The organism is Pseudoalteromonas rubra, from assembly GCF_001482385.1.
GTDB lineage: Bacteria > Pseudomonadota > Gammaproteobacteria > Enterobacterales > Alteromonadaceae > Pseudoalteromonas > Pseudoalteromonas ardens.
The window spans coordinates 1,153,427-1,268,769 of the sequence record NZ_CP013612.1; the positions used below are offsets into that span (position 1 = coordinate 1,153,427).

The 115,343-nt window shown below is 46.5% G+C and carries 83 protein-coding genes and 5 pseudogenes (1 of these 88 cut by a window edge); 48 read left to right on the plus strand and 40 right to left on the minus strand.

What is annotated here, in order from left to right:
* The first annotated feature begins 22 nt into the window (after positions 1-22).
* Together AT705_RS23810 and AT705_RS23815 are read left to right on the plus strand one after the other, a co-directional pair.
* Positions 23-935: pseudogene (locus tag AT705_RS23810) on the plus strand (IS5 family transposase).
* A gap of 90 nt (positions 936-1,025) precedes the next feature.
* A complete protein-coding gene (locus tag AT705_RS23815; RefSeq protein WP_157576971.1) occupies positions 1,026-4,406 on the plus strand; it encodes a hypothetical protein in 3,381 nt (1,126 codons plus the stop codon).
* A gap of 755 nt (positions 4,407-5,161) precedes the next feature.
* On the opposite strand, the gene AT705_RS23820 is transcribed toward AT705_RS23815, so the two are convergent.
* Positions 5,162-5,896, minus strand: a complete 735-nt coding sequence (locus AT705_RS23820; RefSeq protein WP_058798798.1) for a zinc-dependent metalloprotease family protein — start codon at positions 5,894-5,896, stop codon at positions 5,162-5,164.
* Between the two features lie 11 nt (positions 5,897-5,907).
* Entirely contained in the window at positions 5,908-6,630 is a 723-nt protein-coding gene (locus AT705_RS23825; protein ID WP_058798799.1) for a hypothetical protein, read from the minus strand.
* Between the two features lie 710 nt (positions 6,631-7,340).
* On the opposite strand from AT705_RS23825, the gene AT705_RS23830 reads away from it, so the two are divergent.
* Entirely contained in the window at positions 7,341-8,204 is an 864-nt protein-coding gene (locus tag AT705_RS23830; protein ID WP_058798800.1) for a hypothetical protein, read from the plus strand.
* Positions 8,205-8,339: 135 nt separating this feature from the next.
* Here AT705_RS23830 and AT705_RS23835 read toward each other — a convergent pair whose 3' ends face one another.
* The 14 genes from AT705_RS23835 to AT705_RS23900 form a co-directional block, all read right to left on the minus strand.
* Entirely contained in the window at positions 8,340-10,868 is a 2,529-nt protein-coding gene (locus tag AT705_RS23835) for a TonB-dependent receptor plug domain-containing protein (RefSeq protein WP_058798801.1), read from the minus strand.
* Positions 10,869-11,213: 345 nt separating this feature from the next.
* Complete coding sequence (locus AT705_RS23840) at positions 11,214-12,281, minus strand: hypothetical protein (protein ID WP_058798939.1); 1,068 nt, start codon at positions 12,279-12,281, stop codon at positions 11,214-11,216.
* A gap of 60 nt (positions 12,282-12,341) precedes the next feature.
* Complete coding sequence (locus AT705_RS23845) at positions 12,342-13,820, minus strand: hypothetical protein (RefSeq protein ID WP_058798802.1); 1,479 nt, start codon at positions 13,818-13,820, stop codon at positions 12,342-12,344.
* Between the two features lie 11 nt (positions 13,821-13,831).
* Positions 13,832-14,689 (minus strand): GEVED domain-containing protein, encoded by an 858-nt coding sequence (locus AT705_RS23850; RefSeq protein ID WP_237113852.1) that lies wholly within the window; start codon positions 14,687-14,689, stop codon positions 13,832-13,834.
* 9 nt (positions 14,690-14,698) lie between these two features.
* Positions 14,699-15,946, minus strand: coding sequence for a hypothetical protein (locus tag AT705_RS23855; RefSeq protein ID WP_058798803.1), 1,248 nt, complete (start codon positions 15,944-15,946; stop codon positions 14,699-14,701).
* 49 nt (positions 15,947-15,995) lie between these two features.
* On the minus strand, positions 15,996-18,083 hold the full coding sequence (locus AT705_RS23860) for a Hint domain-containing protein (RefSeq protein ID WP_058798804.1): 2,088 nt from the start codon (positions 18,081-18,083) through the stop codon (positions 15,996-15,998).
* An 82-nt stretch (positions 18,084-18,165) separates the two neighbouring features.
* Positions 18,166-21,465 (minus strand): M4 family metallopeptidase, encoded by a 3,300-nt coding sequence (locus AT705_RS23865; RefSeq protein ID WP_058798805.1) that lies wholly within the window; start codon positions 21,463-21,465, stop codon positions 18,166-18,168.
* A gap of 615 nt (positions 21,466-22,080) precedes the next feature.
* On the minus strand, positions 22,081-23,148 hold the full coding sequence (locus tag AT705_RS23870) for a hypothetical protein (protein WP_058798806.1): 1,068 nt from the start codon (positions 23,146-23,148) through the stop codon (positions 22,081-22,083).
* Positions 23,149-23,208: 60 nt separating this feature from the next.
* Entirely contained in the window at positions 23,209-24,687 is a 1,479-nt protein-coding gene (locus tag AT705_RS23875) for a hypothetical protein (RefSeq protein WP_058798807.1), read from the minus strand.
* A gap of 11 nt (positions 24,688-24,698) precedes the next feature.
* Positions 24,699-25,556, minus strand: a complete 858-nt coding sequence (locus tag AT705_RS23880) for a GEVED domain-containing protein (protein WP_237113853.1) — start codon at positions 25,554-25,556, stop codon at positions 24,699-24,701.
* 9 nt (positions 25,557-25,565) lie between these two features.
* On the minus strand, positions 25,566-26,813 hold the full coding sequence (locus AT705_RS23885) for a hypothetical protein (RefSeq protein ID WP_058798808.1): 1,248 nt from the start codon (positions 26,811-26,813) through the stop codon (positions 25,566-25,568).
* A gap of 48 nt (positions 26,814-26,861) precedes the next feature.
* On the minus strand, positions 26,862-28,910 hold the full coding sequence (locus AT705_RS23890; RefSeq protein ID WP_058798809.1) for a Hint domain-containing protein: 2,049 nt from the start codon (positions 28,908-28,910) through the stop codon (positions 26,862-26,864).
* Between the two features lie 83 nt (positions 28,911-28,993).
* Positions 28,994-32,305 (minus strand): M4 family metallopeptidase, encoded by a 3,312-nt coding sequence (locus AT705_RS23895; RefSeq protein WP_058798810.1) that lies wholly within the window; start codon positions 32,303-32,305, stop codon positions 28,994-28,996.
* 465 nt (positions 32,306-32,770) lie between these two features.
* Positions 32,771-33,394 carry an arylesterase gene (locus tag AT705_RS23900; protein WP_058798811.1) on the minus strand — a complete coding sequence of 208 codons (624 nt, stop codon included), beginning with the start codon at positions 33,392-33,394 and terminating at the stop codon, positions 32,771-32,773.
* Between AT705_RS23900 and AT705_RS23905 the strand changes: the two genes are divergently transcribed.
* Together AT705_RS23905 and AT705_RS23910 are read left to right on the plus strand one after the other, a co-directional pair.
* Positions 33,393-34,112 carry an ABC transporter ATP-binding protein gene (locus AT705_RS23905; RefSeq protein WP_058798812.1) on the plus strand — a complete coding sequence of 240 codons (720 nt, stop codon included), beginning with the start codon at positions 33,393-33,395 and terminating at the stop codon, positions 34,110-34,112. The two genes, AT705_RS23900 and AT705_RS23905, sit on opposite strands and share 2 nt — an antisense overlap.
* A complete protein-coding gene (locus AT705_RS23910; RefSeq protein WP_058798813.1) occupies positions 34,102-36,603 on the plus strand; it encodes an ABC transporter permease in 2,502 nt (833 codons plus the stop codon). The genes AT705_RS23905 and AT705_RS23910 overlap by 11 nt, the downstream gene beginning before the upstream one ends.
* Positions 36,604-36,745: 142 nt before the next feature.
* Here AT705_RS23910 and AT705_RS23915 read toward each other — a convergent pair whose 3' ends face one another.
* Both AT705_RS23915 and AT705_RS23920 read right to left on the minus strand, forming a co-directional pair.
* Positions 36,746-37,534, minus strand: a complete 789-nt coding sequence (locus AT705_RS23915) for a penicillin-binding transpeptidase domain-containing protein (RefSeq protein WP_058798814.1) — start codon at positions 37,532-37,534, stop codon at positions 36,746-36,748.
* 75 nt (positions 37,535-37,609) lie between these two features.
* Complete coding sequence (locus AT705_RS23920) at positions 37,610-38,476, minus strand: AraC family transcriptional regulator (protein WP_058798815.1); 867 nt, start codon at positions 38,474-38,476, stop codon at positions 37,610-37,612.
* 379 nt (positions 38,477-38,855) lie between these two features.
* On the opposite strand from AT705_RS23920, the gene AT705_RS23925 reads away from it, so the two are divergent.
* The 4 genes from AT705_RS23925 (at position 38,856) to AT705_RS23940 (ending at position 47,130) form a co-directional block, all read left to right on the plus strand.
* Positions 38,856-41,828, plus strand: a complete 2,973-nt coding sequence (locus AT705_RS23925) for a TonB-dependent receptor (RefSeq protein WP_058798816.1) — start codon at positions 38,856-38,858, stop codon at positions 41,826-41,828.
* Between the two features lie 591 nt (positions 41,829-42,419).
* Positions 42,420-43,682, plus strand: coding sequence for an MFS transporter (locus AT705_RS23930; protein ID WP_058798817.1), 1,263 nt, complete (start codon positions 42,420-42,422; stop codon positions 43,680-43,682).
* Positions 43,679-44,554, plus strand: a complete 876-nt coding sequence (locus tag AT705_RS23935; RefSeq protein WP_058798818.1) for an ROK family protein — start codon at positions 43,679-43,681, stop codon at positions 44,552-44,554. The genes AT705_RS23930 and AT705_RS23935 overlap by 4 nt, the downstream gene beginning before the upstream one ends.
* Complete coding sequence (locus AT705_RS23940; RefSeq protein WP_058798819.1) at positions 44,551-47,130, plus strand: family 20 glycosylhydrolase; 2,580 nt, start codon at positions 44,551-44,553, stop codon at positions 47,128-47,130. The genes AT705_RS23935 and AT705_RS23940 overlap by 4 nt, the downstream gene beginning before the upstream one ends.
* Before the next feature lie 42 nt (positions 47,131-47,172).
* On the opposite strand, the gene AT705_RS23945 is transcribed toward AT705_RS23940, so the two are convergent.
* On the minus strand, positions 47,173-48,915 hold the full coding sequence (locus AT705_RS23945; RefSeq protein ID WP_058798820.1) for an amidohydrolase: 1,743 nt from the start codon (positions 48,913-48,915) through the stop codon (positions 47,173-47,175).
* Between the two features lie 71 nt (positions 48,916-48,986).
* On the opposite strand from AT705_RS23945, the gene AT705_RS23950 reads away from it, so the two are divergent.
* A complete protein-coding gene (locus AT705_RS23950) occupies positions 48,987-49,667 on the plus strand; it encodes a response regulator transcription factor (protein ID WP_058798821.1) in 681 nt (226 codons plus the stop codon).
* On the plus strand, positions 49,664-50,845 hold the full coding sequence (locus AT705_RS23955; RefSeq protein WP_058798822.1) for a sensor histidine kinase: 1,182 nt from the start codon (positions 49,664-49,666) through the stop codon (positions 50,843-50,845). The genes AT705_RS23950 and AT705_RS23955 overlap by 4 nt, the downstream gene beginning before the upstream one ends.
* A 33-nt stretch (positions 50,846-50,878) precedes the next feature.
* Here the strand turns inward: AT705_RS23955 and AT705_RS23960 are convergent, their stop codons facing one another.
* Positions 50,879-51,694: a hypothetical protein gene (locus tag AT705_RS23960; RefSeq protein ID WP_058798823.1), complete on the minus strand. Its 816-nt coding sequence runs from the start codon at positions 51,692-51,694 to the stop codon at positions 50,879-50,881.
* 112 nt (positions 51,695-51,806) lie between these two features.
* On the opposite strand from AT705_RS23960, the gene AT705_RS23965 reads away from it, so the two are divergent.
* Entirely contained in the window at positions 51,807-52,733 is a 927-nt protein-coding gene (locus AT705_RS23965; RefSeq protein ID WP_058798824.1) for a hypothetical protein, read from the plus strand.
* Between the two features lie 482 nt (positions 52,734-53,215).
* Entirely contained in the window at positions 53,216-55,243 is a 2,028-nt protein-coding gene (locus tag AT705_RS23970; RefSeq protein ID WP_058798825.1) for a methyl-accepting chemotaxis protein, read from the plus strand.
* 10 nt (positions 55,244-55,253) lie between these two features.
* Here the strand turns inward: AT705_RS23970 and AT705_RS23975 are convergent, their stop codons facing one another.
* Both AT705_RS23975 and nhaR read right to left on the minus strand, forming a co-directional pair.
* Positions 55,254-55,535 carry a SelT/SelW/SelH family protein gene (locus tag AT705_RS23975; protein WP_058798826.1) on the minus strand — a complete coding sequence of 94 codons (282 nt, stop codon included), beginning with the start codon at positions 55,533-55,535 and terminating at the stop codon, positions 55,254-55,256.
* A complete protein-coding gene (nhaR, locus tag AT705_RS23980; protein WP_058798827.1) occupies positions 55,532-56,446 on the minus strand; it encodes a transcriptional activator NhaR in 915 nt (304 codons plus the stop codon). The genes AT705_RS23975 and nhaR overlap by 4 nt, the downstream gene beginning before the upstream one ends.
* Before the next feature lie 138 nt (positions 56,447-56,584).
* On the opposite strand from nhaR, the gene AT705_RS23985 reads away from it, so the two are divergent.
* From AT705_RS23985 to arfB, 5 genes are all read left to right on the plus strand, one after another.
* Positions 56,585-56,887, plus strand: coding sequence for a hypothetical protein (locus AT705_RS23985; RefSeq protein ID WP_058798828.1), 303 nt, complete (start codon positions 56,585-56,587; stop codon positions 56,885-56,887).
* A 382-nt stretch (positions 56,888-57,269) separates the two neighbouring features.
* Positions 57,270-58,538: an efflux RND transporter periplasmic adaptor subunit gene (locus AT705_RS23990; protein WP_058798829.1), complete on the plus strand. Its 1,269-nt coding sequence runs from the start codon at positions 57,270-57,272 to the stop codon at positions 58,536-58,538.
* 87 nt (positions 58,539-58,625) lie between these two features.
* Positions 58,626-59,954 (plus strand): ABC transporter permease, encoded by a 1,329-nt coding sequence (locus AT705_RS23995; RefSeq protein WP_237113854.1) that lies wholly within the window; start codon positions 58,626-58,628, stop codon positions 59,952-59,954.
* Between the two features lie 10 nt (positions 59,955-59,964).
* Positions 59,965-61,176 (plus strand): ABC transporter permease, encoded by a 1,212-nt coding sequence (locus tag AT705_RS24000; protein ID WP_058798831.1) that lies wholly within the window; start codon positions 59,965-59,967, stop codon positions 61,174-61,176.
* A 56-nt stretch (positions 61,177-61,232) separates the two neighbouring features.
* Positions 61,233-61,646 (plus strand): alternative ribosome rescue aminoacyl-tRNA hydrolase ArfB, encoded by a 414-nt coding sequence (gene arfB / locus AT705_RS24005; RefSeq protein WP_058798832.1) that lies wholly within the window; start codon positions 61,233-61,235, stop codon positions 61,644-61,646.
* A 12-nt stretch (positions 61,647-61,658) separates the two neighbouring features.
* Here the strand turns inward: arfB and AT705_RS24010 are convergent, their stop codons facing one another.
* The 4 genes from AT705_RS24010 to AT705_RS24025 are packed head-to-tail and all read right to left on the minus strand — an operon-like array spanning position 61,659 to position 64,985.
* Entirely contained in the window at positions 61,659-62,909 is a 1,251-nt protein-coding gene (locus tag AT705_RS24010; RefSeq protein ID WP_058798833.1) for an ATP-binding protein, read from the minus strand.
* Positions 62,910-62,915: 6 nt separating this feature from the next.
* A complete protein-coding gene (locus tag AT705_RS24015; protein WP_058798834.1) occupies positions 62,916-63,605 on the minus strand; it encodes a response regulator in 690 nt (229 codons plus the stop codon).
* Positions 63,605-64,003, minus strand: coding sequence for a DUF3019 domain-containing protein (locus tag AT705_RS24020; protein ID WP_058798835.1), 399 nt, complete (start codon positions 64,001-64,003; stop codon positions 63,605-63,607). Before AT705_RS24020 ends, AT705_RS24015 begins: the two co-directional genes overlap by 1 nt.
* The gene (locus tag AT705_RS24025; protein ID WP_058798836.1) at positions 63,993-64,985 is read right to left on the minus strand and encodes a MipA/OmpV family protein; all 993 of its coding nucleotides are present in this window, start codon (positions 64,983-64,985) and stop codon (positions 63,993-63,995) included. The genes AT705_RS24020 and AT705_RS24025 overlap by 11 nt, the downstream gene beginning before the upstream one ends.
* Positions 64,986-65,138: 153 nt before the next feature.
* Here AT705_RS24025 and AT705_RS24030 point away from each other — a divergent pair, with 153 nt between their 5' ends.
* Positions 65,139-67,217: a beta-propeller domain-containing protein gene (locus AT705_RS24030; RefSeq protein ID WP_058798837.1), complete on the plus strand. Its 2,079-nt coding sequence runs from the start codon at positions 65,139-65,141 to the stop codon at positions 67,215-67,217.
* 56 nt (positions 67,218-67,273) lie between these two features.
* Here the strand turns inward: AT705_RS24030 and AT705_RS24035 are convergent, their stop codons facing one another.
* The 4 genes from AT705_RS24035 to AT705_RS24050 all read right to left on the minus strand — a co-directional run bounded on the left by AT705_RS24035 (position 67,274) and on the right by AT705_RS24050 (position 71,319).
* Positions 67,274-67,795 carry a GNAT family N-acetyltransferase gene (locus AT705_RS24035; RefSeq protein WP_058798838.1) on the minus strand — a complete coding sequence of 174 codons (522 nt, stop codon included), beginning with the start codon at positions 67,793-67,795 and terminating at the stop codon, positions 67,274-67,276.
* Between the two features lie 25 nt (positions 67,796-67,820).
* Positions 67,821-68,552 carry a 5-oxoprolinase subunit PxpA gene (locus AT705_RS24040; RefSeq protein WP_058798839.1) on the minus strand — a complete coding sequence of 244 codons (732 nt, stop codon included), beginning with the start codon at positions 68,550-68,552 and terminating at the stop codon, positions 67,821-67,823.
* 119 nt (positions 68,553-68,671) lie between these two features.
* Positions 68,672-69,469: a D-glutamate cyclase family protein gene (locus AT705_RS24045; RefSeq protein ID WP_058798840.1), complete on the minus strand. Its 798-nt coding sequence runs from the start codon at positions 69,467-69,469 to the stop codon at positions 68,672-68,674.
* A gap of 65 nt (positions 69,470-69,534) precedes the next feature.
* The gene (locus AT705_RS24050) at positions 69,535-71,319 is read right to left on the minus strand and encodes a glycoside hydrolase family 3 protein (RefSeq protein ID WP_058798841.1); all 1,785 of its coding nucleotides are present in this window, start codon (positions 71,317-71,319) and stop codon (positions 69,535-69,537) included.
* 180 nt (positions 71,320-71,499) lie between these two features.
* Here AT705_RS24050 and AT705_RS24055 point away from each other — a divergent pair, with 180 nt between their 5' ends.
* On the plus strand, positions 71,500-71,850 hold the full coding sequence (locus AT705_RS24055; RefSeq protein WP_058798842.1) for a VOC family protein: 351 nt from the start codon (positions 71,500-71,502) through the stop codon (positions 71,848-71,850).
* Positions 71,851-71,853: 3 nt separating this feature from the next.
* On the opposite strand, the pseudogene AT705_RS24060 reads toward AT705_RS24055, so the two are convergent.
* A pseudogene (locus AT705_RS24060) lies at positions 71,854-72,584 on the minus strand (MBL fold metallo-hydrolase).
* Positions 72,581-73,186 (minus strand): hypothetical protein, encoded by a 606-nt coding sequence (locus tag AT705_RS24065; protein ID WP_058798843.1) that lies wholly within the window; start codon positions 73,184-73,186, stop codon positions 72,581-72,583. Before AT705_RS24065 ends, AT705_RS24060 begins: the two are co-directional and overlap by 4 nt.
* A gap of 218 nt (positions 73,187-73,404) precedes the next feature.
* On the opposite strand from AT705_RS24065, the gene AT705_RS24070 reads away from it, so the two are divergent.
* Positions 73,405-75,648 carry a putative bifunctional diguanylate cyclase/phosphodiesterase gene (locus tag AT705_RS24070; protein WP_058798844.1) on the plus strand — a complete coding sequence of 748 codons (2,244 nt, stop codon included), beginning with the start codon at positions 73,405-73,407 and terminating at the stop codon, positions 75,646-75,648.
* A 227-nt stretch (positions 75,649-75,875) separates the two neighbouring features.
* Positions 75,876-77,111 (plus strand): sensor histidine kinase, encoded by a 1,236-nt coding sequence (locus AT705_RS24075; RefSeq protein ID WP_058798845.1) that lies wholly within the window; start codon positions 75,876-75,878, stop codon positions 77,109-77,111.
* A gap of 2 nt (positions 77,112-77,113) precedes the next feature.
* Here the strand turns inward: AT705_RS24075 and AT705_RS24080 are convergent, their stop codons facing one another.
* A complete protein-coding gene (locus AT705_RS24080; RefSeq protein WP_058798846.1) occupies positions 77,114-77,788 on the minus strand; it encodes a hypothetical protein in 675 nt (224 codons plus the stop codon).
* Between the two features lie 469 nt (positions 77,789-78,257).
* Here AT705_RS24080 and AT705_RS24085 point away from each other — a divergent pair, with 469 nt between their 5' ends.
* From AT705_RS24085 to AT705_RS24125, 9 genes are all read left to right on the plus strand, one after another.
* The gene (locus tag AT705_RS24085; protein WP_010380108.1) at positions 78,258-78,467 is read left to right on the plus strand and encodes a cold-shock protein; all 210 of its coding nucleotides are present in this window, start codon (positions 78,258-78,260) and stop codon (positions 78,465-78,467) included.
* A gap of 126 nt (positions 78,468-78,593) precedes the next feature.
* Positions 78,594-79,097: a DUF4240 domain-containing protein gene (locus tag AT705_RS24090; protein ID WP_058798847.1), complete on the plus strand. Its 504-nt coding sequence runs from the start codon at positions 78,594-78,596 to the stop codon at positions 79,095-79,097.
* A gap of 909 nt (positions 79,098-80,006) precedes the next feature.
* A complete protein-coding gene (locus AT705_RS24095; RefSeq protein WP_167552022.1) occupies positions 80,007-82,496 on the plus strand; it encodes a M4 family metallopeptidase in 2,490 nt (829 codons plus the stop codon).
* A gap of 90 nt (positions 82,497-82,586) precedes the next feature.
* Positions 82,587-84,539 carry a Hint domain-containing protein gene (locus AT705_RS24100; protein WP_058798849.1) on the plus strand — a complete coding sequence of 651 codons (1,953 nt, stop codon included), beginning with the start codon at positions 82,587-82,589 and terminating at the stop codon, positions 84,537-84,539.
* A gap of 53 nt (positions 84,540-84,592) precedes the next feature.
* Positions 84,593-85,840 carry a hypothetical protein gene (locus tag AT705_RS24105; RefSeq protein ID WP_058798850.1) on the plus strand — a complete coding sequence of 416 codons (1,248 nt, stop codon included), beginning with the start codon at positions 84,593-84,595 and terminating at the stop codon, positions 85,838-85,840.
* A 9-nt stretch (positions 85,841-85,849) separates the two neighbouring features.
* A complete protein-coding gene (locus AT705_RS24110) occupies positions 85,850-86,719 on the plus strand; it encodes a GEVED domain-containing protein (RefSeq protein ID WP_058798851.1) in 870 nt (289 codons plus the stop codon).
* A gap of 10 nt (positions 86,720-86,729) precedes the next feature.
* The gene (locus AT705_RS24115; RefSeq protein ID WP_058798852.1) at positions 86,730-88,208 is read left to right on the plus strand and encodes a hypothetical protein; all 1,479 of its coding nucleotides are present in this window, start codon (positions 86,730-86,732) and stop codon (positions 88,206-88,208) included.
* A 244-nt stretch (positions 88,209-88,452) separates the two neighbouring features.
* The gene (locus AT705_RS24120) at positions 88,453-89,175 is read left to right on the plus strand and encodes a PKD domain-containing protein (RefSeq protein ID WP_058798853.1); all 723 of its coding nucleotides are present in this window, start codon (positions 88,453-88,455) and stop codon (positions 89,173-89,175) included.
* A gap of 1,537 nt (positions 89,176-90,712) precedes the next feature.
* Positions 90,713-90,928, plus strand: a complete 216-nt coding sequence (locus AT705_RS24125; RefSeq protein WP_058798854.1) for a hypothetical protein — start codon at positions 90,713-90,715, stop codon at positions 90,926-90,928.
* A gap of 174 nt (positions 90,929-91,102) precedes the next feature.
* Here the strand turns inward: AT705_RS24125 and AT705_RS24130 are convergent, their stop codons facing one another.
* Entirely contained in the window at positions 91,103-93,265 is a 2,163-nt protein-coding gene (locus AT705_RS24130) for a PKD domain-containing protein (protein WP_058798855.1), read from the minus strand.
* Between the two features lie 637 nt (positions 93,266-93,902).
* Between AT705_RS24130 and AT705_RS25460 the strand changes: the two genes are divergently transcribed.
* The 5 genes from AT705_RS25460 (at position 93,903) to AT705_RS24155 (ending at position 97,025) form a co-directional block, all read left to right on the plus strand.
* The gene (locus AT705_RS25460) at positions 93,903-94,052 is read left to right on the plus strand and encodes a hypothetical protein (RefSeq protein WP_157576973.1); all 150 of its coding nucleotides are present in this window, start codon (positions 93,903-93,905) and stop codon (positions 94,050-94,052) included.
* Positions 94,053-94,062: 10 nt separating this feature from the next.
* On the plus strand, positions 94,063-94,263 hold the full coding sequence (locus AT705_RS24135) for a hypothetical protein (RefSeq protein ID WP_157576974.1): 201 nt from the start codon (positions 94,063-94,065) through the stop codon (positions 94,261-94,263).
* Positions 94,264-94,379: 116 nt separating this feature from the next.
* A protein-coding gene (locus AT705_RS25110) for an IS3 family transposase (RefSeq protein ID WP_157576975.1) occupies positions 94,380-95,542 on the plus strand; the annotation gives its coding sequence in 2 pieces (ribosomal slippage) (positions 94,380-94,635 and positions 94,635-95,542; 1,164 coding nt in all).
* Positions 95,543-95,705: 163 nt separating this feature from the next.
* Entirely contained in the window at positions 95,706-96,215 is a 510-nt protein-coding gene (locus AT705_RS24150) for a hypothetical protein (protein WP_058798858.1), read from the plus strand.
* Positions 96,216-96,515: 300 nt separating this feature from the next.
* Positions 96,516-97,025: a hypothetical protein gene (locus tag AT705_RS24155; RefSeq protein ID WP_058798859.1), complete on the plus strand. Its 510-nt coding sequence runs from the start codon at positions 96,516-96,518 to the stop codon at positions 97,023-97,025.
* Between the two features lie 117 nt (positions 97,026-97,142).
* Here AT705_RS24155 and nfi read toward each other — a convergent pair whose 3' ends face one another.
* From nfi to AT705_RS24170, 3 genes are all read right to left on the minus strand, one after another.
* Positions 97,143-97,817 carry a deoxyribonuclease V gene (gene nfi, locus AT705_RS24160; protein WP_058798860.1) on the minus strand — a complete coding sequence of 225 codons (675 nt, stop codon included), beginning with the start codon at positions 97,815-97,817 and terminating at the stop codon, positions 97,143-97,145.
* A gap of 53 nt (positions 97,818-97,870) precedes the next feature.
* Positions 97,871-98,590 carry a substrate-binding periplasmic protein gene (locus AT705_RS24165; RefSeq protein WP_058798861.1) on the minus strand — a complete coding sequence of 240 codons (720 nt, stop codon included), beginning with the start codon at positions 98,588-98,590 and terminating at the stop codon, positions 97,871-97,873.
* Positions 98,591-98,933: 343 nt separating this feature from the next.
* Positions 98,934-100,343 (minus strand): MBL fold metallo-hydrolase, encoded by a 1,410-nt coding sequence (locus AT705_RS24170; protein WP_157576976.1) that lies wholly within the window; start codon positions 100,341-100,343, stop codon positions 98,934-98,936.
* 106 nt (positions 100,344-100,449) lie between these two features.
* Here AT705_RS24170 and AT705_RS24175 point away from each other — a divergent pair, with 106 nt between their 5' ends.
* The 9 genes from AT705_RS24175 (at position 100,450) to AT705_RS24215 (ending at position 110,377) form a co-directional block, all read left to right on the plus strand.
* Positions 100,450-101,349, plus strand: coding sequence for a LysR family transcriptional regulator (locus AT705_RS24175; protein ID WP_058798863.1), 900 nt, complete (start codon positions 100,450-100,452; stop codon positions 101,347-101,349).
* Positions 101,350-101,819: 470 nt separating this feature from the next.
* A complete protein-coding gene (locus AT705_RS24180) occupies positions 101,820-102,488 on the plus strand; it encodes a GntR family transcriptional regulator (RefSeq protein ID WP_010380130.1) in 669 nt (222 codons plus the stop codon).
* Positions 102,489-102,522: 34 nt separating this feature from the next.
* A complete protein-coding gene (gene prpB / locus AT705_RS24185) occupies positions 102,523-103,401 on the plus strand; it encodes a methylisocitrate lyase (protein WP_040644496.1) in 879 nt (292 codons plus the stop codon).
* A 91-nt stretch (positions 103,402-103,492) separates the two neighbouring features.
* Positions 103,493-104,614, plus strand: coding sequence for a bifunctional 2-methylcitrate synthase/citrate synthase (prpC, locus tag AT705_RS24190; protein WP_010380134.1), 1,122 nt, complete (start codon positions 103,493-103,495; stop codon positions 104,612-104,614).
* Between the two features lie 99 nt (positions 104,615-104,713).
* The gene (gene acnD / locus AT705_RS24195) at positions 104,714-107,302 is read left to right on the plus strand and encodes a Fe/S-dependent 2-methylisocitrate dehydratase AcnD (RefSeq protein ID WP_058798864.1); all 2,589 of its coding nucleotides are present in this window, start codon (positions 104,714-104,716) and stop codon (positions 107,300-107,302) included.
* 90 nt (positions 107,303-107,392) lie between these two features.
* Positions 107,393-108,574, plus strand: coding sequence for a 2-methylaconitate cis-trans isomerase PrpF (prpF, locus tag AT705_RS24200; RefSeq protein ID WP_058798865.1), 1,182 nt, complete (start codon positions 107,393-107,395; stop codon positions 108,572-108,574).
* A 51-nt stretch (positions 108,575-108,625) separates the two neighbouring features.
* Entirely contained in the window at positions 108,626-109,231 is a 606-nt protein-coding gene (locus AT705_RS24205) for a LysE family translocator (protein ID WP_058798866.1), read from the plus strand.
* Between the two features lie 7 nt (positions 109,232-109,238).
* Entirely contained in the window at positions 109,239-109,616 is a 378-nt protein-coding gene (locus tag AT705_RS24210; protein ID WP_058798867.1) for an STAS/SEC14 domain-containing protein, read from the plus strand.
* 68 nt (positions 109,617-109,684) lie between these two features.
* Positions 109,685-110,377, plus strand: coding sequence for an SDR family oxidoreductase (locus AT705_RS24215; RefSeq protein ID WP_058798868.1), 693 nt, complete (start codon positions 109,685-109,687; stop codon positions 110,375-110,377).
* A gap of 19 nt (positions 110,378-110,396) precedes the next feature.
* On the opposite strand, the gene AT705_RS24220 is transcribed toward AT705_RS24215, so the two are convergent.
* Together AT705_RS24220 and AT705_RS24225 are read right to left on the minus strand one after the other, a co-directional pair.
* Positions 110,397-111,731: an NAD(P)/FAD-dependent oxidoreductase gene (locus AT705_RS24220; RefSeq protein WP_058798869.1), complete on the minus strand. Its 1,335-nt coding sequence runs from the start codon at positions 111,729-111,731 to the stop codon at positions 110,397-110,399.
* Positions 111,731-112,288, minus strand: a complete 558-nt coding sequence (locus AT705_RS24225) for a GNAT family N-acetyltransferase (protein WP_058798943.1) — start codon at positions 112,286-112,288, stop codon at positions 111,731-111,733. The genes AT705_RS24220 and AT705_RS24225 overlap by 1 nt, the downstream gene beginning before the upstream one ends.
* Before the next feature lie 287 nt (positions 112,289-112,575).
* Here AT705_RS24225 and AT705_RS24230 point away from each other — a divergent pair, with 287 nt between their 5' ends.
* Entirely contained in the window at positions 112,576-114,018 is a 1,443-nt protein-coding gene (locus AT705_RS24230; protein ID WP_082669139.1) for a chitinase, read from the plus strand.
* Between the two features lie 193 nt (positions 114,019-114,211).
* On the opposite strand, the pseudogene AT705_RS24235 reads toward AT705_RS24230, so the two are convergent.
* Positions 114,212-114,727 (minus strand): annotated as a pseudogene (locus AT705_RS24235) (transposase); the annotation flags it as partial.
* Between AT705_RS24235 and AT705_RS24240 the strand changes: the two are divergent.
* Positions 114,723-115,175: pseudogene (locus AT705_RS24240) on the plus strand (transposase); the annotation flags it as partial. The pseudogenes AT705_RS24235 and AT705_RS24240 sit on opposite strands and share 5 nt — an antisense overlap.
* Positions 115,169-115,343 (plus strand): annotated as a pseudogene (locus AT705_RS24245) (carbohydrate-binding protein) (its annotated part continues 128 nt past the right edge of the window); the annotation flags it as partial. The pseudogenes AT705_RS24240 and AT705_RS24245, both read left to right, overlap by 7 nt.

Genomic DNA, 115,343 nt, shown 5'->3' on the forward strand with positions numbered 1-115,343 from the left:
AAGCAAACACAGAGACTGAACTTTGAAAGAAAAGCGTATCACCAACTGGCGCGAATACAACAAAGCCCTTATCGCCAGAGGCAACATCCAACTTTGGTTTTCCGAGGACGCGATTGAACAGTGGAACAACACGCAACATCACGGCGGTAAAGGTCGAGCTAATCATTTCTCTGAACTGGCAATTGAGACCTGCCTGACTTTGCGGGCTGTATTTCGTTTGTCTCTTCGAGCTGCACAGGGTTTTGTTTCCTCATTAATATCAATGATGAAGCTTGATTTGGATACGCCAACTTATAGTTGTTTGTGTAAGCGCAGTGCAGAGCTGGCAGTTCGCTATAGGCCACACTCCAGTGCATCCGGAGGCATTGATATTGTGGTTGATAGCACTGGTTTGAAGGTGTACGAAAATGGTGAGTGGCATGCAAGAAAACATGGTGCAAACAAGCGCCGAACATGGCGAAAGCTACACCTGGCAGTTGATTCAGATACACACCAAATCGCAGGCGCTGAGTTGTCCACAGTGTCAGTAGCTGATTCAGAAGTTTTGGGTGACCTACTCAGACCATTGCGCAGGAAGATCAGCTCAGTTAAAGCAGATGGTGCTTATGATACCAGAGGCTGTTATGCCGAAGTAGCAGCTAAAAAGGCCGAAGCAGTGATCCCACCAAGGAGTAACGCGCAGTTGTGGGAGGATGGACATGCTCGCAACAGCGCGGTCATTTTAACAAAGCATATAGGCAGCAGTGAGTGGAAAAAATGTGAACTACCACCAACGTTCACTGGCGGAAACGGCAATGTACCGATACAAACAGCTAATGGGTGATAAGCTGGTCAGTCGTGGATTTAATCAGCAACACACTGAAGCGATGATCAAAGTGAAAGTACTCAATAGAATGACTGGGCTAGGTATGCCTGAATATCAGGGAAGCAGTTGAAATCTCGGTGTTACCTAAGTTATCTGGATTTGATCAACAAGGCCCTAAATAGGTACAATTGAGTTGGTTTTAAATGAAAAAGGGAAAATTGTGAAATTTAAAATATCAAATGATAGCTGGTTGACGATGTCGAAAATTTTGTTCGTTTTATCATTGTCACTTCCTGCTTCAGCGAATACCGTAGTCGGTAAGGTAACTCATTCTATTTCGGTACCAAGTTCTGGGTATTTAAATGATCCTATAAATATTTCTTGGTCCCCTTTGCCGGGCTTTTCGTTCGCCGACTTTTCTTTCGTGAAAATAGGCTATCGGTTAAATGGGGGAGGGTACACCTTTTTGGATCAAAGAGGTTCAGGTACGTCAATTTCGCTTAATCAGACAGGTCGTTGGTGCTTTATTGTTCGGGGGTGGAACTCGAATGAGGGCGAGTTCGGGTTATTTAATATAAATAATGAGCAATGCGTCGAAATCAGAGATCTACCAGTTCCAAGTGCACCTACTTTCGAACCGCATGAGTATTATCAACCGGTAAACAAAGGCTTCGTACTGAAATGGAATCCCCAGTCTGGAGGGCGGCATGTAAGTCATTATAAGCTAAATGGTGCCTATTTTAGTGGGAATAGTAAAGAACTGAGCTTCGCTCACTATGGTAGGCAATCACTCTCTGTTCAGGCTTGTAATTCGCAAAATAAATGTAGCTCATCAACAACAACTAGCGTTTATATTTATTCACCCCCTGGTTTTGTTAGAAGCTTAGCCGCAGATAGAACTCATGTTAAATTGGGTGAAGGTGTAAATATAACTTGGAATACCCCAGGTGGAATGGTCCACAATGGCTATTATAGGGTTTCTTTAAATGGCCGGGTCCTATACTCTGGAAAAAACCTATATTATAACCCTAGTACAGAGACACCGGGTAAACACATATATAAAGTTGGCGCCTGTAACCCTGAGTTACCGTGCACAGAGAGCAATATAACAATTCAAGTTTCATCTCCGTCATCTGTGAGTGGCTCAGCGAGCTTCATCCATGAGAATAATGGCAATACCATCCTCGATCCGTACTACAACAAGAATGAACTACTCGCTTGGGATGTTTCAGCTGTTAAAAATGCTAGTCAATATCAAGTCATCGTCGAAAAATCTGGTAGCCAGCGAATCTTCCCTGCTACTAAGGATGGTAACTTAGTAAAGTTCCGATTTTCACAGCACATGTCTAACTATAGAACTAATGATGAAGTGAAAGTCAGTCTTTCTGCATCTAATAGTGCGGGGCAGTCAGCGGTGCTCAGTAGCAAAGAAAACATTACGCTCGTCAACTGGGACGAAATTGAATACTTTAATGGCACTCCTCTTCATATCGTAGGAGCGGCTATGGAGGCAAATAAATATAAGTCAACAGTATTTAATAAACTATGGAAAACCATACCACAAACGAATAGTCTAGATGAAGCAACACACTTATATGATATAGACCCTACGTTATTCTTTGATGCATATTTTCATACTTATCAGCTTCCTTCTAACTTAAGTTCCAAGCCAAGAACAGAACCTGTAATGAACGTTTCAAGGCCTTTGTTTGACGGATTCGCTTTTTGGGATAATATATTAAAGAAATCTCCGCATTTCGCAGATGCTACTCGATTTACCAATGTGTTGTCCACTGATAATATATTGAATAAGTTTAATTCAGGAGCGAATAATAGTTATCTTAGAGGGTATCTGGATACTATATTCAGAATTAAAAACAAAGCAAGTAAGCCAAACAATAAATATCTTTTTAAAAATGAAAAGTCTCTACTTGCCGCAATGCACGAATCGGCCGACCGCCAAGACCCCTCGACGGGAGTTGCCAGTTCTAAATCGAGAGGGTTTTATGTTATGCTTCCAGCGCCCTACTATAAAGTTCTCACTACAGATGAAATAGAAGATGGTATTGAAAACCCATACCCTTTCATAGAAGAGGAGTTTAAGAAAAGATTTACTGTATATATAGATGAGGTTATTGAGCAGTATGCGTTATGGCGTTCAAAGTATCCTAACTCAAAAGTAAAGCTTGCTGGTTTTATACATGGGTCTGAATCATCGGATAGAAAAACTCTGGGGCTTATAAGGCATTTGAAATCACATATAAAGTCTTTCAGTCCAGAGTTAGAGCTGGTTGCATCTGGCTACAGAAAGGGACCTGATCTTGCCCAAACATTTGAGGAAAGCTGTAGTGATAGAAACAGTGATCTAGAAAAATGCCTAATAAAATATACACAAATATACGACGTTGAAATAAATAATAATTTTGATAAAGTTTGGCTTCAACCTAATGCAACCTTGGAAAGGTTTACTAGCCACACAAATCGCTACATGGGGATATCGTCATTTGAAAGGGAATTACTGCATTGGTATGGAAAAGGTGTACTTGAGCGTGTGAAGAATGATCCAAAATACTCTTTGGTTTTTGAATATACGAGAAATTTTGCAAATGGAAGAGAGTCATCAAGGGACTATTTTGGCTATCAAACTCGTATTCCGGAACAAAGCCATAGTTTTTCTAACTACATTCACTCTGCCTTTAATGCTCGATTCAAAGGCGATAGTTACAAAGGTGGCTATTATGGAGATATAAGTTACTATGCAGACTACATAGCTACTGACTTTCCTCCACAGTACAGTAATGGAAGTAAATCCTTTCTTTATGATGATAATGGAGGATTATTCTTCTGTTACGTTCAATACGCAATTGGAAAATCTGATGGCTGTGATGCCATCTCATATCATCAAGAAGGTGGAAAAGACTACATTTATACGTATGATTTAGTTGAATCTATCAGCGATGTACGTGCTATGTATTCATTTATAGGCACTACTAGAGGTTTTCAAAAGTATAGTGCTGATAATAAAATAAAACCTGCCACTCCTTTGAATGATGTAAATGTGAACCAAAGTATTACAATTGATATAACAGAAAATGTGGCTAATGCAAGATACTTATCATTTAATACACTTGTAAGAAGCCGCTTGCACCCTTACTTACAAAAGGGTTCAGCCGCTGCTATTTCGAACTGCTCGGCAAAGCCGGTTGTTACATTTACTTTTAAGGATGATTCAAATAACCAGATTGGTTCACCCAGTTATTTAGAGTTAGGCCAGGAAATCCTACAGCAGAAAGCCTGTAGAAATATAAAAGACTTGGTTAAAACTCTTGAGGATGAAGAGACTAAGCGTATTAATAATGAAAGGCTGAGTAAATGTGGGCCAGTGGTTGATTCTGATACATATAGAAAATGTATTAAGAATATAAACCCTGAGTACGTGGGAGAAGCCCGAACTACTTCGTTGTGGGAACCTTTAAGTACCAGAATAGCACTTCCTTATGGCACGAAAAAAGTTTCAATAAAAATGGAAACAAAAAAAATAAATACTCTAGACTATGTAAAATCTTTCGTATTTTACCGGCCTGATTATCAATTAGAGTAAACACCTTTGGCTATCAGGGTGAGAGCATTCTTCGTTAACGACAATTAACCGAAGATAAGCTCTGCCCTGAATTCATAGTCGAAGCTGGCCCGAACAAACTTGCCTGGCATCGAGCCTTTTCGACCGGTGTGCTGTTTACCAGGTTACGAATGATACACCGTATTTTCGCTGAAATAGGCTCGCTGATCTGGCAAACGTCTTCCTTAAACATGACATCCAACACCCAATACTGATGGTTTTCTATGTGCCAGGGAGAGGGAGCAGGCTGTTTTTGATAAAATTGTGGAAATGTAACAACATAACCGTCTTAGTATTCATTTGGATGGTAAATGTAAGTACTTAAAGCCAAATGTACGTAATGAGCTAGAAGCGGCGTCTTAGAAAGTTGGAGAGCTCATCTTTGTACATCCGATGAACAATATGGGTAATAAGGTCAATACATTTTTCGATGTTAAAATGCATGAGCGCACCAAAAAAATACCAAGTAATAACAAAGCTAAAGTTCGGGTTTAAGATACTGTTAGGATTGCACGGCAGTTCATGATTATTATGAAACAGTCGTAACCAACAAAGTTACGTACGGTTAGCACCTTAGTTCGCCTTGCTTGGAGACTGTCACAAACTTCCCACCCCTCAGTTTTTTATTGTGCATGTCCCTCACGTTTAGTGGCAAATTCTTCGTTTTACCGGACGAAACAAAAAGAGCGCTTGCCGAGCGCTCTTTTTTATAACTAACAATAGCCTAGGCTAATTTTTTATTTCATATTAGCAATGTCGTCTTTTGTTGCATTCACTGTTTTCCAGGCATATGACTCGCCTGTAACACCGAAAGGATAGCCGTTCGCTGTCCAGTTAGGGTTTGAGAAGTAGTCATATTGTGTTGCGCTACCAAAGACATGCGGATACGCCATGATACTGGTAAATACATTATAGACACCATGTCCCATACCATCGTTGTATACACCACCGGATGTGTCACCTTGTCTGCGCGCGTGTGTTAGCCCCTGATTGTGACCTAACTCATGTACAAACGTGGTTGCACCGCAGTCTACAGCGGTAATCGAAAACATTTTGTTTATCTGAGAAGAATATAAATTACCATTACTGCCCTGACCAACCCAGGCAATACCGCAGCTAATTAGATTACTGCCAGCCGAGGAACCAACACCCAAGAGTGCAACCATGTCAGCGCGGTTTGCATCACGATATTGTGCGATGGATGCGCTGTCCGTCAGTGCATTTAACCAGTTTTCATCGGCTGTTACCTGTGCACTTCCGATGGAGTCTGATGCAACCAGGTTTAGCCTTAAGTTAATATTGTTTTGGTTATAAACCTGATTCGAAAATGAGATCAGCTGGTTAATTTTCGTTTGGATGTTCGATGTTTTGGCAGCTGCTTCGTCACTATACAGGATTGCGATATCGATTGTGTTGGCCTGAGTTAAACCTGAGGCCAAAGTGAGCGCCGTCGCTAAGATTGCTTTTTTCATATTGATTTTCCTTACTTCTTACTTGTTGTTTGAGTGTTGATAGGCGGGGAAAAGAGATCTTTTGCCCCTTCTGCAGGCGCACGTTCTTGAGGCGTGTGCTCCACATGATTCTTATAGAGGTCGCGCTTTGCGGCTATCCAGCCATGTTTGCCATGAGATTCAAAAACATAATTGCCAGTAGGGACTGTGAATTGCCCGTAAATGGCATCATTGCCCACTGTCATCACGGAATTATGAAAGCGATTACCTGAACCAGTTACTTTTGCAAAAACACTTTTGTCACCGTTTGGAAATACATCTACCTGAGTGACTTCTGCGCGATGCATTTCGGTGGTCTGTGGAATGGTTAAATCAAAGGTATCTCCAACTTCCAATTGCTGCATAGCTGCTAGGTTGAATTCGACATAGGCTTCTTCACTAATATCTTTTACCAGCACGCCCGCTTCTATTAATACTGCTTTAGCGTCATCAGAGATTGATGCTATTTCTCCAATATCCTGCGGCGTTCGCTCCACGTCCTGCGCGAATTCTTTTGTTGTGCTTGAGGCAATTTTTATTTGGGGCTTGGGTGAAGTTGGAACAACAAGGGGATCTGCCTTAACTACGTTTTTATTCACTATTAACGCATCTTTTTGCACGATGGGAGCTTGTTTCATTTCTGTACTAGAACCAGAAAAAAGCCAATATGATATCAATATCCCTATTAAAATAAGTGAAAATGTCAGTTTATTCATTTTTTATTCTTCGGTTGGCTGGGAGGAAAATGAATATAATTAAAGTTAATAAATGTGTCAATTAGGTTGCAAAACTCTTTCCATGTGACTTTTTTGTTATGATATAACGAATTATAATTGCCAGTAGTGAATAAGTATTAGTCAATAAATCAGCGTAAAAAGCGAATTTCAGCGCTAGAAAGTGAGCAATAAAAGTGCTTTATTGCGTCAGACTAAATTGACTAATATTATGTATTTGTTGCTTTTTTATTCTTTCTAGAGAAAGTAACGTGACTCGACCTATTTATCTGTACTGATTATTGTGGCTATTTTTAACGAGCAGCGGTTAATCATTATCTACTCGGATGATTGAATTTACTCTTATGTGAGACATTAATAGGGCTTAAAAACTAACTCAGTGGAATATGATATTCATTTTTATTATATCTATGATTAATGTAATTTGCCTCAATCACTGACTGGTTTTTGCTGATCATATCCCCATGAAATAGTAGCGAAGGGGATATTTTATTCTCAGAGTGCCCCTTTTCTTGATGTAAGTATTAATTTCGGGAACTGCATCTTACTCTTGACTGAAATCAAGGTTGTAAAAGTCACAACTTGTTAAAAGTGTTGTGAAAATAATGCTGGTTAGACTGTGGGTGCAAATATATTGCTACTTTTTGGTTTCATTTGTACCTGAGTCAGCTTAAATCTATAGGAGTAAGGAAATGAAAATAAAACACGTAGCACAGGCTTTATTCATTGCAACCACTACATTGTCGTCGGCAGGGGTGTTGGCAGAAGGACACACCAATTCACCCGTGCGTGTTGTTATTGACCATCAGGGCATACCTTATGTGCAAAAAGACGACTCATTTGGTGCCTGGCATCGTCAAGCGCTGCCTTATGGACAAAAAGCGCTGGCGGCCTCCGGTGGATATTTCCACTATCATTTTGGTACATCACCAGAAGACCCAGGCTATGCATACTACGAAGGAGCGACATTCAGTATTTCAGAAAGTGGTAATGCATTCAGATATCAAGATAGCAACTGGCAGCCTGTGACGGGTTGCTGGGGCGCAAAAGATGTGAGTTCATTTACAGTGGATCATGTTTACTGTGTCAACGGGGATGGTACTTTAAAGAAATTTAATGATGCAACGGAAAATTTCGAAGGTAACTACCTAATCAATAACGAAGTTATTACTAAAATTGATGTTGCTTTGGGTGGGGTAATTTGGGCGATTACTGAAAGTGACAAGTTATATAAGTTTAACGGGGTAAGCTGGGAGGAGCAGTTAGTTGCGTGTGGAAATCTGTGCACACTTAAAGACATTGCAGTGGGAATTGGTCAGGTTTATCTGGTTGCCAGTGTGTATGGCAGCAATGATGGTCCGCAGAGTGTGTATATATTGAAAGAGGGTGAGCTGGTTAAGTTTGGCGCTTTTTACAATATTGATGTAGACAGAGAAGGGGTGATCTGGGCGATTTCAAACTACACTCGCACAGTGTTTTACAAGCGCCCTGGTATGAGAGAATTTGCAGAAGATCCGCAAATGAGTCAGAGAGTCTCATCTAATATTGGCGGATGATAAGCTCGTCTCAGTGATGGTAAACAAGGGTAAATGCAGCATTATTTAGCCTGAATAAGCTATTTCTGCAAGAAAACGCTTCTGCATATCAGTGCTGAAAGTAAAAGGGGTGGTGACCACCACCCTTTTTTATGTTTAAAAGCTGAAGCTTACCTTGGCGTAATAAGTCATACCGTCAAAGCCATAGGGTAATGCACGCAGTGGGTAGCGCATTGCACCATTGGTTATGAAATTCAGTACTTCGTCTTCGCCCAGCTCATCAGGCGTTTCATCGAACAGGTTATCAATACCGGCAGACAGATTGATACTCTCAGTTAGCTGATAGCCCATGTTGACGTCAACCAAAACGGCTGATTCAACCACGCTGGTTTCCTGCCAGCTGTTGGTTGGAGACAGAAAATCAGGTAGTTCTATGTGCCCGCCTGCAAAGTAAGTGACCTCGGTTTTGCCAAAGTAGTTGAAGCGTAACAGAGCATTCCAGTCGTCTTGCTGATAATCAAAGGTTAGTGTTGCCCGTTCCCTTGGCTGACCATGGGTCAGGAATGAGCGTCTTTGCTGATCAAGGACGATACTTTCAGGGATCCCCTGTGGCGCGTTCACTTTATCGATTTCTGTTTTATTCTTATTGGCAGCAAAGGTGATATCCAGTTCTCCGCTGGCGACCACCGTCGAATAAGACGCGATGAAGTCGACACCCCGAGTGGTTGAATCCAGTGAGTTAGAGAAGAAGTTGCCCTGTACTGCGCCTGTCGCGGTCAATGCTGCGTTGGCTGCCGGGAAAGCGTCTAGCTCATCGCTGTTTACGCCAATAAAACTGCCCAGGTTGATCCGATCGTAAATCTTGATCTGGTAAAAATCTAAAGTAACGGACAGATCGCTGCTGACGTCCCAGGCCAGACCCAGGTTATAGTTGTCTGAGGACTCCAGATTTAGTCCATCTACGCCAAGTGCTGCTGGGAAAGGTGAGCCAGCTGTGGCTGTATAAGATGTGGCTAGTGTGCCATCTCCACCCAGTGTCGTGGTGAAGGCAGTATAACCCGATTGTTGCAGCGACGGTGCTCTGAAACCGGTCGATGCAGCAGCGCGCACTGCCAGGTCCTCAGTGAGTTCATAGCGGGTTGCCAGTTTCCAGATAGTATCATCGTTGGAATCTGATACATCTTCGTAGCGCAGTGCTGCACTGATCAGCCAGTCTTCGTTAAGCAGTGTTTCAGCTTCAATATACAGGGCATGGCTGGAGCGTTCGGCTTTATTGGCTGCATCCGGTCTAAGCCCCTGGTAAGCCTGAAAACCGCAGTCGGCGAAAATTTCAGCATCAATTACAGACGGGAAAGAGCGGTCAGAATTCGATACGCCACATGCATAAGACGCCACTTCACCCGGGACTATCTCATAATTTTCCTTGCGGTATTCAGCACCCACAGAGAGATAAACCGGCTCGCCACCGTCTATGTCAATAATACCGCTGATATCCAGGTTGGTGGTCCACTGGTCGAATCTGAAACCACCGGAATAACCGCCTCTGGGGCCAGCGTTATCAGCGATGTCTTGCGCTGAAGCTGTTGGGTTATTCGCAAGGTACTCGGCTGCATAAGATGAATTGATAGTATTGGATGACGAATAGTCATACTGGTTTTCGCCGTATACACTGGATACATCGAATGCCCAGTCTGGGTTGATATCGCCTTTCAGGCCGATTGCAAAGGACAGGTCTTGCGCTTCATTGTCGATCCTCGGCAGGAAACCATCTGGATACACTTGAGGTACGTTGCGCTCTGCACGATTAAAGTCGCGGTAAAAGCCGTTGCCTAGTGCGGTACGGTTTGAGAAGCCGGCAAATGAATATAGTTCTTTATCGCCCACAGGCAATGCAGCGTTATAGAACACAGAGATAAACTCACTATCAGAATTACCCTGCTTCCAGCGCACATCATCGGATAAAGTGCCAGGTGCTATGGTTGAGGAGCCACCAGTGTCGCGCTCAGCCCGGTTGGTACCATCCGCATCGCGATATTCCAAAGAGACATTGATAAAGCCCCCCTGGCTACCCAGCTCAAAGCCCCGGTTCAGGCCGAGTGAATAGGTATCACCATCGCCTTCGCCAGTAGAGCCTGCCTGAACAAACCCAGTGGTTACGCCGGTATTGTCATTGAGCGACAGGTTGATTACGCCAGCAATGGCATCGGAGCCATAACGTGCCGCGGCACCGTCTCTGAGGATCTCGACATTTTTTAACGCCATCATCGGAATGGAGTTCATATCCGTACCCGCGGCGCCAGCACCAACTGTGCCGGATAGGCCAAATATTGCTTGGGTATGACGACGCTTCCCGTTGATCAGTACCAAAGTTTGGTCTGGCTGCAATCCCCTTAGTGTTGCCGGGCGGAACAGATCAGAGCCATCAGAAACCTGAGTTCGGCTGAAATTAAATGACGGTGCGATGGCTTGCAGGCTCTGCCCAAGTTCGGTAAATCCCCCTTTATTGAGTTGATCGGTATCCAGGATATCGATGGGAGAGGTGGACTCGGTTGCTGTCCGGTTTGAAACTTTGGAGCCCAGTACAGAAATGGTCTCGATGTTTTGTTCGTTAGATTGTTCTGCCATTGCGGCGGAGCACGCAAAAAGTGCCAGTGCAACTGGCGAAAGTTTTATGGTTGTTGTCATCACTTACTACTCTGTTGATGTTATGTATTTATACCAATTTCACTTAATACCTGTTCTATTTGAGGGAGCAAATATGACGCTAACTGCGTTAAAAATTTCTCATTTAGAACAACTAAATAGCAAAATTTTTGCCTGGTTATCGACCCTATTTTCTCGCCTCAAAATAGAACACTTAATTAAGCAAATTGGTATTATTTTTTGTTTATTGAGCACGACGTTGACATAAATCAATTTTGAGTGCAATCGGATTGGACTAAAGTCGAATAGGCTTTTTTCAATATGAGGGGAACTTTTGACAAAGTGGCCAAACGAGTCAGCCACTTAAATGGAGTAAAAAGGCCTGCTTTATTGACCGCATTGACTCATCCAGGGCGACTCTAGACAAGTCTCACGTAGCCTTTGGGCGTCATCAAGTGCAATTTGAGCGGCTTCAAGCTGAGCTTCCAGTGTCGGCTTTTCGGTTTCACTGGCAACCGCCAGAAATGCCTTAAAACGCGCTACACGCCTGACTGCTTCACCATAGCGCTGCTCTGCTCTGTGCCAGTTTGCTTCATGCACAGAATTACTCGCTAAAGGCTGCCAATCGTGCGCACTAAAGTGACCAGATTCCTGATAGCTTTTTACAACAAAGCTCCGGGGGACTTTCGCCAGATTGGTCAAATCGAATTGCAGCCCATTCGGGTCGAAACTGTAAGTAACGAGTTTTTCCAGCGTTTGTAGACACGGCATCATATCGCCTCCGCGGCAATAGGTCGGTTGCTCGTTTAGTAGCTGTTGCAGTTTTGTCGGGAGTGGCCCGTTTGAGTTAATATCGACGTTAAACACAGCGTGTTCAGCATATTTCTCGAATTCCTTGACCTTGGTTTTGGTTTTTTTGAAAAACAGGAGGCGAGTCTTTGTTTGGGTAACAAAGCGCTTGTAATCTTCCGCGGTTCTGAAATGCAATCGAGTATTGATAAACAGATCTCTGCCATAATTCACCTGATAAACAAAGTGGCTGTTGCAGTCTTTGAAGTTTACGTCCGTTTTCACCTGCCGATTTTCTAACGTACTATGGCCTTCTTCAAACTTCAGATGAAGCTGTGAGGTAAGGGTATTTTGATCGGTGGCGTTGCGATGTGTTATGGAGCTAGACACGCTGCCCGCGATAATAAACAGGTTGACGCCGCCGTGCACTTCTCCAAAGGTTCGACGTTTGATTGAGGTTTGATCTGCACGCTGAAGGTAATCCAGGCTACCACTGAACTCAGTATGCAGTATTGGTGTCCCCTGTAGACAGGCATCATTCAACTGGTGCATTGAGGGGTTAAAAGCCCGGCCAAGGTCATTGACGCCGACTTTTTCACTGTAATAAATCTGACCCTGGGCTGCAAAGGCACAGCTTAGGGATAATAAAGGTAAAAAGCTTTTCATATCTGCTCCCTGAAAAGAAATCGCAATGCGGAACAGCGCATTGCGATTAATCATGGCAGGTTATTGCGCAAATGCTGTACCGTATGTGGTCAGTGCGCCTTCACATAAACGCCAGTCCAGGATCCCTCTGGCAGGGGACGTGACATCAATGAAAGTCGGTGCCCAGCGCAGGTTTCTGAAGCGTGCACTGTCCTCCTCATTGACTACGCCTGCTCGGACAGCTTCCTGGCGCGCATACTCACATTGCTTCCAGTCAAACTTATCGCTGCTGGGCAATTGCAGCTGAGTTACATCATAGGTCGCCGGACAGTCGTTACCGCGCTGCTTGCAGGCCGCCTTCATTTCCTGAACTTTGGTTTCACAAGCATACCCAAAAGGGTTATCGCGGCAGGACTTGGCAGCATTGAAGAAGAACCAGGCATTGTTATACGCCCGATCTTTAATTTGCTGTACCGCAGTCCGTTGTGACTCAGGCAGATAAGCAAAGTAGCTGTTCAACAGATTCTGGGCGCGCTGTTCATCAAGCATGGCTTGCTTGAAGTCATCTTCCAGTTCAGCGGTGAGCCACTTGGTGGCATTGCGCACGACCTGGTAGTCAGGAACCAAAGCTCGCAGTGGCAGCGATGAGTTTTCATAGCGAGTGGTGTAGTAACGCACCACGTTGTAATCACTCAGTGAATTTAACTGTTGATTAAAACCACTTTTGGCATATTTAACAGCCTCGTAAAACATGTCAAAACAAGGCGTTGGATTATCCAAAGAACAGGTAATAATGTTATTTGGAATAATACTCAGTAACTGTTTAGGATCACCGCCGTGTTGGATCGCGCGGACAGTGATCTTAACGGAGGATTTGGTTTCGTCTTTGAGGTATCGAAGCTGTCCCCCGACATTGAACACGCCGCCATATAAATCCACATCCAGATAACCACCGATGTCTGACTTATCTTTATTACTGCCGTAATCAATTTTTAGGTTAACAAAGACATTTGCACCATATTCAATGCCAGTGACGAATTCATCCCCGACCAGGGCTTGCAGCTTAGTCTGATGATTGGTGGCAATATCCTGACCAACCGGGCTTAATACGTAACCGGTGTTCTGATTTTGTGGCAGATACAAGCGTTTTTTGGGGGTGCTGGATGCACTGAAAGTATAAGAGCTGGAATATGAACTGGAGGCCATCTCTTTTGCTAACGAGGCACCGGCAGAGACCCGTATAATAGGAAAGTTAACGTCTACATCTACGCTGCCATTGAGTGTATTAAGAACATCGTCATAGCTCATATCGATGCCGGTTTTAAACTTGAGTTCAGTGTTACCATAGCTTTCATCAATGACACCGGCGACGGGTTGTACATTTAAAAAGCGCTTTTTCTGGCTATCATAGGCAGTGCCTATCGCTACATGGTCATTGATTAGACCGGATATGACAGAGCCTGATACATTGGAGCTTGAAATTTCGGCACCAGCTCGCTCAGCAGCCAGGCCTTGTCCTGCAAATGCCATTGCAAGTACTGATAAATAGAGTGGTTTCATATTATCTTTCCTTAACGAACTGAGAGCAAATAGTCTTCAACTTCACCATAGTGAATGTCGGAACAGGCATTACTTGAGCCGCCTCCAGCATCTAGTGCAATCCGCATCAGAGTGATCCCCTCTGGTGTGCTTGCTGGCACTGGTAAAGTGAATTTTACAGTGGAACCCGCTGTTGAACTGTGAACTAGCTCGTTGCTGTCAAACTGACCATTGTGGTCCCAGTCCACCCATACGTTTACATCAAACAATGTTGGATAGTCAGGGTCGAGCAAGCCGGGCTTTATCTCAATATTGGCTTGACTTTTTGCACGCAGGTTGATCACCTTGCCGGAAACCCGGGTGTGCTTAGATGTACCGGAAGTATGAACGAAATCATTGACTTTGACTTGCTCTATCCATTCCCATTCGTTGTCGTAGCTGCTGACTGCACAATAAGTGTTAGCCAGCAGGGAGGTCTTTAGTGCAACCGCTTTATATTCAGGAGGCATGATGGTGCACGCATCTGATGCGCTGGTACCTGCAGTCCAGTCATAGGGGTTGGTAAAATCTTCATTGGCAAACGTCAGGTATTGCGCTTTACCTGCTGCAAGCGCCGCACCAGAAAGCCACAGCTGCCTGAGCTGGTTGAGCTTTTCTTCTTTACTTACAATGTTCCGTGAGTCATACATCTGCTCCCACATTTCTACCAGTAACCCGTCATAGCATTTTTTTAGCCACTCATAGCGGCCTTTTGCTTCTGTCACGGTAAGCATATCACCCAGTTGATTAAAACCGGCGTCTTCAATGGTGTTGGCAGCGGCATTACTGGCTGCAACAGACAAGCCTGTCAGTAAGGCTATCTGAGATAATTTATATACTGTATTCATCATTGTGTGTCCTTACTTTAAAACATCACTATATGCGCTGTAGTCACGATAGTACGTCAGGTTGTCTGCTTCGTAATCAATGCAGTAAGTGCCTTCGGGGTTACGCTCGCAGTAATCGACCAAATCGGCAAACAGGTTGGCATTTGCCCGGCTAGCAGATTCAATTTCTGACAGTTGGTGCAGCTGTTCGCCACTGAACTGAGCTGCATAGTAACGCTGCAGGTTTTTTGCTCTGCGATACGTTAGACGCTCCTCAATCCACCGTGCTGTGAGCTCTTTAACGACCAGTTTTGTCAGATAGTTAGTGGCTTGATAACCCTGCTGGGGGATCAATTGTTGCACGCTTGCACCTGAGTCCAGGTATTTAGCGACATAGGTCTCTGTGATGTTGTAGTCATCTAAATAGTTGAATTGGTGCAAGTAGTCTGTTTTTAAGTAATGGACTGCTGATTCAAACAAGTTGAAACAAGGTTCGGGGTTGAGCAAGGTACAGCGCATGATCCCATTTGGAATGATCTGCAGCAGGCGGTTTGGGTCGCCACCACTTTGAAAGCCGCTGATGGTAATTTTGACTGACTGACGTTTTTCATCATCCAGCTTTTGTAGCTCACCATCTACGCTGACTTTGCCAATCCAGTCCACGCTCAGATAGCCGCCAATGGTGCGTTTGTCGGTCTCATTACGATAGTCAATTTTCATGTTGATCACGACATTGGAGCCGTAGGCAAAGCCTTGTACGAAACCGTCTCCAAGATTCTTGGCTTTATCTCCCGGGTAGGCGTGTGCGAGGTCTAAGGCTGCCTGAGTGGGCTGATAACCTGTGTCAGAAGCAGGCATCAGGATCCGTGATTTGGGCTTAACTGATGAATAGACAGTATAAGTACCTGTATACTTGTCGGCGCTGATGTCTTTAGCATAGTTGGCTCCGGCGTCGATGCGTATAGCCGGAAACTTGAATCCGGCATCCACCTTACCATCAATTAGTTTTAGCGCTTGTTCATAGCCAAGATCGACGCCAACACGAAAATCAATCTTGGTATTTCCCAGGTGTTCGACTGTTTTACCATCAACGGACTTTAACCCCAGCAAAATATTGCCTTTGCTTTGAAAGGCAGTGCCGAGTGGCGCGAGGTCAACGGCATTTGACGTTGCTGCCTGACTTTGTGCCTCACTGAGCTTTGCAGGAATAGTGTGAGAAGCCGCAAGCGCAGGCAAAGTTGCAAACGCCAGCATGGTTTGAATGAGTTTTGCATAATTCATATTTGGTCTCTCCATGGGAGGGCCTTGCGGACCTCCTGTCGCTTAATCCTTAGTTCTTAAGGCTGTTCAAATAATCCTGATGCCAGGCTTCAGGAAGGTTACTGAGCACATCTTGGGTCGTGATTTCACTGTCGGAAAACTCAGTGTCGCTTTGCGTGGCTAAGTCACCGACCTGGAAGCCATTTGCAAACATGGTAAAGGTTTCGCCCGTTACGTGTTTTTCGTCTGAGCTGGTGCGCTTTAGTTTCAGGTTGTAGACGTTATCGTTGTATTTCACTTCTTCTACGCCTGTAATCATTTCAATCCCACCTTGTGTACGGATCTGATCGCCTGCCTCAACTTTGTTGGCCCAGGCTGACAGGCCAGAGACGGTGACGACAGGATGCGATTCGGTTAACAGCAAGGTTTTACCTGAAGCGGTTGTCAGCTTGACCATGGGAATGGCTTCAACACCAATAGAAATGTCTTCTATTTCAAGAGGAATGTGTTGATCTGGCGCAAACTGACTGGCACCGAGCACAGTATCACCCACACTAAGCTGCTCAATCGGAACCTGTTTGCCGTTGGCAAGGGTGATCAGTGACCCTTTTGCCAGACAGCTGTATACAACTTGTAAGGGCGGGTGCTTAATGTCTTTCCAGTTGGTAAAATGCGGCATATCTGAGCTGCCGATGATATAGGTATAATGGCGGATCATTGGTCTGTTGCGACGGATTTGCTCCACTTCAACTGCCAGGTTCATGATCCAATGGGCATCTTCGTAGCGGCCGTACAGACTGGCATCGCCAAACACGGACATGTTTCTGGGAATATCCCATGAAATACGTGTGTATGGATATGTATTGCCACCGATGACTTTTTCTCCTTTTTCCAGCTGAATATAGTCTGAGAACACATTAGGGGAATCTGAGCCTTTGTAATCATCGCCAATTCGTGACGCACCGCCACCTTCGCGGGTTTGAATAAAGATGTCAGAGCCAAACTTGATATTGGCAGGTTGCTTGACAACAGGCTTTTCTTTTCCGGTCGCGTCTTTTTCGGTAATGAGTGTTTTTGTACCTTTGCCTGTGTCTGGATCGTATGTGACTGCCAGCTGGTGGAATTCAGGTGTGTAAATTTTAGTTACCTCACCTACAACTTCACGATAACCGCTGAATGGGATCAGCAATTTCAAGTCTTCGTTGGGTGTACCTGAATCGTATACAGCTTCATAATCACAGTCGTCGTACATACGATTCAGGCAGATCTTAATGCGATTTTGGTCAGGGTCGTTTGTATTGATTTCTTTTTGATCAATGGGGTGAGTGATTTCACTCTCCAAGATCGATTTGCCGTTACGGACGTATCCCGGTGGCATTATCGTTGAGTTATCTGCTGTGCTGGCCAGAGTAGCTGCTATTTGCGTGTTAGTATCGGACGCTTTGTGAATTCCCAGATCTGCCAGTAAGGTCTCAGGGGAATATTCGATCACCGAGCTGCGGTTTTCCGTGAGGATTTCTCCATTAGGGCCCTCATACGATACGGTGACGTATGCATCAGCAAAAATGCGTTCAGAATTGACCAGTTTAGGCAGTACATCTGACATATTGCCTAGTGATGCGACACTGACTCGCTTTTGGGGTGCATCTGCGGTGCCCTGACCAAAATACTCAGTGAAACTGGGCATGACCAGTTCTTCACCTTTTTCATTCAGCAATGTCAGGTCAATAAAGGTGTAGTAAGTGTTGCTGAATTCACTATTCACGGCGGTTAACATGAGGTATTCCTGACCGTCTTCTTGCGTCATAGACTGTATGCCCATGTGCTTGAAAAACGAACAGACTTTGCCGGTGTTACAGTCCAAATTTGAGACAGGCTCAAGAACAGTGTCAGCAGTTGCCAGGGCATGCATTGCGCCCATTCTATTCAGCGCTTTTTTGTTGATGCTTTGGCGCATAGAGCGGAATAGAAAAGGGCGGTTTTCTTCAGTGATACCATGGCGGGCCAGACGTTGTTTGGCTTGCTCTAATTCACCTAACTGTTGAAATTCGGCGATGTGTTGAGGGTAGTTTTCAGTTATTGGCATAATCGGCGCTGACACAGAAGCAAAAGAAGCTCCTCCCAGTGCAGCGGCAACTGCAAGGCTAACCAGTTTCATACAATCTTCCTTTTAAATTGTTTGTAAAAAGGCTCGTAGGTAGGCGAACGCTACCTAGCTAACTGCGAGCACAAAGTGATAGTTACCTTCTGGTAATTTTGAATTGAATGTCTTCAACTTCTCCGTAAGTGAAGGATTTACAAGCGTCCTGCTTTAGGGGGTATTGAGGGTTTTCCTCAAATTTTGTTCTCAGAGTGAGTGTTTCGTGCGTTTTGCCTCGCTTCACCGCGGGTAAACGGATCAGTCTGGCTGAAGTAATACGGCAGTATTCTATGTTGCCTGCTCCGGACTGGCAGTCTGTTGCGGTATAGTCATAGTTATAGTCGTTGGTACCAAAATGCCCTTCATCATGGCTGTACTTACCATCTTGGTTTTTGTCTAACCAGATACTAAAGCGCGCTCCGATTTGATTGTTTTCATACAACCTATCTATTGTTGAGCGGGGTAATAAGTTTGTTGATCCCACTATCGTTATCACAGAATTGTCAGTATGCGAAAAGTCGTTCAGCGTTGTGAGCGTATACCCAGAAGTATTAAAGCCACTTACCTCATCGACTGTATGTAATACACCGGTGTAATCTTTGAATGTTAATTTGTCGATATAAAAGACGTCTGCATTTGCGGGCTCGGTAATATGAGCACTGCAACCGGACACAGGTTGCAAGATTAGTGTCTGAGTTGTGGTGTCGCTGTCACTGCCATCCTGATAACGAGTAGTGAGCGATACGGTGAATGTAGCGCCGTCCTGCGGAAACTGAATGGTTGGGTTTTCGTCATTACTGGTTTGATTGTTAAAGCCAAAGTTCCAGCGGTAGACAGGCTGTTTAACTTGATTAGCTGTGCTGTTGTTCGTGAACTTTATCCGGTTATCGTCGAGCAGCTGATAGCTAAAGTCGGCAATGACAGGCAGGTTTGGCGCGTCTGCATCTATCATCAGATCTATCACTTGGCCGTCATCGACAACGCCACAACTGTGGATAAAGGAGTACTTTACGTCTGATATTGCTACGCGCATCAGGCCTATGCCCTGTGGGATATTACTGTTTAGCTCAAAGGTGGCGGTGTTGCCTGAGATAGTCGCATCACCGACTAGTTTTTCAGTGTAGTCAAACTGTCCGTTTTTGTTGATGTCATATAATACCGTTAGTTTCTTCCCGCTCAGGTCTTTGTCAAAAGTCAGGGTGTAGCTGCGCTTTCTTGCCAGTGGAATGCGATGTTCAACCAAAGAGGTGTATTCACCATTGGTTAAATAGGTATTATGATCCGTGACCTTCAGAGTGCTTGTATGCACTTTTGATGTATTCAGGTAGGGAGGGCAACTGACATTGGCTGGCCGACTAAAGAAGTGACGATAGGCTGAACGCGTATCTTCTCCAGAGAGTTCGACAGTGATGACCGCTCTTGCCAGCGTGCCGTCTGGCACCTGATGTGCTTGTTGCAGGTATGGGTAGATGGATTGGTTATCACCTTGATGCCATTCATCGCTGGTGCCATCACCCCACTGTGCGCTAATTTTTTCAATTGAATCGATATTCAGATGGCTGATGTCATAACTTATTTCGTTATAACTGATTTGAGTATTGGCTTCTAAAGTCGAGAGGCTATTGTCAGCGACGATGCCGACACCGAGTAATACATCTGTGATATCGTCTTTGCGCTGTATCGCGCTTTTGTTGCTGATGTTAATGTGGGGGGCCTGTGCAACCACACAATAACCGAATTCGTCCAGGCTCATAGTTGAATACATACAGCCAGAAGTATTCGCGCGCAGGAACACTTTAAAGGCATCCTGAATTGACCACTCCTTAGTTTTTACCAGTTCGTAGAAAGCCTTACGTAGTACTCCCCCGTTGGCATGTGGTGTTTTGGCGAGTGAAAAGTCAGTTGCATGGTCGATACTGGTTCCGTCCCATGAGGGGAGCTCATAGAAGCGAACGGCCTGATCTTCATATATCGCGCCCCATCCAAACCACCATTTACGGTTTTGGTTGTACTGACCGGGTTGTTCATTAAATTGCTTTGTAAAAGCCTCTGACTGTGTGTACGAACCGCTTGCATTGCTTTGGAAGTAGTCTAGTACGGCAATGGTCGCGAGGTCGGAAAAGCCTTCATTGATGGCTCCGTCAACTCCCTCTGGCCCAATGCCAGCATTCCAGCTCGTGATAGCATGAGCAATTTCGTGTGCAGCAATGCCCAAAGTGGCTTGTGAATAAAAATAGTATCCATCGCCAGAGCCATAGTTGACATATTCACCATCCCAGAAAGCCATGTTGGGGCCGTGAATGGTGTTGCTATGCACTTTTTGCTTGAGAGGTTTAATGCAGTATCCATTCCAGGCACAATTCGAAGATTGTGACGGATAGAGGCGTGCGAGTTGTTTGTGAAAGTACTGCATAACTAGACCTGCATTAAAATGTGCTTCGGTAGCAGGGTCGTAGCTGAACCAGGTGTAAAAGTTATCATCTACCGCGACACTATCGAAGTTTTCATTGTTACTACCGCATGCGTAAGACGCGGCCTGGGTGTCGTTGTTTCTGGCGTCAAAAGTGGTCAGGTAAGGGTTCTCCAGTCGACAGATATCCTGTTCTTTTTTTACGACTAGCGGATAACCATCGAATTGAGCAAAGATTGCACCTGGGTCCTTGTCTGAGAACATCAATCGTTTTCCAATCGGGGTGTATTCGTCAAAGCGATACGCGGTACAGGCCTGCATGCTGTCTGGTCGTGGTGAATAACAGATAGCACCGAGCTTATCGTTTCCTCCTATTCCACCCCCTGCAACATAGCCGTTCAGGTTTGGTGAAGTGAAAAATGAAACAGACGATTGACGTCGAATCAGGGTGCCCTGGCTGTTGTCGATGACGAGTTGCTCTTTGAGTCCGTTGTGGCGAACCTGTAAGACTGTCACGCTTAATAGCTTACCCTGAGAGATAAGATAAGCCTTTGAAGTACTGTCAATTTCTGGCTGCTTTCCAGCATAGAGCTCGGACGCAATTCGCAACAGGTCAATTTTATGCTGTGCAGCAAGATCCACAAGGTGTACGGGACCACTTAGTAATTTTCCCATACTCTGGATGATCTTGCCCTGTTTATTACGTACGACGACTAACCGACTGTCCAGTACGGGTATCCCCTGAAAATAAGCTTGATAGTGCTCATATTGGGGTTGCTCTCCGACCACTTTTTCCAATTGATAGGATAGCCTGGTGTGTGAATGTGCTGACAATAGCGAGGCGTCAGGCGCCTGGGCATGCGCAGTGGTCGGAAGCTGCGTCCATAGGTGCTGCTGATTAAGAAGCGCATGTGATTCGATCAAGGCTGATGCGTGTGTGCTGCATAACATAATCGAACCAGCGCCGAGTATAGTGCCAAGGCGTTTCATAAAATTGTCCTTATCTGTTGCAAGAAAGTTAATTCAAACGTGAACTCTTTGGTGTTGGATTAGTATATGAGGTAAATTCATTGTTGATAAAGTACATTTAGTGTTCCACTCGGGGGGGTTGTGCTGGTTAACAATAGGGTGTAAATATGAGTTAATCTCTGAATGTTAATTTTTGTACTTTATTGATTTTAATTAGTTAAAGTTTGTTTCTTGTGTTTTCGTTTCGACATTTATACATGTAAGAGTGTGTTATCTACTCGTATTAACATTATCCGGGAGATTGATGGTGGCGACTTAAATGTTAATTATTGTATTTCATATGAAACATCTTTATTTGGCTTTTGTGTTTAATGGATTTTCGTTGCTCAGATGAACTCTCAGTGCTGTACTCTATTAGTTGATTGCTCAATGGGCAGAGCGACTGCGTGCCATGTTCCTGCACGGTGCCACTGAATTAGAGATTTAGTGCTCATTCGACGAAAAGGCCTGTATCAGGGAAAGTTGTAATTATGCAGATTGAGAGATAACTTGACCTGGAGGAAAGGTTGTCCAATAAGTCCGGGCTTGAAAAGTGGCCAAGCCGGTTAGCCACTCAGGTGTATTTGAAAGGGAGAGTCAGGGACCGCACTGACTTAACCAGGGTGATGTCAGACAGGTCTGACGTAGTATTTCGGCATCGTTGAGGGCTATTTGAGCTGCCTCAAATTGTGCTTCCAATGCAGGCTTTTCAGCGTCCGTAGCGACGGTTAGAAAGGCTTTAGTGCGCTCCAGGTGCCTGACTGCTTCACCATACTGATGCTCAGCCCATCGCCAGGTCGCCTCATACAGGGTATTGCTCATCACTGATTGCCAGTCAGCCCCCCCGTAGTGGCCAGAATCCTGATAGCTTTTCACCACAAAACTGCGGGGAACTTTATCCAGATCGGCTAAATCGAGCATCAAGCCGTTCGGGTCGAAACTATAGGCCACCAGGCTTTCCAGGGTTTGCAGACAAGGGGTGATGTTGCCGCCCCGGCAATAGGTAGGTTGTTCATTGAGTTGCTGTTGCAATTTCGCAGGCAGCGGGCCATTGGAATTGACATCGACGCTGAATACTGCATTTTCTGCATACTTTTCGATTTCTTTGACTTTGGTAATGGTTTTTTTAAAGAACAACAAACGTATCTTTATTTTAATGACAAATCGCTTGTAGTCTTCTTCTGTCCTAAAGTGCAGCCGGGTGTTGACGAACAGGTCGCGCCCATAGTTGATCTGATAAACAAAGTGGCTGCCACAGTCCTTCAGGTCCACCCCCGATTTTACCTGGCGGTTTTCTAACGTACTGTAGCCCTCGTCAAACTTAAGGTGCAATTGCGACGTTAACGTGCGCTGATCCGTCGCGTTTCGGTGTGTCATTGAGGTAGATACACTGCCTGCGATGATAAACAAGTTAACGCCGCCATGTACCTCTCCAAACGTGCGACGCTTGATAAAGGTTTCATCGACGCGCTGGAAATAATCCAGGCTGCCACTTTGTTCTGAGTGTTGCACTGGTGTGCCCTGCAGACAAGCATGGTTTACCTTGTGCATGGTGGGATCAAATGCTCTGCCAAGATCATTTGCACCGACTTGTTCGCTATAATAAATCTGGCCATGTGCTGCGAAAGTGCAGCTCAGCGCCAGGATCGTGAGTAAGCTTTTCATATCCGCTCCCTGAATAGAAATCGCAATGTGCATAAGCACATTGCGATTAAGTATGGCAGGTTATTGCGCAAATGCCGTACCGTAAGTGGTTAATGCGCCCTCACATAAACGCCAATTCAGTATCCCTCGGGCGGGTGCTGTGACGTCGATGAAAGTAGGTGCCCAGCGCAGGTTTCTGAAGCGTGCGCTGTCTTCTTCGCTGACCATCCCGGCCCTGACCGCTTCCTGGCGCGCAAGTTCACATTGCTTCCAGTCAAACTCATCATTACTGGGTAACTGAAGCTGAGTGACATCGTATGCCGCAGGACAGGCATTACCACGTTGCTCGCAAGCGGTTTTCATTTCCTGCACCTTGTTCTCACAGGCATAACCAAAAGGGTTATCGCGGCAGAACTGAGCGGCATTAAAGAAGAACCAGGCATTGTTGTAGGCCAGATCTTTGATCCGCTCGACGGCTGTACGCTGTGCTTCGGGTAAATACGCATAGTAGCTGTTAAGCAGGTTCTGGGCGCGTTGTTCATCTAAGATAGCCTGTTTGAAGTCATCTTCCAGCTCGCTGATCAACCACTTCGTTGCATTTCGCACTATCTGATATTCAGGTACCAGTGCACGCAAAGGCAACGATGAGTTTTCATAACGGGTGGTGTAGTAGCGCACCACGTTGTAATCACTCAGTGAATTAAGCTGTTGATTAAATCCACTTTTAGCGTACTTCACCGCCTCATAGAACATGTCAAAACAAGGCGTTGGATTGTCCAGTGAGCAGGTAATGATGTTATTCGGGATAATGGTCAATAACTGTTTAGGGTCGCCGCCATGCTGGATAGCACGTACCGTGATCTTAACCGAAGATTTGACTTCATCCTTTAGGTATCTGAGCTGACCGCCGACGTTGAACACTCCGCCATACAAGTCAACATCCAGATAACCGCCGATGTCCGATTTATCCTGGTTACTACCGTAATCTATTTTCAGGTTAACCAGGACGTTGGCACCGTATTCAATACCAGTAACAAATTCATCGCCAATCAGCGTTTGCAATTTGGTTTGATGATTGTTCGCAATGTCCTGACCGACCGCACTTAATGCGTAACCTGAGTTTTGATCTTTGGGCAGAAATAAGCGCTTTTTCGGTGTGCTGGAAGCACTGAAAGTATAAGAGCTTGAGTACGAGCTGGACGCCATTTCTTTCGCTAAAGACGCACCTGCCGAGACTCTGACTACCGGGAAGTTGACGTCCACATCAACGCTACCATTGAGTGTATTGAGCACATCGTCATAGCTCATATCAATACCGGTTTTAAATTTGAGCTCGGTATTGCCGTAGCTTTCATCAATGACGCCTGCAACCGGCTGGACATTCAAAAAGCGTTTTTTCTGACTGTCATAGGCAGTGCCTATTGCCACGTGGTCATTGATCAGGCCTGAGATCACAGAGCCTGACACTGATGAGCTTGAGATTTCAGCACTGGCTTGCTCATCGGCCATGCTGTGTCCTGCAAATGCCATTGCAAGTACAGATAAATAGAGTGATTTCATATCATCTTTCCTTAACGAACCGTGAGCATATAATCTTCAACTTCACCATACTGAATATTGGTGCAGGCATTGTCTGAGCCGCCTCCTGCATCCAGCGCGACGCGCATCAGGGTGACACCATCGGGTGTGTTGTCAGGAACTGACAACGTGAATTTCACTGTATTGCCAGTGGTGCTGTTGTGTACCAGCTCATCGTTGTCAAACTGGCCGTTGTGGTTCCAGTCAACCCAAACTCGCGCTGCCAGCAAAGTTGGGTAGTTCGGGTCCAGTAAACCCGGTTTTATCTCGACATTGGCGTCACGATTGGCCCGCAAATTGAGGACCTTACCAGATACGAGCGTGTGTGCTGTGCTCCCTGACGCGTGAATAAAGTCATCTACTTTGACTTGCTCTATCCACTCCCACTCATTGTCGTAACTGTTGTTTGCGCAATACTTATTGGTCAGCACTGTGGTTTTGAGTGCAATCGCTTTGTACTCCGGTGGCATAGTGGTACAGGCTTGATCCTGGCTAGTGCCGGCATACCAGCCGTATGGGTTGGTAAAGTCTTCATTGGCGAAGGTCGGGTATTGCGCATTACCGGCAGCAAGTGCTGAATCCGAAAGCCACAGTTGCTTGAGTTGATTGAGCTTTTCTTCTTTACTGATGATCTCGCGGGAGTCATACATCTGTTCCCACATTTCGACAAGTAGCCCGTCGTAACATTTTTTCAGCCAGTCATAGCGACCCTTGGCTTCTGCCACAGTGAGCATATCGCCCAGTTCGTTAAAATTGGCTTCTTCAATCGTATTGGCTGAGACGCTGCTGGTGGTGAGTGTGAGGCCACAGAGCACGGCAACCTGAGATAATCTAAATAACGTATTCATCATTGTGTATCCTTACTTCAAAACATCACTGTAGGCACTGTAATCGCGATAGTAAGCCAGGTTAGCGGCTTCGTAATCGATGCAGTAGTTGCCCTCTGGGTTGCGCTCACAATAATCGACCAGGTCGGCAAACAGGTTGGCATTAGCCCGGCTGGCTGTTTCTATTTCTGACAGTTGATTGAGTTGTCCAGCGTTAAACTGAGAGGCGTAGTAGCGCTGCAAGTTCTTGGCTCGGCGATAGGTGAGACGTTCCTCAATCCAGCGCGAAGTCAGCTCTTTAACCACTAACTTAGTGAGATAGTTTATGGCTTCGTATCCTTGGGCCGGGATCAATTGCTGTAAGTTGGAACCAGAGTCCAGATACCTTGCAACATAAGTGTCTGTCACATTGAAGTCGTCCAGTGACTGAAACTGGTTGATATAATCCGTTTTGAGATAATTGACCGCAGATTCAAAGAGGTTGAAGCAAGGTTCAGGATTCAGCAAAGTACAGCTCATGATCCCATTTGGGATGATCTGTAGCAGGCGATTTGGCTCGCCGCCACTTTGATAGCCACTGATGGTAATTTTAACGGATTGGCGTTTCTCATCGTCCAGCTTTTGCAGCTGGCCATCGACTTTGACCTTGCCTATCCAGTCCACGCTCAGATAACCACCAATGGTGCGTTTATCGCTCTCGTTGCGATAATCAATTTTCATATTGATCACTACATTGGAGCCATAGGCAAAGCCTTGTATAAACCCATCACCAAGGTTTGCCGCCTTATTACCCGGGTAGGCCTGTGCCAGATCCAATGCAGCCTGTGTTGGCTGATAGCCAGCATCGGTTGACGGCATTAGGATCCGGGATTTGGGCTTTATTGAGGAATATACGGTATAGGTGCCGGTGTATTTGTCGGCGCTTATGTCTTTGGCATAGTTGGCACCGGCATCAACTCGTACAGCTGGAAACTTAAAGCCTGCGTCAACTTTTCCGTCAATCAGTTTTAATGCCTGCTCGTAGCCCAGGTCAACACCCACACGAAAATCAATGTTGGTATTGCCAAGGTGCTCGACGGTTTGGCCATCGACTGACTTTAACCCGAGTAACACGTCACCTTTACTCTGATAAGCCGTGCCGAGTGGCGCCAGGTCAACCACATTGGAGGTTGCTGCCTGCCCATGTATCTCGCTCAGCTTAGTCGGCGCAGGGTGTGATGTGGCAAGCGCTGGCAAAGTCGCACAGGCCAGTGTGACTTGAATGAGTTTTGCGTAGTTCATGTTTGATCTCTCCATGAGAGGCCCGCAGGGCCTCTATTCGCTTGAACCTTAGTCTTTAAGACTATTGAAGTAATCCTGATGCCAGGCTTCAGGAAGGTTGTTGAGCACATCCTCTGTGGTGATTTCACTGTCAGAGAACTCGTTGTCACTTTGCATTGCGAGATCACCAACTTGCAGGCCATTTGCAAACATGGTGAAGGTTTCGCCAGTGACGTGAGTCTCATCTGTGTCAGTGCGTTTCAGCTTGAGGTTGTAAACATTGTCGCTGTACTTCACTTCTTCGATGGCGGTGATCATCTCAATACCACTTTGGGTGCGGATTTGATCGCCTGTTTTTATTTTGTTAGCCCAGGCAGATAAACCTGAAACTGTCACAACTGGGTGTGATTCAGTTAGCAGCAGAGTTTTACCAGAGGCAGTCGTTAGCTTGACCATTGGGATCAGTTCGACACCCACAGAAATGTCTTCGATTTCAAGCGGGATGTGCTGATCTGGTGCAAACTGGCTGGCACCCAGCACGGAGTCACCGACACTGAGTTGTTCAATTGGCAGCTGCTTACCATTGGCTAGCGTGATCAGTGAGCCTTTGGCCAGACAACTGTAGACCACCTGCATCGGTGGATGTTTGATGTCTTTCCAGTTACTCTCTGGCATATCTGAGCTGCCGATCACATAAGTAAAGTGACGTGTCATAACGCGTGGGCCACGTTGTTGCTCTACTTCAACTGCCAGATTCATGATCCAATGTGCATCCATGTAACGGCCATATAAGGTCGCATCGCCGAAGACGCCCATGTTTCTTGGGATATTCCAGGACATACGTGTATAAGGGTAGTCAACACCGCCTACATCCTTGACGCCTTTTTGCAGCGTGATGTAGTCAGAGAACAGATTGATTGCATCAGATGCTTTGTAATCGTCTCCGATACGTGACGCACCGCCACCTTCACGTGTTTGAATATAGATTTCGGAACCATAGTGCAGTCCATCAGGCTTGTCTGTAACGGGCTGACCCTGTGCATCTTTGATCAGTGACTTAGTACCTGCACCTGTATTTGGATCATAACTGACAGCCAGTTGATGCCATTCAGGCGTATAGATCTTAGTGACCTCCCCCATCACTTCACGGAAACCACTAAAGGGGATAAGGAGCTTTAATTGCTCATTCGGGGTACCCTGGGCATACATGGCTTCGTAATCACAGTCTTGATATTTACGATTCAGACACACTTTGATGCGGTTCAGACTGGGATCCGCTTCGTTACGCTCTTTGACATCAACGGGATGTGTGATTTCATTTTCTAATATGCTGGTAGTGGTGCGGGCATAGCCATCGGGTAAAGTGGTTGCTAAGCCTGCTTCAGTATTGTTTAGAGTTGCCATCTTCGCCGTGGCACCATTGGTTTTATACACCCCTAGATCGGCCAGTAAGGTCTCTGGTGAATATTCAATAACGGATGTACGAATTTCAGTGACTGTTTGACCATTGGCTCCCTCATATGACACGGTGAGGTATGCATCTGCAAAGATGCGTTCGGAGTTAATCAGTTTCGGTAGTACATCTTCCATACGACCAACTGAGGCAACACTGACGCGCTTTTGTGGTTGATCGGATGTCCCTTGGCCAAAAAACTCGTTGAAGCTTGGCATGACCAGCTCTTCACCTTTTTCATTCATCAGGGTCAGGTCGATATAGGTGTAGTAAGTGGTACTGAATTCACTGTTGACCGCGGTTAATACCAGGTATTCCTGTCCGTCTTGGCGGGTCATTGAGCGCAGGCCCATGTGCTTGAAGAATGAACAAAGCTTGCCTGTTTGACAGTCTGATGACTGAGCTGTCGACATGATACCTGCCATTTCTGGCTGATTGGCTTTACGGTTTAGTGTTTCTTCCAAAGATCGAAACAGAAACGGGCGATTTTTTTCTGTAATGCCGTGTCTCGCAAGGCGTTGCTTGGCTTGATCCAATTCACCGAGTTGCTGAAATTTGACGATGCGTTCAGGGAAGCGCTCGGTTTCTTGAGTAAGAGGCGCTGAGATAGAAGCAAAAGAAGCTCCTCCCAGTGCAGCGGCAACTGCTAGGCTAACCAGTTTCATACAATTTTCCTTTTAGTTTATTTTAAAAAGGCTCGTAGATAGGGAGAAATCCTATCTACATAACTGCGAGCACAAGGTGTTAATTACCATCTAGTAATTTTGAATTGAATGTCTTCAACTTCTCCGTAAGTGAAGGATTTACAAGCATCCTGCTTTAGTGGGTTTTGAGGGTTTTCCTCAAATTTGGCTCTTAAGGTGAACAGTTTGTCTCTGCTCACCCAGGGGAGGCGTATGATTTTGCTTGACGTGACACGGCAATACTCAATTCCGTCTGTGCGGGAATGACAATCTGTGGTGTAGTAGTCATAGCTGTAATCATTGCTACCATTGTGACCTTCGTCTTTACTGAATGTGTCATCATGGTTTTTATCCAGCCAGACTGTGAAACGCGCGCCAATTTGATTGTTACCATACAGGTTATTTATGGTGGACCGTGGGAGGAAGTTGGTCGAGCCAACCACGGTCAGGTATGAATTGTCGCTGCGCGAGAAGTTGTTCACAGTAGTAAAGTTATACCCTGACGCATTGTACCCGGTTACTTCAGGCACCTCATGCAATACAGTTGAGTAATAATTGAATGTCAGCTTGTCGATGTACAAAACGCCTGCATTGCTTGGGTCGGTAATGCCTGTACTGCAGCTTGAAACCGGTTGCAATATCAAAACCTGGCTGCTGGTATGACTGTCACTGCCATCCTGATAACGTGTGGTCAGCGATACATTGAACGTCCCGCCATTCTCAGGAAATTGAACCACTGGGTTTTCGTCACTACTGGTTTGATTATCAAACCCAAACTGCCAGCTGTAACCCGGCTGTTTAGTCTGATTGGCTGTACTGTTATTGATGAATTTAACTTTGTTCCCTTCCAGGATTTGATAGCTAAAGTCAGCAATGATCGGCAGGTTCGGAGAGTCTACATCAATCATAACGTCAATGACCTGGCCTGCATCTACCACGCCGCAACTGTGAATGTAAGAGTATTTATCATCTGAGATAGCGATACGCATCAAACCTATTCCCGGCGGGATGGCATTGCTTAGTTCAAAAGCGGCGCTATTGCTTGAGATGGTGGCATTGCCAATTAGTTTCTCGGTATAGGAGAATTCTCCGTCTTTATCCGAATCAAACAGTACCGTGAGCTTCTTACCGCTAAGATCTTTGTCGAAAATAAGGCCGTAACTGCGTTGTCGGGCAAGCGGAATTCTATTTCCAACCTCTGATAAATATTCTCCGGTGATGTTATTGATGCCATATGTGGCAATATTTAGACTATTGGTATGCACCTGAGGAGAATTCAGATATGGCGGGCAGTTTACGTCAGCAGCACGGCTAAAGAAGTGGCGATAAGCTGTGCTGATATTGTTATCACTGAACTGAACTTCTACAGAGGCACGTGCCAGAATATCGAGCGGCAACGTGTGTGTTTGCTGTAAAAAAGGATAGATAGGCTGATTATCACTCTTACGCCAGGTACTGCCAGTACCATCGCCCCAATCGGCATGGATTTGTTCTATGTTATCAATCGCCAGGTGGCTGATATCATAGCTTAATTCGTTATAACTAAAACGGGCGTTGGCGTTTAGCGTTGACAAGTTGTTGTCTGCTACAATGCCGACGCCTAACAAAACATCTGTAATATCGGCTTTACGCTGGTCTGCATTTTTACCTGAGATATCGATGAAGGGTGTCTGTGCAGCCAGACAGTAGCCGTATTCATCCATACTCATATTAGGAAACATACAGCCTGCTGTATTTGCGCGCAAAAACACTTTGAAGGCATCCTGAATCGACCAATGCTTAGTTTTTACCAGCTCGTAAAAAGCTTTGCGTAGCACACCACCATTGGCATGCTCTGTTTTGCCCGTCGAGAAATCAGCGACATGGTCGATACTGGTTCCGTCCCAGGAGGGTAATTCATAGAAGCGGACGCCCTGATCGGCATAGATGGCATCCCAGCCAAACCACCATTTACGGTTTTGGCCGTACTGGCCTGCCTGCTCAGTAAATTGTTTGGTGAAGTATTCTGACTGACTGTAAGCGCCATCGGCCTGACTCTGAAAGTAGTCCATAACAGCGATAGTCACTAAATCAGAGAAGCCCTCGTTAATGGCACCATCTATGCCTTCAGCACCTATACCTGAGTTCCAGCTGGTGATGGCGTGGCCTATCTCGTGTGCAGCAATACTTAGCGTGGCTTGTGAATAGAAATAATAGCCATCACCGGAACCATAGTTGACAAACTCGCCGTCCCAGAACGCTTTATTGGTACCAAATATGGTGTTGCTATGTACTTTTTGTTTAAGTGGCTTGATGCAATAGCCATTGCTTGAGCAGTCTGAGGACTGGTTTGGGTATAAGTCCGCAAATTGATTGTGAAAGTACTGCATCACAACACCCGCATTGAAATGCGCTTCGCTGGCATGGCTGTAGGTGAACCAAGTATCAAAGTTGCTGGTTACCTTAGTGACATCAAAGTCCTCGTTGTTTGCTCCGCAGGAGTATGACACCGGGTTCGTATCTGAGCTTCTGGCATCAAAAGTGCTCAGGTAGGGGTTTTCGAGCGTACATGAATCCAGCTCTTTTTTGACGACTAAGGGATATCCGCCAAATTGGGCAAAAATGGCATTGGGATTGGTGTCAGTAAATAGCAGGCGTTGTCCGACAGGTGTGAATTCGTCGTACTGATACGCCGTACAGGCTGCCATGCTGTCTGGCTGCGGGGAATAACAGATCGCGCCTAGTTTATCATTACCGCCTATCCCACCTCCGGGTACATAGCTATTATCCAGTACAGGGTTTGCCGAAACGGTTTCTTTTGAATAGAAGGACGCACTAGAATGATGACGGATCACGGTGCCTTGTGCGCTGTCGACAACGAGCTGCTCCTGAATTCCTTTACGGTTGACCTCGATAACTGTCACGTTAAGTAACTTTCCGTTTACAACTAAATACGCAGAGTTTGACTCATTAATTTTCGAGTGATCGTCCTGATAATGATTTGCAACGCTTGCTGCGAGGTCTGGCTGGTGGCCTGTGGCATGCTCAGCGACTTTAACTTCACCACTAAGTAGCTTGCCCATGCTCTGAATAACATTGCCGTGGGTATCTCGCGCGATAACCAGCTGACTATCAAGTACAGGTTTGCCCTGATAGTAAGCCCGGTAGTGCTCGTACTTTGGCTGCGTACCCGCGACTTTTTCTAGCCGATAGGTCAATGCAGTAGTTACACGCTGAGCCTTAGTTGTCAGAGAGGTGTGTTCTGGTTGAGCCGCTGTTGGTAACTGTGACCAAAGGTGCTGCTGATTTAGTAGCGCTTGAGACTCGATAGAAGCTGCGGCTTGTGTACTAAACAAGGTAACAACTCCGGCGCCAAGCACTGCGCAAAGGCGTGTCATAAATAATCCTTTTTTGTTGCATTATTGGTGTTTAATAGAGCTAAAGCTCTTAACTGTTCATTCAGTATACAAATTAAAATAATTGTTGCAAATGTTTATTTATTGTTTCTTTTTGCGGGTTTCTTGGTCTGTTATAGTGGGTTTCTATGTACTCGGTACAAACTTTTGTATGGCTTTGTTTTTGTTGTTCTTTGTAAACACTGACAGGAGACAGAATTCGTTTGTTGTGTTTTGAGGTACGATGTAAAAGAAGATGGATTATTTAGTTCGCGGTCTTCAAAAGCATCATGTTTGCAAGCGGTTTTAGCTTAGTGGAGAGTTTATCAACGCTCCTGATACGAGCGTGTTGGCCTGTCTTTGGCAATAAAAAGCGTCTGAATGTTGCAGGAATACTCGCCTGTTCAGTGTCACTGTATGTCAGGCGAGCAAGTTGAGTTGGTTAAAGGAAAAGGCGGGTCCTGTGTATTATTTCTGCAACCACAGTGCAATGCGTTCGTACATAAAGTCCCGGATAATTGGCTGAGCTTCAGCATTGGGGTGTAAGTTATCGTTTTGCATCAGGCTGCGATCTGCTGCGATGGGTAACATGAAGTACTCCATCAGATAGGCGCCAGTTTGTTCGGCCACCAATGGGTAACTGTCGGCAAACAGGGTACTGTAGCGTTTGCCATAGTTTGGTGGAATGTGGATTTGCATTAAAGCGACTTTGGCGCCACTTGCCTGGCTTTTTTCTACCAGCTCGCGTAAATGTTTGCGGATCAGTTTAGGCGGAAATCCTCGCAATCCATCATTGGCGCCTAGCTCGATAAGCACGTGGCTCGGTTGGTGGCTCTCTAGTTGCTTGTCGATCGTGAGCAGCGCATTATCCGTAGTCTGGCCCGAGACGCTGGTATTCACCAAAGTGATCGCTTTTTGCTCTGCCTCGTATTTATTTTGTAACAAATTAACCCAGGACGGTGCTTGTTTGAGACCATAACCGGCGCTTAAGCTATCACCTATGATCATAATTTTGGTATCGTTGGCGTTCGCTTTTAAGACGAAAAGTGTGCCGAAGATCAATACCACCAGTTGTAGGAAAAATCGCATCATGTCAGTGCTTTCTCAGTTAAATATTATTCAGGTTAAGGAGTTGGGTAAAACCGTCAGTACCTTTGAAGGTGACCTCACTATCCTTAGCGATATCAATTTTTCTGTCAAGTCAGGTGAATCAGTTGCAGTGGTTGGCACTTCTGGCTCGGGCAAGTCAACGTTACTCAGCTTACTGGCGGGACTAGACATTGCCAGCAAGGGAGAGGTTTATCTCGATGGTGAGGCGCTACATCGCCTTGATGAAGAGCAACGCGCAAGACTCAGGGCTGAGAAAGTCGGCTTTGTGTTTCAGTCATTTATGCTGGTTCAGAGTTTGACAGCACTGGAAAATGTGATGTTACCAGCCGAGCTTGCGGGTGAAAAAAATGCCCGAGAGCAGGCACAAGCCTTGTTGGAAAAAGTAGGGCTGTCGCATCGGGTGGGTCATTATCCTTCTCAGCTGTCTGGCGGTGAGCAGCAGCGAGTTGCTATAGCGCGTGCATTTATCGGTACGCCAAAAATTCTGTTTGCTGACGAGCCTTCCGCAAACCTGGACTCTAAAAACGGTCATTTAATCGAAAGCCTGCTGTTTGACTTAAATAAACAACACGGCACAACCCTTATTTTGGTCACACATGACGAAGACCTGGCTAAGCAGTGTGATCGCATTATCCATATCGAGGGTGGTCAGTTGGCAAAGATCCGCGATGGAGAAGGGGTGGCAGTAAATGTGGGCTAGATTGGCGCTGAGATTATTTTTCCGAGAGTTGCGTCGAGGTGAGCTGACCATCATTTTCGCCGCCATTGCATTGGCGGTGTTGACGGTCTTTAGCTTAAGCTCAGTGACAGAGCGCATCCGACTTAACATTGAACAAAAATCGGCCGACTTTATTGCAGCCGACCGTCGTCTGTCCAGTAACTATGAACTGGATGAAAGTTACCTCAAGGTAGCGCAGGATTTCGGTCTGCAAACGGCACAAAACATTTATTTTGACTCTATGCTCTTTGTGGGTGACGAATTGGTGCTGGGGTCGATTAAAGCGGTAAGCGATAACCACCCTCTGCGTGGCAAAATCACCCTCAGAGACGCATTGGATGCAGAGCGATACGACATTGCTGCGGCACCTGGTAAGGGGGAAGCCTGGCTGAGTGAGGGGCTGTTTCACACCCTCGGACTCAAAGTGGGCGATAAAGTCGAAATTGGTGCGGGTATGTTTACCGTGACTAAGGTTTTGGTACAGGAGCCTGACGCAGCATTTTTCTCACTGGCAGGTAACAAGCGTGTGTTACTGAATATTGCCGATATCCCGACTACACAAGCGGTTCAGGCAGGCAGCGATGTGTTTTATCGATTGCTGTTTGCAGGCGATGAACAGCTACTCAAAGATTATTATGTTTGGCTAAAGCCTCGGCTCAGAGAAAACCAGAGCTGGCAAGGGATCAAAGACCGGCAGTCACCATTGGGTGAGAATCTTGAGCGCTCCGAGCGGTTTTTACTGTTGGCTGGCCTATTCGGCATTATGCTCGCAGCGGTGGCGATGGCGGTGTCTGCAAAACGTTATTGTGAGCGTCAGTATGACCCTGTTGCCATGATGAAAACCTTGGGTGGTAGTCGCGGGACAATTAAGCGTATCTTCCTGATGCACCTGTCGCTCGTAACCGTTAGCTCTCTGGCGATTGGTCTGGCAATTGGTTATGGCTTACAGGAAGTGGCGGTTGACTACCTGACCAGTTTTGTTGCCAATGAACTACCTCTCGCCGGGCCCAGACCCTGGCTGTTGTCTATTGCCATTGGTGTCGTGTGCGCGCTGATGTTTTCTCTTAAACCTTTGTTGGATTTGTTTGATATTCCCCCACTGCGTGTACTCAGAAGAAGTTTGGGCGATAAGCTGGCGGTCAGCCGGGTGCATATGGTGCTTTCGGTGGGTACCATCTTCATGTTGATGTGGCTGTTCAGCGGGGACATTAAAACCACACTGTTATTGTTTGCAGGTACTGCGACATTGATGGGCGTGCTGTTTGGCTTGTCCCGACTGTTCTTTAGTGCGGGTCGTAAATTGGGGCTGAGCCCGGGCAACAGTTGGTCTCTGGCGATTGCAACATTGCAAAAACGCGCCAATGCAAACGCCATTCAGCTGATTAGTTTTGCGCTGGCTATTAAATTGATGTTGTTCCTGTTTGTGCTCAAAAATGACATGATCTCTGACTGGCAGATGCAGGTACCAGAAGATGCACCCAACGCCTTTTTAATTAACATTGGAGAGCGTGACGTTGCACAATTCAAGACCTTCTTTGCTGAGCAAAGTATTCATCATGAGGCATTTTACCCGGTCTTTCGGGGCCGCGTTAATGCCTTAAACGGCGAAGCATTTGCCCGTCGGGTATCTAAGCAGGAAGGTGAGGAGCAACAAGAAGATGCCCGTAATGGCGTTGGTCGTGAGCTGAACCTGACCTGGAGCGATACTTTACCGGATGGCAACGAAATTCTGGAAGGGCAGTGGTTTGAGCAAACAGATGAATTGCAGGTTTCTGTGTTTGAAGGCACAGCGGAGCGGGTTGGTATTGAGCTTGGAGACACGCTGACATTCTTGGTCAATACGCAGATCTTTGAAGCCAAAGTAACCAGCGTTCGCAGTGTTGACTGGGGAACACTTAAGCCTAACTTTGTGATGATTTTTAACTCTGCTATGGCCGAGCGTCTGCCGGTGACTTATTTTACGGCGGCCAAGTTGGAGGATAACCATGTTCGCCCGATTAGCCGATTGTTATTGCAGTATCCGACTGTGAGCATGATAGACATCAAGAACAATATCGCACAGGTACAATCTATGATTGCTCAGGTGTCCCTGGCAATTGGTTTTGTGCTATCCATTGTGTTGATAAGCGGTGCCCTGGTCTTGATATCTCAGGTACAAGCCAGTCTGGCTGAGCGAATGCAGGAAGTGGTGATTTTACGCACACTTGGTGCCAGGGGTAAGTTGATTAAACTGGCTACCCTGTATGAGTTCTTGTTGTTGGGCGCGCTGGCAGGTTTCGTTGCTGCGCTGGTCAGTGATATCACCCTGTTTGTTATCCAGCAGCAATTGTTTGGTGTGGATGGTAGGCTGCACCCGTATGTGTGGATACTGGGGCCAGTGTCAGGCGCTACTTTTGTGGCTTTAATCGGCTATTTTATGGTGGCACATACTATGCGTCAAAATACTCAAGGGTTATTGCGAAAAGTCGCTTGATGGTGATTCTCTGAGTGGTGGCGGCTTGTGTTGTAACTGATACAAGCCGCTTTTGTTCCCTACTATTGTGTATACAAAACACCCCATTACCGGGTAAACCTGCCGCACCATAGAGCTAGGAACTTAGTTTTTCTGATTGAAGTTATAAAACGCCCATCTTGTTCAACGTAGCTTTGGCGATTTCGACCCGGGTGGATGCGACTTCTTTAAAGTTCTTGGCATCCATATTAAAAGCAAAATAGTGACGTCCTTGGCTGTTCTCAACAATGCCAACATACCAGCCTATGTACTTACCTTTGGCGACCGGTCCGGTTCCCGTTTTTGCATAAAGCTTGGTATTGGTCGTCTGCTCCTGTAAGAAAATCGTATCAAATGCCTGATAGGTCGAAGGCTTAAGTTTCAAAGCTTGGGTCTGTAACCGACGTAGAAATGTGACCTGCTCGACAGCACTGATTTTAATGCTGCTGTTGAGCCAGAACTTATCGTGAGGCCCGCTGATATCACGGTTGCCATAGTTAAAGTCATCCAGGTACTTTTGCATCACAGGCTTGCTCAGCAAGTTGGTCCAGGTCTGATATAAAGGCAGTGCTGAATACCTGAATGCGTCTTGTGGGGTGATTGACTCTTTGCGCCAGGCGTCAAACCACCATTTTTTAGCCGGATAGGTATCCAAATCTATCTGGTAACCCTGTCCGGGTTTGATGGTTTGCGTATCTAGTAAGATCAGTGTATTAGGCACTTTATAAGTAGAGAAGGGAGTATACGCTTGCTCCGCGCGCGATTGGTTTATAAATTGCCATTGTTGTGTGCGCTCGCTATATACCGCCATGGTACACGCCTGTCCATTTTGGCAGGCAGGCAAGGTCGCGGGGGTTGAAAGTACACTGGCTGCAAGCAGCGGTGTGAGGGTAAGTGAAGTCAGTAGCGGCATGGGTTCATCCTTAGTTATTATAGTTAGACCGCGCCTATCATATAAGCGAATCCTTACCTTAGCCTGAACCGTATATTAAATAAGCGCTTTTTGCTGTAACCGGGCACGAAACTGGCTGGGTGTGCATTGCTTGATTGCAAGAAAGCGGCGGTTAAAGTTTGATAAATTATTAAAGCCGCACTGGTCGCTTATTACAGTGATTGGGGCTTTGGTTTTGAGTAGCAGCTTACAAGCTTTGGCGATCCTCAGCTGATTAATAAACTCAGTCACTGTACACTCTGTGCGCTTTTTAAAGAAGCGGTGGAAATGATTGGTACTCATGTGGGCCTGTCTGGCCAGCAGTTCTGCACTCAAAGATTCAGTGTAATTGTCGTAGATATAATTTATCACATGATCAAACTTATCCTTGGCAGGATCCAGCTGTTTGGCAAAACTAAACTCCATGGTCGACAGCGTTTGATAGGGGCTGTTTGTCATCAGGTTGAGCAGCTGAAAGAGTAAGATATAGCGTTCCATTGGCGACGCATTTTGCATTTTATTGAAGAGCTTTTCGCTTTTTTTAGCTGTTTTCTTATTAAAGCTTAGCCCGCATTTGGCATGATCTAATAAAGTATGCAATCCCTGTAACTCAGGATTTTGCTGCATTTGCTGTTGTAGCCAGGGGGCTGGGATCTGTGCCACATGAACAATGTGCTGACTGCCATCTGTATTGTCTTGAGATTGCCACGTATGGGGCAGTTCGGGCCCCATCAGTACCAGGTCGTAGTCGTCGTATGGCGTGATATGGTCACCAATGTGACACATGCCCTGGCTATTTAGGGTCAGGCAAATTTCATATTCAGGGTGGTAATGCCAGTTAAAAGGAATTTCGTCCAGCTGATAGAGGCAATAGCGCCATGAACAATTGTGAGATGGAATGACTTTTTCACACATAGCTTTCATTATATTGCTCCTTTATGTTAGTCAGCTGTGGTCTTTTAGCGCATGTTTTTTGCGCTAAAAGTTTGTCGATTCTGCTATCTTCGCGCCCTGCGCTCTGAAAGGTGATGCATTTCACTGCTCTTACAATACTATCCTATTCAATATGGGTAAAAAGGTACAAACTATTAACATGAGTTAAAAGAAAGCATGCATAATGTCGAGACATGGCTGGTCATTTAGTACTGCGTTTTAAAATGACAGCGCTGTTATCTGATAGATTTGTACCGATATGAGTTTGAAAATGCAAACTTATAAGTTACAGGCCTGTTCAAATAGGGAAAGTGCCTGATGATTATTTCATCAGGCGTACATCTTGATAATACAGAATAAGAGGAAGAAGATGAAACACAGCAATGCAGCATTCAGATTGTCTCGCATTTCATTTGCGGTCACTGCCGCAGTGATTTCAAGCACCGCCTTTGTTGCACCGGTTCAGGCCGAGCAAGAAGAGTCAGTGGAAGTTATTGAAGTTCGAGGGATCAGAGCTTCGACTGAAAAAAGCCTTAACACCAAGCGTTTTGCGGATGGTGTTGTTGACTCTATCACTGCAGAAGACATAGGTAAGCTGCCGGACGTGACAATCGCGGATTCACTTCAACGTGTACCAGGTATCCAGATCCGCCGAAGTGCCGGTGAAGGCTCAACGATTAACGTACGGGGTATGCCACAGGTCACTACCTTACTTAATGGTGAGCAGTTCCTCAGTGCTGGTTCACTGACCACAGTACAACCCGATTTTACCGATATTCCTTCGAGTCTGGTTGGTGCTATGGATGTGATGAAATCGCCAACTGCTGACACCTTAGCGGGTGGTATCTCTGGTACTGTCGATCTGAAAACGCGTAAGCCATTTGATTTAGAAGAAGGCTTCAGCGGCGCAGCATTGATAGAAGCATCACGTGGCTCTTATTCAAAAGAAACCGACCCTAAAACCATGATTGCTGCGGGCTATAACGCTGAGCGTTTCGCGGTACTTGCTACACTGACCAGAGATGAAGTGAATCTGGCAAACTATCGCTTTGGTTCGACTAACCATGGCTGGGGCTATGCACCTCAAGAAGCGGGTGGTTGCTGGTATTGTCCTGATGGAGATATCAATGGCGATGGTGATACTGATGATGCAGAATTCACTTACGTCAGCTACGGTATGGTTAACCGCTTTACCGAGCGTGAGCGTACAGGTGGTAGCCTGAGTTTCCAGGCGCAGCTTAATGACAATTTTGAGCTGAGTGCAGATGTTTTCTATACCAAAATGGATGATGCAGATCGCCAGCGCGGCCTGATGGCGGACAATGCCTGGGGCGGTCACTGGGATTGGCAGGAACAGCATGATGCCATGGATCGGGGTAAAACGACTGGTGGATACAACCTGTATACTGCACAGGATATTACGCTGCACGCGCCACGTGTTGTTGCGCATTCTGAAAGTCATACCAATGAGCGTGAATCAACCAACTATAACTTTGAACTGACCTACAAAGGCGATGGTAATTTCTCAGGTAAAATGCGCCTGATCACGGCTGATGCGGAGCGTATGCACACGGAAAATGTTGCTCAAGGGTACATGACCAGTGGTTTGGCACACAATTTGCGCCGTAACGAAGGCAATGGTCCGATTGCGGTAAACCCAAATGGTTATGGACCTGGCACTGTGCCGGTGAGATTGAACTATCAGGGTGATCACCCGGTATTGTTGCCGCCCAGTGAGATGCAAGGTGAAGTGTTTGGTTCCAATATGAACCGTTACTCAGTGGTATCAACGTACTCTGAAAATAACTTTAACGAAGACGCCAGCTTGGACATTTTACGTCTTGATGGTGAATACCTGTTCGAAGATATGGGATCACTGACCAAAATGAGCTTTGGTGCTCGTTTAGGTAATCGTGACGTATCTCGTGAGCAATATGTATTGCTGGCGCCATTCAGCAACCCGGTTGGTGAAGGCAGTGTTGATGTAATGTGGAAAGACCAAGGTCTGGCAGCCTTTGATACGGACGGCAGCGGCGGTGTACCGAGTGCGTCTGACGGTGACCTGACAATGGGTTACGACACGCCATATACCTTCGATAAATTACCAGCGGCATGGATCCAGCAGGTATCTGATTTTGGTCCGGTTAATGGTGGCAGCTATTTCTTCATCGACCCGCGTCAGCTTGACGACCCATTTGCATTCCAGAATCAACTTTATCCGGGTAACAAAAAAGGCGGCGTACCAGGCAGCACCTATGAGGTTGAAGAAGAAACTCAAACGCTTTACTGGCGCGCTGATTTCTCTAGCGATCTGTACACCGCGAATCTGGGCTTCCAGTACATCAAGACAGATTTGGACATCCTGCAAAACGTGATTGGCGATTCTATTTGTGTGAACTGTCCGGGCTCTGTGGCAGCCGATGCGGGTGATATTAACACCAGTAAATCATTCAGTGACTTCCTGCCTTCATTGAACCTGGCGGTGAACCTGAGTGACGACCTGATCTTCCGCTCTGCCTGGGGTAAAACAATGACGCGTCTGGACCTTGGCGCAATTGCGGGTGGTTTGCAGGTAAGCCGTTCACGTGCCGGTGATGACCTGGCAGCGCGTGAAGGGATTTCTCCTGACTTGTTGATTGCAACCAATGCAACTATGCAGGGTAACCCTGAACTGGAGCCATGGCGTGCCACAAACACGGATTTAGCGTTGGAATGGTATTTCTCACCAAGCGCATTGGTCAGCGTAGGTGTGTTCAATATCCAGCTTAAATCTTTCATTGAAACCAGTACCTGGACAATGCCACTGGCTGATGCAGATGGTGTTGTACGTCGTGAAGTCAGCGTAACCGGTCAAGTCAATGGCCAGGGTGGTACAATGAATGGTGCCGAGTTTACCTATCAGCAAGCATTCGACTTCCTGCCGGGCTTCTGGAGTGGATTTGGTGCGGCATTTAACTACACCTATTCAGACAGTGAAAGTGGTCGCGTTGACTTCTATGGTGACGCACTACCGCTGGAAGATAACTCTAAAGAATCGTCTAACGCGGTACTTTGGTATGAAAAAGACGGTTTCCAGTTCCGTTTAGCGGCCAACCATCGCTCCAAGCGTCTGGCGCAGGTCACGACGACGGGTGGTATGGGTGATACGGCTATCTGGACTGAGCCGACAACCTATATAGATATCTCGGCCAGTTATGATGTGACAGACTATATGACGGTGTATATGTCTGGCAGTAACCTAACTGAGGAATACGAATCTAACTACGCACAATGGAAAGACAATCGTATTTCACAAAACGTTTATGAGCGTCGTCTGACACTGGGTGTTCGCGGTCGCTGGTAATTCTCCCTCGGGCCTGAGTAGGTTGTTCAGGCCTTTTCTTTTTGTTCTGGCATGAGATAAACGCGCAGCGCTGGATATATATGAGTGATCCTGTATTCGTGATTTTTTCTCATGCTACTTTGCTATCTTATCTGAATACTTTCCGTATGCCTGCGCGCATAAATGCACTTGCTTTGAATTAGGCGGAATTTACCCGCAAAAACCCGGATAAATGATGCATTTCCCTCATTTCAATTAGTGTATTGCACAGAATTTATTAACTTTTTCATATCGTAAGTTGAATAATATTTTAGTCTTGCCTGTCAATGTGCCGAGTAAACATAGAGTACCCAATTGGACGGCTAAGCTTATTGATAGATATCCAGTTTTTATGCCCCTGGCCGACCATACAGAGCACGAGAAAAGTATTAGCAATTGTTTGAAATGTGCCGCTACAGTGCTGGCAATGACGGCAAACTAGTCTTACCAACGAGTTAAGGCGGTGGCTATCCCTAGCAGGATCCCCTTGGATCATTGAGTTTGTCTGCCCACAAACTGATTCCAAATAAGCCACCGCCTTTTTATTTCTAAGCTCACGATAAGGTAAGACTCATGAAACCCAATTACTCCGTGGTTGCCCTGGTGCTGGTAACCTTCTTTATGGTGTCGTTTTTCACCAATATTCTCGGTCCGTTGTTTCCGGAACTCATTAAAAGCTTTGATATAGGCCTTACTTTGGCCGGCTTATTCCCTTTCGCCTTTTTTATTGCTTACGGCGTAATGTCTATCCCTGCCGGCCTAATGGTACAGCGTTTTGGTGAAAAACGCGTGATGCTGGGGGCTTTTACGCTTGCTGGTGTCGGGGCGTTATTGTTTGCTGTAGCCCCAGTGTTTGTGGTGGCTATGCTGGCGCTGTTTTTGATTGGTACCGCTATGGCGATGTTGCAAGTCGCCATTAACCCGTTACTGCGACGCAGCGGCGGCAGCGCACATTTTGCAGCGTTCTCGGTACTTGCTCAGTTATTGTTTGGCGCGGCAGCCAGTTTGTCGCCCTGGGTTTATGTTTCACTGGCCAGTCAGGTACAAGCGCATCCCGCCGATTTTACCTGGATCCCCGCTGCGATGCCCTGGTTAAGTATGTACTGGCTGTTCGCACTGCTAAGTGTTTTGATGTTGATCTGGATAGGGCTGAGCAGGCTTGAAGCGGTTGAACGAAAAGAAGAAGAGACACTGAGCTGGCAAGCGTGCGTTGGGTACTTTCGTAACCCTGTAGTGATCCGCTTCTTTTTTGCCATTGTGGCATATGTGGCACTGGAGCAAGGAATTGCCAACTCAATCTCAGTATTTTTACTGACTTATCATCAGATTGAGCCGCAATCCAGTGCACAGGTGATCAGTCAGTTCTGGATGATGCTGACGCTGGGGTGTGTAGTGGGGCTAGTGTTGCTCAAACTGTTTGATGCCAAACTTGTGCTCATGTTGTTTTGCCTGGGGGCCGCTTTGAGTCTCATTACTGCATTGATTGGCAGTACAGATATCGCACTGTTGGCTTTCCCATTATCCGGGTTTTTCTTATCTGTGATGTGGTCAGTGTTATTTTCTCTGGCGTTAAACTCTGTGTCGAGTGGCCATGGTGCCGTATCGGGGGTGCTATGTACTGGCATTGTTGGGGGAGCACTGGCTTCTCCTTTAATCGGCATGCTGGCTCAGCTGAGTGGTTCTTTGCAGCTGGCGTGTTTAGTGCTGCTCTTGCCGCTCGGGTACATTACCTGGATAGCCTGGTGGGCACAGCCAATTGTGCGTAATCATACCGTCAGAATGTTCTGGCAAAAGCAAACTCAACTAACAGAGAAACAGGAAGCGGCGGGTCAATGAGTAAAATAATATGTGTTGATCTGGGCGGCACTAAAGCACAGGTTGCCCGGGTTGATGAACAAGGTGTTTATGAAGCTCGCCGTTATAGTGTGCCGGCCTCAGAGACTAAAACGCAGGTTAACGAGTTTATTACGGGCATTATCGCAGAGCAGCTCAGCAATGATTGCTGTGGTATCGCAATAGGTGTGCCCGGTATGGTTGATCTCAGTAATGGCACAGTACTGGAGACGGTTAATATTCCAGCGTGGCAGGATGTTCCGCTGGCTGCACAATTAACCACACATTTTTCTTTACCTGTAGTTGTTAACAACGATGTTAACTGTTTTACTATGGGTGAATATTTTTATGGTCGTCATTACCAGTCAGGTGCCCCTTTTTACCAACCGGTGAGCAACCTGATGGGCGTGTGTCTGGGAACAGGCCTGGGCGCAGGACTCATTTTTGACGGCCGGCTATACAGTGGCAGGCATTGTGCTGCGGGAGAGTTCGGCAGTTTTCCCTATCGTGATGGTATCCTGGAACAATATACCAGCGGACAGTTTTTTCTGGAGCGAGGTACAAACGGAGCAGAGCAGGCAATGCTCGCACAGCAGGGGGATCGCTATGCACAATCTCTGTTCGACGAGTTTGGTAGCCACCTGGGGTTTGCACTGGCTCAGACGCTGCTGGCCTTTGACCCGGATAAAATTGTCCTGGGTGGATCTGTCAGTAAGTCGTACGACTTGTTTCAGCGCAGTATGTGGAAAAGCCTCGCCGGGCAAACACATCCGGCGTTGTTTAAACAACTCGAAATTCAAGTAGGTGAGCTGGAGCATGCCGCGTTGCGTGGCGCTTATAAGTTGTTCCAGGAACAGTTTTCGGAGGGAATATGAACAAGTTTGCTTGCCTGTTAATGGCACTATTGGGTGTTCAAACAGCACACGCGGCTACAGCGCCGTTAACACAGGGCGAGTTGAATGTGTTGGCTGACAATCTTCAGATCCGTTATCAGTTAATTGATTCTATGCCACAGCAGTGTCCGGATCCTGTGAAGCAGTGTTACTTTTCTGAATTACAGCTGCGTTCACCTCAGCGTTATAGTGGCGCTGATTGGGCCATTTATTTTAGCCAGCTGATGCCAATTTATCAGATTGAATCTGACGTGTTCAGAATTGACCACCTGAATGGCGATTTGCATCGACTGACTCCCACTGAGCAGTTTGCTGGTTTCTCTGCAGATGAAACTTATAGCGTGCGCTTTTACACAGAGCATTCGCAGATCACCCGCTCTGAGTTTATGCCCAATTATATTTTAGCCGATCAATCTGAACGGCTGCTCCCTAGAGTGGTCGCCAGTACGCGTTCTGTCCGGGATGAGCAAACCCGGCTGGAACAGCAGCCATACCTGGCAGCGTTCGAGTCATACCATCAGTTGCGAGTCAGTAATAAAGATCAGACCCCCTGGATGGACGCAGCTTATCTGGCGCAGCACCAGTCTGAACCCGAGCTTCGCGCTGCGCCAGAGGGGCTGATCCCAACACCCCGCGAGTTTAAAGTGGTATCACAGGGGCGGATCAGTTTGAAAAAAGGAATTCGTTTTGAACTTAAGGGTCTTGATTTAGCACAGGTTGAAATGGCCGGAAAGCGACTCGCGCAGCTGGGTGTGAAGCAAACTCAAAAAGGTCTGTCAGTGCGGGTCACTGTGGATCCCTCTCTGCCGATAGCTGCACAGGGGTATCAGTTCAATAGTTCTACTCACTTGATTGATATTAAAGCATCTGATTCCGCTGGTGCCTTCTATGGCGTGCAAACATTGGCCGGACTCATGGATTTGAAAACCCACAGTATTCCCAGTGTGGCTATTACTGATGCGCCCCGATATAGGTTTCGGGGGCTGCATATCGACAGTGCCAGAAACTTCCGTTCCAAGCAATTTGTGTTAGATACCATAGCGCAAATGGGCGCTTATAAATTAAACAAGTTACATCTGCATCTGGCAGATGATGAAGGGTGGCGCCTCGCTATCGCAGGCCTGCCGGAGCTGACAAAAGTGGGAGGGTTACGCTGTTTAGATCTCAGTGAAATGCGTTGCTTGTTACCACAACTGGGCGCGGGTACCGGTACTGGTGCGCCACGTAATGGCCACTATTCTCAGCAGGATTACAGTGAAATTCTGCGCTACGCTAAAGCACATCACATTGAAGTGATCCCATCGCTGGATATGCCCGGACACTCTCGTGCCGCCATTATTGCGATGGAAGCGCGTTACCGGGCTCTGATAGCCAAAGGCAAAACTGAGGCGGCCAATGAATATCGACTGGTGGAAGAAGCGGACGAGACGCGCTATTCCTCCATCCAGCATTACCACGATAATACCCTGAATGTGTGTTTGCCAGCGACTTATCGATTTGTAAATAAGGTACTGACTGAGCTTCAGCGGATGCATGAGCGTGCTGGTATACCTTTAAAAACGTATCACATAGGTGCTGATGAAACAGCGGGAGCCTGGCTAGACTCTCCCGCCTGTAAAGCGCTGAATAAAAAGCAATCTATTGCTTCGATGAATGGATATTTTATTGAAAAAGTGGCGGCCATGGTCGCTGAAAAAGGCATCACGGTGGCAGGCTGGAGCGATGGCCTGAGTGATGTGAATCCAGAAAAAATGCCTAAAAATGTTCAATCCAATGTCTGGAGTACGCTTAGCGAACAAGGGCATAAAGTCGCGCACAAACAGGCTAATCTGGGTTGGGGTGTGGTGCTGTCACTGCCCGATGTGACTTATTTTGACTTTCCTTATCAGTCCCACCCTGAGGAGCGCGGCAATCACTGGGCCAGCCGGGCATTAGATACCCGTAAAGTATTTGAATTTATGCCGGATAACTTGCCTGTGCATGCGGAGTTTTGGCGAGATGTGTTGCATCATACCTACAGCGCGGATGACAGTGATTCCGCTCTGAAACCGGACGTTGGCTATACAGGTATGCAGGGACATCTTTGGAGCGAAATGATAAGGGATGATCTGCAGGCTGAGTATATGCTGTATCCACGCTTGTTGGCTTTAGCTGAGCGTGCCTGGCACAAGCCTGCATGGGCTGTCCCATACCAAGGTGGTCTGGTATACAGTCGCAACAGTGGCCATTTCAATGATAAAAAGCGACGGTTACGTGAGCAGGACTGGCAACGTTTTGTTGCTTTGCTAGGCTACCGTGAGTTACCCAAGTTAACGCGACAGGGTCGTTTTTTCCGAATACCTACTGTAGCTGCAAGTCGCCGTGATGATGGTACGCTGAATATGTTCAGTGAGATCCCCGGGTTTAAACTCGAAGCACTAATCAATGGTCGTTGGGTAAACTATCACCCAAGGTTGGGTTTTGATTCGGTTGATGCCGTACGAGCTGCATTAGAGGACGAATCCCGAACCGGGCGGGCGTTACCATTGCCAGCCCCGGTGGGGCCTGGTAACCGTTGACCTGGTTAGACAGTAAGGGGCTAAATTAGCCCCTTAATTAATTTAACGCCGGTAAATAATTTCGCCATCCAATAGTGTCATTACCACTTGTGTATTGCGGATCTCGTTGGCGCCGGCTTCGAATAGATCGCGGTCAATGACCACTAAATCGGCTAATTTGCCCACTTCAATACTACCGACTCGCTGCTCCTGTCGCATCGCATAGGCGCTGTTGAGCGTATAAGCTTCAATAGCTTGCGCCAGTGAAATGGCCTGTGGTTGACGTGACACCGCATTACTTAAACCGATAAACGGGTTAAACGGGCTGACATTCCAGTCACTCGACAGGGTGAGTGTGGCCTGATTGTCGGCCAGGCTGCGAATGGGCACCAGATCCTGGGCTCGATCGGCGCCAATCAGTGGAATGGTGTCAGGCCAGTGGCTCGGGTCAGTGAAATCTCCGGCGACTTGTGCATCAGCAATCACATTCAGCTTGGCAAAGCGCGGTAGATCAGCAGGATCAACGACTTCCAGGTGTGTGATGCGGTGACGGGCCTGACCATTTGAGGCATTATCAATGGCATTTAACGCTTCGTGAATACCACGATCGCCAATCCCATGAATGTTAAAGTCAAACCCTGCTGGCTCCAGTGCCTTGATGTATTTTTCAAGCCGCGCCTGAGTAAAGTAATTGAGGCCACGATTGCCATCCAGCTCAAGCCAATTCTCCAGGTAAGGTTCATGCATGGCTGCGGTGGTATTGACTAAAATGCCATCCATATAGAATTTGACCTGATTTACCTGTAACAGCTCAGCTGAGTTGTTCTGATATAAGGATTTGAGTTTGGCAAGCTGAGTGTTGTCGTCCATTTGCGGATATGCCCATAGCCCAAGCGAAACACGTAATGTTAGCTTGTCTTCATCCGCAACGCGTTGCCAAGTTTCCAGGTGACCGCGTTGCCAGTAGGTGCGGGCGTCACTGATGGAAGTGATCCCCGCCTTGTTAAGCTCTGGCATGGTGTATTCAAGCAGGCCAAGGTAGTCACTTTGTGCTGCATCTGGAAGAGACTGCATTGCCAGCTCCATGACCTGGTTTCCGGCATTGTCGTACAAAATACCATTCAGCTGGTTTTGTTCATTGCGACCCAGCACACCCCCAATCGGATCTAAGCTTCTTGCTGACAGGCCCGCCAGCTCAAGCGCTTTGCTATTAACCCACATGGAGTGAGAAGTTTGTTCCATGATAATCACAGGTCGGTCTGGCACGGCTTCGTCGAGTACCGCCAGTGGTGAGTCGGACATTTCCAATAGGGTCGAGATTTCATGGCCATAGCCAATCAACCAGCTAGCGGTAGGGTGCTGACTGGCGGCATAAGCCACTTCGTCTATGTATTCCCCTGCCGATGCAGCGGCGGGTACGGTAAATTGGGTGGCTTCAGAAGCAGATTCAAGCGGGTGCATATGCACATCGTGAAACCCCGGAAGCATCATTTTACCTTGTAGGTCAATATGCTGTGTTGTGTCACTGATATACATTTGAGCTTCTTCGTTGCTCCCGACCAGGACGATTTTATTACCCTGAAGTACCAGCGCCTGTGCCCAGGGTTGCTCGGCATTAACGGTGTAAATTCGCCCGTTGGTGAACACCATGGACGCGCTTTGTGCTTCGTTAGTTTGCTCAACATTTGAATTTGTTGAAGTTGATGGATTTGTGGTTTGGTTGTTGCTTTGATTGTCAGAGTTACAGCCACTGAGGGCTAAACCGGCTATCAGAAAACTGCTTGTGATCATCTTTGTTGCTCGCATTGTTGACTCCTCATTGATGCCGATACACTATCAGTAGCATGGTAACCACAAAGTAACAGTATAGAGGTTAAATGCTGATCTTATTGGTTGAAGACGATGCCGTACTGGCAGCACAAACGATAGACTTTCTCAATGCTGAGGGAATCGAGGTGGATTATGCCGCAACCTTGAGCTGCGCAAAAGACATTGCAGCGCAAACGGCCACTTTCGATAAATATGATGCGATCGTGCTGGATATGGCGTTACCAGATGGTAATGCGTTGAGTTTATTACAGCAGTCGTTGGCCGGGTTTGATGCGCCTGTATTGTTTTGCACTGCGGCAACGGATCTGGATGACAAACTGGCTGCTTTTGCGGCAGGGGCACTGGATTATATGACCAAGCCCTTTGCCCTGCCTGAACTGGCGGTTCGGATTAAGTTGTTGGCGGGCAAGGTAAGCAAACATAATCAAGTATTTGAGCTTGGCAGCCTGCATGTGGATTTTTCGGCAAAAATTGTCACCCGCGGCAGCCGCACCATCGTTTTGTCGCCCCAGCAATGGCTGCTGCTTGCTTTGCTGGCGGAGCAGGCCCCCGCACCTGTTTGCAAAGCTCAGATCCTACGCCATGTCTGGCCTGACAGTGAGGTCAATAACAATATGTACAAATCGCTATTGACCCGGCTTCGGCATAACCTGAGTCGTGACGATGAACCCTCTGTCATACAAACTCTTAAAGGTCAGGGCGTTGCATTAAGAGAGCCGAGTTTATGAGGCAAAAAACACTCAGGTGGTATCTCGTACGATGGTTGTTTGCCCTGTTTGGACTGTTTTCCTTAATTTGGATCTGGGTGGCCAGTCAGGTGTATCACTATGCCTGGGATGGGACCTCAGAATATTATCTTTATCAGGACCTTGAGGTGGCGTTGTCGGGGCAGTTAATGTTGCCATACCAGGATGGTGGTAAGTTAATGGGTAATTGGCATGACTTACCCACAGACTATCAGCAAGCTTTACGTCAGCAAGGGCTTGGGCCAGAGGCAAAGGAGCAGGAAATCTCGCAACTGCTGATGCTGTCAGATGATTATCTATATGCTCTGCGCTACACAGAAACCGCCTTCGAGCCGCTGTATATTGTTCATCGTATTAGTGGTCAGGATTCGCCAAGTCTGGTGGCGGTGTTTATTGCGCTGACGCTGGCCTTGTTAATACTCGCTGCAGTGGCCTGGTGGCCAATACACCGGCGTATTGCGCGTGAATCAGGGCGACTGACGGCATCTTTGCAGAGCGTATCTTTACAGGAGAATGAAACTCAGACGCCGCAATTTGAAGAGCTCTCTTACCACTCCATTCTCGCTGCAACGGATGCGTATGCACAGCGTTATGCGCAGCAACAGGAACGGCTTTATTCCGCTTTTTTAAGTCATGAACTTAACACGCCGCTGGCTCAAATCCACAATACGATCTCACGTTTTGAGCAACTTGATGAACTTCCTTTAGATGCATTACCTTTGCTGACCCAGCTCGAAGAGGCCGGGCAGGATCTGGCGTCGCTGAGTGAAGCCATCTTGTTATTGTGTAAAGCCGATCAGGTCCGGCTGACGTCAATTGATCTCAATGTATTTTTGCAAACATGGCAACAGCACTGGCAGCAACAGGGGCTCAGGATCACGCTGGAAATCCCATCAGAGTCAATAAGTAAGCCTGTGCAGTCGCGTTTGCTGAATTTGCTCCTGGAGCAGATAGGCAAAAATGCGCTGCAACACGGTGAGGGCACGCTCCGAGTGTCGTTGGACAGCGATGGGATTATCTTCACGAATGGTATTAGCACACAGCAAACGCATCAGGGGCAGGGGTTAGGCACTCGCATTGTGTCACGCGTGTGTGCTTGTTTTGGCTGGCAGGCACAGCATAAGTCGGGTCAGTATTACACACTGACGATCCAATTTTAAGGATGCTTTAAAACTCAGCACCAGAGAGATTGACTACGTCATGCAGGTGCGGGAAAAGCTATGATCACGGTTAAGTGTAATCGCGGGCAAATGAATGACAATGGCTTGCGAGGTAATATAAACGACCCAGTTGATAGCTCTGATCTGAGGGTAGTAGCCTCGTCCTTCATTGCCAAAGATCCAAAATTGGCCGATAAGTGCATCTGCAACAGTGGCCAGTATCATACCGAGTGCCAGAATCGCCCTCGGCGTTTTTGGTATATCAGAGCTGATAAGTAAACACAGACCTAACAATGCAGCTTGTGCTATGACTATGGCATAGCCACCAGTTAAGAGCGTGACATACCAGCCACTGCCAGGTAAGTGCATATGTAAGTAGCTGAATAAGGCCAGCAACGAGGTAATTAGCGTGGCAATCATAAAGTAAACTACCTTAGCGCCTGAATAGCCCAGCAAACGCCAGCAGGCGAGAAATAAGAGCAGATAGCCGGGCATAAAAAACCACACAGAGTCTGCGAGGTAATCATGTTTTACTATGGCACTATGTTGGAAGTAGTTTTGAGTCAGGTTGAAGTTAACAACGTCGCCCGCCAGACAAAGCAGAAGAGAAAACACCACCAGGTTTGAAAGTGGCCGATAACTGCGTGCGTGTTGATGTTGGCCGATAACTTGTCTTATCATTAAACAATTACACAGCAATAAAGTCAGGGTCAATGCTTCAAAACTTAATACCCAGTTGCGTGTTTCACCTACCACAGACCACACGCCGAGCAGAGTGAAAATGAGATCGAGCATGGCGAGTGCGATGATTAAGACACTTATTTTTACCGTATGCCTGTGGGCAACCATCCTGGATCCTTGTTGTTATCTCGGCCTGTTTGTTGAAGGTACAACTTTTAACAGTATTCTCCATGCAAAAGCAATGCTTTTTGTGTAGATTGCCAGGCTTGAGAGGAAATATATGTCACAATTTAAAACAACATTGTCGTTTACTTTTTCGGTTTGTGCGCTTGGCGTCGCACTCTACAGCCACGTTACCCAGTCACCAGCACTCAGTAGCACATCTGATGTTCAATCAGCAGAAAATGCATCATTGCAAGGTGACAGCGAACGGTATGCGCCTGTCGAGGCAGGCAGCTTGGTTAAAAAACAGCAGCATATTGAGCAATTAGAGGAGCAAGTGCGTTATTTACAGGAGCGTGTTCTCGAACTGGAGAATCGCACTTTCTCTGCATCGTCTTCTCCTGACGCACTTGAGGAATCTGTATTAGCCATCCTGGAGAAAAAGGAGCAGCAAGAACGTGCTGAGCACAGGCAGAGTAATCCGGTTTATGGTTTTTATGAGGACTTGCCTGATGACTATGAGATGCGTCTGAAAACCGATCCTGAATATGCCGATAAACTGGGCAGACAATTACAGCAAAAAGTGTTGGATGAGAGTCTACCTGTGATTGACCGTTTGTCGGCGATGGGTCAGTTGCAGATGAATATGTATGTGCTGAATCGCACCCAAATGGACACCATGAGTTACGATACGGTGGACGCTGTGATTAAAATCAGCCGCGGGCAGTACGATGATAAACTCAGAGTTCAGGCACTGGATGTCGTTGCACAAACGCCAGTGGTAGACGCGCGTATAGCGCGTTCTTTGCTGGATATTGTTGAAAAAGAAGAAAACGATTACATGCGAGCAACGGCTGCAGAAGGTCTGATGTCGCAATATTATCAGGCGAACGATGAGCAATATCCGGGGCTTAAGCGGCAGCTGGCAAACGATATTCTGAAATTATACGACAACGATATTGATAATCAGGTTTATAACCTGATGCAGCGTATGATCGGAGACGAAGACCTGCTGGATCAAATTCGCAAAGATGCCAATAAGTAATCTTGCTAATCAGTTAGGTTTGAAACTTTTCTTTTCGTTATAGGCATGGTGTCTGGCGTGTCAAACGCACAGCTTTAAGAACATTATGTACCCAGTACCCAGTACCCAGTACCCAGTACCCAGTACCCAGTTCAATACAGTTAACTGTTATTACCTGGAGTGATATGCAGGCACATTATCAATAATATGACTTCATGGTCATCAATGGTCCAAAAAGGTACCGGAAAATATCAGGCAAGGTATGAATAGCTAAACCGAGGTCCCGCTAGCGCTGATCAATTGAAATGGTGTTTTAAAGGCAGGTTTTTTCAGCCAGTTGAGGTTGCCTTATTCAAACAAAGTGACAAATACCAATAATCGTATTTCGTAGTGTATTAATTACATCTATATTTATAGTGTATTTTTTCTGATAACTCGCATATTTAGCGCTGTCGCCTGCTCGTATATGAATAAGTTAGGTGGCGGTAAAGGAAGGGGTAGCCATGTTGCCGTTGCGGCTTTCCATCAAGCACAAAATCACCCTGGGGTTTGGTGGTATTGGTATGTTGCTGGTTATTGCCAGTGCGTTAGCTTATTGGGCATTGTTAGAGATCCAGCGTGCCAATCATAAAGTTACAGACACTGCCCAGCCCATCTTGCATGCCGCCGAGCAGTTCCAGCAACAGCAACTCAGGATCAGTAACCTAGTCTCCAAAGCATACAGTGCGGGTGATGAGTCCGGTATACAGCAGGTACAGCACGCTTTTAACCAGGCCGAATTGCGTGCGCAGTCGTTGCTCGATGAGTTAGAAATGCGCTCGGCAGATAATCCTGGCGTGGTGCAGCCGCTTCGGGAAGTTGCCTCAGTCCGTGCCGAGTTGCGGCAATTTTCAGACGCTTTGTTCGCCGCACGTCAGGCACAATTTCGTGCTGCATATACTATTGAGCAAGGCGTAGACCGTTTTTTTGAACACAGAAACACTGCGGGTATGGCGATGTTGGATATCGAGTTAATTGAAACAACGGATACCCGACTGAGAGAGGAAGTCGCGGGGACTGGGATCCGCATTGATGATCTGCTGTTTACGCTGGAAAATAATGTGCAATCTCTCGCGCAACTTAGCCCCGATAGCCTTGCAACCCATCGCGAGGATGTTGGGTTTATCGTTGATAACATCAGTGACAACTTAACTTACCTGAAACGTCAGTCTGTTGGGCTGCCAATTGAACCGTTACTTAAGCAGTTTGAGCCGGCTTGGGAGCACATTGTTCGTCAGTTAAAAGAGCCTGGCACTTTGTATCAGGCGCTTGAGCAGCGCTACAGGGGACAGCAAACCGCTATGGGGAGTTATCGGCGTGCCGAGCAGGCCTTTGCCGACTTATTTAACCAGATCGATGTTATCCAAGGTCAGACCCAGAACCAGTTTGATTTATATCAGCAGGCATCAGACCAATTGATTGAGCAGGCTCAAAATGCGGCCCTGATATTGGTTTTAGTTTTTGCCATTTTAGCGGTCTGGATAGCACTGTCCACAAGCCGTGCGATGCTTATTCCACTTGCTGCTGTAAATAAAATGCTGAGATATATTGCCAGTGGTGATTTTTCCAGGCGAATGGTTAAACGTCAGGATGATGAGTTTGGCACCCTGACTAACAATATTAATCAGGTAAAGCAAAGCCTCAGTAACTTGATGGAAGAAATAGACACTCAGGTATATGAATTAAAAGACTTAGCAGGTTCATCATTGGCGCGCAGCCAAACCCTGACCAGCAGGGCAACGGCGCAGGTTGAGAGGACAGACAATGCATTGAACATTGCGTCTAATATTGCCAGCAGTGCCATTGATGTGTCTGAACAGTCACGGGATGGTGTGTCCGGACTTAAGCATGCACAGCGACTAAATCAGGAAACGGCTCATAGTGTTATGCACAATAAGCAAAAGATCATGTCATTAAGCGGCACGATGACCGAATCTGTGGGGGCGATGGACGGGCTCAGGGCACACAGTGAAGACATAGGAAAAATTTTGGATACGATAGTCGCAATTGCTGAGCAGACGAATTTACTGGCATTAAATGCGGCCATCGAGGCCGCAAGGGCCGGAGAGCAAGGTCGGGGCTTTGCGGTGGTTGCTGATGAAGTCAGACAACTGGCTATTCGTACACAAAATGCCACGCAGGAGATCAATAAAATGATCGCGGCTCTACAGGCTGATACGCACACGACCGCGACTCTAATCCAAAATGGGGAGCAGGATGTTCGTGCGTGTGCCCAGCAAAGTGAAGTGCTCGCGAGTAATATGGCGCAGGTCAGTGAAGCCATAGAACAAGCAACTGCATTGAGTGAGCGGGTACTCGACGCCGCAAATCATCAGGCAACGCACTGCGAGAGTATTGCCGGGCTGATGAAAGATGTTCAGGAAACGGCTGCACGTAACTCACAGGAAATGGGCTTCATGGCCAAAGACAGTGAGTCACTCAGTGGCTTTGCAGCCAGGCTGACCCAGCTTATTGAACGCTTTAAGCTCTAGCTTTTTGGCTTTAACCGGTACTGTCGATATGACCCATATCACGTCCGGGATCGAGCTGATCCCGTACCCGACGTTTCAAAATTTTAGCCTCCGGAAAACCGCCATCACGTTCCCGACACCAGATCAGGATATCGTTATAATAGACTTTAAATACACCCTTACTGGCCGGGACCAGAGCGACCTCGGCCAACTCATCTGCAAACGTTGACAGCAATTCCTGGGCAAGCCAGCCACTGCGTAGTAACCACTGGCATAAAACACAATACTGGATCGCTATTCTGGGTTTACTCATGTTGGTTCCTGATTGTCATCTATGCTGCGCGCATGTTGCACAAACTCGGAATAAATCGAGTCTTTGATGAGTCTGTCAGGCGTAAAGGCATAGTAGTTCTGATAGACGTTTTCGATTGCACCTATGAAATTCACATCATAGTGTCGCTCTATTTCTTCGCGTACAGACAAAGGTGCAGGGAATACCCCAAACCCTTGTTGCCCCAGCGCTTTCATCAATGCACTGTCGTCTACATGACCGGCAACAGATATCTCGATTTTGAGTTCATTGAGCCAGTACTGAATGGCGCTGGTGACCGGACTGTTCTTGGCTGGCAGTATGATTGGTGTGTCGGCCAATGCAGCCGGAAAGTTGTCACCGGTTAAGGCCTGAACTTGCTTCATGCCATAAAACCCGATCTGACTCTTACCGATTTCGTGGCAAAAAAGTTTGAACGGGGTATCACCATCTAAGGGCTTATCCGCCAACACCAGATCCAGTTTGTGCGTGGCCATTTGCGCCAGCAGCTCAGCTTGTTGTCCGTCAATGCAGTGCAGATTGGAAATACGCTCGTTATCAATCAGGGGGGCCAACCATTTAGAGACCAGAGACTTTGGCAGCGCATCGGAAATACCGACCTTCAGTGTTCGATTGATAGAGGCAAGATCACCCTTGGTGGTTTCCAGCCATTCCTCTGCAATGGCAAACATGTCATCGGCATATTGCTGGGTGAGTTGTCCGTACTCGGTCAGTCGTAATCCTCTGCCTTCTCTTAAAAACAGTTGCTTACCCAGACGTTGCTCCAGACTGGTAATCTGTGCGCTGATGGTTTGGGGTGTCAGATGCAATATTTTGCTGGCCGCGGCAATGCTGCCGTGACGACTAACCTGCCAAAAGTAATACAGGTGGTTGTAATTTATGTTCGTTATCATTCGTAATATTCGAGGTTTTGCTAAGAATTAATCAGCTTTTTTCTTTTTAAATACATTAGTAGATTAGCCTCATCGACGCAACAATATGAGTTCAATTTCCAGTAAATTGCTGGCTTTGTACAAGAGGTTGATAGCATTATGAAACTAAATTTCAGAGCAACAGGCAAGCGTATTGCGCAGGCGACTAAGGCGCAGCTCGCAAAGTTGGCGACCAACAAGTTTATGCGCTATGACGCCCATATCCGCAAAGTGCGCATTGATGTGGATGAGCAGCCCTGTCAGCGCCACGGCGTTTTGACTATCTGTAAAGTGGAAGTGTTATTGCCCGGATTACCCAGTGTCTCTGTTCGAGCCAAAGGTAAGAATATGATGCAGGTGATCAAGCGTGCATTGTGTGACAGCGAATTGCTACTGGCGCGCCAGTTTAATCGGGTTGCTTAGTATAGCCCCAAGCGTACTGGAGCAACTCTATTGAAAAGTAGAAAATTTATTCGACCCAAACTGAACGAAATAGGAGGTGGCGTCCAGGTTAGAATATGATTATGCAGTATTTACAGTTATTCCCAAGCACTTGCGGCGGCATGGAGGCCGCGCTTTCCACTGCTCTTGCCAGTTTATCACTTAACAAACTTACCTAAATCCGCTACAAACAATGCTTCTTGGTGCAAGAATTAGTCAAGTAAGTTCAATAATGTACCCAGATTAATTTTCAAACTGATTAAAGTATTAATAAAATGTTTATTGTTGGTGACATTTAGATTGAGTTTTGCTATTTTCAGAGCCTGGTATTGATCAACACTTTTTAGTTTCAAGGACGTAGTGCATGCAGTATATCGACGATACCAGCGCTCAGGACAGCCAACTAGAGAAAAAACATAACTACAAACTCTATTTCCTGCTCATCGCTGGTGTATTTATTTCATTTTATTTTGTTGTTCCTCAGATACTTGCATGGGCAAGTGGAGAGAGCGCCGTGAGAATGGAAAACATTCATGTGGCGGAAGTACGTCGTGGTGAATTTGTGCGGGATATTTCTGTTCAAGGCCGCGTGATAGCGTCACGTCGTCCTACACTATATAGCCCGGCAGAAGGAACAGTTACTTATTTGGTGACTGCCGGAGACTCGGTGGAAATGAGCCAGCCGTTGGCGCAGATAGACAGCCCAGAACTGAAAAGCTTGCTGGCTCAGGAGCTGGCAGAGTTAACGCGCCTCAGCACGCAACTGGAACGAGAAAAAATTCAGGCTAAAAAGCAGGATCTTGCTCAGGAGAATTATCTGGGCAAAGCAATCGTGGCGCTGAATGCGGCAAAGCGTGAAATGCGCCGCAATGAAGAAGGCAAAAAGAATCAGGTGGTCAGTGATATAGATTACCAAAAAGCCAAAGATGAACTGGAAAACGCACAGCGAGAGCATCGCCTGGCGGTTAAAGAAGTAGCTTTGCTGAAGGAAAGCCAGAAGTTTGAGATCCAAACACGTGCCATTGAATTGCAAGCTCAACAGGTTTTGGTGGACGAATTAAAAAGACGTGTCGCTTCGCTGGAAATTCGCTCACCGGTTAACGGCATTGTGGGTAACCTGAACGTCGATCAGAAAAATACGGTGGTGAAAAATCAGCCGCTGCTGAGTGTGGTGGATTTGTCCCATTACGAGGTTGAGGTCAATATTCCGGAAAACTATGCCGATGATCTGGCTTTGGGAATGCCTGCTCAAATTACCTTAAATGGCCGCGCTTATGAAGGTGAACTCACCGCAATATCGCCCGAAATAGTGCGAGGTCAGGTGGAAGGCAAGATCCGCTTTAAGGAAGCAGAGATCACTGGCCTGAGGCAAAATCAACGCTTAACCAGTCGGATTGTGCTGGAAGAAAAATCAGGCGTTACCTATTTGCCCAGAGGTCAGTTTGTCGATGCATACAGCGGCAAGTATGCCTATGTACTGGACGAAGGCAGTGCAGTGAAAAAGTCCATAAGTTTGGGATCGAAAAGTCTTGGTCAGGTAGAGATCCTGTCGGGGCTGGCTGTAGGTGATACGGTCATCATTTCTGATACGCGCATGTTTAATAGTGCAGAGCGTGTGAGAGTCGTCCAGTAATTTAATCAACGCGAAGGCGCGATCACAACGATGATCGTGCCGACCCGGCGCTATTTTCGGGTACAACAAGGTGGAGGAAGCATGCTGATGAGATATTATTTCAAACTGGCCTGGATAAGCTTCAAACAGACTCCACTATTAAGTTCCTTAATTGTGGTCACTATAGCGGTCGGTATTGCCGCGACAATGACCACTTACACTATCAATTACATGATGAACCAAGAACCTGTGCCTGGTAAGTCAGACACCCTGTTTTTGGTCCAGCTTAACAGCTGGGGCCCGGAAAAAGCCTATTATAGTCAGGGCGAAGAAGAGCGGGTACCGCCTTATCTTACTTTTCAGGACGCGCAAAACTTATGGCGGGCAAACCGTGCCCAATCACATGTTCCTATTAGTGGTTATCGGGATCAGTTAAAGCTTCCAGAGCAGCCAGACTCTGTTGCAAAAACAGCATTGGTGCGTTCTACCAGCCGGGACTTCTTTACTGCCTTTAACGCCCCGATGAAGTTTGGTACTGCCTGGTCTGCTGAGGCCGATAGGCTAGGGGAGCGAGTTGCTGTTATCAGTGCCGATGTTAATCAACGGCTGTTTAATGGTCAGAACTCGGTTGGTCAGTCCATTACGCTGGGCGCACTGGAGTATCGTGTTATCGGGGTGTTGGACACCTGGCCAATCCTGCCGCGCTTTTATGGCGAAGCCATGCATGCTTTTCGTCAGCCCAGAGATGTGTTCATTCCATTTGAAACCCAAGTGCGTAACGCCCTTTGGTCTGCAAACTTACAGCCGTTTGAATGTTGGCGCGATCCACAAGACAGCTCGTTCGAAGCGTTATTGGCATCTGAATGTGTCTGGGTTTACTTTTGGGTGGAACTACAAGATACCAATCAACGCCGTTCTTACGAGGAATTCCTCTATTCCTACGTTCAGGAACAGCGTGTGCTGGGACGTTTTCAGCGCAAAATAGTCAATAAATTGAGTACACCTACTGAGTACCTGACTGAGCGCGAAGCTATTTCTGACGATAACCGGGTGGCACTCGGGCTGTCATTGTGTTTTCTATTGCTATGTTTATTGAACAGTACCAACCTCATGATGGCAAAGTTTCATGGCAAGGCTGGAGAGATTGGGTTACGCCGTGCTGTGGGCGCGAGCAGGCAACAGGTTTTTATTCAGTTCAGTGTCGAAACTGTGCTGATGGGGATATTTGGCGGTGTACTGGGTCTGGTACTGGCTCAATTGGGACTCACTATTTGCAGTCGGGTATATCAGCACTTGAGCAGCGATTTGATGCAAATGGATCTGTATATTCTGGTGTTGACGCCTTTGGTGGCGATATCAGTCAGTGTGTTCTTTGGTCTTTTCCCTGTCTTTAGAGCCAGTCGGATAGAGCCGGCCAGCCAGTTAAACAGTGTGTGAGGGACAACTTATGCGAGACTTGCTACCTATTCTCAAAACGCTGAATCACAGTCGGACCGCACCGATGCTGTTTGTGTTGCAAATTGCCGTCACCTTTATGATTTTGGTGAATGCCGCTTATATGGCAGTGCAAAAGCAAAGTTTATTATCCCGGCCAAGTGGTTTGGATGAGCAAAATACCTTTTATGTTCTCACCAACTTACCGGGCGATGCTGCTGCCAGAGCCGCGGATATTGAGCAAGATTTGCTGGCGTTGAAAGAGATATCTGGCGTTATCAATGCCTCTGTTACCTCGGGTGTTCCATTAACTGGGTGGGGAAATTTTCTGGAAGTCGCGACAGAAGCTGACGGAGACTACGATACGTTCAGTGGATACTATGGGGGAGATAACGCCCTGTTAGAGACCATGGGACTGACACTGGTTGCTGGGGAGGGCTTTACACAAGCCCCGCTCTATGCAGACACGGACGGATTTCGTGTCGCGACGGAGATCATCATTACACAGACGCTCGCACAGTCATTGTATCCGGATGACTGGCGCCAGGCAGTAGGCATGACACTTTATATTGATAAACGGCCTCAGCAGGTTCGTGGTGTGGTGAAAAGTTTGCAGGCCGCCTGGAGCTTTTGGGTGGTCGTGGAGCACAGTGTGCTGGCCCCTGTGATAGAAACCAGTGAATACGTCTATTATCTGGTGCGCAGCGCACCGAGTCAGCAGGCTCAGGTGATGGCGAATACGGCGGATTATTTGATGCGCCGACATGGCCGGAAGATTGAAGAGTTGATGACTTTTGCTGAAGTTAAACAGCAAAGTTATCAGGCTGAGTACGCGGCGAGTATGACCTTACTCTGGGTCGTTGGCTGTTTGTCCTTAGTCACAGCCCTTGGCATATTTGGTCAGGCGCGTTTTGCTGTCACCCAGCGTATTCGACAAATCGGCATCCGCCGGGCGCTTGGCGCGCAGCAAGGGCAGATTGTGGGCTATTTTATGTTAGAAAATGCGCTGCTTACTTTGTTTGGTGTAGCGCTTGGCTGTGTTGCAGCGGTTGTACTGAATATGCAGTTTAGTAACTGGTTTGAATTGGCAATTGTGCCCGCTGAATTCTTCGCCTTGGGCGGAGTATGTATGATGTTACTGGGTCAGGTTGCGACTCTGGCTCCCGCCTGTCGGGCAGCTAAAGTTTCCCCTGCAATAGCAAGTCGTTTGGGCGCGCCAAGATAGACTAGCGTACATGCGACTTGTTATGATAGACCCCAGAACAACAAGTCGTAGTCACTATGTTAAAGCTATCAAATCATGTCGAACTGGCAGCCTGGGAAATTGAACTATCAGCGATCAGAGCGCAAGGTGCGGGTGGGCAAAATGTCAACAAGGTATCTTCTGCCATTCATCTGAGGTTCGATATTCAGCGCTCAACCTTACCCTCGTTTTACAAAGAGCGATTGCTGGCCTTGCAGGACAGCCGCATCAGTAAAGAAGGTGTGATTGTTATTAAAGCGCAGAGTTTTCGCACTCAGGAGCAGAACCGAGAAGACGCGCTGGCCAGGTTGAAAGCGCTGATCCTCAGTGCAACGAAAGTGGAAAAAAAACGCCGTGCAACCAAACCTACCCGAAGCTCGCAGCGAAAGCGACTCGATAGCAAAAATAAACGGGCGCAAACCAAAGCGATGCGCGGCTCCGTGAAGTTTTAATCAGCATGTATGCTAGGCTACAAGTGGCAGCCTGAGGGTAAAGCGGGCGCCACCCAGCTCAGAATCATCAATCTGGCAATCGGTGTGGTGCCATGACAGTATTTTACTGACGATAGCAAGGCCTAAGCCAAATCCGCCTGTATCCTTATTACGACTCTTGTCCAGCCTGGAGAACGGCTGGAAGACCTGTTCACGCTTTGATTCAGGAATGCCGGGGCCATCATCCTCAACCAGAAACACAGCCATATTGTGTTGTCTGCTCAAGGTGATCCGAATGGTGCTTTGACCATATTTATCAGCGTTCTGTAACAGGTTTTGTATGACCCGGGTTAACTGATGGGGATCGCATTTAACCGGGACATCGCTGACGACGTCGGTCACCAGTTGCTTGCTGCTGGTGCGGGCGAGTTTATCGAGTTGGTCCAGTATCAGCGGTGCCAGGTCACATTGCTGCATGTGCAGTTGCTGGTTGGCAAACTCCAATCGCGCATAGCTGAGCATTTCATCAATCAGTACTTCCATTTCGGTTACGTCTTCTTCCATGGCTGAGACCTGTTCCGGTGCTTTTGGTGCCAGCATTGCCAGGGCAAATTTTAACCGTGCCAATGGGGTTCTCAGTTCATGGGAGACAGCATTGACCAGCTGTTTTTGATTGCTCATCAGGCTTGCCGTTTTCAACGCCATTCTTTCAATTTGCTGAGTCAATGTGTATATGGCTGAAAACCTGGATCTGGTGGGGGTCAGGTCGAGCGAGCCTGATGCAAGCTTCTCAGATGTACGCTTGAGTTGTACCAGGTCAATCCAAAGTGGCCTTAACCAGATGACCAGCAGCAGGGCCAGCAAGGAATATGAGAGCAATTTAATGGTGTATTGCTTCACTTTGGCTGACTTGGCAGGGGCAAATGGGCCAAGCTGAACGACAGAGGTACTGTTGTTAACCACAAAAAGCAGCAGGGCATTACCTTTATCGTCAAAGGAGGTGATTATCTCGCCCTGTTTAAGTGCCGCCAGCTGTTCGGGTAACCAAGCGACATCTTCGTATGGAAATACGGTCAGCTGCGGCTGTGCTTGGAGGTAGGAATCAAGCTCGTCTTTCTGCAGGTAGCTCAGTGCCTGCTGATAGTTTTTAGCAACCTGAGTCGCGTGACGTAAATCATCGGGCGCTTGTTCCACCCAGTTTCGCCATATCGCCTCGCTGCCCAGGTTAATTGCAATAATACTGGCAAATACCACAATATAGAGGCTGACAAGTAAACGCAGCATCGCGCCTCAGTCCCAGGCTGATTTAGAGCACAAGTATCCTTTACCCCAAACTGTGATTAATCGGTAGGGTTGTTCCAGGTTGTCATTGAGTTTTTTGCGCAGTCGGGAGATCCGGACGTCGACGCTGCGGTCCAGCCCATCATACGGTCGGCCAACGACCTGGTTATATATGTGCTCCCGGCTGAGTGTATCACCGGCGTTTCGGGCCAGTTCCCAAAGCAAATCAAATTCATAACTTGTCAGTTCGACTTCCTGTTCACTCAGGTAGGTTTTACGCGCGGCTTTATCGATCCGCAACTGGCCCAGCGTGAGTTGATCTGTACTGTCAGTTTGTTTACCCTGGCGACGCAAGAGTGCATTGAGTCTGGCGAGTAAAACATAGGGCTCAACTGGCTTGATAACATAGTCATCGGCACCAATTTCAAGACCTCTGACATGGTCAAAGTCACTGTCTTTAGCAGTCAGAAATAGCACCGGCCCTGAGTAGTCTGGTCTGATCCGGCGGCATATTTCGAAGCCATCCAGGTTGGGCAGCATAATATCCAGGATCACCACATCGGGTTGCTCTCTGATGATTTTCTCTGGCGCGAGCGCCCCATCGTGTATCAGGGTTACATCATAATTATTACTTTGCAAAAACTGTCCGGTGAGCTGAGCCAGTCTCTCATCATCTTCTACCAGTATGACTTTGGTCATTAAAATAAACTCCAATCTGTTTTAAGTTTCCTGCGATACTTAGTGCTGACAACAGCATTGACTTTGACGGTCTTTTTGGCAAGCGTATTTTGCTGTGTATCCCGCAAACTGAATTCCATGTTTTGTGCCAGCTTGACGGCCAGCTTGGCTGTGCCTTTGTTGCTACTTTCCCAGCAATGCAAGCGAGCGTTTGCCTGATATAGGCAAAGGTTTTCCTGTACAGCATGATGCCAGTTAACCCGTATGGTCATCTGGCAGGTTTGTCCTTGTGTTTTTACCATACAGACCAGTGGCTTTATCTCGAACAGCGGAGGAGGCTCTGAGGCGGCTTGCACCGAAAACGTGCACCACACCAATGCACCAACCGACAGGCCGTACGAGGCGCAGTTAAAACGCATACAAGCCTCCAATGAAGACTGAGGTTGTATAGTCTTCATCAACAATAGGGCTGTTTGCGATACTTGAGCCAAGCCATTGGTGCTTTGCGGTGAATTTAAATTGCCAGCTGTCGCTCAGTTTGTGGTTGTATGCGACGCCAATGTAAGGGTTGAAAGTGCTGTCCACTTGGTAACGAAAGTGGCTAAGTTCGGTATCTCTTTCAGTAATACCGTAATAATAACTTCCTAACTTTGCGTCTTTGTAATCGACGCCCACTTTAAATTGAAGCTGAGCATACTTAGGGTCGCCGAACGGCAGCTTGTAGCTATATCCCACTGAGCCGTGAAACCCTTTATAAATCCCCCGTACATCGTGAAGTAATTTTACTGTCAGCTTTTGTTGTTCGGAGATGTACCAGTGCGCCAATATACCGCTGTCGATCGCCCATTTTCGTTTTGCTAGATCGTCGAAGGTTAACGAAGGCTGTTGAGTCAGTTTTGGGTCTTGTTCTACGTCGGTGACCGGGACTTGTACGCTGACTTTATTGGGCGGATTGACGCTGTCTCCCCCATCTGCATCAGCACCATTGTCACCGGAATTGACATCGATTTGGGGTAAGTTAACCCGTTCACTGATGTCCGGGGAAAGTGTATTTGAGCGCAACAAGGTACCAGGCCGGGAGCGGCTAAAGAAAGCCTGTTCAGAATTGAGTTCAGCAATCCAGCTGACATCAAATGCACGATGGTCAAAAAAAGTGTAACCGATAGCGGTGTTATCGAGAAAGAACCGGTCGCTGTAATAGCGCACATAAGGTAATACGACCAGAGGAGAGTGATCGCTATCTTTCAAAGGGTTAGTTGCAACACCTGCCCCGAGTGCAATGGAAACCTCCCATTGTGATACCTCAATGCAGTTTTCGGGGTGAGTGTCACAGTTGGCCAAAGCCGTACCGCTAAACAACACAGAGCCAATCACACCTGACAGACGTTTCACTTTTTTCACCCACTCCTTATTCAGAACAACTGTACTTTACCAATAAAATTACCAATTACCAGAAAGAGTTACATTAAATAACATTTCAAACCGCAGTAGTAACAGCAACTCTTTGGCATTCGAGTAAGGTTATGTACATACTTAATCCCAAGGAGACAGCCAATGTTATATTCTACCCAGCAAAAGTTATGTGCTGCTGCGCTTACTTTAGCGCTGCTCAGTGCATGTGGCGGAGGGAGTGATAGTAATACTTCCACCCCTGATCCAGGCAATGGGGGGACTCAACCCCCACCCAACAAAGTGCCTGATTTGTCTACCGGCGAGGCCAGTGCTAAAAAGTTGCGCAAAGCACATGCGTCAGACTTTTCGACTTACCTTAAAAATGGTGTTTACCTGGCTCAAGGTACGACAACAAACCAGGATAGCGGCGAGCAGGTCAATTCGCCAGTCGCGGATGCTGCAACACCAAAGTATTCGACCACTAATGTTCAGGAACAAGCGGTTGACGAAAGTGACAGAATTAAATATGACGGTACACATTTGTTTATTGCAAATACGGCTGATTTTCAGGCCACTGAAGGAGAGCATAAACAGTCTGTGCGGATCTTAAAACGCGAAGAAAGTGGTGAGTTAGGGTCATCCAGTACTTTAGTGACCAGTACAGATTACTACGCTCGGCAGCAACTATACTTACAAGAGGATAGCCTCGCTGTGGTACTGAGTAATGACAAATTCGGTTTTTTCATTGAGCCTGCTGTAGTATCGGATGCCCTGGATACATACATGCCTTATTCATACGTGCGCGATTTTGCTCTGACGCTGGTCGATGTCAAAGACCCTTCGCAGGGAAATATCACGCACCAGCTCCGTTTTGACGGTGAATTGATAGATTCTCGTGTTATTGGTGATTCACTCTATCTGATCAGTGAGTTTTCTGCGAGTTTTGACGGATTTGCGCAAGAAGGCGAGGATCTGGATTTAGCGAATTATCAAAAAATCACCGGGACTGACATCGCTGAGTTATTGCCTAAAGTGACGGATCTTAAAGCTGGTACTGAGCGGCCCCTGGTTGACCCAACGACCTGTTATATGCCAGATGAAGCAACAGAGCTGAATGGTTATCACCGCATTACCTCTGTGACTCGTGTGTCGCTGAGCGATCCGGATTCGCTAACGACAACTTGTATAGCCAGCCGTACTGAGGGGATTTACATGTCTCAGAATAATGTGTATCTCTATGGCTATTACTATGAGCCTGAAGAAGTCACATTTGATGACTCTATACAGACAGTGATCCACCAGTTTAACTTGGCAGAAGGTGCTGTAAATTATGCTGCTTCGGGCAAAGTGGCAGGGCGTTTAGGCAGCAGTAATCTCAACCTGAGATTCAGTGAGCATGAAGGGGTCCTGCGTATAGTGACGTCACGCTTTACGGAAGTAAACGGTATACTGCATAAGCTCTATTTGCTGGAAAACACAGGTGACGAGCTTGCGGTGATCAGCCAACTACCAAATGAAACACGCACTACGCCGATCGGAAAAGTGTCTGAAAATGGCCTGGTCGAAGAAGATATCTATGCTGTGCGCTTTTTCGGTGACAAAGCTTACATAGTGACCTTTCGTCGGATTGATCCTTTGTATGTGCTCGATTTAGCAAACAAAAATGACCCTAAAATCACGGGAGCATTAGAAATTCCTGGCTATTCGGCATACCTCCACCCGGTGTCGGAAGACTTACTCATCGGCATTGGCCAAAATGTTCAGAACTGGTTTTTGGACGGGCCTTTAGAAGTTGATGATGAAGTCGGTGCCAAAGTGAGCTTGTTTGATGTCAGTGACATTAGCGCGCCGTCACTGGTTGACGAAAAAGTGTTTAGTGGTGGGTTTAGCCCGGTTGAGTTTGACTATCACGCTTTTAGTTACCTAAAACACAGTGATCAGGTGTTTAGAATGACCTTGCCTGTGGAAAGCTGGCTTACAGAGAGTGAAAGTGACAACACTGTAAACTGGTACAAGCGCAACGAACTGGCCGCATTTGAAGTACATACAGGCGAAACGCCTAAGCTACAGTATATGGGCAGCAGTGTGCCGCAGCAGCAACCCGACGTTGAAGTATCCCCGTATATCTGGGCAGGTGATGATCGGGGTGTTCTGCATGGCGATCATATTTACTATGTGCACGGCAATTTTGTTTGGTCTAGCCTGTGGCAAACACCACAGAACACCACCGGACCATTCTGACTTGATTGATAAAAATGATGCAGCTGGTTTATGTTAGGCCGGCTGCATTGTTGTATTTAGCGTGATGCAATTAAGCCCAGCTTTTGGTCGTGACACCATTGACCACCGATAATGTAGTTGTCTTTAAGTGTGCCTTCATGATCAAACCCCAGGCCGGTTAGTAAGTTAAATGACGCCTCGTTTCCTTCGGTGACGGTTGCTGTCAGTTTGTGATAGCCGCATTGGTTAAAGGCAAAGTCGATAATGGCGCGGGTCGACTCTTTTGCATAACCCTTGCCCTGATGTTCCGGGGCTAGCATAAACCCAAGCTCAGCTTGCTGATAGGGTGCCCAGTTGGATAAGAAGCCATGAAGTCCGACAGGATTACCGGTTTCTCGCTCTTCAATCACTAATGTTAGCCACTCCTCGCTGTCTTTTTGCCAGTCGATAAGCCGGCGGTCAAATTGCGCACGGATTTCATTTTGCTCAGACAGGTCGCGGATAAAGCGCATCACCTGAGGGATCTGATGCAGGCGCAAAAAAAATGACCAGTCTGAAGGTGTTAATGGTCGCAGCATCAGGCGGGAAGTGGTAATCATTGTATAGTCCTTTTATTGTTTGATGTTATTGGGTTTGGAGTAATTTTCTGATAGTGACGATTTGATTAATGCTATCCATGTTGTCGCCATGCACACAGAGGGTGTCTGCTTTGAGTGGCAATGCCTGACCACTTGCCGTAGTAACTGTGCCATGAGTCAGCAGCTGTTTTACCTGTGCCAGTACGTTTGCTTCGTCGTGAACCGCATTGGGTTGAGTCCGTGGGCTGAGTTGCCCTTGGTCTGTGTAAAGCCTGTCAGCAAAGGCTTCAAATAGTAACTCTACTCCAAATTTCTCCGCAAGGCTTGTATGGTGTGCTTGCTCGGCCGTTGCCAGCAGCATTAGTTTGAGCTTAGCTGGGTACTCGGAGAGTGTTTTGAGTACTTGAAGAAGTATCGCTTCGTCACGCATCATGTCGTTATACAAGGCACCATGGGGTTTCACATAGCGCAATGTCATACCCTGTACCTGGGCCATCCCTTCCAGCGCCGCGATCTGGTAATGCAGTGTGTTGCGCAGATCAGTTTCACTCAAGTTCATAGAACGACGTCCGAACCCTTGCAGATCGGGGTAGCCTGGGTGGGCACCAATACCGACATTATGCGCTTTGGCCAGTGCGAGTGTGTTTGCCATTACAGTCGGGTCGCCCGCGTGAAAGCCGCAGGCAATGTTGGCCAGATCAATGTGCGGCATAACATGGTTGTCCAGTCCCATTTTCCAGGCACCGTAGCTTTCTCCCAGATCGCAATTTAGCAGCATAGAATACTCTTATGTAGGGTTTTTCCAGACCTTAACATGGATTGCTGCGTCAGGGTTAGGGCTTCGCGTCCAATCAAGTTCACGTCTTCGGATCATAGCTACAAAACCAGGCTGGTGTGTCAGCTGATAACCAGGTTTAAATCGGCTTTGTCCGTAACCAACAGATGTTGCGGGCTGTTGATAATGCATAGTTCAGGGGCTGCCCGGGTAATTGCAAGGTGGGCAGTGAGGCTGGTTGTCCAGAAAACGGGGAGTTTATCGCTGGCTACGGGAAGCGGCTCACCAAAGTTTGGTTTATTCAGGTTGCTAATGCCTATTTCGCTTGCTTCACCGAAGTGCAGCGGGATGCCATGTGGTACTCGGCTGACAGAGCCTGCCTGAATGGCTTTGATCAACTCTGGTTTACTCATTGGGCGCATGCAAACTACTTTATTGCCACTAAATGGCCCGACCTGATTGCTCTCTATATTGCTGATATACATAGGTAAGGAGTGTGTTGGATTCGCCAGCGGGCTGGAGATGCCGAAGGAGTTGAGCACGGTATCAAAGGCCAGGTAACTGGCCAGTGCAAAAGTCACCAGATCGTCTCGCCATAGCTGTTTGATATCCGACACTTCCTCAGTAAGCTGGCCGTGTTTTAGGATCCGATAGCGCGGAATATCAGTACGAATATCAATGTCCTGACCTAACTGGTCGAGATGATAACACCCTGGTGAGATACTGCTTGCTAATAATGGGCAGCAGTCAGCATTGTGATGACAGTAAGTCATAAATTTAAACGCATAGGCTTCAGGCAGGATCAACACATTACATTGGGCGAAGCCGGGAACAAAGCCGTTAGTGGGGCCGGAATAGTCTCCGGCCCGGATCATGGCGCGAATAGCGTTAGGTGCAGTGAGTGATGCCTTTGGGTCCATACATGTCCTCATCAGGTAACAGGCTGATTAAACAACATCTCATTCAATATTATAGGCAGCTAAGATTAATCTGCCTGTTTGTCTATGGTAACGGGGAGCGTTCCTGTGGCTTTTTCATGACCTAAAATGACTTTGGCAAGTGCGGTATACGCCGGTCCGCTGACTTCATAGGCGGTTTCAATGTCGACATTGTAGGCGTAACTTGCCAGTACAGCCTGGCTGTATGGGGCAAACTGGGTGATTTCGTAAGGAGCGCGCAAACTGATGAATACAGTTGGTTTATGCTGAGATTGAGCAAACCGCAATAAATCTTGCAGTGCATTAGGCTGGGCTTTGGTTGCCAGAGAAAACTGCGACAAGGTAGCCAGGTCTTCCATGCCCCCTATCTCTACAGCGCTTTGTGCGGGCGTTGCATGGCCACCAATGACGAAGTCTGCATTTTTTATATCTGCTTCTGCCTGGGCAGGGTTGAATCCTTGCAAACTGGACAGAGTAATCGTGAGCGGATGAGTTGCATGGGCTAATAAGGCTTGTTTCAGGGCCGTGGCTTTTTGCTTGTCTGGCATAATCACATGAATGCGCTGATTTGCTCGGGGTGCCAGTGGTAACAGCTGGTCATTTTTCACTTGTGTTATGGCTGCCAGTGCTAATTCAGCCTCCAGCTTACGGTGCTGCGGATTTCCCAGTACAGACTGGGCAATAGCTGAAGACAGCTGATGCTTTGATACTAAAAAGCGGGCTTTGAGCGTTTGTATTCTCTGGTGAGATGCCCTCAATTCAGAGATGCTCAGCTGTGCTGTGGCTTGTTGATAAAGCGCATCCATAAATTGTCTGAACGCGCTGATATCATCTGTGCTGCGTATCGCAAAAGGCATCAGGGCAATGTCTACACCCGCAGCAAAGGTCTCTATGACGGCCTGCTCGGGCTCAAAGAAGTCACTGATCCCGGCCATATCCAGAGCATCTGTGATGGTGACACCCTGATAGCCCAGCTCCTCTCTCAATAAGTCATGCATAATTTTTCGTGACATCGTTGCCGGGCGCAGCATTTTTTCATTACGTTTGTTAAGTATGTTTGTATTATCCAGCGCTGGGTACTGGATGTGCGCCGTCATTATCATACCCGGAGCGTGTTGTTTAATGATGCTGGCAAACGGCGCAATGTCTTGCTGCTGTATCTGTTCCAGGGGATGATTAACACGGGGTAAGCCGGTGTGGCTGTCGACATTAGTATCACCATGCCCGGGAAAGTGCTTGATGGCAGATATCACTCCCTGTTGCTCGAATGCTTTGACTTGTGCGGCGCCCAGTTTTGCCACCATGTGTGGGTCTTCGCCAAATGACCTGACATTAATGACCGGGTTATCCGGATTGGCGTTGACATCAACGGTTGGTGCGAAATTGACATTGACCCCAAGCACGGACAGCTCTTTACCAATGACTGATGCAACCTCATGTGCATAGTGCGTGCCATGCTGAACATAGCTGGCACCTATGCTCATGTTGCCTGTGAAGGAGGTGGCCTCAGCGCGATTAATTCTGGCAACCCGACCGCCTTCCTGATCAATGGCGATAAAAGGGGGTTGCTCTGTTGCATTGTGGATCTGTTGCGTGAGTGCGACTATTTGGTCAATTTCCTGGACATTTTCGGCAAACAGGATCACACCGCCAATCTGATAGTCATGCAGTATCTGTTTAAGCTCCGGTGGCAGGGTAGTCATAGGCTCCCGACATTTAGCCCCTTTGCCTTGTTGACAAAAGTATCGCAAATCGAGCATGAGCTTTTGGCCGATCAGGGTACGTAATTCAGGTGCAGATTGAGCACTGTGGCTTGGGGCTGTGAGGGTCATGAGCAAACCTATTAAGAGTACGCGGAACAAGATATTCGTCATCAATATGTTATTTTTTCTGGCACTCTAACACGCCTCAGCGCTAATATGGAGCCAATTCAGTTCAATATGTTATCGGTTTTTATCAGGTGTAGGTGAACGCACATTGAATGCCAAGACAATAATAAAAAGGGAAAGACGATGAAACATCATACGCTCAACTATGTAGAGTTTGCTGCTTCTGATTTACCGGCGACGCAGACATTTTTTGAATCGGTTTTTGGTTGGCAATTTCAGTCATACGGTCCGCAGTATGTAGCGTTTAGTGAGTCTGGGCTGGAGGGGGGCTTTTTTCAAAGTGATGTTTCGGCCAGCCAGGTACAGGGCGCCCCGTTACTGGTTTTGTACAGTGATGATTTGGTACAGACACAGCAAGCCATAGAGCAGGCTGGTGCCACCATCAATAAAGCGATATTTAGCTTCCCCGGTGGCAAGCGGTTTCATTTTATTGAGCCCAGTGGCAATGAACTGGCGGTGTGGAGCGATAAATAAGCCTTAACTGGCTATGCCCACGTCCAGCTTTGCAAACCACTCAAGAAATTCAGCGACAGCGTCGCCTTTAAATAAGCGACCATGCTGAGGCGCCATAATGTCGATATCGAGTTCTCTTACTCGGGCTATCCAGTTTGCTTTAGCGCGATTGGATGGCATCCAGCGACGATGGAAATACTCCATGTGCTTAATATGAGCCGCAAAGTCATCAACAAATATTGGTGCATTGGTTTTTTCCAGCGCCGCACCTACATCACCACTCATCAGTATTTTTGCCAGCGGGTCATATACATGAAAATTACCAGATGAATGCAGGTAGTGTGCAGGGATGAGTTTCAGGCTGATATCATTCAGGCGAATGTCGCCTCCCTCGTCTTTGATCCCCTGATATTTGATATTGTTCATACCAAAGTGCCGGATAAACCCTTCCCACAGCCAGGGCGCATGCAGTGTGGCATCCGGAAGGGCTTTATCCCAAAGCCCCAGCGAAGAAATGATGTCAGGATCTTGATGTGAGGCGAATAAGGTGGTCAGCTCTTCCAGCTCTATGTGTTGCAAGATTGCAGCCAGCATGGGGAAAAAAGCTCTGTGCCGCCTGGGTCGAGCAGCACTGCCTGACCTATGCCTTTCACCAGATACTGGTTAGTATCAATGATCTTTTCTGGTTTTCCTTCGTCGCGGCCAAACATCAGCCAGGTGTGGCTCGGAGCCTGATAGAGTTGTGTTGCTTTCAATGCAGGGCGCCTCTTAGGGTATTGATTTCGTTTAAGTTTACAGTGACTGATTGCTTAATTGTTTTGGCTGCAGTGGCAATGAAATCCGAGACCGACTGCAGGCTGTCACTAAATTCCCCAGCGTTTGATGCCTCAACACGGCTGGTCACGGCAATGTATTCCGCACTGCGCATTTGTTTATTGATCTCTTCAAAAAAGCTCTCCAGGTCCTGTAAAGCGATTTCCAGTTTTTTGGTCTGGTGTTGCCGCTCTTGTTTTGCTCTGTGTTGCAAAGCAGCAACTTGAGGTGTGGAGATGAGGGTTGCTGCATTGTCGACGTGCATGTCGAACTGAGTGCTTCTGACCGCCTCGAGCGCAATTTTGAACAGCTGATTAGACAAAGTGGAGATATGCGTAGTGGTCTTGATGGTTTGTTCTGAAAACTCATCAATGAAGTTTGTAATGGGTTTAAAGCCAGAGGCCGAATCACCTGCTCTCAGCGCGACCACGCGGGCGTTCTTTGCGGTGAGAGAAAGGTTTTTAGCTTCGGCCAAAATCGCGTCAAGATTTGCAATGATACGCGCAACGCGAATGAAGCTATCTACTATGTTGTCGTCGCTCAATGCAAAACTCCACTGTCTACGGGCTGCTTTCAAGACACTAGAATAAAAATCGCCGAAATTCCAGAAATCGGTATAATTGTGCGTATAGTTTTTACCTCTGCCAAAACACTAAACTCTATCATTAACAAAGGCTTCAAAAACTCCAGTTGCAGTACCAAAGTCCTGTTATTACGACTACGCTTGATAAGATCTGTGTTTAATAGATGACTGGAGTTTGAGTGAAAATCTCTGCTTTGCAATATTTTGTGAGCCTGTGTTTGTCTGTGTTGGGGTGGCAGGCGAGTGCTGTGCCTCAAACAGCCTCAGAGCTTGCGCCTTCAGTGAATGGCACGACTAATGCCATGATGATTGTGCTTGTCGTCGGCGGTCTGATGGCGGCAATGGCGGGCACAGTGGTTTGGTGGTTGAGTCGTCGATCGGATCAAGGGCGTCAACATGGTCATGATGAAGCACACCACTTTTACCTCGAAGCATTTCAGGCCAGCCCCGGCTTTGAATTTGTGTTTAGCTCTGATGCAAGTTTGATTTGCATGAGTGACGGGCTTACAACCGCGCTTGGCAAAAGCCACAAAGCGCTGTTTGCTTACAATTTGCATGAACTTCTGGAACCGGATAGCTGGGCATGTTTGGCAGCCTGGCTGGAAGAACCTAAACCCGGTCAGGTGATTAAACTGACCCTGGTCAGCGCGCACAGTGAGCGTTTTACCGGACTTTTTGAGTTGCGAAGTTCTGAGCACTGCAATTTACATCTTGCCCGCTACTTGCACCTCTCGCCTCATCTGGGTCAGGCGGACACCGATAGCGAGCTGCTGGCGGTGACGCTCAGCTCCATAGGTGATGGCGTAATATGTTGCGGTATTGATAGTCGGGTGATTTTTATGAATCCGGTTGCTGAGGCGGTACTTGCCTTACTTACCGAAGAAGTTAAAGGGCAGCCCATTACTGAGGTGATGCCGTTATATCATGAAGGCAGTGACCGACCCATCGAAGATCAAATGGCTGTGTGTATGCGCAGTCAGCAAACGGTTAGCCTGCCGGATTCTACCTGTTTTCGAAATCACCTTGGGCTGGAGTTTGCCATTGATGATTCCTGTTCCCCAGTATATAACAATTCAGGCAAAGTCATTGGTGCCGTGATGATTTTTCATGATGTGACTGAATCAAGGGCACTCAAACGCAAAATGAACCACCTGGCCCACCATGATGCACTGACAGGGTTGCCCAATCGTTTGCTGCTTCAAGATAGGCTTATCCAGGCGTGTAAACGGGCGTTGCGTAATCGCCATCAGTTTGCGGTTGTGTTTATGGATCTGAATAAATTTAAGAAAATCAATGACTTTTTGGGGCATGATTTTGGCGATTTACTCCTGAAACACATTGCACAACGGTTAACGGATTCTGTTCGGGCATGTGATACCGTGTCCCGGATGGGCGGTGATGAATTTGTATTGTTACTGGATGCCATTGAAGATAAACGTCATGTACGAAGCGTGATTAAAAAAGTGCTTGATGGCGTGTGTGGTCAGTATGAGATCAAAGGCGTTGAGGTACAGGCTGCGCTGAGTGCTGGCGTCGCGCTGTATCCTGATGACGGCGATAACGCTGAATTACTGATGAAACGTGCTGACAGCGCTATGTATCGGGCAAAAAGGTCGGGCAAAGGCGGGATGCAGTTTTACTGCTCGAAATTGGATAATGAAGCTGAGCAAAACCAGGCTCTGGAGCAGGCCATTTTAGACGCATTATCGGCAGATAAGTTTGTACCGTATTTCCAGCCTGTTGTCAGCGCATCAGATGGCCGGCTTGTTCAGGTGGAGATGTTGGCCCGGTGGCACAAAGAAGGCACACTGGTCGAAGCGAATCGATTTATCAATGAAGTAAGCGAAGTGGGTTGCCTGATGGCATTGCAATCTAAGCTCTGGGAGCAAGCGTTTAAGCACTTTGCCAGTTGGCAAGCAACAATCCCTGAACTCAGGCTGAGTATCAATGTGTCTGTGAAAACATTGCAACAGGATGAAGCATTGAGCGAACTAAACAGGTGCCTGACCGCACAGCAATTGCAGCCTCAGCAAATCGAAATTGAAATTATGGAACAGCAACTCACAATGCTGGGGACGGAGGCCAGTAACGTGATAAGTCACTGGCAGCAGGCTGGTTTTACAATAGCAATCGATGATTTTGATGCCAGTCACACCAGTATTGGACAGCTACATGATTTAAAAATCGACGTTCTGAAGTTGGATCCAGGATTACTACACGGGCTGGCCGACAGGCAGTCACAGAGTTTAATAAAATCTGTCTTAGTGATGGCAAAAAACATCAACGTCACCTGTTGTGCTGAGGGGGTTGAATCTGCTGAGCAGGCAAAGATATTGACCGAGATGGGCTGCACATTAATGCAAGGTTATCATATTGGCGAGCCAGTCAGTGCTGAGCAACTAGAGGCGTATCTGACAAGTTAGGCCACACGTGATGCAGGGCGGTGCCATATCGTTTTACAAGTATCAACATAGGCTTGTTTGGCGTGACCTAATCCACATGTAGCATGCCACTTCGACAGCCTTGCAAAAAGTGGTTCTCTGAATGTCGACATTGGCGTTTGAATTTTAAAATGGTGTGAGCAGGCTATACTCAAAGTGCAAGTCTGTAAGGCATGTTGCCAGGAACAGGGCTTGCGAGGAGCAAGCGTGTGAACACCAATACTTTATCTGATCAGCTGGTGATTCAATGGAATGAGCTTTTAACTCGAGTTGCCGAACTACTGGATGTACCGGTGGCATTGATCATGAAGCTCAACGGTCCGCACCTGAGTGTATTCAATAAAAGTCTTAATGATGAAAACCCATATGAAATTGGCGACAGTGAATGCTGGGAAAGCTCAGGACTATACTGCGAAACCGTTATCAAAACAGAAAGAGAGCTCTTTGTGCCCAACGCCCTGGCAGATCCTGTCTGGGACCAGAATCCAGATATTAAGCTCAACATGATTGCCTATCTCGGCTTACCCATTAAAAATGTTGATGACTCTGTCTTTGGCACGGTCTGTGTTTTGGACAGTAAAGAAAACACCTTTGGCACGAAGGCGAGAGCTATGTTGAGCTCTCTCAAGCACCTGTTTGAACTACAACTCAGAATGCTGTCACAGCAAAAGGAGCACGACCATAAAGAAGCTTTTAAAGAGCAAGCTCTGATGACCATGGGACTGGCCCATGAATTGAATACGCCACTGGGTGTGAGTGTGACTTCGGCATCTATGCTGAGTGAGTCAGCCAAACAGCTCAGCGGTTTATTGCAGCAACACCCCGTGCCATTTGTTGAGGTACAAAAGCAGGCTGCCTGCATCCAACAAGCTGCGGATTTGCTATCACGTAACCTCCATCATATTGATGACAAAATAGACAGGCTTAAGCAGTCAATTGTTCAGGGGCACGATGGCGTAACCAGGGTATGCCGCATCACCGATGTATTTAAATCTCTGGATAGTGTCTGGGAGTCTTCTTTGGCGATGCACAATGTTGTGCTGAATATTGACGTTGAGCAAAGCGCCGATGTGCTCTTGTATCTAAAGCCTGCCAGTCTCATCGAGGCGTTAAATCACCTAATTACAAATGCAGTTGAGCATGCTTTCTGTGGGGTTGAACAACCAACCATTACAATCGCCGTAAAAGTAAAGCAAGCGGAGCTAAAGCTGAGGTTTAGTGATAATGGAGTTGGGGTTGAGTTGACTCACCCTGAAGATATATTTGCACCCTTCTATTCGACTAAAAAGCACGTGGCTGGCTCAGGGCTGGGTCTGGCACACGTCAAACGCATTGCGATGAATGATCTAGAGGGAACAGTTTACGTAAATTGCAATCAAAGTGGGTTAGGTATCATGTTGCGCTTTCCTGTGACTCATGCGCAACCAGAGTCCATAGAGAATTAGGATCAGAGTCCTTTTTGCGCTTTGACCGTAGAGATAGCAAGGGCAATTTGTGCGGCGAGTCCTGCATGCTTCTTGTGCATTACGTGGTAGGCTTTGGAGCGAAACAAGTGGTGCACATGTAAATGAGATAATGAGTCAGGGAGCGGCCACTGAGTAGAAACTACGAATATTGCATAGTCAAACCGATGCACATTCAGCAGTTCGGGTAACTTAGCCAGATTATTTATATGATAAAAAGTGTTTCTGTGCGCATGCGGATACTTGTTGAGTATAACGCGCTTGGACTGGTCGGTGGCGACTATGGTACTGGGCGTTGCCACCAACACAGAGTTATCACAAGGCACATTCGCAACACATAAAAGGACAAATTCCACCTCCGTTAAAGCAGGCCCAACGGCAATAACATCTTTAAAGGGGGCGAAAATTTCTCGTGCCAGGATCACATCACCATCGGTGTGTTGTGCTGTAATTTCGTGCAGTACGCGATGTGCTGGCATGGCTACAAAATTGGCCTTAATTCCAGCCTGGTTGTAAGCGGCCTGGATTAAAGGCAGGGCTTGATCGCGCACACTTGGGTGTTGTAGATAAGAGATTGTTAATGGTGTGGCAAACAGCGATGCACTAAAAGTACACAAGATGATAACTTTGGCAATTAGGCTAAAAATTTTTTTGAGCATAAAAAAGCGCCTTGGGAGAACTTCGCAGAATTATACCCAGTTTGGATGCAAAGCATAGTCTCCAAAGGTGTTATATCAGGTTAAATTAACCACAATTTGCCCTCGATCATAGTCCCACCAATTAGCCAAAATAAAAAAGGTACACCCTTGTTTCCTCTGCCTTGAAAGCGACTTGTTAGTGTCATTAAGAATTAATAAATATGATTAAAAATTAGTTGACTTAGAGGGGCAGCCCGATAAGATGAACGTAGACAGAATTTGGGTCAGTGTTTATAAATCTCCATTACGTTGTTGTATAAGTTTTTGCTTGTAGTAGTACCGTCCTGAAGTTTTATCACCGGCAAAATTTAGGTCTATGCGCCCACATGGGCATAGGTTTGCCAGTTTTTTGTATAGAAGGATCCTTTGCAACAGGGCAGAGGTTAGCTTTTAAGGATTGGCATCATTTTAATATTCAGGATTTACTATCATGTCTAATACTTTAACAGGTACCGTAAAGTGGTTTAACGAATCAAAAGGCTTTGGTTTCATCGCTCAGGAAAATGGCCCAGATGTCTTTGCACACTTCAGTGCTATCAAAGGTGACGGCTTCCGTACACTAGCTGAAGGCGAGCGCGTTGAGTTCAAACTGACTCAAGGTCAAAAAGGCCCTCAGGCAGAAGAAATCGTTAAGCTATAATTTATGGCTTAAGAGAAAAAGCAAGCTAAGGCTTGCTTTTTTTGTGCCTGAAATCTGGCGCAGCATACCTTTCAGCTGACTGGCTGTGGTAAGATCGCGCGATTACTCCCTGACGTGTTTTATTCCATGGATCAGACTCAATTTTGGCAGCTCATTGCCATTGATAACCAAACCAAAGACAAAGCGGCACAATTAAAAGCCAGGCTTGAAACGCTCTCTGATACTGATGTCGCCGATTTTGATAGTTATTACAGTAAACAGCTCAGACGTTTATGGCACTGGGATATCTGGGGCGCAGCTTATGTTACTTGCGGTTGTAACAGTGAATATGACTTTCTGGATTTCTGCAACTGGTTACTGACTCAGGGTGAAGAGCTGGTAGATCAGGTGTTGGCCCAGCCAGACAGCCTGGCAAACATTGATGACATGCCTCTGCGCGACAATTTGCCCTATCCGTATTGTGACGAATTAGATCTGACAGCAGGACTGCTCTACGAGCAAAAAACTGAGCAGGAATTGCCATATCACAACACAGTGAACTATGCGCCACAGGGCAAGCAGTTTAAAAATAAACCCAAAGTGTTAAAGCAAACCTACCCACAATTGTTTGCAAAATACTGGCAGGGGTAATGTACCCCCGCCCAGACATCGTTTTCTGGCTATTTTTGATATCTGCATCAGTGATAAAGCGTCGGTACAGATGAATGGTTTGTCTTACATGGCTAAGGATGGTCGATTAAGTGAATTACCACATTAACTTTTGTACACCAAACGCAAGCCCGTGTTTGGCGCTTAAGTTCTATTAAAGCAAATAGTTTCCCTGTCATGATAACTCTGGGGCCAGCTTATTCTTCTGAAATATAGATTAATTTTCTCATCAATGGCTTCATCTTATTTTTGCATAGCGGAATAATCTTCCGATTGTTTGTAAAAGACCAGCATACAAACTAACAAGGTATTGAACTTGTCTGCTTCGCCTGAGCGTGGAAAAGTGAGATCTCGAATATGAAATTTTAACAGGTTGTTTGTTTTTTGTTTCATTTTTATTTTTTGTAAATTACGCTTTTATGACGCAATGCGTTAGGTTTGAACGCCCAAGTAAAAGCTGCATTTACTTTATAGTGTATGCGCCATAGCCGGGTCACAAACTTAAAAGGAAAAGTCTATTCTGTAAACAATATGTATTCAGGGAGAGAGTGAATGCCTATAAACAAAACCCCCATTGCGGCCTTTTTGTGTTGTTTCAGTTGTCTGAGTCATGCTGATACACAGTGGGTCGACAAACACGCACTATTAAACCAACAGCACTTGTGGCAGGAAATTGAGAACCAGCTAAAGAAACAGGATCGAGCCAAGACCGCTGCAGTGGGTGGGGAACTTAGTGATAACGGAATACGTTATCAGCGGGTGAAAACCATAGGGAATACCAAGCGCTTCGAACATTATCAAGTTTATTATCGTGGTATACCAGTCATCGGTGGTCAATTTGTGCTATTCAAAGACAGTATCGGTAAAGTCTTGCAGGGTCTGGGTGCAACTTTGAGAGCGCAAGAGCTATCGGGAGCCACTGATGGACGTTATTTCCGTTTGCCTCAGGCTGACATAGAGCAACGACTGGCGGCAGGTTTTGACTTAAAGCCCGAGACCAAGTTGCAAGATCTCAGGCGTGCGTATTTGACTTGGCAAGGCCGTTTAATAGGCGTGTTTGAGGTCACCGTCACTTCGAAGGAGGGCATACGCACTCTTACCATCGATGCGGATACACTGAATGTCCTTAAGTCTGAGCAAGGCATTATGCACTCTTCCCGTGAAGAGCAACGCGCAGAGCAGCTTTCTGCTGACGGGCAATACGTTGCTGCTGGTGGCATAGGCGGCAACGAGAAAATGGGGGCTATATGTTATTCACCGCAGCCTTCGACAATGAAAGCCTGCCTCAGGTATCAATATGATGAAACGACCAGCCCATCAACGGAGCTGTTATTTAATGATATCAGCGACACCGATCGCCCGCTCATTTTTGCCGACTTTGATGGTTATCCATTTGTTGTCAGAAAAGATGGAGGGCGCTGCTTTTTAGAAAACCCGTATGTGCAGACTATTAACTATTTAATCCATGAATCAGAGCCACATAAATTTGATTGTAATGATAATATTGAAAATTTTGATCAAACTTTAGCCGATCAAGTTTATTATCATCTGTTTAGTTATGGTCCTGAGAATGAAGCTCATTTTTATGGAGGGCTGACCATGCAGTTTTTTCATAAGCAGCTAGATGAGCTATTTCCCGAACAAGACGCTCATTGCACGGATAATGGTTACTGTCTCCATAAACTAAAACAGAGGGTACATCATAATTTTCTTGGTATGAACCATGCGTATTGGGATGGTACTTATACTAATTTTGGTAATGGCGACAGTTATTTTAATTATTCGCTAACTACGTCGAGCGTAGTCGCACACCAGGCTGCGTTTGCATTAACACAATGGAATAGTCAGCTGGAAAGTCGAGGGGAAGCCGGTGCTTTTTATCAAGCGTTTTCTGATATTGCGAGCCTTGCCGTACTGGATTACTTACAGCGCAGAGTGTCTGGCAGCTTTAGCACCTCTGAGCCATTTTTATCGCAAATACTGGATGGCACTGGTCGCCCGCAAGACGATAAAAAGTGGTGGCTCGGTTGGGATGTTAAAACTCAGGATATAGGGCATCGCTATTTTGCACTTCCGTCAATGGATGGCAGTGGCATTGACCATCTGATCATGTATCGTGCGAATATGTCGAGCTATAGTGTGGGTGGCATTTTCAGAAAAGTGTTTTATGAACTGGTTAAAACCTACGGCTGGACAATCAAAGAAGCGTTCAAGTTATATCTGAAAGCGAATGTATCTTGCCTTCCGGCCAATGCCAGTTTTGATGATGCTGCAGCCTGCTTGATACTGGTTGCAGATTCGGATGTTGTGAATAAGCCTGTACAGGAAGCACAAAATAATGTTGATGGGGCGTTGCACCTGGTGGGGCTGGTGGCGCAATCATCGGAGATTTCCAGTCTGGCAGTCACGGCGGTACCTCAGTATGACGAGTTCAGGTATTTAGTTGGGACCCTACCTATTAGTGAAATAGAGCGTATCTCTGTTGACTGGGGGAATGGGGCCAATGAAGGCTGGTCTCGTGGTTCCGGTAATGCGATTTATCCGTTTTTACAGAGGGCGCATGTTATTGAACCTGATTTACTGACGCGTTTTAAGATCAACGTAGTCAAAACAGACGGTGAGGAGTTGCTTGCTTACCGTGATTATTATTCACGCGCTCTGGGCGTGGCTTGCCCACCGTGGTTTCGAGAAGAAAATACAGGCCTGATGAGTCACGTGTTGATTAATGGTCACAGGTTACAATTACTGCCACAGAACTATCAAGAGATATTGGACCAGCCCTTGAATTTATACCTTAAGCAGCGAAACACCATTGAGCTCGGTGCCTATTCTGTTGGACAAGAAGTAACGGTATTACTGGATACCAACCGCAATGGAGCTTATGAAAAGCAAGAAGTCTATCTAGTCGAAGAGATAATGGATACTGGGCTGCTCACTTTTTCTTTGCCTGATGGCTTCCAGCCGGGCAAAATAATGATGCGTGTGGTTGTCGGCTCCAGATATGGTTTTCTCTTTTCATGTGGAGAAGTAGATGAAGGCCAAGTTTTCGATGTAAAAGTTGACTTTTCAGGTGCTGGCGAGTGGTCTCGCACTGATTTTAAGTTTGAAATTCAAATCGGCAATAACGTTAAATTCACTAATAGTCTTTTGCCAGATAATGCTAAATCCTCAGAAAAACTTGAACAACCGGTGAATGTAAATAGCTCAACCTATGTCCCCTTCTCTGGCGCCACTTCGTATCCTGTAGATTTTCAGACTTGCTTAGAATTGGTATCTGAAAAAAGATCTCAACGCTATACATATAGTCAATTATCAGATTTATTTGCCTGCCGAACAAAAAAAGACATATCTCACATATACAGCGTGCTCCATCCGACTTAATTGAATGAATTGTTGTAGGGTTTCTCCGGCACACCGCTGGTGAGACCTGAGCACTTGCTCAAATAACTCTCCATATTAAGGGAATAAAATATGAAACCTCTGTATTTATCCATTGCTATGGCATTGGGGACGGTCTCCGTCATGCCTGACACTTTTGCTGGTTCATTAAAAGCTGCCAGTGATTCAGTTTATCAGCAAGACATGCTGATTAAAAATGAGCGTTTAAACGCGCGACTGGCACAGCATGGCCTGAGCAGAAAGAATCGGCCTCAATTGTTTTCGCTGATTGAGCAAAGGCTGGAGCTAGACAAGTTGGTAACAGAAAACCTGAACCCTAGCTCATTACAAAACTGTTTGAGCGGCAGACCTGAACTGTGCTCTTTCTTTAAACATATGGGTATTGAAGTCGCCACTAGTAATGCAAATGGTGAGTCCTATGTAGTGTTATCTGCGTTAAACAGTAAAACGGTATCGACCGATTATACATTGATAGATCTGCACTTAACCAATGAGAAAGGCGAGCAGCTCACCCAACTGGCATACAATGAGTACTTTGGCGACGGGCAGGAGGCTAAACGCAAATCCGTTTATTCCTTCGCAAAGGTACAAGATATTCTTCCTAAGCTTGCCGCTTCAGAGCGTATTTTTGCCGATGGTTGGGTAACCTCAGTATATAAGGGGGCCGACAATAAGCAAATTGTTGAAGACCGAAACATTGTGGTGGAGTATTCTAAGGATACATTGCTGGCTAAGTTAGGCTATTTTGCTCAGCCGAGAGCAGGCGAGTCTGGTACAGAGGGCGTCTCACTACTTCCTTTGGCGGGGCGAGATGGTTTCGAAACGACCATTAATAAGCCCATTGATAACCGCTCTGAAGGCGGTGCGGATGTGCCTGATGGTAAGATTGTAGTATGCCTCAATCGAAATTATGGCGATTGTGATTATGAAAATATTTACCCAATAGGCACACCAACCAGCGAAACTAAATTAAAGGTCCCGTTTCAAGGGAGCTTTGACGTGATGGGTAAGGTGACGCGCATCTATCTGCCGGATTTTACAACACTGGGAGTTCATGAGGAAAACGGCGTAATAACCCTAGTCGAGAACCCGGTAGTTGATAAGCCTGCCTTCATGAATCACGGAACGAATATCTTTATACAGACAAAAGAGGGTGGCGGGGCAGCTGCAATTGGTGATTCTAGTTATCAAGACATCAGCGATTTTTTCGCAAAGAAATTAAACCTGCGCTACGACAAGTGGAATGGGATAGATCGGACAACCATATCCTGGAATATTCCGCAAGATGAGGGGATGTTTGGAGACGCCACATTATTTGGCAGATACCAGGATACCCACTGGATAATGCATTTTGCGCTTGATAATGTGTCACGTCCGGGCAGACCGCCACGAGCGGCTTCTTTTGTCATTGGCTCTACAGACATGGACAGTGGCTGGGGTGACACAGACCACCCCCAAATGCAAATTGTCTACAGTTGTCTGGCCGAAGGCACTTTAATCACTTTACCAAATGGTAAGCAGCTTCCAATAGAACAGCTTGAAGTGGGCGACCAGGTGTTGGGGGCCAGTGAGTTTTCACCTGCTAACCATCTTGCTCTGACAATTGAGGATATTTCTGTTGGAGTTGAAACCATTCCTATGGTCCAGCTCAAAACTAAATCGGGTAAAACGCTGTTATTGACAGAATCTCACCCTGTTGTGATGCAATCAGGTCAGGCTATATGGGCCAGCAAGGTTGAACAAGGAGCGCAAATCTTAACTGAAAATGGGCTGGAGATGATCACGCATATCGCTGAGGTTGAGTTTAGCGATAAGGTCTATAACCTTCGTTTGGGCCGCGGTAAAGATGATCCGGAATATCAGCTAGGTGAATCCTTCAGTATGTTTGCAAATGGCCTGCAAGTGGGTGATCTGGCAATGCAAAGTGAGCATGAGTTTAGCAATGAGGTCGAAACGACAGAAGATGTACTTAATCGCTTGCCTCAGGCCTGGCATCAGGACTACCTGAACAGTCTGAAGCAGTAGTCATGGATTGACAAATACTAAGGCCCTAACGGGCCTTTCATGGAGATATGATAATGAAAATACGTAATGTGGTTTCGATTATGTTGTTACTGGGAGCCTCCTTGTTATTGATAAAGGCTTATGCTCACGCCGTAGCTGTCCATGAAGTAGAAGAGCGAACGATCATTGATCTGAGTAACGACCTTGTGCCGCTGGGAACGGCTTACCAGAGCAAAGGTAAGCAATTTTTAGGGCTGCAATCTGTGCTTGGCAGACAAGTCGAACATCTGGGCAACTCGCATATAGATTTTAGAGTCGGTGTTGATTTGAGTTATCAGCAAGCCCTGAAGCTTGTTGATGGTAAGGTTGATGCTGGCTTCGAATTGCCTGCGGTGCGAGTGGATGCTGGTGCAAACTATGCCAAAGATATCAGTGCTGACAGGTATACCGGTACCTACACTGTCTATTCTTCCATTAAACCCAAATCGAGCATGTTGGTTCCCATTAATGATTCGGGCTATCAGCCGACACTAGCCGCGAAGGAATTGGCAAAGGCGTATCCCGGAAACAAGGCGAGCAACCTGGGTGATGGATTTGTACATGGATTTGCGTATGGCTCAAATGTGGTCATTAACATGAAAATTGACTACCGAAATGAAACGGACAAACGCATCATCGGAGGCTACTTGAGTGTCGACTGGATAGGCACTGTGAAGGTTGACGGTGAACTTCAGAAAATAGCCGAAGATAAGCGAAAGTCAGTTAAGATCACGATCAGCGGTATTCAAAGTGGGGGAGATCCCAACAGGCTGCTACAAGTCATACCTAACGGTATCATGCACTGCACATTGTTCAACCCTGAGCCCTGCTTCAACCTGTTTGAAGCCGCGATACATTATCTAAAAACAGACTATGTCAATCAGTTTAATTCACTGGATGACTACAATATTACTGACGTATATACAGCCAGTTATCTGGATTCCGGTGCAGATCTCCAGCAGCTTATCCCAGATAGTGGCTATACACCGGCTAACTACTTGACTCAATTGATCGTCAAAGAGCTGACGGCACGCTGGATAGATGAGCGATTGGTCTATCGCCGTGCAAAAAACCTGCAGCGTTATTACGCAGCACAATTTTCTGCACAGCAACTTGAACAGCTGCAGGATATTGAGACTAAGAGCCGTGCTAACGCTAACTTATATGCCGATTTGGTGGATTACTGTGAACGCAACCCGGAAGGTAATCACTGCATTGATTACGAGGCCGATAATCTGATTTATTTACGTGATTATAGTGCCATCAGTGATGTATTAAGATAAGGATATCCCATGAATATACTCAGATTTTTGTTGGTTTTACTCATCTTGTGTGTAGCTTTAAACCGGTCCGCTCTGGCGTTAGCGTCAGAGCAAAACTCACATACACACCAGCAAGCCAGGTTCAGCGAGTTAGGTGATTTACTTACGGTGGAGCAGGCGAAGGGCCGATTTGCCTGGCTGAGCAAGTGTTACGATGGCTTGTTGGTTGAGCTGTGGGAGCGGATGCATGGCACAACTGACATTGTCGGGAAAGAAGAAAAGCTTCGCCAGCTAAAAGAGCTATGGCTCTCTGACGCTGCATTAGCAGCGGGTAAAGCTCAGTACCTGACCTTTGCAAACGCTGATTTTACCAACCCATATCAATGGTATGCAGGCACCAGTGTGGGTCAGGCATGCGCGATATTGCCTCCTGAATATGAGCCGGTTGCTCTTAAAACCACAGTGCTGCCGAGATCGTATTGCGATAATCGCAGTTATGATCACGAATGGGAGTGGATCTCTGAAGTAACGGTGGATGACTTTACGCACCAGTCTGAAAAACACGGCCACAGCTTGATTTCGGGAAAAGTGATTTTACTTAGGGCGAATCAAACATCGAAAGTCACCATTAAGCCGGGAAATAAAGAACCGGAGTTTCCTTCATACGTGGCTGTTCGGGTATGGTTAGACTGGGATCACAATGGTCAGTTTGAGCAATCTGAAATGGTGTATCACTCCGCATCATCAGGCGTTTTTAAGTTTTTGTTGGATGTGCCCGCAACAGTGCCTGAAGGTTTGACTATGATGCGCATTGCTACCGATGCTGGCGGAGGCTCGGACAATGCGTGTACTCGTATTCATTATGGTGAAGTCGAAGACTATCTGGTGACGGTTCGTTAAGGAAGATGATATGAAACCAATTTACCCTGCATTACTGGCGATAGCGCTGGCAGTTGTGAGCTGTTGTACATACAGTGCTGATACTCAGATAACTAATAACAACCTTACAGGCTCTGTCATTTCAGGGCTTATCAACGATCACATAGAGATCGGCACGGCTTATGATAGCCAAAAAAAGCGTTTTCTGAACGTTCAGCCAATCAAAGGTGTTACTGACGAAAGCTTTGGTAATACCGAGCTGCAATTTAAAACCGGCATCGACATGAATTACGATGACATGCTGAGCATGCTTAATGGCAGTGTTGATACTGATGTGAATTTTCCTGTGGTGCGTGTGTCTGCCGGAGCTTCGCTTGCAAAAGAAATGGCATCCAGCACGTATTCAAGCTCTTACACATTCAGTGCTTCCAGCACGCCGAAAAAGCGTGTGTTTTTGCCAGTGAATCAAAATATTGGATATACCCTATCACAGGTTGGAGAGAAAATAGCCCAGAATCACCAGACTCAGATACAAGATTTGGTTGGTGATGAGTTTGTAACGGGTATTGAGTATGGTGCAAATGTCCTGGTTAATTTAAAGATTGATTATGGGAGCAACAAAGATAAGTCTGATATCGGTGGGTACCTGGATGTTGATTTGTACGGGGGCGCATTTAATGTCGGTGGGCAACTTAATTATTTGCAGCACGATATCAAATCGTCGGTCAAAATTACAGTGAGGGCGGTACAGCAAGGGGGCGACCCAAAGCAGCTACTTACTGTTATACCTAACAATATCATTACCTGCTCTTTGGATAATCCACAGCCTTGTTTTGACATGTTTTATGAGGCGGTTAAATACGCGAAAACAGGATTTAATAGCCAGCTAACATCGCTCAGCGATTACAATGTGGTGCGTTATTACACAACCCGCTACGACAAATCATCTTTGCCATTACGCGCGCTGGTGCCAGATTATCAGATAGTGAGAAATGCAACCAAGTGGTTGATCAGTGAACTCGAAGATGACTTTAAACAAGCTATTTTGGATGAGCAAAGAGCTGCAAGTTTGCTCACCAGCTATTATGCCTATCTGCCCGAGACACAACGCCTGGCTGTCGAACGCATCAAAGATCTGGCCTATGACAATGCCTGGTTTTCCTTCACCGCAGCCCAGTTCTGTCGTGATAACCCCTTTGGATATGTTTGCGAGAATAAAATTCAGGAAATGAAAAATGCTTGTGTGCAGCGTGGGAAGTCTTGTCCTGCTAGCTACGATATAACCGATTTACAATTACCTACCAGCGACGCTCAGGATTGGAAGCAGTGCGAGCTGGCCAGGCAAGAGGCTGTTCGTTCTGGGGCCATTTCACAGGCACATAGTGTCCTGTTCCGCAAGTTGCGCTGGGCACCTACTTTCATCGATTCAGGCGCACCCGCGCGTGGGATTTTGAACTGGCGACTGTGTGAGGGGGCATTAAGTACTTATGGTATGGCCTTTCAACAATAAGGATACAGCGTGTGCCTGTTAGCAGACATACGCTTTAAATCGTTACCCTATCAACGGCAATGACGTCACTGTTACTGAATGAAAAACCAATGTGAAATCATTTATTTTGGGTGTTTATTCGTTGAGATTGGAGGTATATCGAATTTTTGTAACTTTTATGTTAAAATAGTCTTGGCGTTAGCTGAGGAAAGTGAACACGGTTTTAGTGTTGTGTATGATTCAATATCACTATCAAGGAGTGACTATGTACAAAGTAATGACCGGTCTTTTATGTTTTTTGACCTGCACGGCAGTGGCAAGTGACGCCCAGTACTTTTGGCGGTTTGGTGATGGGTCTGTTTCTCATGAAGCCGAGCCTGAGCATCAGTACGAACAACCTGGCATTTATACTGTGACCCGGGAAGTGTACCAGGATGGCAAGTTATTAGAGTCTTCACAAAAGCTGGTTGATCTTATTTCGCCGAAAATTTCCGGACTGGTGATTGTGCAGCCAGATGAAGTTGTGCAGGGTCAAAATGTGGAATTTCTGGCAAGTTTAACGTCCAGTGAGCCGCTCGATTTAAATTATCAGTGGTTTGTTGCTGGTGAACCCATTGCTTCGGGTTCTCAAACGGGCAAGTTAACCACTCAGTTTGCTGATTCTGGTATTATCGAGTTGTCGGTTGATGCCATGTGGCAGCAAACAGTTGTTTCGAGTGCAAGCATACAGCTATCTATTGAACAGTCTGAAAACGAAAAACCAGACGGAGAAGACGGTGATGGCTCCGATGGGGGGGACGAAAACCCGGGTGGCGATAACTCCGATGGTGGAAGCGATAATGGCAGTGGCCAGACACCAGGAAAAGACGACGGCAGTGATAATAAAACACCTGACACGGGCAAGTCTAATGACGGGGGCTCTGGCGGCAGCCTTCATTTCCTGATGTTATTCTTCGCGGGTGCCTGTGCAATACGCAGACGTCGTTAGTTAAATTGCCCTGCCAACCTCTGATCGGGCAGGGCATATTTGTCAGCCCTGTGCTTGAATAGATTGTGAGGCTGTAACTAAATTCGCGGGCACAGAATACTGAACGGCCTCTAGTTTCCCCTACAACCGATAAGTTTCAGATGACAGCCCTGTATTAAACATGAACTCCAACATACAATATGCGCTTAGTCAGTTCTCCCGGTTTATAGCCCCAAATCTGTGTTTGTTTGCCTTTTGTATGTGCATATCCCACGAACGTTTCAAAAGCGCTCAAGTCATAATTAATACCCTGATCATCACTCTTTTTGGTCGACTGCATAACAAACATAAAACGGTTGCCTTCTGTTTTATCCTTGATGTAATCGTAGATAAGATCTGCATTAAAAGTGGGTATATCTTTTTTATGATTTGCTCTTCTGGGGAAGGTCCAAAAACGCCCAGTAATTGTAACAACTCTCCTGTGAATGCTAACGCAGCGCTGGCAGTAGTAAATACTTTTGAAGCGGCCATAGCCTGGCTAAAGTCATTTAGTTGCATACCCGCAGCTAGCTGAAGGCGACTAGACTCAGTATAATCTGCAAGTGCCTTTGTAGTCTTTTGCAATCCGTTATATATTTCTTTCCACTCATCTTAACGCCCTTATAAATTTATTAAGTTTACAGAGTGCTTCGCAAATAATGTATAAATAGGAAACTAAAATGTGGTTGCTATTTATGTACTTTATTGCACGTAACACAAACATAGAACTCTTGTTATGTTTTGGATCTTTAATATATCAGCTTGCAGAATTAGTTATAATTACCGCACATTACAGCTCAGCATTCAGATAATTACTAATGATTCGTTTTTGAATAACCCACTTTTAGAGTGCAAGGTTGTGAGGACACCTCAAATTGGCGTACAGGATAACCTATCATCCAAATGCCAATTTAGGTTGGATGTCTCTGGTGTCTCTACGCTGGCAACACACAAATGTTTTTTTCCTTGCGTAGTTAAAACTGGCATTGTAGAGCAGTCCTATTTCTTTTTACTCTGCGTGCATAGAAATGCTTATTTGTTAATTTTGCGACTGTTTGAATTTTTATTTTAGCGAGTACAGCCTACTTATTAGCAAAAGAGATTGTATTTTTACAAGGCTAACTAGGATGATGCCGTGTCAGATGGGTATTATTTGGCCTTTGAAATAAAAAGCTCACATAAGGTCATGGCTTTTAGGTTTCTTTTTTAATCTAAATATCCCAGTAAAATACAACCTGCTTATCCTCTGGTTGAAGCATTTGTATGCTTGCCGTAAAACTCCCGCTTTTGTACCTTTTATGGTTAATTTATTTCTGCTAGTTGTTACGCAAGGGTTAAAATGAACGTCGGGATAATAGTTTCATTTCTTATTTTTCGTGGAATTGTGCGCTTCTGCGCAGGCCTTAAAAAGTGGCTTCGCCGCAGTGATATAGGTAAGCTGACTGTTATTGGCTTTCACGAGGCGCGCTTAATTCGCTCAGGCTAAAAGTTCACGAACTTGTTTTTTGGAGCAAAAATTATGGCACTAGATTATGAAGAGATAAGAGGCGTTAGTTGTATGGTTGTCCGTGAAAATTGCAAGTTTTTTGTCAGTTATGACAGTGGTGCACAAGGCTCTCGCCCCACCGTTCAACAAATTACTGAACGGGATTTCAATGCGGTGAAAAGTGGCAGCCTGAGTGTTGAAAATGTGATGAAGCGTTATCATTATCAACGAGGTGTCTTGGAGGCTTAAACAGTCTGCTGTGGAGCTGGTGCCTAACGTCAAGCAACTATTATAAATTGGCCAATGTTTTACCTGATGTGCAACCGTTTGAGCGTTATTCGAATGATTGAAAATGAAGCGCGGCAGCGATCTTATAAAGGATAGCTGCCGCGCTTAATTCTAATTAGTATGTACTAATCATGGCTATTTATTGGTATAGATAGCTCTTTCGGTTATCCACAGCCAGGTATTTTCTACGCTGTGTGGCGTGCCGAGATTTTCAGAGAACACCTGATTCTGGTTGTCTTTTACAATAAAGTAACTGGATGAGCCATCGCTCTCTTGCGCTTTATATTTTAGAACGACCTCACCATTGTCTGCTGCTGCAAGCGGAGCGGTCGGTTCGTTGAGAAGCGATACTTGCTCTAAGCCACTACTCTTCGAGAAGCGCCAAACTTTATCATCATGTTCAAAAGTAAACCACTGACGATTAGGCGAGTGATAGTGGCTCAGGTCAGTACTACCGGTGTTATAGCTACTAACAGCCAGTTGTGCATGAGACTCGGAATCAAAGAAGTACAAGCTGTAATTCGGGTCAGTGTTAAATTGGTCGAATGGAGACGTGAGGACCACATAGTAGCCATCCATAAACTCGATTCGACGTGCGCCCGACAGGTCAAGTGCTACATCAGTCCATTCACCACCAATGGCTTTAAATTTGAAGCTTTCAAAGTGACGTACTTGCGCTCCATCATATTGTTGACAGCTATTTTGATAGTAAACCGTACCTGCATTATTCACGAAAAAGCCATCGCTATAAGCATCGCACCAGTAGGTGTAGTCAGGCCAAGTTAACGCGGTAAGTTCGTCATCGGAAATACTATACAGATAAGGCAGTGCATTCTCTTTTTGCTCGTGAGATGTTCTGAGCAATAAGTAGTTGTCAGACGCAGAAGTCAAGAAGTAGTTGGCGATGATGTTTGCGCTTAAGTCAGCCGTATCTACCTTATATGTCGTATACTGTTTCTCTGTTTGATTAGAAATACTGAAATAGAGCATATTGTCTTTACGAACAATGGTGCTGTCCACTTCAAAGCCTTGAGGAACGTTGAGTAGATCAATCGAATGCGCTTCACTAATACTAAACTGTGAGATAAAACGTGAATCTTCCGTTTGTCTGTAGTAGTAAATGTAGTTGCCATCCATTGAGTGTACTGAGCTGGCGTCGAAGTCTGCTGCTTTTTCCCAGGCGTCATTTTTATTGATCAATCGCAGGTTGATAGCACTCAGTGAGGTAGAACCCAGTTCATCTTCTGCCTGAATGTGCGCTTTGGTAGCGGTAACAGGTGGTACTTTAGTATATTGCAGCGAATTAGTGTCCGAGGTGTGAACAATTTCGTCTTCGAGTTTCAGCGATAAACGGCAGTCTCCGTTATCATCACTGCACTTAGCAGCAAAGGCTAAAGTGCTCTGCGCATCAATGGTGAAATTGTCCGCAGCAATGAGATCTTGCCCATTAATTGTAAACTCTTCAACAACAGGTCGATTATTTGGGTACATAGGTAAAGACAGCAATGCTGCTTGGCCATTCTTATCTTTAATGGTTGCCAGTAGGTGAGTCTCTTCTTGCATTTCGAACGCAGGGAAGGTGAAGCGCTTAGATGAGGTATCTACTTCGACTTGTTTTCCGTTGTAAGATACAAGGATGCCAGCCAGTTCAAATTGACTTGTAATATCAAAACGCAATGTTGCGCCATCATCGATGATAATTTTGTTGATATCCTGCACTGTGTCGAGGTAACCATAAGATGCCGTGTTCGCACTCACGTGTGCTCTTAAGGATATATTGCCGTTGATCGTAACTAAAAGCATCTGAGAGCTTGCTGTACCATCTGCAAAGTTTGCTTTCGCGGTAACAGCATAGACTCCTGGTGTGTCATACGTATTATTGACAGTAAACTCACTGCAAGAGGTCAGGTCATGGTCGAAAATACCATCGCCATTAAAGTCTAATTGGCAACTGGTAATGTCGCTATCATCTCGATTCAGTGTTCCCTGAAAAGTTACAGGAGACCCTACATCTGCAGTGATGCTGCTGAATTTGCCTTGTGAAGAGAAGTCAAATATCAATGCCGGTAGCTCTGGGTCTGGCACTGGGTCAGTATCTGTATCCGTATCTTTGTCCGAATCCTGATCTGTGTCTTTATCCGCATCCTGATCGGTGTCTTTATCAGTATCTTTGTCAGTAGTCGGGTTCTGTTCTTCACCAGCGTTATTATCTGGCTGAGGTTCAGGTGTGTTATCGTCGCTGGAGCAGGCTGTGTTCATTAACACGAGCCCAGAAATGAGCAGGAGCTTAAGATTCATAAAGTTTTTTCCCTTAACTTATTTAGATTATTGCAAGAACTATTTTACACTCTTGTCCACTAGAATGTGAAGTACCTTTATATACTATATATCATTGTGACGCGAGTTAATTGTAAACCCTAAGTATTAGTAGGCATTACAGTTTTAATGCAGAGAACTTTATCACAATAATAAGAGCAGGGTATTTTTCTTCAATTAAACAAATTTCTTTTGGCGCAATGAAATCCCCTTAGCGAGCAAAATAGGTGTGCCAAATCTGCGGGCTAAAATGTAGCATAGAGCAACTGAAATAAGGCCATCGAGCCTGTCCTCAGATTACTCCTCAAGTTTAGCTCTATGATGATGCGCAAGGCTTTTGAACTAAGCGTAATACTGGATAATCACCTTTTGTCTGTCTATGGTTAGAATGTGTTCACCTTCCACAGTGGTGCCGTTTGACTGCCTGTTTCAATCGTTTTTCTTATTGTCTGAAATATATCAGAGTCATTTTACATTTGGCCCTAATAATATGTGGGTTTGCAGTGAGTGCCAGCGTGACAGGGAGCTGTCAGGAGTTGAGGGTGGGTGGACCGATAAGTTGGTGGCCTATTGGGTATGTCAATGAGCAAACGGATCAAGCAGAGGGGTTTCGTTTGAGTTGCTCGAGTACATTGGCGAACAGTTAAATCTGCCAATATGGGTCGCGCCGCCTTTACCCTGGAAACGTGTACTAAAAATGGTGGAAGTGGGGCTGCTCGATGTTGTCTCTGGCGCCTACAAAACCGAGCTGCGCACCTTATTACCGTAATGAGATCAGGGTGTTTGTACATAAAGACAGGCCATTTGTGTTTGAGAAGCTTGAGCACCTGAAGGGGCGTGTGGGGCTAAAACCGCTCGGAGGTAGCTATGGCCAGGCATTTGATAGTTTTGTGGCCGAAAACAAATCCAGTTTCGTTAGTGTCGCTGCGCATAAAGCCACTTTTGAGGTCAATGTACAGGTTGCTAGGGCACTCACTTAAAGCTCGTGTACAGGATAGACTATTACCCAAACGCCAATTTAGGCTGGATGTGTTGTGATTCAATAAAACTGGACACTATTTTAGGTGGTATTATTACCACTCAATGAGAGGTGTCTATGACCAGAAAACGTCGTACTTTTACACAGGAATTTAAGGTGGAAGCCGCCGCCATGGTACTCGATAAAGGATATTCAGTGTCCGAAGCATGCCGGTCTCTGGATATTGATGAAACGGCTTTGAGGCGCTGGATCCAGCAGCTGAAGCAAGAGCGTGGTGGTGAAACACCCCAGTCCAAGGCTCTAACGCCTGAGCAGCAGAAAATTCAAGAACTTGAAGCACGAATTGATCGCTTGGAACGTGAAAAGTCCATACTAAAAAAGGCTACAGCTCTCTTGATGTCAGACGAGATGAACAATACTCGATAGTAGACCAGTTAAATGAGCTTGAGTCTGTTGAATTGGTCTGCGAAACCTTTGATGTTCCGCGTTCAAGTTATTACGACTATAAACATCGAGTGAAGTCTAATAATACCGATGAACTTGCGTTACGAGCCAGGATAAACGAGCTATTCACATTAAGCAGGAACTCAGCGGGCAGTCGAACAATCATGGCGATGCTGGCTGACTCAGGAATAAAAGCAGGCCTTTTCAAAATCAGGCGCGTTATGAAGGATATGCAGCTCATATGCAAGCAGCCAGGTTCACATAGCTATAAAAAAGCAACCGTTGAACGGCCGGATATACCTAATCGTCTAAACAGGGAATTTGATGTTAGTTCGCCAAATCAAGTGCGGTGCGGTGACATTACCTATATCTGGACCGGAAGAAAGTGGGCCTATCTGGCTGTAGTATTGGATTTATGCACACGCCGTGTAGTGGGTTGGGCTATGTCTCATCAACCAGATGCCAACTTAGCCGTCAAAGCGTTAGACAGAGCCTATGAACAACGAGGTCGGCCATCGGGCGTGTTGTTCCATTCTGATCAGGGCTGTCAGTATGTCGGCACAAAGTTCAGGCAAAAATTATGGCGCTATCGTATGACTCAAAGCATGAGTCGCAGGGGGAATTGTTGGGACAACGCACCAATGGAAAGGCTATTTAGGAGTTTAAAAACAGAGTGGGTTCCGTCAACAGGCTATGATTCCTTCAAAGAAGCTGAAAGAGATATTAGTTACTATTTAATGAACTACTACAACTGGCAAAGGCCGCATAGCAACAACGAAATGCTTGCGCCAGCAGTTGCGGAAGAAAAACTTTATTTACTGTCCGGGATTAGTTGACCACAACAATGTGGTCTCAAGATCGCAACTGAGGAGATCTCTTCGTGTGTATCCTGGGGTATGGAAAATGACCAAATCAGTTAAAGCGCTTTGCAGTAAAAAATCTTCTATGGGAACTTATCGGGTAATAAAGGCATCAGTCCAGTTGATAAAGGTTAAATAAATGTTTGAATCTAAAAAGTTGGAGATTATTTATTGGGTTATATTGGCATTCAGGGATTATTATGTTCCTGGCGAGTGCGAAGAAACCCCAATGGGCATGATGCAGGAGGGCATCGACGATTATCTTCAGGGGTTTGATATTCAGGGGGGGCGATATCGAGTCGCAGATTTAAAGGAGGTATTGCTTTGTGCTTATCAGTCAGATATTGAACTGTGGTGGCGTTTTAATTGTTGTAATTTCAATGCGAAGCCTCCACTTCATGAAGCGCAAGAAGAAGATGATCAAGGCGTGCAGGGGGCCTGTGTTTTTTTCTGGGTTGAATATTTTGGTTTGGGTAAGGAATTTATGGACCGTGAAAAGCTTGCTGAGTACAGGGACAAGTACCACCCTGAGATGCTTAAGTTGCTGGTCAAGTGCTGTGTCTGGGATGTTTTATTTCCTGGAGAAACCTTGCCCGGTTATACGTTGCCTACATCCGCAGATACATCGTCATTTGACTACACTGCTTAAGTAGCTATTTCGCGATTCGAAAGCCAGCTTATTAGCTGGCTTTTTCGTTAATTAAGTATCTGAGTTGTATCGACACTCATTCCAAACAGGCGTGCAGAGTGCGCTTGTAACACGACTCAACCTGGTGCAGTTCATAAGTAGAATTATGCAGTCTCAAGGTAGCAACTGAGGAGATCTCTTCGTGTGTATCCTGGGGTATGGAAAATGACCAAATCAGTTAAAGCGCTTTGCAGTAAAAAATCTTCTATGGGAACTTATCGGGTAATAAAGGCATCAGTCCAGTTGATAAAGGTTAAATAAATGTTTGATTCTAAAAAGTTGGAGATTATTTATTGGGTTATATTGGCATTCAGGGATTATTATGTGCCTGGTGAGTGCGAGGAAACCCCAATGGGCATGATGCAGGAGGGCATTGACAGCTATCTTCAGGGGTTTGATATTCAGGGAGGCCGATTTCGAATCGTCGATTTAAAGGATACATTGCTCAGTGCCTATGATCGAGATATTGAACTCTGGTGGCGTTTAAATTGTAATAACTTTAATGCAGAACCTCCATTGCATAAAGTGCAGGCTTATGAACACGATGGGGTGCAATCCGCCAGTGTCCTTTTCTGGATTGAATATTTTGGTTTGAGTAAAGAATTTATGGATCAAGAGAAGTTTGACGAGTACTTTGATAAATACCATCCAGAGATGCTCAAATTACTGGTCAAGTGCTGTGTCTGGGATGTTTTATTTCCGGGAGAAACCTTGCCCGGTTACACGGTTCCTTCATCCGCAGATACATCGTCATTTGACTACACTGGATAAATAGCCATTTAGCGATTCGAAAGCCAGCTTATGTGCTGGCTGGGCCAAAGTCACCAGGCTCTGTTATTTCAAAGAGAGCACTCCACGCTCTGCCTCCGTTTGTGCAGTGCAGATTTGTCAGCTTTGTGCTTGCAGTGCCTTAAGCGCCCGGTTCACTTGTTGATCGGCCTGGCGGGTTGTTTCTGGCAGGCGGTATTTTGGCGTGAGTTTGAGGATCCAGTCTCTGGCTGTGCTCAGACTGACTTTGTGACCGACAGAGACATACACTGGCTTAATGTTGTCCTGAGTCCGTAACACTTCCCCTATAACCTGCTCATTATCGATGAGCTTTGCGCTTGCCCCCCGCATTTCGATTAAGGCCTTGTGTGTGCCTGTGAGTCGTGTTTTACCACACCCTATGGTTGGAATATCCAGGGTTACACCGAGGTGGCAGGCCAGCCCAAAGCGCCTTGGATGAGCCAGGCCCTGGCCATCACACACTATCATATCTGGCTTATGTGTAAGCTGCTCGAAAGCGGATAGCAATGGGGGCAACTCCCGGAATGAGAACAAGCCGGGAATGTAGGGGAAACGCACGCTTTCAGTAACCACCTGAGTTTCAATAATATCCAGTGTGCTGGCATTTAACACCACAATGGCACCAACCAGTTGATTTGTTGCGTCGTCATAGGCCACATCAGTGCCAGCAATGGTGGTGATAGAGTCAAATTGGTCTTCACTGATAACCTGCGCTGCGAGTGTTTCTTGCAGTGCTCGAGCTTCTGTTTCAGAGCTGGGGTGCTCTATTTGCATGCTAACCGCCTTATTCTTTGTATTGCTTCGCGATTTTATCGTATCTAAATGTGTTACTCAAAAAGCGCCTTGCGATATAAGGGCGTATCAATCAGTTTCTGGTAGGCGGCGCGAAGCCGAGCAACCAGCTCCGGATCTGTGGCTAAGCTGGCTGCCAGGTAGCCTTTGATACTGAGCGGTTCAATATCCAGCAGATACCGAAAGTGATTGTCTGGCAAGTTCATTGCCTGCGCCATGGCGCTGATGTAGCGTGGGTCATCCACCACCAGGTCTACTTTGTTAGCTGCCAGTAAGCGGTAGGATTGTTGAATATCTGCGGTCTCGATAAATTCAAAGCCCAGTTTATGCAATACCTGGGCAGCTACATCATCTCTTTGTACGGCAAGCCGATACTGTTTAGCGTCTTCCAGTGTTTCAATCTGGACTTTTCGGGGTGATTGGTTTGTTACAAAACCGAGTTGAAACAGCGCTACGGGGCCAATCCAGTGAAATGATGTCTCTCGTTGTGGGGTTTTTGCCATGCTATAGATTAGTGTGTTTGACTTATCTTTTGCTGTATCTAAAGCGCGTGCCCACGGATACATGTAAAACTCCCCCTCAAGTGCAGCAGTGTTCAAAATGGCTTTTACCAGTTCGGTACTTACACCGGCGACCTGGTCATTGACCCAGGTTTGATTGGGCGGGGACAACTCCGTGACTACGGTGAATTTAGCCCAGCTGTGAAAGCTACTCAGCACAGTGACTAGTATCAGGGTAACGACTGTTTTTTCCATCAAAAACATACCTTTTAATCTGCATACGGATAAAAGTGTAGCAGGCTCAGGGTATCTTGCCCTTATTGTTCAAGGTGTCAGGTTCAAGATGTCAGCCTGTGTGGCGCCGGGCAACTTCGGACATGAAGCAGGCTCTGAGCATTTTAAGTTTTACTTATGAGCTCTGTTTAAAGATGCACAGTCGTACTAATGACTGTACATCTATATTTTTCGTTAGGAAAAGTAATGGCGGGTTCGTCTTAACACCAATCTGGACGATAATTAGCCAAAAGCAGTTCTTCGGCAGTATTTCATGGAAAACAAATGTTTACGGCATTTCACTTTATGAAATAAACTTTTAGCATTAGATGTTGTTATTGTAATAGGCTTTAACAATATTTGGTCTGATGTCACTATTTCTATGATGACCAACGATGCGGTTATATTGGATTTTTTTATCCATTAAAAACTCAATAAAGACTCTTTCTACATCAGACATGTGTGAAGCAATGGAGTTGTCTCTGGGGATCTCGAGAAAGTCGCCCTGATATATTGTTTTAGCGTCACTAAAATACACAAAGCTCTGCTTTCTCACATGCGTATTTTCCAATACGTAATAGCGATTACCTTGAAACACCTCGTTACTTTTGATCTTTTTAAATTTTAAATTGGATATGTTGTTCGTAAATTTGGGGAAAGACTTAATCGCCTCTATCGTATGGTCATCGGCAATAATGGTTGCTCCTCTATTAACATAGGGCGCTAACCCGGCAATGTGGTCACCGTGTGCATGACTTATATACACATGGGTTACAGGCAGGTTGTTAAATTTTTCATCAATCAAAGCTAATACTTGCTCTGATGCTTTATCACTTAAAGGGGCACCAAACACTGTGAGGCCTGTAATATGCTTTTGTACCATTACATTACGGCTGCCCTGCAGATCTTTAACCAGAAAGATATCCTTATGGATTTTGCTAAGGGCAAGTGTTTTATTCTTATCTGACTCTATAAATTCATAGCCAGTTGGTTTCGTCAATTTTTTGGGGTCTATTCGACTAATTCTATGTAACGATTGAATGGCTATGGTGTGGCGATATTTCCCCTGATTGTAAACCTTTACTTGGCTGGCGTAGTTCATACCGTCAATAGGCCTAGGCTCTGAAAATACATACTTACTGTCATCTTCAGTATTGACTATTTCCGTAAGCTGCATCGAATTTTTATCAAACAGCAAGCTTACGGTGTGCTGGTTTGTATCTTGATAGGAAAGACTAACACTATTACCAATGTGAAGTTCTCTAATAGGAGACTTCTTCTTATGGAGGAACTCATAAGCCGCGAATAAATTTATCTGTTCTGATATCGCTTCATACTCATCGGCCATCGTATTGGTATATGCTCTTAGCTCTTTGCCATAAACGAATCCATTTACGTCGTATCTAAAAGCCTGCTGTTTATTAATCACTGAAATGAATTCAAAGACGAAGTTGCCAGGGTTATGACGTTTAAAGTGCTCAAAGTATTGATTTCGGTCTCTGTCGATCTCGATACTGTAGTGGTTAACTATGGTGTCGGGTTTACGAAAGTCATAACTTTGATGCGGTGCATTGCTGTGAAATTCAACTTTATAAGCAAGGCGAGATAGCTGTTCAACTTGTTGATAATGGGATTTCAGTTTTTTAATGTATGAGGAGTCTGCCGCCACTGAAGTCTGACAAAACAGACTCATTAATCCGAGTAATGCAGCGTTTCTTAAGTTAGACGAGTACAAATTAATTCCTTATAGATGTTGGTATTGACGGTTGCTTCAGTCTATATCTTTGTTGATAATGGAAAAATGGCTCTATAAAGAAATCATTTTTCTTCAGAGGAGAAAAATGGACCTGATTAAATCTATCCGAACTTTTATCTCAGTCGCTGACAAGGGGAGTTTCAGCGCAACGGCAAATCATCTTAACATTGCGGTGTCAGCAGTCAGTCGCCAGGTAACTGAGCTGGAAGAGCACTTTGGTTGCCAATTACTTTACCGTACAACCCGAACGATGCAGCTAAGCGAGCAGGGGCAAATTTTGTTACGCGAACTTAGAGGGATTATCGAACAACTTGATAATTTACAGCAGCTGTCTTTGCAAAAATCACAAGTGATCGCAGGAGACATTACCGTTTCTTCTCCATTTCATTCTGAAGGTATGGGGCTGAGTAACATTTTGTCAGAATTTTGTGAAACATACCCAGCTGTAAATGTATCCTGGCTGATGTTTAACCGACGTGTCAATTTGATTGATGAAGGTATTGATGTTGCTATTCGCGCAGGTAAGCTTGTCGACTCTAGTTTGATAGCTAGAAAATACAGTTCTTTGGAAGTGGTATTTGTTGCAAGTCCTGATTATATAAATAAATTTGGATTACCTGAGTCCCCATTAGAACTGGTTAATCATAAGTGTATTGTTGAAACCAAAGATGAAGGCAATACACGATGGCGTTATCTCGACAGTGGTAAGGAAAAGCACATACAAATTAAAGGTAGTATTAGAGTTAATAAGCCTAATATGGCGGCAAAATTTTCCTCATTAGGTAAAGGCATAGTTCAACTACCTAAATATATGGTGCAACAAGGTCTAGATAATGGTGATCTTGTGTTGGTTATGGAAAGCTATAACCCGGCACCATTAGATTTGTATTTGGTTTATCCTTCGAAAAAACTGATGAAACCAGCTTTAAAAGCTTTTATTGAATTTTTTTTGGCGCGCACCGAAAAGGGTCAAGTTTGCAGCTGAAAATTACGTACGAACATTGGTGCCTCTACCAAGGTTAAGTTGTTAGTCATCGATGGCATCACCAGGCTCTTTTTTGGTTCAACTAATTCCGGGGTGTAGAAAAAACATTCTTTAGTAACAGTCGTAATTGTGTGGATATAGTATGGGTCGTTCTTAATCGGTTTACTTAGCTCGCTGCCAGTAAAAAGTAGGATTATTGAACCTCTAAGGTCCCGAAAAACTTAAAGTCAGAGTCTTTAATAGCTGAGCGGTCATATCATTCCTGGGTACGGTTAGCCGGTACTGTTTGGCGTCTTTCACCTTGTCTGCTTATTCAAGACGTCTGTCAGAGTCGCGATGAACAGCCATAAACTTCATGAATATCCCCTATATTGTAAATTGTCGACAATCTGTTCCGGAACAGGTTGACGTAAACGTAAAGCAGCACTATATTGTCTACAACTTTTATCAAGACCGGAAGGCAAGACATAATGAGCTTTATGCATGAAAGTGCCGTAACTGCTTCTGACAAAGCATTTTTCCGGCTTAGAAAAGAGATTGTTGAAGGTGATATTCCAGCTGGCTCTAAACTGAGTGAAATGGAATTGTCGACAAAGTATGAGGTAAGCCGTGCTGTTGTACGAGAAGCGATAAACCGCCTTGAAGCGTGTCATCTCGTTGAACGTCGTCCGAATGTGGGTGCCAGAGTGGTGTCGTTAAGTGAAGAAGGCCTGATGGAATTGTATCAGGTACGTGAAGCGCTTGAAGGTATGGCCGCGCGTCTGGCAGCACAACACATGCCAGATGATGAAGTCGCTAAACTAAACAGCCTGTTGAATGAGCAGTTCGACGAAGTGAAGGGCGGCGAATCTTACTACCAGGAAGCCGGCGACCTGGATTTTCATTACCGCATCATTGTGGGTAGTCAGAATCAGCAGCTTATTGCCATGCTGAGTAACGGCATATATCACCTGGCACGTATGTATCGGGTGCAGCTCGGCATGGCCGGGCCGCGCGTAACCACCGCCTACGACGAGCATAAACACATAGTGCGCGCTATCGCGAATCGCGATGCCGAACTGGCAGAAATGCTAATGCGTCGCCATATTCAATATTCTAAAAATAACATTGCCACCAAGTTAACCAAACAGCATCAGTAATAATTGGGGAGACACACTTATGAGTACAGGGATCATCAGCGCAGGTAAAAAATTCCGCGACGCGCTAAAAGCCAATCAGCCGCTTCAGATTGTTGGCACCATCAATGCCTATAGCGCAATTATGGCCAAGAAAATTGGCCATCAGGCGATTTACCTCTCAGGTGGTGGCGTAGCCAATGCCTCTTATGGCCTGCCTGATTTAGGTATTACGTCTTTGAATGATGTGATTGCTGATGTACAGCGTATCACTTCAGCCTGTGACTTACCTCTAATGGTTGATATCGACACCGGCTGGGGTGGGGCGTTTAATATTGCTAAAACCATTCAGGAAATGCAAAAAGCTGGTGCAGCAGCTGTGCACCTGGAAGATCAGGTTGCGCAAAAACGCTGTGGTCACCGTCCAAACAAAGAGATTGTCTCGACTGAGGAAATGGTTGACCGGATCAAAGCTGCCGTTGACGCACGCACCGATCCAGATTTCTTCATCATGGCCCGTACTGATGCGTTTGCACAGGAAGGTCTGGAAGCCGCCATTGAACGCGCTAAAGCGTATGTTGCAGCCGGTGCAGATGGCATTTTTGCCGAAGCCGTTCAGACAGAAGAGCACTATCGCGCGTTTTCAGAGGCGCTGGATGTGCCTATTCTCGCAAACATCACGGAATTCGGTAAAACCGAGTTGTGGAATAAACAAGAGCTGGGCGAGTGGGGCGTTGATATGGTGCTTTACCCGTTGAGTGCTTTCCGTGCTATGAACAAAGCAGCAGAAATGGTGTATCAGTCCATCTTAGAAAACGGCGATCAGAAAGCCGTCATAGATAACATGCAAACTCGTATGGACTTGTATGACTACCTCGGCTACCACGAGTATGAACAAAAGCTCGATGGATTATTTGCCCAGGGTAAAAATAAATAAAAGACACAAAGGATATTGAGTAAGTGCCGCTGATATGTGGCCTTTCTTAAAATGAAATTAACCAGCAGGTAAAAATTCAGGAGATAACAAAATGGCTAAAGTATTAAGCGGTGCAGGCCTTCGCGGTCAGGTTGCAGGTAAAACTGCGCTGTCGACAGTGGGTGTTTCGGGTTCCGGCCTGACCTACCGAGGTTACGACGTGAAAGACCTGGCAGAGCATTGTCAGTTTGAAGAAGTCGCGTATCTGATCCTAAAAGGCAAGCTACCGAATCAACAGGAGCTGGACGGCTACAAAGCTTTGCTGAAATCTCAGCGTGGTCTGCCACAGGCGCTTAAAGAAGTACTAGAGCGTATTCCGGCTGACGCACACCCAATGGACGTATTACGTACAGGTTGCTCTATGTTGGGTAACTTAGAAGGTGAGCACAACTTTGAACAGCAGCTGGCGATTACTGATCGTATGTTGGCATGTTTCCCAAGCATCATCTGTTACTGGTATCGCTTTAGCCATGATGGCGTTCGCATTGACGTTGAAACGGATGACGATTCAATCGGCGCGCACTTCCTGCACATGCTGCATGGTGAGAAGCCAAACGAATTACATGAGCGTGTTATGCATGTTTCTCTGATCCTATACGCAGAGCATGAGTTCAACGCGTCTACCTTCACAGCGCGTGTTTGTGCGTCTACCCTGTCAGACATGCACTCTTGTATTACAGGTGCAATTGGTTCATTGCGTGGTCCTTTGCACGGTGGTGCAAATGAAGCGGCGATGGAAATGATTGAGCGCTTCGAATCTGCTGATCACGCAGAGCAGGAAATGATGGGCATGCTTGAGCGTAAAGAGAAGATCATGGGCTTTGGGCACGCTATCTACTCGGAGTCAGATCCGCGTAACGAAATCATCAAGCAGTGGTCAGAAAAACTTGCCGCAGATGTAGGTGACACAGTTCTTTATCCTGTTTCTGTACGCTGTGAAGCGGTCATGTGGCGTGAGAAAAAGCTGTTCTGTAACGCGGATTTCTTCCACGCATCGGCCTATCATTTCATGAAGATCCCAACCAAGCTGTTTACACCTATTTTCGTGATGTCACGATTAACAGGGTGGGCAGGTCATGTCATGGAGCAAAGAGCAGACAACCGTATCATCCGCCCGTCAGCGGATTACACGGGGGAGGAGCTACGTCCGGTTCCGCCTATGTCTGAGCGTTAATCTCTAAATCAACATTTCACGTCACCTAATGGCACAGATCGTCTACAACAATTATAAAGATCTGTGCCATTGAGCCAACGAGCAATTCTGGAAGTAGTTATGAACAGCCAATTTCGCAAAAAATTACCTGACTCTTCGTTGTGTTATTACGACACCCGCGAAGCGGTCGAAGCCATTAAGCCGGGTGCTTATGATGGCTTGCCTTATACCTCTAAAGTGTTAGCAGAAAACCTGGTACGCCGCGCTGAGCCTGAAAAACTCAACGATTACCTGACTCAAATTATCGAACGTCGTCGCGATCTGGATTTCCCCTGGTTTCCGGCGCGCGTGGTTTGCCATGACATCCTTGGCCAGACTGCACTGGTGGACCTTGCTGGTCTGCGCGATGCCATAGCAGAAAAAGGCGGCGATCCGGCTAAAGTAAACCCCGTAGTCCCGACTCAGCTTATTGTTGATCACAGTTTGGCGGTTGAGCACGCGGGCTACGAAGAGAATGCCTTTGAGAAAAACCGGGCGATTGAAGACCGACGTAATGACGATCGTTTCCACTTTATTAACTGGACCAAAACTGCATTTAAAAATGTCGACGTGATCCCGCCAGGCAATGGTATTTTACACCAGATAAACTTGGAGAAGATGTCGCCGGTTATCCAGGCGCGTGATGGCGTGGCATTTCCAGATACCCTGGTTGGTACCGACAGCCATACGCCACATGTTGATGCGCTGGGCGTGATTGCGGTAGGTGTGGGTGGCCTTGAGGCTGAGAGCGTCATGCTGGGACGAGCCTCATATATGCGTTTGCCGGATATCGTAGGTGTCGAGCTGGTTGGCAAGCGTCAGCCGGGGATCACTGCGACAGATATCGTGCTGGCGATCACAGAGTTCTTGCGCCAGGAACGTGTGGTTTCCTCTTACCTGGAGTTCTTCGGCGAAGGCTGTGATGGTCTGTCTTTGGGTGACCGAGCGACTATTTCCAACATGACACCGGAATATGGCGCAACGGCAGCCATGTTCTATATCGATCAGCAAACCATCGACTACCTGCGTTTAACGGGTCGGGATGATGAGCAGATCAAACTCGTCGAGCAATATGCAAAACATACAGGCTTGTGGGCTGATGCTATGACCGGTGCACAGTACGAGCGGGTGCTGAAATTTGATTTATCATCAGTTGGCCGCAATCTGGCTGGTCCATCCAACCCACACCGGCGAGTCGCCACGGCAGATCTGGCCAAGCAAGGTATTGTGGCTGACTATGAACAGCGTGAAGGCGAAATGCCAGACGGTGCGGTGATCATTGCAGCCATCACCAGCTGTACCAACACCAGTAACCCGCGTAACGTAGTCGCAGCCGGACTGCTGGCACGTAATGCGAATAAACTGGGCCTGAGTCGCAAGCCTTGGGTCAAAACGTCATTTGCGCCGGGCTCAAAAGCGGTTCGTTCTTACATGGAAGAAGCGCAGTTACTGCCTGAACTGGAGCGGTTAGGCTTTGGTATCGTTGCATTTGCCTGTACTACCTGTAATGGCATGAGTGGCGCACTGGATCCAAAAATTCAGCAGGAAGTGATTGATCGCGATCTGTACTCCACCGCTGTGCTATCCGGTAACCGGAACTTTGATGGCCGAATCCATCCTTATGCGAAACAGGCTTTCCTGGCATCACCACCGTTGGTTGTAGCCTATGCTATCGCGGGCTCGGTCCGCTTCGATATTGAAAACGGTGTTTTAGGCAATGATCAGGATGGTAATCCGATTACTTTAAAAGACATCTGGCCGAGCGATGAAGAGATAGACGCAGTAATCGCACAGAGTGTGAAGCCGGAGCAATTCCGTGCCGTTTACGAACCTATGTTTGACCTGAGCGTTGACTATGGTGAAGAAAACGACCCGCTTTATCAGTGGCGTGAGATGAGTACCTATATCCGTCGTCCGCCCTACTGGGAAGGCGCATTAGCGGGTGAGCGCACGATGAAAGGCATGCGACCGCTTGCGATTCTGGGTGATAACATCACCACAGATCACCTGTCTCCGTCGAATGCAATTTTGGCATCCAGCGCTGCCGGTGAGTATCTGGCGAAAATGGGTCTGCCAGAAGAAGACTTTAACTCGTATGCAACGCACCGCGGTGATCACCTGACGGCACAGCGTGCAACCTTTGCCAACCCTAAGTTGCTAAACGAAATGGTGACGGAAAACGGTGAAGTGCAGCAGGGCTCTTTGGCGCGCCTTGAACCTGAAGGCAAAGTAACCCGTATGTGGGAAGCTATCGAAACCTATATGGATCGCAAGCAGCCGCTGATCATTGTGGCGGGAGCAGACTATGGTCAGGGCTCGTCTCGCGACTGGGCAGCTAAAGGCGTGCGTTTAGCGGGTGTAGAAGTGATTGTGGCCGAGGGCTTTGAGCGTATTCACCGTACCAATCTGATCGGGATGGGTGTGTTACCGCTGGAGTTCCTAAATGGCACAACGCGTAAAACGCTGGAGCTGGATGGTACTGAAACATATGATGTGGAAGGCACGCGCACTCCAGGCGCAACGTTGAACCTGATCATCCATCGTAGCAATGGCGTACAGATCGAAGTACCGGTGTTGTGTCGTCTTGATACAGAAGAAGAAGTGTCTATTTACGAAGCCGGTGGTGTACTTCAACGCTTTGCCAAAGATTTTCTGGAAGCAAACGCATAAACAATTCCGTTCTCGCTCCACTGCCACTGTGGAGCTTATCTGAGCAGGGGGCACTCGCTGTGTGTGCCCGCGCTGCTATTTAGGAAGAAAATGATGACTTTCAAACCTCAACTACGTGTGCCTGCGACTTATATGCGTGGTGGCACCTCTAAAGGCGTGTTTTTTAATCTCAGTGATCTGCCGAAAGCTGCACAGGTTGCCGGTGAGGCACGCGATAAGCTGTTACTGCGAGTAATTGGCAGCCCGGATCCTTATGGTAAACAAACGGACGGGATGGGTGGTGCAACTTCTAGCACCAGTAAAACCGTGATCTTGTCTAAAAGTAATAAAGCGGACCATGATGTCGACTATTTATTTGGTCAGGTCGCCATAGACAAACCTTTCATTGACTGGAGTGGTAATTGCGGAAATTTGACCGCCGCAGTGGGGGCATTTGCGATCAGCAATGGTTTGGTCGATGCCAGCCGAGTCCCTGAAAACGGCATAGCTGTAGTGCGGATCTGGCAAGCAAACATAGAAAAATCCATTATTGCGCATATTCCTATGCGCAATGGCGAAGTTCAGGAAAGCGGTGATTTTGAGCTGGATGGCGTAACCTTTCCTGCCGCAGAAGTGGTGGTGGAGTTTATTGATCCGGCAGATGCAGATGCCGATATGTTCCCCAGCGGCAACTTGGTCGATCAGCTGGAAGTGCCGGATGTAGGTACTTTCGACGTTACTATGATTAATGCCGGGATCCCCACCTTGTTTTTCCGCGCGGAGGATCTGGGTTACACCGGAGTGGAGCTGCAAGAAGCCATCAATGGTGATGCTGCTGCATTGGCACGTTTTGAAAAAATCCGCGCTTATGGCGCCGTTAAGATGGGTCTGATTGAGCACATTGACGAAGCTAAAATACGTCAGCATACGCCTAAAATTGCGTTTGTATGCGGTGCCAAAGCGTATACCGCATCCAGTGGTAAAGCGATTTCAGAGCAGGATATCGACTTGTCTGTTCGTGCCTTATCGATGGGCAAGTTGCACCATGCCATGATGGGGACTGCGGCCGTTGCGATTGCCACAGCCGCAGCCATTCCAGGCACGCTGGTAAATTTGGCAGCAGGCGGTGGCGAGCGTAATAGTGTTACTTTTGGTCATCCTTCAGGCACGCTAAAAGTGGGGGCTGAAGCAGAGCAAGTGAATGGCCGCTGGTTGGCAAAGAAAGCGGTGATGAGTCGTAGCGCCAGGGTGGTTATGGAGGGGCATGTCAGGGTCCCGCAGGAACAAGTTTAATGATGTACTTCAGCCCGGTTTATCCGGGCTGATTTTTAAGGAACGAAGAATATGTATGAAGCGATATTTTCAATAGCCCTGACAACGGCCTTGTTACTTGGTTCTCCCGGACCCGCTCCATTGGCACTGGCTGCGGTTGGAGCCAGCTCTGGTGCTCGCGGTGGTGTGCCATTTCTATCTGGGATTCTGCTGGGCTTGCTGGTTGCTATTATTGCGGCTGCGACAGGTCTGGGCGCCCTATTGTTGAGTTATCCCAATCTCAGCGCGGTATGTCAGATAGTGGCCATTGTTTACTTGTTTTACGTCGCGTATAAAATCGCAAACAATCATAGCGGTCTGTCAGATATTGCGGGCAGTGAAGTGGGGTTTCGGGATGGGTTTATTTTGAACCTGTTAAACCCTAAGGCTTACGCTGCCTGCATTGCTATTTTTGCTAATAACAGTGTGCCTGATGTCACCCCGGTGATGGGGGCGATATTGGCAGCGAGCACCTGCTTTATCATTGCTATTGTCGTGGATAGCCTTTGGCTGATGCTTGGCGGCGTATTGCACCGTTTCATTAAAACACCGATACAATTGCGTAATTTACGTTTATTTTTTGCTTTTTTGTTAACCTGTCTGCTAATTTGGATTAGTACAACCCACCTTCTTAACTGAGACTGCCATGGAACGCTTTCATTCAATCTCCGTAGATACTGAACGCTTAAATGGCGATCTGTTAATGAGTTTTAAGGCACTGGGTAAGGTCAGTCACGCTGATTATATGGCCATTAAAGCTGTGATAGATAGTGCATTGAGAGCGGCTGTTGGCCAGAAAATCAGGGTGTTGGTGGATGTCACTGAGTTTAAGGGCTGGGACCTCCATGCAGCCTGGGACGATATCGCACTCGCACTGAATCACAGCCATGACTTTTACAAGATTGCGGTGCTGGGTAACAGTCGCTGGCAAAAATTTGCGGCCAAAGTGGGTAATTGGTTTGTTGCAGGTGAGTCACGTTATTTTGAGGAAAAAACGCAAGCCTTGTCATGGTTAACAAAGTAGGTGGTCCCTGCGAGCGCGAACCATATATAATGGTCTGTGAGGCGTTAGTTAAAGGCTGAAATAAACTTATGAACACACTTTTTATCACAGGTGCAAATCGGGGGATCGGGCTTGCGCTCGTAAAGCTTTATCTTGAGCAGGGCTGGCGAGTACTGGCAAGTTGCAGGACGCCGCAATCGGCTGAGACATTGTGGCAACTTGAGCAGCAATTTAGCCATTTGCAGATATTTGCGCTGGACGTTACCCAATATGAGCAGATGAATAAACTGGCGAAATCGCTCAGTGAAACGCCCATTGATTTAGTCATCAATAATGCCGGGGTTTATGGCCCAAAGGGCTATGCCTTTGGTGACTGTGATGTCGAGCAGTGGAAGCATGTGATGGAAGTCAATGTAATCGCACCTCTGAAGCTGGCCGAGGCGTTTAGCGCGCACCTAAAGCTAGGTGAAGGAAAAACATTTGCTGTGTTGTCATCCAAAGTTGGCAGCATGACGAATAACACCAAAGGGGGCGGTTACATATATCGTAGCTCGAAAGCAGCTTTAAACTCAGTAGTAAAGAGCCTGTCAAATGACCTGTTGCCTGAAGGGATCAAAACGGTAGCACTGCACCCAGGCTGGGTAAAAACCGATATGGGTGGCCCTAACGCGCTGATTTCAGTCGAAGAGTCTGCACACGGGCTCAAACAAGTGCTGGATGAACTTCACGAAGCGCAAAGTGGTGGATTTTATGATTACCAGGGACTTGCCATTCCCTGGTAGACCCTGTACCTGTTGCGCTTTACGAAAACTTGTCCTGAATTTGCGCCAGGTGATAGTAACCGAGCTGGCCAAAACGGCGGAGTTGTGGAAAGGGGATTTTGGGTAAAGGCCGCTGATAAAGCGGTAAGTCAGGTACTTTATCCTTCATGGTCAGTTGCGCCAGTCGGTAGCCGGCTTGTGAGCTAAATGACACCCCTGAACCACAATAACCCAAAATATATCCGACATTGCCCTCAAAAAAGACGTGCGGCATATCATCCAGTGCTGCAGCGATATAGCCGTGCCAGTAATAGTCGTGTGCTATATCTTTGAGGCAAGGAAAGCACTCTGCAAGAGCCGATTTAAGATGAGTAAGGTATTTGGTTTTATGCTGATCTTTGGCGAAAACAGCACCTCGGCCACCAAATAACAGTCGATTATCTGGCAATAACCGGTAGTAATATTTAAGTCTGCGGGTATCCATGACGACCTGATGAGTTTTCAGGCCTGTTTGTGTCAGCTCGTCATTGCACAGTGGCCGTGTCACAAAGATACTGCTTAGGATCGGCAGGTATCGGTTGTCAATCAATGGGTGGCTGTGTTTATTGTTGTATGCGTTACCTGTGTACAACAGCTTATCAGCGCTGATGGTTTGATCGTTAACACTCAGCTGGTGGCGTTGGCCATGTTTAACTTCACTGGCAAGACTGTGCTCGAATAACGTAACCCCAGCCTGGATGGCCATGTCGCGGTAACCCAGTAGCAGTTTGAGCGGGTGTAATCCAAAGCCATTTTCGTAGCGCATGGCACCATGAGCATGGTGATTTAGCATGAATTGAGTTTCAAGTGCATCGCGGCTGAGCAGCTGGCTCGCGTCATTGCCAAAATTATCTGAGATAAACTTTGCAGCGCTTTGTAAGTTATTATAAGCCTGAGCATTATGTGCAATTTTAAGATAGCCTGATGCTTGTGCATCGCAGTCAATCTGGTGTGTTTCAATCAGCGATCGGACCCTGTTCACCCCGCCCTGAAACTCTTCATAAATGCCGCGGCTGACATCTATACCCCAGCGTTTTGCATAATCAGCATAGCCAAGTCGCCCCGAGGCTGGTAGCGCAAATCCTGCATTTCGGGCGCTTGCCCCGAAGCCAACCTGATTGGCTTCAAGCACACATACCTTCTGTTGATAGGTATGGGCCAGATAGTAAGCGCTCAACAAGCCACTAAAGCCACCACCGATGATGGCCACATCGAAATGCTCAGAAGTCTGTGGCGCCGAGTTTGCGATTGGCAGAGGTTGAGTTGCGGCCCAGTAGCTGGGGGCGAATGCTTGTCCCTGGCAATGGGGAGCATGGAGTGGATCAAAAGTGTGCATCAGAACTCCAGTACCATTTCGGCTGCCTGACAATGACACTCGTTACCACAGACTGGACAGCAATACCCTTCGTGCAGGGAGAGATCCAGCCAGCGATCATCGTGTGCTTTGACGAGCTTGCCCCCGGATTTGGAGAAGTATTTTACAGCACCATTGCCTGGGCTTTGCATCCACAGATGAGATACACCCGCTTTGGCTCCCTGTTGTTTCAGCACTTCAACAGACGCTTTGAGTAACTTAGGTCCAATCCCCTGTCCCTGTGCATCCGGGTGAATTGCAATGCATTTAAAGTACGCCATCTGCATTGGGTCTACTGGCCAGAGTGTTGTTGAACACCATTTGTCAATTGGCCACTGGCCAGCGCTGTAAGAGGTTCTGAATCCAACAACTCTGTGTAACTCGTCAACAGCCACAAAAGAGGCGTTCAGACCATGTTGAGTACCTCGTTGATGCATCATTTTGATGCCGTCCAGATCAAGGTAATTCTCTCCGTGGACCAGGTTACCGAGCTCGATCACTGCCGGGTAATGCGTTGAGTTGAGTGGGAGGATTGAGATCATATGCGATTGCCAAGTGTCATTTACAAAGTTGTCATTCTGCAGCATTTCTTAATTGAAAACAAAGCTGTTCAAAAATACTTGCACAAAATAGGTACGAAATTAGTGTGTTTTATGTTCAACTATTATTGACAGCGATGTCATCTTGGTAATAATTGTGACAACAGTATGTCTGATGTAGATGTTGCAATGATCTTTTTTGGCAGGCTGTTTACAACAACGATAATAAGCGAAATCGGGGTGCTCGCAGAGTGTCCCACAACACAACAACATGTAAAGGATGTCTTATGAATAAACTAAACTTTGTCAGTCTGGCAGTGATCGGGGGTCTTAGTGCGCCCGCTTTGGCCCTCAATGTACAGCCTGATCCGAACAATTCCGGTGCTTATTTACTCGACCGTGCAGGCCTTCAGGCTGCCGAGTCAACGCTGACTGCTAACCCTATGTATGCGGTCTGGGCAAAAGCATTACAAACACGCAGCAATGCCATTGTTGATGCTATTGTTCCGGGTGCGGCCAGCAACCCCGATAATGTAAAACGTGTAGAGCGTGTATTTGGTCAAAGTGAGTGGGATTTTTTGACCCAAATGGCGGCACCTGAATACACCTATACACGCTTTTTACGCGCAATTGGTAAGTTTCCTGCTTTTTGTGGTGATTACACAGACGGCCGTAATGCGGATGCTATTTGTAAAAAGTCTATAGTTACCGCATTTGCACATTTTGCTCAGGAAACGGGTGGCCATATTTCGAAAGACAATGTGTCAGACAACCCGTTACGGCTGGAAGAGTGGCAGCAGGCGCTGGTACATGTGCGCGAAATGGGCTGGTCAGAAGGTCAACCCGGTTACACTACAGGGTGCGGTCAAAATGACTGGCAAAACCGTCGCTGGCCCTGCGCTGATGGGCAGGGTTACTTCGGTCGTGGTGCCAAACAGCTATCTTACCACTTTAACTATGGCATGTTCTCTGAGGCAATGTTCGACGGTGACGCGACCGTATTGCTGAATAACCCTGCTTTGGTTGCTGACTCCTGGCTAAACCTGGCTTCTGCTATTTGGTTTTTCCTGACGCCTCAGGCCCCAAAACCGGCAATGTTGCACGTGATTGACCGTACCTGGGTACCGTCTCAAACTGAGCTGAATGCCGGCATTGGTTATGGCTTTGGTACCACAATTAACGTCATCAATGGTGGTATCGAGTGTGGCGAGCATAACAGAAACAAAGGCCAGCCAGTTAATCGTATTCGCTACTGGGAGGGCTTGTCTCACTATTACAACATTCCGGTAGAAAGTGATGAGGAAAACACCTGCTGGCAACAAACACCCTTTGGCAGTTTGAATCTGGATGGTGCCGGCGAAGTGCTTTACACCAACTGGGAGGCAAACTGGGAGTACTACGCCGATCGCCCAGGTGGATTCTCATTTGAATGTAAGCTGGTAGGTTATCAGACTGCTTACTCTGCGCTTGTTGAAGGCGATTATGAGAAATGTGTAACCAACTTCTATGGCTCACATACCGGCTGGCCGGTTGTCACTGTCGTTGACAACCTGCCGCCACCGGATGATAAACCACCGGTAGACAATGTCGCTGCGTGGGAAGCAAATAAGGTCTACTTGCAAGGCGATAAAGCCAGCTTTAACGGCAAAGTCTATGTTGCTAAGTGGTGGACTCGTGGTGACGAGCCAAACGGGACAGGCCCCTGGGAGCTAGTGCCTGCGGCACAATAATGCCTGGTCGGCCTAGTATTAGATTAACTGACTGATACATTATGCAGCAAAAGACCTTGTGCTAGCCTTGGGGCTTTAGCTAATCATGACTATGTATCTCAATAGATAACTCCGGTATTTTCTATTGAGATACATAATGGCAACTAGAGCGAAGTTATAATCGACCCTGTAACAGATTCTGTGTAACTGCCGTTTATTTAATGTGCTTTTCGAGGCGCTCCTCGAATTCAATAATAAAGCGACTCATTGCTTGACGCCAGTTTTGAATGGGCATCTTCCATTTTTTGCTGACATCTTTGACTGCTAAGTAAACCATCTTTTTGGCTGAATCGTCGCTGGGGAAGATTTTCCGTTTTTTGATAGCCTTCCTGATAACACTGTTGAGTGATTCAATGGCGTTGGTTGTATAGATGGCTTTGCGAATATCCTCAGGGTAGTTGAACAGCGTATTGAGGTTCTGCCAGCGATTACGCCATGATTTTGCAATTTGTGGGTACTGGTCGTCCCAGATATCGCTAAATCGCTCCAGTTCAAGCAAGGCTTCATCTTCTGTTGATGAACGGTACACCCGCTTCAAGTCTGCCGTGACTGCTTTGTAGTCTTTCCATGACACGTATTTCAATGAGTTACGCACCATGTGCACGATACATAGGGTCACGTCAGCTATCTTTAGATCACACTCAATGGATTGAGGATAATGGACTATGCCAACGGCAAGGAAGCGGCAGGTTAGCCTATCGGATACCAAATACTATCACTGCATATCCCGGTGTGTCCGCCGGGCATTTCTGTGCGGCAAAGATCGCCTCACGGGCAAGTCATATGAACATCGGCGAGACTGGGTTGAGGAAAAATTACTGACCCTTGCGAAGGTGTTTTGCATTGATGTGTGTGGCTATGCGGTTATGAGCAATCATACGCATATTGTGTTGTATGTGGATGATAAGAAAGCACAAAGGTTATCAGATAAAGCAATCGTTCTTCGCTGGCATAAACTGTTTAAAGGCAACTGGTTGACGCACAAGTTCATTAGTGGTGATGAGCTGAGCGTATCCGAATACAGCATGCTGGCAGGTGATATTGCTAAATTCAGGCTCCGGCTTGCGAGCATCAGCTGGTTTATGCGGGTGCTCAATGAAGATATTGCCCGCCAGTCAATCGTATTCGCTACTGGGAGGGCTTGTCTCACTATTACAACATTCCGGTAGAAAGTGATGAGGAAAACACCTGCTGGCAACAAACACCCTTTGGCAGTTTGAATCTGGATGGTGCCGGCGAAGTGCTTTACACCAACTGGGAGGCAAACTGGGAGTACTACGCCGATC

Bases quoted from the DNA above. Each gene is read 5' to 3' on its own strand.
- AT705_RS23990 (WP_058798829.1), top strand. From the start codon at position 57,270: ATGCAGTATATCGACGATACCAGCGCTCAGGACAGCCAACTAGAGAAA.
- AT705_RS24165 (WP_058798861.1), bottom strand. From the start codon at position 98,590: ATGGAAAAAACAGTCGTTACCCTGATACTAGTCACTGTGCTGAGTAGC.
- AT705_RS24180 (WP_010380130.1), top strand. From the start codon at position 101,820: ATGAGCTTTATGCATGAAAGTGCCGTAACTGCTTCTGACAAAGCATTT.
- AT705_RS23855 (WP_058798803.1), bottom strand. From the start codon at position 15,946: ATGAATTATGCAAAACTCATTCAAACCATGCTGGCGTTTGCAACTTTG.
- AT705_RS23915 (WP_058798814.1), bottom strand. From the start codon at position 37,534: ATGCCGCTACTGACTTCACTTACCCTCACACCGCTGCTTGCAGCCAGT.
- AT705_RS24215 (WP_058798868.1), top strand. From the start codon at position 109,685: ATGAACACACTTTTTATCACAGGTGCAAATCGGGGGATCGGGCTTGCG.
- AT705_RS23835 (WP_058798801.1), bottom strand. From the start codon at position 10,868: ATGACAACAACCATAAAACTTTCGCCAGTTGCACTGGCACTTTTTGCG.
- AT705_RS23830 (WP_058798800.1), top strand. From the start codon at position 7,341: ATGAAAATAAAACACGTAGCACAGGCTTTATTCATTGCAACCACTACA.
- AT705_RS24105 (WP_058798850.1), top strand. From the start codon at position 84,593: ATGAAAATACGTAATGTGGTTTCGATTATGTTGTTACTGGGAGCCTCC.
- AT705_RS24175 (WP_058798863.1), top strand. From the start codon at position 100,450: ATGGACCTGATTAAATCTATCCGAACTTTTATCTCAGTCGCTGACAAG.
- AT705_RS23965 (WP_058798824.1), top strand. From the start codon at position 51,807: ATGTCACAATTTAAAACAACATTGTCGTTTACTTTTTCGGTTTGTGCG.
- AT705_RS24090 (WP_058798847.1), top strand. From the start codon at position 78,594: ATGGATCAGACTCAATTTTGGCAGCTCATTGCCATTGATAACCAAACC.
- AT705_RS23860 (WP_058798804.1), bottom strand. From the start codon at position 18,083: ATGAAACTGGTTAGCCTTGCAGTTGCCGCTGCACTGGGAGGAGCTTCT.
- AT705_RS24155 (WP_058798859.1), top strand. From the start codon at position 96,516: ATGTTTGATTCTAAAAAGTTGGAGATTATTTATTGGGTTATATTGGCA.
- AT705_RS24130 (WP_058798855.1), bottom strand. From the start codon at position 93,265: ATGAATCTTAAGCTCCTGCTCATTTCTGGGCTCGTGTTAATGAACACA.
- prpC (WP_010380134.1), top strand. From the start codon at position 103,493: ATGGCTAAAGTATTAAGCGGTGCAGGCCTTCGCGGTCAGGTTGCAGGT.
- AT705_RS24030 (WP_058798837.1), top strand. From the start codon at position 65,139: ATGTTATATTCTACCCAGCAAAAGTTATGTGCTGCTGCGCTTACTTTA.
- AT705_RS23885 (WP_058798808.1), bottom strand. From the start codon at position 26,813: ATGAACTACGCAAAACTCATTCAAGTCACACTGGCCTGTGCGACTTTG.
- AT705_RS23880 (WP_237113853.1), bottom strand. From the start codon at position 25,556: ATGATGAATACGTTATTTAGATTATCTCAGGTTGCCGTGCTCTGTGGC.
- acnD (WP_058798864.1), top strand. From the start codon at position 104,714: ATGAACAGCCAATTTCGCAAAAAATTACCTGACTCTTCGTTGTGTTAT.
- AT705_RS24100 (WP_058798849.1), top strand. From the start codon at position 82,587: ATGAAACCTCTGTATTTATCCATTGCTATGGCATTGGGGACGGTCTCC.
- AT705_RS23905 (WP_058798812.1), top strand. From the start codon at position 33,393: ATGTCAGTGCTTTCTCAGTTAAATATTATTCAGGTTAAGGAGTTGGGT.
- AT705_RS23900 (WP_058798811.1), bottom strand. From the start codon at position 33,394: ATGATGCGATTTTTCCTACAACTGGTGGTATTGATCTTCGGCACACTT.
- AT705_RS24080 (WP_058798846.1), bottom strand. From the start codon at position 77,788: ATGCTCAAAAAAATTTTTAGCCTAATTGCCAAAGTTATCATCTTGTGT.
- AT705_RS24150 (WP_058798858.1), top strand. From the start codon at position 95,706: ATGTTTGAATCTAAAAAGTTGGAGATTATTTATTGGGTTATATTGGCA.
- AT705_RS24220 (WP_058798869.1), bottom strand. From the start codon at position 111,731: ATGCACACTTTTGATCCACTCCATGCTCCCCATTGCCAGGGACAAGCA.
- AT705_RS23840 (WP_058798939.1), bottom strand. From the start codon at position 12,281: ATGAAAAGCTTTTTACCTTTATTATCCCTAAGCTGTGCCTTTGCAGCC.
- AT705_RS24035 (WP_058798838.1), bottom strand. From the start codon at position 67,795: ATGATTACCACTTCCCGCCTGATGCTGCGACCATTAACACCTTCAGAC.
- AT705_RS23825 (WP_058798799.1), bottom strand. From the start codon at position 6,630: ATGAATAAACTGACATTTTCACTTATTTTAATAGGGATATTGATATCA.
- arfB (WP_058798832.1), top strand. From the start codon at position 61,233: ATGTTAAAGCTATCAAATCATGTCGAACTGGCAGCCTGGGAAATTGAA.
- AT705_RS23960 (WP_058798823.1), bottom strand. From the start codon at position 51,694: ATGGTTGCCCACAGGCATACGGTAAAAATAAGTGTCTTAATCATCGCA.
- AT705_RS24040 (WP_058798839.1), bottom strand. From the start codon at position 68,552: ATGCTGCTAAATTGCGATCTGGGAGAAAGCTACGGTGCCTGGAAAATG.
- AT705_RS24205 (WP_058798866.1), top strand. From the start codon at position 108,626: ATGTATGAAGCGATATTTTCAATAGCCCTGACAACGGCCTTGTTACTT.
- AT705_RS23890 (WP_058798809.1), bottom strand. From the start codon at position 28,910: ATGAAACTGGTTAGCCTAGCAGTTGCCGCTGCACTGGGAGGAGCTTCT.
- AT705_RS24045 (WP_058798840.1), bottom strand. From the start codon at position 69,469: ATGGACCCAAAGGCATCACTCACTGCACCTAACGCTATTCGCGCCATG.
- AT705_RS23875 (WP_058798807.1), bottom strand. From the start codon at position 24,687: ATGAAATCACTCTATTTATCTGTACTTGCAATGGCATTTGCAGGACAC.
- AT705_RS23985 (WP_058798828.1), top strand. From the start codon at position 56,585: ATGAAACTAAATTTCAGAGCAACAGGCAAGCGTATTGCGCAGGCGACT.
- AT705_RS24000 (WP_058798831.1), top strand. From the start codon at position 59,965: ATGCGAGACTTGCTACCTATTCTCAAAACGCTGAATCACAGTCGGACC.
- AT705_RS24115 (WP_058798852.1), top strand. From the start codon at position 86,730: ATGAAACCAATTTACCCTGCATTACTGGCGATAGCGCTGGCAGTTGTG.
- AT705_RS23910 (WP_058798813.1), top strand. From the start codon at position 34,102: ATGTGGGCTAGATTGGCGCTGAGATTATTTTTCCGAGAGTTGCGTCGA.
- AT705_RS24110 (WP_058798851.1), top strand. From the start codon at position 85,850: ATGAATATACTCAGATTTTTGTTGGTTTTACTCATCTTGTGTGTAGCT.
- AT705_RS24015 (WP_058798834.1), bottom strand. From the start codon at position 63,605: ATGACCAAAGTCATACTGGTAGAAGATGATGAGAGACTGGCTCAGCTC.
- AT705_RS24010 (WP_058798833.1), bottom strand. From the start codon at position 62,909: ATGCTGCGTTTACTTGTCAGCCTCTATATTGTGGTATTTGCCAGTATT.
- nfi (WP_058798860.1), bottom strand. From the start codon at position 97,817: ATGCAAATAGAGCACCCCAGCTCTGAAACAGAAGCTCGAGCACTGCAA.
- AT705_RS23950 (WP_058798821.1), top strand. From the start codon at position 48,987: ATGCTGATCTTATTGGTTGAAGACGATGCCGTACTGGCAGCACAAACG.
- prpF (WP_058798865.1), top strand. From the start codon at position 107,393: ATGATGACTTTCAAACCTCAACTACGTGTGCCTGCGACTTATATGCGT.
- AT705_RS23935 (WP_058798818.1), top strand. From the start codon at position 43,679: ATGAGTAAAATAATATGTGTTGATCTGGGCGGCACTAAAGCACAGGTT.
- nhaR (WP_058798827.1), bottom strand. From the start codon at position 56,446: ATGATAACGAACATAAATTACAACCACCTGTATTACTTTTGGCAGGTT.
- AT705_RS23955 (WP_058798822.1), top strand. From the start codon at position 49,664: ATGAGGCAAAAAACACTCAGGTGGTATCTCGTACGATGGTTGTTTGCC.
- AT705_RS23925 (WP_058798816.1), top strand. From the start codon at position 38,856: ATGAAACACAGCAATGCAGCATTCAGATTGTCTCGCATTTCATTTGCG.
- AT705_RS23865 (WP_058798805.1), bottom strand. From the start codon at position 21,465: ATGAAACGCCTTGGCACTATACTCGGCGCTGGTTCGATTATGTTATGC.
- AT705_RS24055 (WP_058798842.1), top strand. From the start codon at position 71,500: ATGAAACATCATACGCTCAACTATGTAGAGTTTGCTGCTTCTGATTTA.
- AT705_RS23970 (WP_058798825.1), top strand. From the start codon at position 53,216: ATGTTGCCGTTGCGGCTTTCCATCAAGCACAAAATCACCCTGGGGTTT.
- AT705_RS23820 (WP_058798798.1), bottom strand. From the start codon at position 5,896: ATGAAAAAAGCAATCTTAGCGACGGCGCTCACTTTGGCCTCAGGTTTA.
- AT705_RS23945 (WP_058798820.1), bottom strand. From the start codon at position 48,915: ATGCGAGCAACAAAGATGATCACAAGCAGTTTTCTGATAGCCGGTTTA.
- AT705_RS23995 (WP_237113854.1), top strand. From the start codon at position 58,626: ATGAGATATTATTTCAAACTGGCCTGGATAAGCTTCAAACAGACTCCA.
- AT705_RS24120 (WP_058798853.1), top strand. From the start codon at position 88,453: ATGTACAAAGTAATGACCGGTCTTTTATGTTTTTTGACCTGCACGGCA.
- AT705_RS24125 (WP_058798854.1), top strand. From the start codon at position 90,713: ATGGCACTAGATTATGAAGAGATAAGAGGCGTTAGTTGTATGGTTGTC.
- AT705_RS24085 (WP_010380108.1), top strand. From the start codon at position 78,258: ATGTCTAATACTTTAACAGGTACCGTAAAGTGGTTTAACGAATCAAAA.
- AT705_RS23920 (WP_058798815.1), bottom strand. From the start codon at position 38,476: ATGAAAGCTATGTGTGAAAAAGTCATTCCATCTCACAATTGTTCATGG.
- AT705_RS24210 (WP_058798867.1), top strand. From the start codon at position 109,239: ATGGAACGCTTTCATTCAATCTCCGTAGATACTGAACGCTTAAATGGC.
- AT705_RS24230 (WP_082669139.1), top strand. From the start codon at position 112,576: ATGAATAAACTAAACTTTGTCAGTCTGGCAGTGATCGGGGGTCTTAGT.
- AT705_RS24050 (WP_058798841.1), bottom strand. From the start codon at position 71,319: ATGACCCTCACAGCCCCAAGCCACAGTGCTCAATCTGCACCTGAATTA.
- AT705_RS23975 (WP_058798826.1), bottom strand. From the start codon at position 55,535: ATGAGTAAACCCAGAATAGCGATCCAGTATTGTGTTTTATGCCAGTGG.
- AT705_RS23895 (WP_058798810.1), bottom strand. From the start codon at position 32,305: ATGACACGCCTTTGCGCAGTGCTTGGCGCCGGAGTTGTTACCTTGTTT.
- AT705_RS23940 (WP_058798819.1), top strand. From the start codon at position 44,551: ATGAACAAGTTTGCTTGCCTGTTAATGGCACTATTGGGTGTTCAAACA.
- AT705_RS23845 (WP_058798802.1), bottom strand. From the start codon at position 13,820: ATGAAACCACTCTATTTATCAGTACTTGCAATGGCATTTGCAGGACAA.
- AT705_RS23850 (WP_237113852.1), bottom strand. From the start codon at position 14,689: ATGATGAATACAGTATATAAATTATCTCAGATAGCCTTACTGACAGGC.
- AT705_RS24020 (WP_058798835.1), bottom strand. From the start codon at position 64,003: ATGCGTTTTAACTGCGCCTCGTACGGCCTGTCGGTTGGTGCATTGGTG.
- AT705_RS23930 (WP_058798817.1), top strand. From the start codon at position 42,420: ATGAAACCCAATTACTCCGTGGTTGCCCTGGTGCTGGTAACCTTCTTT.
- AT705_RS23870 (WP_058798806.1), bottom strand. From the start codon at position 23,148: ATGAAAAGCTTACTCACGATCCTGGCGCTGAGCTGCACTTTCGCAGCA.